A 102,975-nucleotide genomic window follows, 5' to 3' on the forward strand; every position below is an offset into this window, starting at 1 on the left:
ATTTAGGTGCCGTTTTCCCCCACTTAGCTCCTTTTGTATGAACTCAGGGATCTTGAAGTGGGAGTTTTACGGCACCTTACATGCGGGATAAAGCTACTATCAAAAAATATCTACTATGTAAAAATAAATATAATTGTCCTAGATAATAAAAAGACAACATGGGCTGACAGACGTATTCGCCTACCAACCCATGTTTATTTTATGTGCTTACAATTATAAATTTTGAAATTGTTTAATCCTAAGAACTCCTACTCCCCGCGGTATTTCTAGCTTTTCAACACGGTTCGCCTCAAGCATGGTAATAATATATTGTACAGCTTTATGGGGATCGATTATATTTCCGCATGTATAAACATCTATGCTGGCATAACCATGCTCAGGAAAGCTATGCACAGTTAGATGGGATTCTGAAATAATCACAACACCACTTATACCAATAGGCGCGAATTTATGAAAGGTTACTTCACGAATTTCTGCACCTGATTTTAGGGCAGCTTCCACAAAAATCTGCTCTAGTATATCGATATTATTTAATTTGTTTACATTACATTGCCAAAGTTCAGCAATGACATGTCTTCCCATTGTATCCATTTTTTTCACCCTTATGGCATATTAATTACTGCCTTTATCCTGTCAATGGAGGGAAGTTTATTGATCAGCTTACCCCTTAAAACAGAAAAATAATTTAAACAATGATACAACGAAAAGTATAAACTGTCTGACCGTCATTTGCAATTCATTTCGTTTGGCAATGTTCTAAAATATTCTCTTTTCATTCTAGCTAATTTGAACATGCTTTTGGTGCATATAATGTCCGACATATTTTGCTAGATCCATAACTCGTGCGGAATAGCCCCATTCATTATCATACCAGGCAAGCACTTTCAATTTATGATCTTCCATTACGATCGTTGACAATCCGTCAATAATTGCTGAATAATCCGTCGTCGTGTAATCGATGGATACTAAAGGTGCATCGCTATAATAAACAATCCCCTTGTACTCAGCTTCAGCAGCCTTCATAAAGATATCATTTACTTGTTTGGCAGTAACCGTTTCTTCCACATCTACTACAAGGTCAACAAGGGAGACATTGGGTGTTGGAACACGTAAAGCCATCCCATGCAGTTTTCCATTTAGGTGTGGTAACACTTCACCTAACGCCTTTGCTGCTCCTGTTGAAGTAGGAATGATAGATTGAGTACAGCTTCTAGCTCGTCTTAAATCTTTATGTGGATTATCAATATTTTTTTGATCGTTTGTAAAAGCATGTACGGTCGTCATAAGACCATTCTTAACTGTAAAATGTTCATCAATAATTTTTACTATCGGAGCAAGGCAATTGGTTGTACATGAAGCGTTAGAAATAACTTGGTGCTTATCGGGGTCATAAGATTGTTCATTGACACTCATAACAATGGTGCAGTCTACTTCTTTACCTGGCGCTGTAATAATTACCTTTTTTGCTCCAGCACGAATATGTGCTCCTGCACTCTCCTTTGTTTTGAACTTACCAGTTGCTTCGATAACTACATCAATTTCTAGTTCTTCCCAAGGCAACTGTTCAGGAAGTCGAGAATTAACGAGCTTTACTTTTTTATTATCAACCATAATTCCATGATGAAGCGGTTTCACTTCTTTATTAAAAATACCATGTACACTATCATATTTAATTAAGTGGGCTAATGTTTCAGCAGGATAACTAGCATTAATAGCTACTATATCCAATTGCTCATCATCAATAGCCTGCCGAAACACCATTCTTCCAATTCGCCCAAAACCATTTATTGCAACCCGAGTTTTCCTCATTTGTCTTCCTCCCACTATGAGTTATACTTTTTCTGCTTATTTACTAATTAGTATAACATATTAACGATTGTGTGTGACCCTTATTTTAAGTTTTACTTTATGTTTCAGTTTTCTAACTATTAAAACTTTCCTGTTGTTACTTGAAAATGACAATAGACCTTGAGTTTACTCTCCCCTCTATACCGTTCCTCATTAGACTACTAATTCAAGCAAGAAAACTAGTAAAACGAAAAACCAATGTTGCCTTATCATAGGAAGAAGAACAAAGTTGCTACAGCTTGTGTGCATGAGCTACGATGCTACTTTTCAAAAAGTTATCCGAAGCAATAAAAAAGCGGCCCCGCTTATTTAAGGACCGCTTACTCTTGTTAAACTATGCTATATGTCTTATCCTATCTACAGAAGTTAAGACATTGCTTCACTAAATTATCCTTATGCGATTAGTCTCCTTAGATTCATAGATCTTATGTTGGATATGGAACTACGTAATAACACCCCAGGACTTTAATATTTTTTCCAATTGCTTATAGGTTTTATATTTAGAGCCATTATTATCGATTACAGCATCTGCCTTTTTCGCTTTTTCTTTCACTGGTATTTGTGCTTGTATACGTTGAATGGCTTCTTGTTCGGTATACTCATTTCGCTCCATTAATCTTTGAAGCTGCACATCCTCATCTGCATAAACAACAATCGTCTTATCGACGAGATGTGTTAGATTATTTTCATACAAAAGCGGAATATCTAAAACGACACATGGTGCTTTAGCCTGGAGATAAGCATCTCTTTTTTCGATCATTTTTTCTCTCACTGCAGGATGAACAATTTTATTTAATTGATCTCGTTTCGCTTCATCAGCGAATACTATTTCACCAAGCATTTGTCGATTTAATGTTTTATCTGCTCGCAAAATTTGCTGGCCGAATTGATCAACGATTTGTTTGTAAGCTAACTCGCCTGGTTTAACTACTTCCCTTGCGACCTTATCGGCATCAATTACAGGAATATTAAAATCGTCAAACATAAGTGAGACGGTACTTTTTCCCGTTGCGATACTTCCAGTTAAACCGATAATCATGGACATCATCATCTCACCTCTTTAGCGGTTGGCAATTGGTACAAACATGTGTACCGCGCCCACCGACTTTCATTTTAGCGATTGGACTTCCACACATCTTACAGTTTTTTTCTTCTTGACCGTACACATACAATTCCTGTTGAAACATCCCCATCTCGCCTTGACCGTTCACATAAGAGCGAATGGTTGTTCCTCCTTGTAATACAGCTTGTTCCATTGTTGCAATGGCCTGTTTACGAATTCCTTTTATTTCTTTATGTGTTAATTTATTTGCCTGTCTTAACGGATGAATACCTGATCGAAATAGTGTTTCATCTACATAAATATTACCTAAACCAGCAACAACTGTTTGATCTAACAAAGCCGATTTAATAACACGCTGTGTCTTTTTTAATTTTTTTATAAAATAATCGTCTGTAAACTCCGAATCGAATGGGTCAGGACCTAATAAGCATAATGGTTTATGCTCCATTTCCTCTCCTTTATAAAACAAATGCATCGTACCAAATTTCCGCACATCATTATAGCGTAATTCTTCACCATTGGTTAGCTTAAATATAACATGTGTATGCTTTTTAACTGGTTCTTCTTTTGGAGTTACGCTGTATTTTCCTTCCATACGTAAATGGGATACAAGTACATAGTCATTTAGCTGAAATAATAAAAATTTACCTTTACGTTCAATATCTAAAATGGTTTGACCACTTATTTCTGATTTAAATTGCTCCACATCATCTGGTCTTTTAATAATTTTTGGCCAGTAAACCTCTACTTGCTCAATCGTCTTATTCATTACAAACTGCTTTAACGTATTTCGAATTGTTTCTACTTCTGGTAATTCCGGCATCTCCCTAGCTCCTTACTTTGCATCAAACCAGCTGTCACCATAGGCATAATCTACCTTTAAAGGTACATTGAGATTAACCGCATTTTCCATAACAGCTGGTACTATTTCAATTAATTTGTCGATTTCTGACTTCGGTGCCTCCATGATTAATTCATCATGTACTTGCAAAAGCATTCTAGCTTTTAGCTTTACTTCTTTTAACTTATGATCTAAATCAATCATCGCTTTTTTAATAATGTCTGCAGCACTTCCCTGTATTGGCGTGTTCATTGCAGTTCGCTCTGCAAAACTTCTTTTATTAAAATTCCTGCTTGTAATGTCTGGTAAATATCTTCTTCGCTTCATCAACGTGCTGACATATCCTTTATGTTTTGCTTCTTGAACGATCTCTTCCATGTACGCTTTGACACCAGGATAACTTGCAAAATAGCGATCAATAAACTGCTTTGCTTCTTTTCTGGTAATTCCTAAATTTTGTGACAGACCGTAATCGCTAATCCCGTATACAATTCCAAAGTTTACTGCTTTAGCTTGTCTTCGCATATTTGAAGTAACTGCTTCTTTATCGACATGAAAAACATCCATCGCTGTCTGGGTATGAATATCCAAATCATGTTGAAATGCGCTGATTAATTTTTCATCATTGGCAATATGTGCTAACACCCGCAGCTCAATTTGCGAATAATCGGCAGCAAACATGAGCCATCCCTCTTGTTCAGGGATAAAAGCTTGACGGATTTTCCTACCTTCTTCTAAACGGATAGGGATATTTTGCAAATTAGGATCGATCGAGCTTAAACGCCCGGTTTGTGTTAAAGCTTGATTAAAGCGGGTATGAATTTTGCCAGTGTCCTTATTGACAACCTTTAATAACCCTTCAATATATGTCGATTGCAATTTTCCTAGCTGGCGATATAGTAATAGCTTTGGAATAATTTTATGCTCATCCTGTAACTGCTCTAAGACATCAGCAGCCGTTGAATAGCCTGTTTTCGTTTTCTTTATAACAGGAAGACCTAATTTATCAAAGAGGATCGTGCCTAATTGCTTAGGTGAGTTTAAGTTAAATTCTTCACCAGCTAATTCGTGTACTTCTTGTTCCAGTTCAGCTAACCGTTCTTTTAAATCTATTCGCATTTCTTCTAAGCGACTTTCATCAACACGGACACCTGTATGCTCCATTTCCCCAAGAATTAAAGCTAGCGGCATTTCCAGCTCCGTAAAGAGTTCATATTGTTCATTTTCCTGCAACTGATTTTCCATTTTCTCTTTTAAATTATATAAAGTCATTGCTTTTCTAACGACATGATCAGCAAGAACTGACTGTTCTGGGACGTGCTGCTTTGCCCCTTTTCCATACACTTCTTCATCAAATAGACAATCTGTACGCCCCATCCGATGCCCAATTGCAGGTATATCATGATTATTTTCAGAAGGATTCAATAAGTAAGAAGCAAGCAACATATCAAAGATAATGCCTTTAATATGAATATCATTTCGTAATAGCGATACGAGTGTTTTCTTGGCATCAAAAACGATTTTTTGTTGATCTTCAGCCTCTAGCCAATTTTTAAATATGTTTGATTCTAAGGCTACTTCTGTTGGTATAAAGTAAGCATGATTAGAATTAACAATGGAGAAGCCCTCAATTGATGCTTGGTGATAATTTTCTTCTATCATTTCTACAATTAAAGCTTCTTCACCAGTAAATAAATCGTCGTTTATCTCTTTAAGTACTGTAAAATCAATTGCAGATTGCTCATTAACTGTAGTGGTATCCTCATCTTCTTTCCCTTCGATTCGATGTAACAAAGACTTAAAGCCCAGCTCCCTAAAAATCGAACTTACCTCGCTTTGCTGATAACCATCATACTTAACATCATCAGGTTGAATCGTAATAGGAGTATCACGCTTAATCGTTACAAGCTGTTTACTCATAAACGCCTCATCTTTGTGGTTTGCTAACTTTTCTTTTAATTTTTTTCCACTAACTTGATCCAGATTTTCATAGACCTTTTCTAATGAGTGAAATTGCTTTAAGAGCTTAATAGCCGTTTTTTCACCAACCCCAGGTACACCAGGAATATTATCCGAGCTATCACCCATCAATGCCTTTAAATCAATGATTTGTTTTTCGCTGATTTCCATTTTCCCTTTTAAATAATCTGGAGTGTATCGTTCCACCTCACTTATACCTTTTTTCGTTAAAGTTACAGTTACCTTGTCTGATACTAATTGGAGTAAATCTTTATCTCCAGAAATAACCGTCACATCCCAGCCATCTTCTTCTACTTGTTTGGATAATGTTCCAATAATATCATCCGCTTCATAGTTATCCAGTTCATAGTGGGCAATCTGAAATGCATCTAATACTTCTTTTAGCAATGGAAACTGTTCTGATAGTTCCGGTGGCGTTTTTTGCCTTCCACCTTTATATTCTTTATACGTTTCATGCCTGAATGTTGTTTTGCCGGCATCAAAAGCAACAAGCATATGTGTTGGTTTTTCTTCCTCCATCATTCTTAATAACATCGTCGTAAATCCATATACAGCATTTGTATAAATGCCTTTATCGTTATTTAAAAGCGGCAGTGCAAAAAATGCCCGATAAATTATACTATTTCCATCAATTAAAACCAGTTTATTGCCCATGATTTCGCCTCCGATAATTTCATCATTAAGCATATTTTATCATTCTAGCTACATAAAGTGAAACAACAGTGTTGGTACGAAGACTGAAAACCTTACGAATATTGCTGTAACCACGTGCAGCTTCGTCAAAGTGATTGACTATTAGAAAATATTGCAAATAAAAAATAGCATAGCACCTGTTAGTACCACTTGCTTAAGTGACTAACCGCTGATTCCTATAAGCTATTTGCTAGTCACTGAATAAATAAACTTGGTACTATTACTTTCAAACGGATAGCTCTCCAAAAAAATAAAAAACATCCCTGCTCAGGAATGTTTTTTATTTTTTTTATTTATCGGTAAACATACCGTTATTGCGGTTCCCTTATTTACTTCACTTTCAATATTAATCTCACCATCATGAACTTCCACAATATGTTTAACGATAGCTAAACCTAGCCCCGTTCCTCCTGTATTCCGGCTTCTCGCTTTATCTACTCGATAAAACCGTTCAAATATGCGTGGGATAGCATCCTTTTCAATACCTATTCCAGTATCCTCTACTTGTATACATACATAATCATTAACTTCATTGATTTTTAAAGAAATACTTCCATTTTCTGGAGTGTAATTTACAGCATTATCAATTAAATTAATAATAATTTGTTTTACTTTTTCTTTATCTGCTGTTAATTGCAGATCCGTTTCGATTTGTTTATTAAATGTGAGCTGTTTATTCTGCACCCTTTGTTCTATAATCGGCATTACTTCTTGAACAATCTCATTTACTGAAAAGGTGGTAAGGACAAGTTGAAGGTTTTCCTTTTCTAACCGGGATAAAATCAATAAATCCTCAATTAATAGTTGCAATCGATGGCTTTCTTTATAGATAATCTCCAAAAACTCTTTATTTTTTTCCAGATCCTTCATTGGATCGTCTAACAACGTTTCAGCAAATCCTTTAATCGAAGTAATTGGAGTTTTTAGCTCATGGGAAACATTAGCTACAAAGTCTTTCCGCATTAATTCCAATTTTTTCAACTCTGTAATATCATAAAGTACGAGTACAGCACCTTTTAGTAAGTTTCGATCATCAAATATAGGTGCTCCTACTATCTCAATATAATATTTATCGAGACCCTTATAATGAGTAAATTCTTCTTTTATATTGCGTTCATAAAGGAAGGTTAGCTGTACTGTTTCATGAATGACCTCATTATGGAGAACATCATAATAAAGATGTCCTTGAACCTCATTCGGTGTTTGATCAAACATAGCTAAAAATTTGCGATTAGCAAAGTGAATATATCCTTTAGCATCGATTAGAACAAGGCCGCTCTCCGTATTTTCAACAATGGTTGATAATTGCTCTGATTTCATTTGTTCTTGTATGGTCAGTTCATTTAAATTACGAGCAAGCGCATTAATTTTTGTACTTAATTGACCAATACTATTGTTTGCTGGATGATGAAATCTTGCACGATAATTACCTTTTACAATTTCATCAATTGTTTTTGTTGCTTTTTTTACCGGTTTAATGAATGTTTCGTATAAGTGCAACAAAAATAATACTAAAATGATAAATTGAATAATTAATACTGCGGCAATTACTAAATATTCACCTACTAATATACTTAATAATATATCGGTTAAAGACACTACAAGCAGAATTCCTATAGTGTAACCGAATATTGGTTTTTCAAACAAAAATCGCATTAACTAGGGTCCTCCAATTTATACCCCAGACCTCGAACTGTTTTAATATAAACAGGTTTTTTGGAATCTGGTTCAATTTTATCGCGTAAATGAGAAATGTGCACATCTACAATACGTGTATCACCAACAAAATCATAGTCCCAAACTCCACTAAGCAGTTGATCTCTAGAAATGACCTTCCCTTTATTTTTTGCTAAATAATAAAGTAATTCAAACTCTTTCCTTGTAAATGTAATCACTTTTCCATTCATTTCCGCTTCATATCTTTCAGGAAATACGGTTATGTTGCCAACCTGAATATACGAAAAATTTGACTTTTCTACTCGCTTAGACCGTCGTAAGATTGCCTTTATTCTAGCGATAACCTCTTTTGGACTAAACGGTTTCGTTAAATAATCATCGGCTCCAAGTTCCAACCCAAGCACTTTATCAAATTCCTCATCCTTAGCTGTAAGCATGAGAATTGGTGTATTTATTTGATTATTACGTAAATACCTACAAACATCCATGCCGTCCATTTCAGGGAGCATCAGATCTAAAACAATCAAATCATAACTGTTGCTCTCTGCTTTTTGCACAGCTTGAGAACCATCATAAGCTACATCGGTAATAAAACCTGCCTTTTCAATATTGAACTTCAGTAAAGTTACAATTGACTTCTCGTCATCTACAATTAAAATTTTCTCGTTCATATCCAGTCCCCGTTTCTAATCACTAGTAGTTAATAGGTTCCACCTCCATCTTACAATGAATCGCATTGAAAGTGAATACGATAAGAGTTTGTAAATTTATTTTTACACAAGATCAATGGTTTGGGATGGTAAAATATAGTATATTCCATATATATGAGTAAATAAACAATCACATACATAAATTGAATTAAAAAAAGTTTTCTAAAGATTGTGCAGTCAATGTATTTGGTCGACTCGCAGGAATAACATAAAGCTTTCCAGTAATCACCTCATCTCCTTTTTCATCTTTACCGGTAACATTCATCGCAATACGCTGATTTGCTTCATCAATTGCAATGACCTCTAATGTAAAATAAACTTTTGTATTGTGGTACACTGGTTTTGTGAAAATGATCTCATGGTGTGTAATATGACTACCGGGACCAGGCAAATGCATCGATACGAGGGAGGAAACCATTCCAAACAGCATGACGGCTGGTACGATTGGTCTTTTATATGGGGTTAATGAAGCATAATCATGCTGAAGGTATAAAGGATTAGCATCATTCGTTAAACCTAAATATAATAATAGATCTCGATCCACCACTTTTTTCGTTTCACTATAGTTATCACCAATCTGAATATCTTTCAATTCTTTACCTAAAGGTCTTCTCTTTCCTATCATTCTGAGCCCTCCCCATTAATGTAAACGCTTTCTATTATATCAAAAATTCACATTATTGCCAATGGTAAAACAAAACTGAGTCTGTCAAGTATTTACAGGAGCAACTCTCATCTTTTTCATTTTCTGTTATACAGCGCCTCATTTGAAAAAAGCTTTTTAAGATAAAAAGCCTTTACCTACAAAAAGTAGATAAAAGCCTTTTGTTAGATTAATTATTTTAGCACCTCTAATACTTTTTTTACAGAATCAGCAGATTTATTCAAAGCGACCTTTTCTTCTTCCGTTAGATCTAATTCGATAATTTTTTCTATACCGTTACCGCCTAAAATCGTTGGTACACCAAGATAAATATCCGAATAGCCATATTCACCTTCTAAGTACGCAATTGCCGGAAGTATGCGGCGCTGATCTTTTAAAATTGTCTCTGCCATTACTGTAAGTGATGCAGCCGGGGCATAGTATGCACTACCATTTCCTAGTAAGCCGACAATTTCTCCGCCACCTTTTCTCGTACGTTCAACAATTGCATCTAAACGTTCTTTTGAAATCAATTTTTCTAGTGGAACGCCTCCAGCATAGGAATAACGAATGAGTGGAACCATATCATCTCCATGGCCCCCTAATACGAAACCAGTAACATCCTTAACGGATACATTTAATTCTTGCGCAACAAACGTACAGAATCTTGCTGTATCTAATACACCAGATTGACCAATGACACGTTCTTTTGGGAGGCCTGTTTCTTTAAAAACAGTATAAGTCATAGCATCAACAGGATTTGTGAGTACAACAATATATGTGTCAGGCGAATATTTCACAATTTCTGTAGCTACAGATTTCATAATTTTAGCATTGGTATTAACTAGGTCATCTCGGCTCATTCCGGGCTTTCGTGCAATACCTGCAGTAATAATCACCAGATCAGAATCTTTCGTATGTTCATAGTTGGACGTTCCAATAATAGAAGCGTCAAATCCCTGTACAGGACTTGCCTCAAGCATATCTAATGCCTTTCCTTTCGTTGGATCCTCCATATTAGGGATATCAACAAGTACGACATCGCCTAATTCCTTTTGCGCTATCATTAAGGCTGTTGTAGCTCCGGTAAAGCCTGAACCGATTACTGATATTTTTCTTCTTTTTATCCCCATTTTTAAAATCCCCTTTGTTCTTTTAGACTAGTAAGTATAATTCCTTCTATAAAGATTACGCTACGTCGTACGGAATCAACTAGTACAGGCGTCGCAATAATAAACATTTCGCAAAAAGCAACACAAGCACAGTATAGGCAACATAAAGTACCTATACTGTTTATAAACTACTATTATATTAACCCATATTTTTAATTAGTTCATTACCAAATTCAGAGCACTTCACTTCCGTTGCACCTTCCATTAATCGAGCAAAATCGTAGGTAACCACCTTTGAAGCAATGGTCTTATCCATAGCTGTTGTTATCAAATCAGCTGCTTCTCTCCAATCTATATGTTCAAGCATTAAAACGGCCGATAGAATCACAGAGGATGGATTTACTTTGTCTAATCCTGCATACTTAGGTGCAGTTCCGTGGGTAGCTTCAAAAATAGCATGCCCTGTATCATAATTAATGTTTGCTCCGGGAGCAATTCCAATTCCGCCTACTTGAGCAGCAAGCGCATCAGAAATATAATCCCCATTTAAATTCATCGTAGCAACAACATCAAACTCTTTCGGTCGTGTTAAAATCTGTTGTAAGAAAATATCAGCGATAGCATCCTTTATCAAAATTTTTCCAGCTGCAAGTGCCTCATCTTGTGCTTTATTTGCCGCATCCTTTCCTTCTTTTTCAACAATGCGGTCATACTCTGCCCAAGTAAAGACTTTGTCACCAAATTCTTTCTCGGCAACCTCATAACCCCAAATTTTAAATGCGCCTTCTGTAAATTTCATGATGTTACCTTTATGTACTAAAGTAACACTCTTGCGCCCTTCATTAATCGCATATTGAATACTTGCACGTACAAGACGTTTCGTTCCTTCTTCAGAAACTGGCTTTACCCCAATTCCAGAAGTTTCTGGAAAGCGAATGTTTGTTACATTCATTTCTTCTTTTAAAAACTTGATCACTTTTTTCACTTCATCTGTTCCATTTTGCCACTCAATTCCGGCATAAATATCTTCTGTATTTTCACGGAAGATAACCATGTCTACATCTTCAGGACGTTTAACCGGAGACGGTACTCCATCAAAATAACGAACTGGGCGAAGACATGTAAAGAGATCTAATTCTTGGCGTAGTGCAACGTTTAAGGAACGAAATCCACCACCAATTGGTGTTGTAAGCGGTCCTTTAATAGCGATTTTATACTCATCTATTTTGTCCAACGTATCTTGTGGTAACCATTCTCCAGTCTTGTCATACGCTTTTTGCCCTGCATAAACCTCTAGCCAATCAATTTCCTTGGTACCGTTATACGCTTTTTCCACTGCAGCTTCAATCACTTTTTTTGCAGCTGACCAAATATCCGGTCCCGTTCCATCACCTTCAATAAAAGGTATAATTGGTTTGTTTGGAACTTTCAACTGTCCATTCTCTACTATAATTTTTTCTCCCTTTGTCATAACAATCATTACCTCCTAATGTCATTTCTGTATATAGTTTAGCAAAAATAAGTCCTGCTGAACATCTTTGCTTATTGCCTGATTGTTGGCAAGATTCCATCTATTGATGTTGAGGTAGTAACTAATAATCCTTTATCGTTGATCAATAGTAATATATTTTGGTGATTTTGGTCCAGTATAATCTGCTCTTGGACGAATTAATCTGTTATCAGTATATTGCTCCAAAATATGAGCAAGCCAGCCAGATGTTCGACTAACTGCAAAAATCGGTGTAAATAAATCATGATCAATGCCCAAGCTATGATAAACCGATGCAGAATAAAAATCAACATTTGCTGGTAACCCTTTATGTTCTTTAATGTAATCTTCAATTTTTACAGACATATTATACCATTTCGGCTGTCCAGTTAATTCTGTCAATTGCTTTGACATTTCTTTTAAAAATTTTGCCCGTGGATCTCCATTACGGTACACACGGTGCCCCATCCCCATAATCTTTTCTTTATTATCTAATTTTTCTTGAATATAAGGGATTGCATTTTCTTCTTCTCCAATTTCCATCAACATTTGCATAACCCGTTCATTTGCACCACCATGTAGCGGCCCTTTCAATGCACCAATTGCAGCAGTAATTCCAGAATAAATATCTGAAAGAGTAGCTACACAGACCCTGGCAGTAAAAGTAGAAGCATTTAGTTCATGATCAGCGTGAAGTACAAGCGCTTTATTGATGGCTTCAACTTCAATATCCCTTGGGTCTTCTTCATTTAACATGTAAAGAAAATTTTCTGCATAACTATAATCTTGCTTCGGCTTAACCGGATCTTGCCCCTTCCGAATGCGCGCGAAAGCCGTTACAATTGATGCTATTTTTGCTTGTATACGGATTGCTTTCCGCTGATTTGCTTCTGGACTCATTACTTCTGCTTCATCATCATACAAGCCTAATAATGATACAGCTGTCCGTAATGCTGCCATTGGGTGAACTGTTGAAAGATCGTAGGAACGGAAATGTTTCACAATTCCATCTGGAAGTTCCATATTTGCAGCAAGTTCTTGCTTTAAAGCATCTAATTCGGCTTGGTTAGGAAGCTTTTGATTCCAAAGTAAGTAGATAACCTCTTCAAAACTGGAATATTCTGCCAAATCATCAATCTTGTAACCAACATACGTAAGTTGATCATCTATTATGGAACTAATTGACGATTGAGTTGCTACAACTCCTTCAAGCCCTTTCGTTGTTGCTGTCATAACAAACCCTCTCCTTTATAAATTATTTAGCACACTATCTTTCGACAATGTTTTAAAACTTATAAAAATTTATCCCCCTATGATAATTATAAAGTATTACGAATCTAATGTGAATTGAAACCGATTCAATTCACTATTTAGATTTTACTAGATACACAAATATTTTGCAAAAAAGAGTTTCTTTAGCTTCAACTTCGGTGAATCATTATCAAGTATAGAATTGGGGAAGTTTAGACAGATGCAGCACATTTCGACATTCATTACTAGAGTATCTTTATTAAAAACAATAGTTTATAAGACTATTTTGTTTATAAGTTGCATAAGTAATTAGAGAATGGTTTTTGATTTTTAATAAAATGGGGTTCAATTATGTACAAGCCACTTCTATTTCAATGTGTCCGATTGGTGCTTATCATTATTAGCATCGCATTGTTATGTTTCTCTATGACAATAAGCTTTAGCTATTTGTATCCACTGGCAATTGCCAGTTTAATTGCGATTATTCTTCATCCAGTTGTTACATTTTTAGAAGAAAGGTTAAAATTACCAAGATTATTAGGAACAACAGGAACCATGCTGGTACTTTTTTTTCTTCTAAGCGGCCTTTTATTTATTCTTGTTTCTGAATTTATCCAAGGAACCTTATTTTTAGCAGAACAATTGCCTACGCATTTCCAAACATTCAGTCTTTATTTGACAAATTTCATTGAGCAAAATATCATTCCTATATATCAAAAGTTAACTGCCTATTTTCAAACATTGAATGCTAGTCAACAAGCAGCCATTAGCGAAAACTTAAAGCACTTTATTAACAATCTTACAGCTTCTGCAACAACATTTTTACAAGGGGCGCTTCTTAAGTTACCAACGATTATTGCATCTTTACCCAGCTCTATTACAATCGTTATCTTTATTCTTTTAGCAGCCTTTATGATCACGGTTGACTATAAAAAAATCGTACTATTTTTTCACAAGCATATACCGAATACGTTTAAAATGCCAATCCATAAAGTGATTGTTCAGCTAAAAAAAACAATTATCGGATATGCAAAAGCCCAAATCATCCTTGTGCTGATTTCGGCTATTCTTGTATACGTCGGATTAGTTATTATACAGGTAAATCATGCTTTTACGATTACATTATACATTGCTCTTGTCGACTTATTTCCTTATATTGGTTCGGGTATTATTTTTATGCCATGGATCATTTATCTTTTTATAGTTGGAAATTACTCGATGTCGATTAATTTATCGATTTTGTACGGAATTGTTATCATCATTAGGCAATTAATTGAGCCAAAAATATTATCTTCTAGTATCGGTATCCATCCCCTTGTAGCACTAATAACATTATTTATTGGCATTCAATTTTGGGGAGTAATTGGATTTCTAATCGCACCTATCATGCTTATCTTTATTAACACGCTATATCGAGCAGGCACATTTAACGAGATTTGGAAATTTATTAAAGGATAAAACTCACCACCTTCGATATATGATGGTACGGTTTTTTATAAAGTACTTCATTATTGCTTCTATTTTTTTACTAAACATTCGCCGAGTTGGAGGTATAACTAATAGAAAACCAACCGCATCGGTAATAAAGCCCGGAGTGACTAACAAAACAGCTCCAATTAACACACATATTCCATTAATAATATATCCTGTAGGTGCTTCTCCACGCTGAATGGAAAGCTGTGCCTGATTCCATATCTCAATTCCTTGTTGTTTTGCTAAATAAAAGCCAATTGCGCCAGTCAATATAATCAATAACACAACCCACCAAGTTCCAATTATTCCACCAATCCAAATAAAAAGACCGATTTCGAGTGCAGAAAGAATAAATGCCGTAAGTAAAAACCATTTCATTGAATTTTTTCACCTCCATATGATTCAGTAGTGAGTAGTATAAATTTGTCTTCCCTGAAAAAACTGTACACGCTCTGCTGTAAAAGAAGATATAGAAAAAGAGGGGAGAGAACACCCTCTTTTTCTATATGAACATTAAAGTACTCTTGTATGCCCTTGATAGATGTCGCCTTTCGCACCATCAACAGTGATAATTTCATCATCTTTAATCACATCAAACACATCCTCAACACCAACGATTACAGGGATTCCTAAACTTAATCCAACAACCGCAGCATGAGAAGTAAGCCCAGCTTCTTCTGTAATAATACCAGCAGCCTTTTCTATTGCCGGCATCATTTCTTTTTCCGTACCGTAAGTAACTAATATATCGCCTTCTTGTACTTTTTCTATTGCTTCCTTCGCTGATTTTACAACAACTGCTCTGCCAAAAGCGCTTTTTCTTCCAATTCCCTGACCTTTTGCAATGATATCGCCAATGACATGAACCTTCATTAAATTCGTTGTACCACTTTCCCCAACCGGTACACCAGCGGTAATAATAACACGGTTTCCACGCTCAACCATTCCGGATTGTAAGCCTCTTTCTACTGCGATATCCAACATTTCGTCCGTAGAGCCTGCACGTTTACATGTAACTGCATGTACACCCCAGACTAAGGAAAGACGGCGATTTACTCTCTCAGAAAATGTAACTGCAAGAATTGGAGCATGTGGACGATATTTGGAAATCATTCTTGCCGTGTGGCCACTTTCTGTCGGCGTGATAATTGCACTTACCGATAAGTTCATTGCTGTATGTGTAACAGATTGACTGATTGCATCTGTGATCGTCATATCTACATTACGCGAGCGTTCCCGTAAAATGGACTGATGATCTAAAGCAGTTTCTGCCTTCATTGCAATATTGCTCATCGTTTGTACAGATTCAACCGGGTAATCACCGGCAGCCGTTTCACCAGATAGCATAACTGCATCGGTTCCGTCAAAAATGGCATTCGCTACATCTGATGCTTCTGCTCTTGTTGGTCGTGGATTACGTTGCATTGAATCAAGCATTTGGGTAGCCGTAATAACAGGTTTACCTGCTATATTACATTTTTCAATAAATTTTTTCTGTACAAGCGGTACATCCTCAGCAGGAATTTCCACACCAAGATCACCGCGGGCAACCATTAATCCATCACTTACTTCTAAAATGCTGTCGATATTGTCGACACCCTCTTGGTTTTCAATCTTAGGGATAATTTGAATATGCGTTGCATTATGTCTTTCAAGGAGTTCTTTTATTTCTAAAACATCCGATGCACGTCTGACAAAAGAAGCTGCGATGAAATCTACATCATGTTCAATACCAAAAATAATATCGTTAGCGTCTTTCTCCGTAATTCCAGGCAGGTTTACCGAAACATTTGGGATGTTAACACCTTTTTTATTCTTGATGATACCTGTATTAAGTGCAATTGTTTTCACTTCTTGTTTTGCTTGATCAATTTCAACAACCTTTAATTCGATTAATCCATCATCTAGAAGAATTTTAGAGCCGACATGGACATCATTAATTAGACCAGGATACGTAACCGAAAAACGTTCAGCTGTTCCTTCTACTTCTTTCATTGATACATAAACTATATTTCCTTGCACTAGTTCAGCTTGTCCATTGACAAAGTCGTGTGTACGAATTTCTGGTCCTTTCGTATCTAGAAGTATCGCAATAGTTTTCCCTGTTTTTTCTGCCGCTTTACGTATATTTTCAATTCGTGCTGCATGTTCTTCATAATTACCATGTGAAAAGTTCAGGCGAGCAACGTTCATCCCACATTCCATTAACTTCTCCAAGGTTTCAATAGATTCTGATGCAGGTCCGATTGTACATACAATTTTTGTGTTTCTCATTATTGTTTCCTCCTTAATTTACCGTTCCAACGTTAAATAGATAGTTCTTGAGATAAAGTATACATGTCATCGTTAATGGTATGCTGCTCGTGCAGAACTTTACTAATTTCATGATCAACTATTTGGTTCTGTTGAATTCCTACCATTCTTCCTGCTTTACCAGCCATTAACAAATCGACTGCTTTAGCAGCAAGTCTGCTTGCCAGTACACGATCTGCTGCTGACGGCGACCCACCGCGTTGAATATGTCCTAACACCGTAACACGTGTTTCTAAATCCGTCGCTTCTTCAATTCTTTTTCCATATTCAATCCCGCTACCTACACCTTCTGCAAGTATAATAATACTATGTTTCTTTCCACGTTTGTGTCCTCGCTTCAACTTTTGAACAACTGTTTCAAACTTTTCCTTCTTTTCAGGGATTAAAATACTCTCTGCACCATCAGCCAAGCCTGCCCAAAGTGCAATATCTCCTGCATTTCTTCCCATCACCTCAATAATATAGGTGCGTTTATGGGAAGTTGCTGTATCACGAACTTTATCAATTGCTTCAATCACAGTATTTAATGCTGTATCAAAGCCAATTGTAAAATCAGTTCCCGCAATATCGTTATCAATCGTTCCTGGCACACCAATACATGGATAGCCTTTTTCCGTTAATTTTTGTGCTCCACGAAAACTACCGTCACCGCCAATAACGATTAAACCTTCAATACCAAATTTATTTAGTTGTTCAATTGCTTTTTGTTGTCCTTCTTCTGTTTTAAATTCTTCACTTCTTGCAGAGTAAAGGATTGTTCCGCCACGATGGATAATATCACCTACAGAACCAATTTCCATCTTTTCTATAGTACCTTCCATTAATCCTTGAAAGCCATATTTAACTCCATATACTTCTATATTATGATAAATGGCTTTCCTTACTACTGCTCGAATTGCAGCATTCATTCCTGGTGCATCGCCACCGCTAGTTAAAACGCCAATTTTTTTCATAGTTTTCATTCCACCTCTGGTCTTACAATTTTCTGTTCAAAAAATGTCCTCTCTTAAAAGATAATTGGAAATAAGTAAAATAGCAATTAAAATCATGTAAAATATTGCACATTTTCTCATGAAAGCCCTTTATGTATGTGACTTCCAGCCCGATTAACATATTATGGAAAAACGCGAACTAGGGTTGACATAAACTGCCAACCCCCTTTATCATAAAAAATCTCATCTCCCCATCTTAGTATACCACCTAAGATTTGTTGCTAACCAAGCATCCTATAATTTTGCCTTTCATTTAATTAGATTGTCTGGTATTGCCCAATTTTCTTATATTTTTCCCATCTTTTTTTAAGTAATTCATCAACTGAATATTTCTCTAACATTTGTAAAGATTGTACTATCGCCTCGTCTAAATATGCAGCTTGTTCTTTCACATTGCGGTGGGCACCACCTCTGGGCTCTGGAATAATGCGATCGATAATCCCTAACTTTTTCAAATCATATGCAGTTATTTTCATCGACTCTGCCGCAGTCTGTGCATAACTGGCATCCTTCCATAAAATAGAAGCTGCCCCTTCCGGTGAAATTACAGAATAGGTGCTATTTTCCAGCATATGTATTTCATCTCCTACTCCTAATGCCAAAGCACCGCCACTTCCACCTTCACCAATCACAACACAAATTATCGGCACAGTAAGTCCAGCCATTTCCATTAGATTCCTAGCTATCGCTTCACTTTGCCCTCTTTCTTCAGCTGCCTTCCCCGGATAAGCTCCTTTTGTGTCAATAAAACAAATAATTGGTCGGGAAAACTTTTCAGCCTGTTTCATATGCCGCAAAGCCTTTCGGTATCCTTCTGGGTGAGGCATTCCAAAATTACGCCGAATATTTTCTTTTGTATCCTTTCCACGTTGATGTCCAATAATTGTAACTGGCTTTTCTTTATAAAAGGCAATACCTGTCACAATTGCTGCATCATCTCCAAATAGACGATCCCCATGAAATTCAATAAAATCGGTAAATAGTTCTTCAATATAATCCAACGTTGTTGGTCTTTCCGGATGTCTGGCAAGTTGAACACGATCCCATGGTTTTAAATTACTATAAATATCATTTTCTAATATCGCAAGACGCTTCTCTAATGTATTAATTTCTTCTGTTAAATCGATATCACTATCTGCAGTGAAACGTTTTAGTTCTGCAATTTTTTCCTTCAAATTTACAATTGGTTTTTCAAATTCCAACATCTGCTTCATGATTTCTTTCCACCTTTCTGATGAAACGTTAGCAATAATGCTAATAAATCTTTCATTTCTGAACGGTGTACAACTTTATCCAATTGCCCGTGCTCCAATTGAAATTCAGCTGTTTGAAAATCATCAGGCAGTTTTTCACGAATTGTTTGCTCAATAATACGACGACCTGCAAAACCAATTAAAGCTCCCGGCTCCGCAAGATGATAATCACCAATCGAAGCAAAACTTGCCGATACTCCTCCTGTTGTCGGGTGTGTCATAACAGAAATCATTAAACCTCCCGCATCGCTAAAATGTTTAATAGCTGCTGCTGTCTTTGCCATTTGCATCAAGCTGAGAACACCTTCCTGCATTCTTGCCCCACCGGATGCTGTAAAAATAATAAACGGAATGCCTTCATCTTTTGCATTTTCAACTGCGCGCGCAATTTTTTCGCCGATTACCGACCCCATACTCCCCATCCGAAAGGTAGAATCCATAACCGCAAATGCCGTAACATTGCCATTTATCTTTCCTTTTCCGGTGACTACACCTTCTTTGAGACCTGTTTTCTGCTTATCTTTTTCAATCTTTTCTTCGTAGCCAGGGAAATGGAGCGGATTTCCAGTTGTTAACTGCTTGTCCCATTCGTTGAAGCTTCCTTCGTCAAATAATGTATTAATTCGCTGCCATGCTTGTAATGGATGATGATAATCACAGTTCGGACACACTTGTAAATTTTTATTCATTTCTTTACGATAGTATATTTTATGGCACCCACTACATTTCTGCATTAAGCCCTCAGGAACATCAGCTTTTGCCTGTTCACTCGGGATGGATGCATATTTTTTTCGCTTGCCAAAAAAATCCTTAAGCAAGACAATTCCTCCTTTTTTCAACAACCCCTAACACGTGCATAAAAGCTATTTCTCTATTTTACCGAAAGAGCTTAATGGTTTTTTTATCTATTATACATAAGTTGTACGAAAAAAACTGTCAAAAACAGTCGGCAATTTGAGATTACTTTTCCAACAGCTTGTCGAATAATTTTTCAATAGCTGCATACTGTTTATTATAATATAACTGCACTAATTGCTCATAAAATTCCTTGTCTAAGCTAATGCTCTTAATGGTAATAGCAAATTCATACATTAACTGCCAAACCTTATTAAGCAACAAATTATGGGACATATTAAAAATAAATTGAAAAAACATAGCATGTACAAATTCCATCTCATCTTTTTCTAGGATAGCGGATAGTTCATCTACATCTTGCTTACTCATGTGACAAAATGCGAGTTTAGCTGCTTCCTTTTCTAGCAATCGGATGGTTTTAACTAAATCCGTTTTTGTCTGTTCTTCCTGTAAAACAAAAGAAGCAAGCAGCTCTACCATCTGAAACGGACGATATCTGCTTAAAAAAGTTCCTTCACCACGTTTGGTTTCAATTAACCCTAACAATTCCATTGCACGTAATGCTTCACGTATAGACGATCTGCCAGCATGTAAGATTTCAGCAAGCTCCCTCTCAGAAGGAAGCTTATCTCCCGGCTGTAAATGATGTGTAACAATATATTGGCGAATTTCTTTTAAAACGCCCTGATACACCTTTTGCTTTTGTGACATGGACACAGCCATGACTCACTCCTTTAACACATTAATTACTATCTATTTGTGTTAATCTTCTCGTATTCTCGGCTACTTCTTCTGGATTTACTTCTATTCTTGCTACTCCGGATTCCATAGCAGCTTGAGCTACACTCTTAGCTACAATTGGCGCTACTCTAGCGTCAAATGGAACTGGGATTACATAGTCTTCATGTAATTCACTATCGGAAATAAGGGAAGCTATTGCATGTGCAGCAGCAACTTTCATCTTTTCATTGATTCTTGTTGCACGTACATCAAGTGCTCCGCGGAAAATTCCCGGAAAAGCGAGCACATTATTTACTTGGTTAGGAAAATCTGAGCGCCCCGTCCCAATAACTCTTGCACCGGCTTCTTTAGCAATATTAGGCATAATTTCCGGTTCAGGATTAGCCATAGCAAAAATAATCGGGTTTTCATTCATTTTCTGTACCATTTCCTTCGTCAACGCGCCGCCAACAGAAACACCAATAAATACATCTGCACCTTCCAGCATTTCTTCCAGGTTACCTTCCTTTTTTGCTTGATTCGTAAAGTCGGCTACACGTTCCTTTACATCATTCATTCCATAAGGGCGACCTGCATAAATAGCTCCACGAGAATCACACATAATCAAATCACGAACACCAAAATGATATAATAATTTTATAATTGCAATTCCTGCTGCTCCGGCTCCGTTTGCAACTACTTTGATATCAGAAAATGATTTGCCTACTAATTTTAGAGCATTAATTAAACCTGCAACCGTAACAATAGCTGTTCCATGCTGATCATCATGGAAAATTGGAATATTCGTCTCTTTTTTCAGCCGTTCTTCAATTACAAAGCATTTTGGTGCTGCAATATCTTCTAAATTTACTCCACCAAACGTTGGCTCCATCAATTTAACGGTTTGCACAATTTCTTCTACATCTTGAGTGGCTAAACAAATAGGAAAGGAGTCCACACCTGCAAAGCTTTTAAATAAAACAGATTTCCCTTCCATTACCGGGAGCGCAGCTTCTGCCCCTATATTTCCTAGACCTAAAACCGCCGATCCATCACTAATGACAGCAACCATATTGCCTTTCATTGTATAATCATATACCATATCTACATGGTCATGAATCTCCTTACATGGTTCTGCTACTCCAGGAGAATAAGCCAAACTTAACTCCTCTGCATTGGTAACAGGTATTTTTGATTGCGTTGTTAATTTACCCTTATTCACTTTATGCAAGTGTAATGCCTTATCTCTTAAGCTTGCCATCTTTACTAATCGCTCCCTTTCGTAGAAAAAATAAACTTTCTCCATCCAAAGGTGGTCTGACCACCATTAACTCCTTTATTATAACAGATGAGGCTTGTCTGTAAAGTAATGATGGATCATTCTATTGGACATTACAGAACAACAAAAGCTAAAAAGCGACTTCGCCCCTGAAAAACAACAGACTCCAACGAGTAGGCTGCCCAACTTACAAGAGAAGTAAAGCGATCTCGAGGGCTGGGTACTGGTGCTTGTGTAGATAAATGTTATTTAAAACTATCCAACATGAACAAAGCTTATACATTTTCTAGACGAAACTAAAATAATATCGCATAACTGCCTTATTAATAGTACGTTATATTAAGTTTAGCCAAGAAATATTTCAATGTAAAAAACGTTAACTAGCCAGGAATCTTTTCATTTTTTGTGTGCTCTATACTAATCAAGTACCACTTCGTTTGTTCCAAAATAATCTTTTAGTTCCTGTATACAAGCAGTTGTTGGTTCCAAGTTATAATCTTCCGTTAATTGATATGTTTTTCGCAGCTGTTCTTGAAAAATAATAACCGGAATATTGCCCGGGAAATGGGAAGAAATTTGTTTTAATTTGATTAAATCTTTTGTATTGTTTTCGCCTGTAAGTTTAATAAATAATCGTGTTGTTTGCATTTCTTTGAAAGCAGTCATATCTAAAGGTTGGATAGCTGAAAGCAGCATTTGAACCTGCTGTTTTCTCCATTCAAGTTTTCCTTCCATTAAGATTATCATTTCCTCTTTTAGCCAACGACGAACTTCACGATAAAGCTGTGGAAAAACAACTACTTCCATATCATCTGTTTCATCCCCAAGTGAGAGAAATGCCATTGGATCTCCGCGCTTCGTGCGAATCGTCTTTATCGTTTGGATGATTCCAGCACTTTTTAGCCTATAGCCCTCTCCCCTCTTTTTCACATTTCGTAGAGACAGATAACCAGAGCGTTGTAAAATCTTTCGGTATTCATGCATCGGATGACTGGAAATATATATCCCGATTAGCTCTTTTTCCTGAGCTAACTTCTTCACTTGAGTGAAATCTTCTATGGAAACATACTCTCCTTCTAACTCAATTTGATCTTGAAACAAACTAGGCTGCTCTTGAAATTCTTTAAATAATTCACCCTGTTCAATTGCCTGATCAATGGTTGCTAATAAACTAGCTCGATTATGATAGAGTTCATCAAAAGCCCCTGCCATAATTAATAATTCAATTGTTTGCCGATTTACAGATTTTAAAGAAACACGTAAACAAAAATCAAATAAACTTTTGAATGGGCCTTCTTTACGTACCTGAATAATTTCGCTGACTGCCTGATTACCAATCCCTTTAATTTGCAATAGCCCCATTCGTATATCATTTCCTTCCACAGCATACTTTCCAAAACTATGATTAATGGAAGGTGGCAATAGTTTAAGTTGTAATTCTTTTATTTCTCTTAAATACATCTGTAATTTATGATGCTGATGGACAGATGTGCTTAATAATTCAGCAAAAAAAGCGGCTGGAAAATGTGCTTTTAGATATGCAAGCTGATATGAAATACGACTATACGCTACAGCATGACTACGGTTAAAACCATAATTAGAAAAGCGGACAATCCATGTAAATAACTGCATTGCCACAGATTCACTATAGCCATTGTTTATACAACCTGATATAAATTCGGCCTTTTGCTGTTCCATCATATTTTCCTGTTTTTTACTAACCGCTCTTCGAAGAATATCTGCTTGCCCCAGTGTAAAGCCAGCAATCTGATGAGCTATTTGCATAATTTGCTCTTGATAAACTAGTACTCCATATGTTTTGGATAAAATAGGAGCAAGATCCGAATGAGGATAAGTCACCGTTTCAAGTCCATGTTTACGGCGAATATATGTTGAAATGAAGTCCATTGGGCCCGGACGATATAGTGAATTAACGGCTACGATATCTTCAAAATGACTTGGCTTAAGTTCTTGTAACACTTGCCTCATCCCTTGCGACTCTAATTGAAATACACCATTCGTTTTTCCCTTCTGTAATAGGGAAAAGGTTAAACTGTCGTCATCAGGAATCTGTTCTAAAGATAAAGCCTTACCAGTTGTGTATCGGATTCTTTGTAAAACTCTTTCCAGTAAAGTTAAGTTTCGCAGACCTAATAAATCAATTTTCAACAGCCCGATAGCTTCTATATCATTCATTGCATACTGTGTCAATTGTACAGAAGAACTACCAGGGATCAATGGGACATGTTCTTCTAAAGGTTGTTCCGTAATGACAATACCAGCAGCATGAGTCGATAGATGCTTAGGAATTCCTTCTAATTTAGTAGCAACTGTAAATAGTCGTCGTAATGTTTTGGAGTCCTTAATATAGCTTTTCAATTCCTCAGACTCTTTAATAATCTGAACAAGACTTTTCTTCGTTTGCAATGGAATATGACGTAGAATAAACGATGCATCTTGTTGATTAACATTCATCGTTTTAATCAGTTCTCGCATTAATGAGCGAGCTGCAAATGTACCAAATGTAATAATTTGCGCTACATGTTCCTCTCCATAGGTTTTTTGCACATATTCAATGATCTCTTCCCGACGAATATCAGAAAAATCAACGTCAATATCTGGCATTGTCATTCGTTCCGGATTAAGAAATCTTTCAAATAATAATTCATACTTAATTGGATCAACATCTGTAATGCCTAAAACATAAGCTACAAGAGAACCAGCAGCTGATCCCCTTCCAGGTCCTACCACAATCCCATTATTCTTCGCATAAGCGATAAAATCGGCCACTATTAAAAAGTAGTCACTAAACTGCATCGTTTTAATTACTTCCAGCTCATAGTTCAATCGTTCCTGTATTTCATTAGTAATTTTAGCGTATTTATTTGACAACAAATCATGACACTTTTGCACAAGGTAATCATGACTATCCTTCCCCCCTGTTAGAGGGAAAGAAGGAAGAAATCGCTGTTGAAAGTCAAACTTCACTTCACATTTCTGTACGATTTCTTCGGTCGTCTGTAACGGCTCTGGCCATGCGGAAAAAGATAACTTCATCTCTACTTCCGATCGTAAATGGTGGTTTTTTAACAATGGAGAGATTTCATCACCATCCCATTGTTGATTATGCTTCATTGTTTGTAAACAATCATAAGCAATTACATCATTTTCTTGTATATAGCGAACATCATGAATCGCTACAACCGGAATAAGGAATGTTTTTTGAAATAGCTTTACAGCATCATGTAAAGGCAGTTCGGTCTTCATTCCATAAGCTTCCACTCCCAAATAAAAATCAGCTTCAGCAAAAGCTTCCTGATATGGCAAAAGATATTCCGTTAAGCGAGTAAATGATTCAGTCATAAACCAATCAGCTATTGGTGACTGATGAACAGAAAGAATACCTATACAATGCGCTGTGTAGTTTTTTAAGTTGTCTAGTGGTATAGATTGCCCTTCTTGCTTCTGTATCCATGTACTTAATTTAGCAAGATTTTGATAACCCTCATTTGTTTTAGCTAATAGAGTTAGTTCCTCAATCTCTGTCTGATTTCGCTTCACTAATACGGTCATCCCAATAATTGGCTTGATACCATACCTTAGACATTCTTGATAAAACGAAATAGCTCCATGTAATACTTGCTCGTCAGTGAGGGCTAACGCTCTATATTCAAGCTCCATTGCCTGCTTTACTAATTTTTCTATTGTGATAGTACTATTTAGCAGACTATAGCTACTTCTTACTTGTAAATGTGTATACGTCATCGTACCCCGCCTTTACATACTCTATCCATTATTATACCAATCTAATGAGAACATGCATACGGATATGCCAATGAGTTAGCATAACCTGTCCTTTTCATTCATAAGTTTAAATAAAGCATGATTAAAATTTTTTGGCATTCTTATCATAAATAATATCTAATAAGTTAGCTTTTTTTGTATCTTTTTCAATTATTAACTTTTAAGCACATATCATGGGTTTGAAAGAGGAGTGCTTTAATGGAAGAACGTTTTTTTGAAACATTTATTCATTGTTACTTTATTGCTTTTGGTGTAGTTATTGGCGGTTCGATCATCGGCAGTATTGGTGCTTTTATTACTGGAAATCCGCCGTTAACAGAGATTGGACGAATTGCCATTCAACTGCGGATTTGGGCCATTGTCGCAGCAATTGGCGGTACATTTGATGCAATTGCAAATTTTGAAAGGGGAATTTACAATGGATCAACGCTGGATTTATTTAAACAGGCGTTATTCATTTTATCCGCAATGGGCGGGGTGAAAACGGCTATTTTATTATTAAGTTGGCTGACACAGGAGGAAATATCCTAATGCATATCCCTCCATATCACAAAAAAGTTACGTGGCAGCGTTTTTTTGTTGGAGCAATGGTGGGGGCAGTCATTGCATATTGCATACTTATTTATATGTATGGAACGATGTATGAAGCTTTACTCATCGAAAATCATGAACTAAATAATAAAGTCAGTCAATTACGAAGTCAGAATGAGTCTTTACTTGAGGACAATGATGAATTAAATGAAAGATCAGCAAAACAGGTTAGCATTGAGTCAATTTCACTATCGATTGAAAATGCAGAAACATTACGAATGGATCGATTAATTGTTGGTAAATTAGAGGAACTTGTACAAGAGGAATTAAAACATGTCATTGGTAAGGACCTGACCATCATTGCAGAAAGCGATAGATTGCTTATATCCACGATTGAAAATAAGACGTTTACAGTCGAAGATTTTTCTTATACACTTTCCATTCGCAAGCTTATTATCTCGAATAATATTAAAATCACTGCAAAAGCGCAGAGATCTTCGTAAAAAGAGGAATCGAAACTAATATATATGTAACGCTAAAAACACACAATATGGGAGCGTTGGATAGCTTTTTCCACAGCTATGCATTAAAAAGATTTAGCTTAAAACGCTTATTAAAATAGTTATTTCAATGACATTAGTGTTGCCAACTGTCATCACCTTAAAGAAAACAGGAGATCATTGAATCACTTATTCAAACGGTTGACGATTAACAAACTAGTCGTAAATAAGATATAGGCAACAATACCAAATAGAATTACCATTTTCCAATTTATTGAATTACCGTATAAAGTGAAACTTCATTTCTTGGAATGCTTTTTACACGGAATGTTAGCTGAACGAATCGGGCATTTAGATGCCGTTTTCTACCACTTAGACCCTTTTGGAACAACTTAGGCTCTTGACAGCGGGAATCTTACGGCACCTTACATGCGGGATAAAGTGAAACTTCATTCCGTGGAATGCTTTTTACAGGAATATTAGCTGAACGAATCGGGCATTTAGGTGCCGTTTTCTAACACTTAGAACCTGCTATATTAACTCAGGTCTTGAAGTGGGAATCTTACGGCACCTTACATGCGGGATAAAGTTGATGCCGAACTAGATATGAAAACAAATGCTGCTAAAAAAAGAAGTCCACTCCTTTAAAACCATATCTAAATACACCGTAATCAGCATTTTACCATTACCTTCATCTTATCACTGTTCATCTATTCTTACTAAAACTTCACCGAATAAGTGAACATTTTATGAAATATCGGAATATTTATCGTAATCTTTCTATTTTTACTTTATACTAAGATTAATAAAAAAGCATCATGATAAATATACTCATATACTAAGGCAAATGAAAGGAGTGGGCAACGATGTGGGTAATAAACCACAGACAACAAAGAGATGAAAAAATCGCTCGATTAAAACAGGGAACATCTGCCTATGCTGAATCCAAGGAACTGATTCGCTTAATTAAACGTGATATAGAAAAAGAGCATTTAGATGTAATTTCTGAAGAGACCGCTTCTGGATGCTGGTTCATACCTAAAGATAAAAGTAGCTAATTTGAAAAAGCGTTCTCACAAACAAAGACATACAGCATACCACTTTCCAATACCTGAAAGGGTCCTTAGCCCGGCAATTTTATTGCATTGTCCAGTTAAAGACCCTTTTCTCATTAAAGAAAATATTCAAAACATCCATTTAATGACACTTTTGTTCTTTTTTAATGTGTATAAAATTTTAGATTTCTAAAATAAACTTAGCCAAAGCAATAAAAACGTTAATATTAAGGATTTATAGGATTTTTAATAATTTCCTCTTTTGCAAAATCACCCATTCTAAATGAAACATTTGGGGGAGGATTTAAATTTAGCGTGGACAGGCGTAATTATTAAGAAGGTGTTGCTTGAAGTATAAACTAAAAAACACCTTGAAAGGCTATTGCCAATCAGGGTGTTTAGCTAGATTAAATACGACTAATTACTTCGTATACTGATTCCTTAAACATATCAGAATCTTCATTTTTTATTTCGTTTAATAAATCTAAACTTCATTCTTTATGGTCGGATTTAATTGTGAACGTATGTTTCCATAAACAAGTTTCACTGTAGAATAGTTAAGGTTTCTATATGTAAATGTCGTCCTCTAAAACCTGAGTGAAGATGTTCTATATTCATACTCACGACGTCTCTTTTCTTAATCCATATTTAGTATCCAAGCCATGCTATTAGGACAAAAGAAAAGACACCCATGAATGGAGTGCCTTTGTTTGATTGTATTTTATTTTATTTCATAATCTTGTCTACCTATCTCATCGCCCGTAACTCCTTGATTAGCTACTAAGGTTACAGGAGTTTCTAAATCATCTAATTCATAAGCGACGGAGTTTTCTACTGTACCATCTTTCTTTATAGTTTCCGTTTGTGAATCTAGATGATTTTCGTCTGGTAATCCACCCATTTCCAACTCATTTACTGCATCCGAATCATTGTCTTGTATCGCTGTAAATACCGCCATCCATGCTGTTGATGGATCTAGGTCTTTATCAGTAAAGTTCGTCGCTTCATACCAAATGGCGAATACTGGTTTTTCTCCATGTTCGTTGCCCGGTTCTCCGACAGGTATAACTTTAGTTTCTGTTATTTTGATTTTTAAATCTTCAATCTTAGCCTCATTATCTTTGAAATATACATCCTTGTTACTGTTTGATTCCGTGCTTTCGTTACTTTCGTCGCTTCCTTTGTTTGCTGCATCGTTACTTTCGGTTGATCCACCGCATGCAGATAAAACTAATAACATTACAGTAAATAAAACAAATAAGTATTTCTTCATATCTTTAACCCCCATATATGTAATTACCCTAATTATGGAGTAGTTGACAATATTTTTCAATATTAAGATAGACTTCTTTACTCTTTTGAACTCTTTTTTAAACATACACACTTAAAATAAAGTTATAAAGTCATCTTTTATTTAGTAGATCTTTTCTCCTAGAGGTGGGACTAAGGCTAAAGTCTCGGGTGTTGAACAAATTACGAATTATCACTGGCAAAGCTTTTCTTGTTCCTTATCTCCAACAAATCAGGCATTTGGTGGATTTACCGCTTAAACTTTTCGTATTCTCTATAACTCTTGAAGCGCAGTTTTACAGCACCTTAGATCCGAGGAAATTATTTTTTAAAGGCTTGACATATACCTTGCAAGTCGTTAATTACCTCATCTGCCTCTTCCCACGTTGTAACCGTTGCTCCAGAAGCCAATGGATGTCCCCCACCATTATATTTTGCAGCTAGTTCATTAATAGTTGGTCCTTTTGAACGTAAACGGACACGAATTTGTTCTTCCTCTTCAATGAAAACAACCCAAGCGACAATTCCTTCTATGTCCCCTAAAATACTAACTAGTTGTCCAGTTTCCGTTGGTTTAATTTCAAATTCCTCTAATATACTTTTAGTAAGCTTAACAAATGCCAAACCACCGTCCCATAGATTAAAATTTTGGTAGATATAACCTTTTAACTTTGCTAACTTGTCGGAAATACTATACATGCCATCATATAATTTAGAACGATCAAAGCGATATGTAACAAGCTCTGCTGCGAGTACAAAGGTTTTTTTCGTTGTACTAGGATATAAAAATCTTCCTGTATCTCCAACAATTCCAGCATACAATAAACGGGCAGCAGCATCGTTACAAGTTAATCCATATTCTTTTGTCTGTAAATAAAAATCATAAATCATTTCGCTTGTCGAGCTGGCACTTGTATCCACCCATTGGATATCGCCATAGGCATCTACATTTGGATGGTGGTCAATTTTAATTAATTGCTTACCGAGATTATATCGCTGATCACAAATACGACTTGTGTTTGCTGTATCGCAGATGATTACAAGTGCATTTTGGTACTGTTCATCACTAACATGATCCATTTGTGCTAAGAAAGTTAAAGATGGTTCGTCAGCTCCTACAGCAAAAACTTTTTTTTCGGGAAACGATAGCCGAATTATTTCCTTTAGTCCTACTTGAGAGCCGATGGCATCTGGATCAGGCCGCACATGGCGATGAATAATAATCGTATCGTAGTTTTTTATGGATTCTAATATTTTTTTCATCTTATCACCTATTTCTTTTTCAAATTCAATCGATAGCTATATCGTACAAAAAAAGGTAAAATAGATAAAGTAACCTTCCCTCTGTAGGGATTCTTCACCCCCCTACTGTTAAGAAATATTAGAAAAACTTGGCTTATCGCCAGTCTTTATGGCGAAAGCGATCGTTTTTCTTATACGATAAAGTGAAACTTCATTCCGTGGAATGCTTTTTACACGGAATGTTAGTACCACAAGGGTATGACCTAAAGGCCCTTGAACGAATCGGGCATTTAGGTGCCGTTTTCTCCTACTTTGACCCTTTGTATCAACTCAAGATTTAGAAGCAGGAGTCTTACGGCACCTTACATGCGGGATAAAGCTATACTTTCCTACAGTGGAACAAAGGGGCGTCCTGGAATAATCAAGATCTGTCACTTTCAAAGGTTTCTTACCCTTGAAAAAGAACTCTTTTTGTGCGTACGATGTGTCGCTTTCGAAGTTTTTCTTCCTACCGACCCGAAGCGAAGGTACCGTTTTACTTCTGTTCTTTGACTGTTCCATACAGAAGTTCTTAATATGTAATAAAGAATATTTTTTGAATTAGGAGCGATATCATGTTTATTTTTGCTGTCATTATTCTTTTATCCCTGGTACTTTATGTATATTATAAAGTAGCGATTGTTAAAACGAACGATGGGCTAAAACAGGCCTACTTTCATGCAAAATCACGAATCTGCTTAGGTAGCTTCCTAATTGCCTTTACGATTAATCAATATATTTTTTACCAGACACGAATCTCTTTATTTATTGGTATTGTCTTCCTGATATTTGGGCTTCCACTCATTCTTCGAGGCATTAAAGAAGTTAAACATTATCGCAATGAATGGAAACGATTAAATCTTTCATAAGTAGACGGTAGTGCCAAGTCCAACATCCGCGGATCGCTAATTGCAGGTATTCGTAAAAACCTAAATACCTCACATTTTATAATTGGCTGACTATCCCATAAGTGGTAGTCAGCTCTTTCCTTTTTATTAAAACCGTTTTTGCTGTTTATGCTCCATTTAGATTAACGATTAATCAATTGCGCCATTAATAATCCTTTACCAGCAAGCCTTTGCTCATCATACACTTCAATATCAATTTTTGCATACAATCTACCAACTTCGAGTAGCTTTGGTCTGATTTGTAATGTACTTTCTATTTGTACTGGTTGAATGAAATAAAGGGTAAGATTTTCTGCAACGAGATCCCCTTTTTTATATTGTAACAGCATTCTTCTGCTGGCTTCGGTAATTAAAGCAGTAAAAACGCTACTTGAAAGTGTACCTAATTGGTTAGTCATTTGTGGGGAAACTTTTGTTTCGTAAACATATTGTTCAGCATCTAATTCCATCAAATTACGAGATACAATATCATCAATTGTCTCCCCAATTTGCGGTTGACGCTGATTTTGTTGTAACGCTTTTAATACATCTTGTCTAGATATAATCCCCTCTAAACGATTATGTTCATCAGTGACTGGAATAACTTCAATTCCTTCCCACACCATCATATGTGCTACTGAAGCTAAGGATACGTTTGTTTGAACAGTCTTTGGCTGCTTGCTCATCACTTTCTCAATCGCTGACTCAGAAGATTTCCCAACCACATCTTTAGAAGTTACTATTCCTACAACTCGTTTACGGTTGTCCACTACTGGAAAGCGCGTATGCTTTGATTTTTTATTGAGTAAATACCAATCCGCAACCTTTTCCTTCTCATGTAAATAATAGGACTTTTCATAAGGCGTATAAATATCTTCTACGAGAATAATTTCTTTTTTAATGAGTTGATCGTAAATAGCTCGGTTTATCATTGCAGCAACTGTAAATGTATCATAGCTAGTTGATATAATCGGCAACTGCCGCTCATCTGCAAGCCGTTTGATATAATCTTCTGTATCAAAGCCTCCTGTAATTAATACAGCGGCTCCTTCTTTAATAGCCAATTCATGAGCTTTGAATCGATTCCCTACGATTAAGAGTGACCCCGCCTCTGTATAACGCATCATGGCATCTAATTGCATCGCACCAATAACAAACTTGTTTAGCGTTTTATGCAATCCTTCTCTTCCGCCTAAGACTTGCCCTTCAACAATATTAATAAGCTCTGCAAACGTTAATCGCTCAAAATTATCTTTTTTCTTTTGTTCAATCCGAATCGTGCCTACACGTTCAATAGTGCTGACGAGCCCTTTATTTTCTGCATCTTTAATTGCACGATAAGCCGTCCCGTCACTAACATGTAACTCTTTTGCTATTTGTCGTACGGAAATTTTATGGCCAATTTCTAATGAGCTAATATGCTCAATGATTTGTTCATGCTTACTTTTCATCGACTCGTACACCATCTTTCAACTGTACTAATGAATTATTTATCATTTATTATACAGTTGAACAGGAATAAACTCAATGATTATAGGTTCTTCGTTGCTTTGTATATTCCTGTTCCATAATTGGCGGTTGAATTAATTGCAATAACGATGCTATATTAGCACCTACAACTAAGAGAAAAAATCCTAACCACGCTCCCCAAAATATCAATTCTAATGGTTTTACTGCTTGTGGTATTGCTGGCCAAGCCAAGTATAAGAAAAACCCTGCTAATAAAAGCCGTAATAAAGCATATTGTCCTCGCATCCATATCCCTCCCTTTACTCTAACCTATGAAGGAAAATAAAAATACAGAACTACCGCCCTCTTTTATCGTAATCTCTCCGTATTCTCGATCATTTTTGAAGTAGGAGTCTGACGGCATCTCAGATATAGGGTAAAGAAACCATGGTGATGTGAGGACCCTGTTGAACTTTTCGCAGGAAGAAATCGAAGCTTGCTACAGTTTAAGTGTATAAGCTAAACGACCGTTATTTTTAGAAAAGATATCCATCATATAAAATGAACCTTCATTCAGTAGGAGTTTTCTTCCATCTCCTACTGAATGTTAGTTGAACGAATCGGGCATTTAGGTGCCGTTTTCTCCCACTTAGACCTTTTGTATCAACTCAAGGCTCTTAAAGTGGGAGTCTTACGGCACCTTACATGCGGGATAAAAATGGATGTAGTTTCTCAAATAAACATAAAGCTTGATAAGTACCAATCTAGCACGTAATCTCCAAAATAATAGGTAATCCATGTGGCTAACAAAATGGATGGAACAAATGGTACCGGCTGCTTACGCTTAATTTGTTTCAACATTATCAGTACTAAACCGAGGAAAGCACCTATGATACACGCTAGAAAAAAACATAACAATAATTTTTTTATGCCGATTACAAATCCAATCAAAGCAAACAGTTTCGCATCGCCAACTCCCATTCCACCTCGACTTATAATAATGATAACTAATGGGATAACTAAACCAGCTAATCCACCGATAAGAGGACTCCACCACGGTGTGAGTGGTTCTACACTACGTAGAATGATGAATAAAGGAAGAAAGAATAACAACAACGTATTAGGGATAATCATATAGGTGAGGTCTGATACTAACGCAATAACAAGCATCGAATGAAGCAGAAGAACAATCATTAATTCTAAATTAATCCCAATGGACCAATAACTGATAGCAAACAGTAATCCGGTTATTATTTCTATCAAAGGATACTGACATGAAATAGGAGCATTACAATTATTGCATTTTCCTTTTAAAAAAACAAACGAGAGTACCGGAATTAACTCGTACCATTGCAAATGTTTGTTACAGCGTATGCAATAAGAGCGGTTCATTCCAAAAGATTCCTGTTTTGGTAATCGAAAACCAATTACAACAAAAAACGAACCAAAGATCAACCCTATAATAAAGAAAAGTATAAATATATGATTTTCCAATCTAATTACTCCTTACTATCATGCATATTTAAAGAAAACTTAGCAAGCGTCAAGCATAGCGCAGGCGTATGCTTAGTTCCACCTATACTTAGAACATTACAATCTTACCGCGTCACGTTTATCCCGGCTCCCCAGCTATTTTTTTGAATGTTAAACGTAAAGCAAATGGTACGAACTTTGGGAAAAAGTAAGTGAATCTTTAAATCAGCGCGGGTTTCTTTCCCCCCACTGACTGTTAGTACCTTAAAGGTATGACCTAAGGCCTCTGAACAGAATCGGATATTTCACTTGCAATTGGATTGTACGCTTATCCTCCCAGGTTTTGGAAGGGGGATGTCTTCCTGGCAGTACATGCAGGATAAACGGAGGAATGTATAAAGAAAGTTATGCAAAGACATTCAATTTGGGGGCTTAGAGATATCCTTCTTTAAAAAGGTGAGCTTGTAGCTTGTTGTAAACAGATCAAGCTCACCAAAAATAAGACACAACTCAAAATATCCTTCTAGCAACTAATCAGATGAGCTGAACTAAATTATCTGATTTTTACTAAATCGTTATCGTTTCACCTATTTCCATAACTCGTCCCATTCCTGGGCTTACCTGCTTGGCAAACGCCTCTGCATCCTGTTCAATCACTGGAAAGGTATTGTAATGGATTGGAACTACTGTTTTTGCTTTCACCCATTTGGCAGCAATCAAAGCATCTTCCGGACCCATTGTAAAGTTATCACCAATTGGTAGAAAAGCCAAATCAATCTCATTCATTTCTCCAATCAACTTTAAATCTGAAAATAATCCCGTATCACCAGCGTGGTAAATCGTTTTGCCTTCAATAGTTAATAAAATCCCAGCAGGCATCCCTGTATAAACCGTTGAACCATCCTCTTCAGTAAATGCTGAACCGTGAAATGCTTGAGTAAATTTTACGGTTCCAAAGTCAAACGTATGCTTCCCGCCAATATGCATTGGATGTATCTGTAAGCCTTTTGTACCTAAGTATACTGCTAATTCATTTGGTGCTACAATCGTTGCTTTTGTTCGTTCAGCAATGGTAATGGTATCACCTACATGATCATTGTGTCCGTGCGTTAGTAGGATATAATCTGGTTGAACTTTATCCACGTCTAAGTCACAAGCTTCATTCCCTGAAATAAATGGATCAATTAAAATTTGATGCATATCTGTTTGCACCTGTACAACGGAATGTCCGTGATAGGATACTTTCATCATCATCTTCCCCTTTCATTCACTATACATTTAATTATACCAAGATAACTATTACGGTTGTACCCGATTTCATTCTTTTTTACACATCATCATAAAGTGCAACTACATTTAATGTTGTTTTCCACTACTAGTAAGTAAAACACCAAAATATCGGGCGTTCTGAAAAGTCCACTTTTTCTGTGTAAGGATCGGCTGTCGAATTTTTTCTTCCTGTCGACTCGAAACCTTGGGGATGTAAATGCAGCCATCTCGACTTAGACTTCTTCCTATTCTTGAAGTGAGAGTCTAACGATATCTCCGATGCGGGATAAAAAATAGATATTTCAAGTGCTTTTTTAATTAACTCTTTATTTGCTATAATAAACCTAATATGTTTAAAGAAGGTGTAAAGATGAAGGAAAGAATTGAAAAGTTGCTAGCTAAAATGAAGGAGATGAATTTAGACAGTATGTTCATCACTTCAACAGCTAATGTTTACTACATAAGCAACTACTATACGGATCCACATGAACGATTGGTAAGTGTTTATCTTAGTAACAATATGGATCCCGTACTCATTGTTCCGGCAATGGAAAAAGGAGATGCAAAAGCTGCAGGATGGCAATACGACATCATTGCTTATCAAGATCATGAACAACCATGGCAAATGTTTTATAAAAGGTTAAAAGCTGCGGAAAAACTTCCTAAAACGATCGGTGTTGAACATAATCATTTTACTTTAGATCGTTATTATATGTTACAGCATTATTTTCCCAAAACAGAAGTTATAAATGCAGAAGAGCTGTTGGCTAATTTACGAGTAATTAAAAGTAAACATGAATACGAGCGATTGAAAACTGCTGCTGAGCTTGCTGACTTCGGGGTGAAAGCTGGAATTGCAGCTATTAAAGAAGGGATTAGCGAATTAGAAATCATCGCAGCTATTGAATTCGAGCTTAAAAAGCAAGGTGTTCAATCCATGTCCTTTTCAACCATGGCTTTAACGGGCGCGAAAACTGCTTCTCCTCATGGTACACCTTCCATGAAAAAAGTGGAAAAAGGCGATTTAGTACTTTTTGATCTTGGAGTGATCTATGAAGGATATTGTTCTGATATTACGCGAACAGTCGCGTTTAAATCAATTGCAAAAGAACAAGAAACAATTTATCATACCGTATTAGCTGCCGAAGAAAAAGCAATTGAAGCTGCACAATTAGGTGTTCCCGTTGGAAAATTGGATCAAATAGCTCGTGATCATATTACAGCGAACGGATATGGTGAGTATTTTACGCATCGGATTGGACATGGTTTAGGAATTGAGACACATGAATATCCATCGATGCATCAGGATAATGAACTGCCTTTAGCAGAAAATATGTGTTTTACTATTGAACCAGGTATTTATGTTCCAAATGTTGCAGGTGTACGTATTGAGGATATGATTTATATGACATCGAAAGGACCCGAAGTATTAACTGCCGCCACAAAAGAGTTAATCATTGTGGAGTAATGAAATTACCTCGTATATTTTTTTAAAAACAAGCAGTAAAGGCTATCTTTACTGCTTGTTACGTATTATGAAAGCAATGCATGTGGGTCAACGTACTTAAAACCATGCGCAGCTGCTACAGCTTCATGAGTAACATGACCTTTCCATGTATTAACCCCTTTTAGCAAGGATACATTGTTTTTAATTGCTTCAACAAGTCCTTTATTTGCTAGTTGTAAAGCATATGGAACGGTAACATTGGTTAATCCAATCGTAGAGGTTCTAGGTACGGCTCCAGGCATATTAGCAACAGAATAATGTAAAACTCCATGCCTTGTGTATGTTGGATTATCATGGGTTGTTACATGATCACTTGTTTCAAAAATCCCGCCTTGATCAATCGCGACGTCTACAATTACAGAACCATCAGACATCGCCTTAACCATATCTTCCGTCACCAATTTAGGCGCCTTTGCTCCCGGTATTAAAACAGCACCAATGACCAAGTCCGATTCTTCTAATGCTAAGCCGATATTCATTGGATTGGACATCATTGTATTAATCGAAAACCCAAAAATATCATCCAATTGACGAAGACGCTCTGGATTCAAATCAATCACCGTCACATCAGCACCTAATCCAACAGCAATTTTAGCGGCATTTGTTCCTACTACTCCGCCACCAATAATGGTTATTTTAGCTCTTCTAACGCCAGGTATTCCACTTAAAAGAATGCCCTTTCCGCCCTTCGTTTTCTCAAGAAATTGTGCCCCAATTTGCGAAGCCATTTTACCGGCAACCTCACTCATCGGTGTTAATAATGGTAACGTATTATTTGGTAATTGTACTGTTTCGTAAGCGATACTTGTTACTTTATGATCCATTAATACTTTTGTTAAGTCTGGTTCTGCAGCTAAGTGCAAGTATGTAAACAGAATCAGCCCATCATAAAAATAATCGTATTCCTCCGCTAAAGGCTCCTTTACCTTCATAACCATTTCCTGCGCCCAAGCTTCTTTTGCTGTAGCAACAATCGTAGCTCCTGCATCTTTATATTGGTCATCTGTAAAACCCGATCCCAGACCCGCACCTGTTTCAATAAAAACTTCATGTCCCTCTTTTTTTAAAGTAAGCACCCCAGATGGAGCCATTGCTACTCTGTTTTCATTATTCTTTATTTCCTTAGGCACACCAATTTTCATTTTATGACCTCCCCTTCTATCTTGTTAATTAGATGTATATAATCTAACAGTATCAAATATTTAAAAAAATGGAAAGAGGAAAGTAACCCACCATGTCATGTGGGCTACTTTACCTTTATTTCTTTTGATTATTAAAGGTATGGATCCCCTTATTGCTGTGACGTTGTTCAATTACTCCCATCTGATAGCTTTCATTTAACTGATTTTGAACGGCTGCTATTCCCTTTTCATCCTCAAAAATTTTCTGTGGTTGATTACTTCGCTTGTTTTTCGTCACATTTTTCACTCCCTTGTTTATAGTTTGTCCATATCATTCATTTATTTGCTGTAATTATTTTAGTAAAAATGACATTTTTTGATTGTTGCTTTAGCTAATAGGGTATATAGTTAAGTAAAGAAAGGGGAGATTAAAGTGAAGTATAAAAATATTCTTGTAGCAGTTGATGGGTCTGAAGCATCAGAAAAAGCTTTTTTGAAGTCGCTGGATTTTGCCAAGCAAAACAGTGCAAGGCTAATTCTTGCACATGTGGTTGATTCACGAACTTTTGCTACTGCAGAGGCTTATGACAGAACTTTAGCAGAGCGGGCAGATGAATATGCTAAAGAATTATTAGACAGTTATGTAGATAAAGCAAAAGCTGCCGGATTAGAAGATTTAGTTCGTTGTGTGGAATATGGTTCACCGAAAATAAAAATCCCTAAGGATATTGCAAAAGAGTTTAAAGCGGACTTAATTGTTTGTGGTGCCACTGGTTTGAATGCTGTTGAGCGATTTTTAATTGGGAGTGTTTCTGAAAACATTACACGCCACGCTTCTTGTGATGTGCTTGTTGTTCGCTAACAGAATGCTGGCAGCGTTTTCTATGGGGAAGCGCTGCTTCTCTTTGTCTCGATCGTTAAACCCATACTACCATTGTCCAAAACAAAAATAGCAGTACGGGTATGAACAGAGTTAATTAATAAAGGTTTTGTGATGGATAATACCATACAAAACCTTTAGACTTAATTTCCTTCCGTAAGACGGATGGTGTCCCTTGCAATCATAACTTCTTCATTTGTCGGAATAATCATTACTTTAACCGGTGAGTGTGGATAGTTAATAAACTTCTCTTTTCCTCGTGATTTGTTTAACGCAGGATCCCAGTAAACACCCATAAATTCTAATCCACGTAATACTTTTTCACGAATCAGAATACTATTTTCCCCGACACCAGCAGTAAAGATTATCGCATCCACGCCAGACATTTTCGCTGCATAAGACCCAATGTATTTATGGATTCTTTCAGCAAATACATCTAATGCTAATTTAGCACGTGGATTCTCATCAGCTTGTTCTTCAATATCTCTAAGATCACTAGAAAAACCAGATAAAGCTAGCATTCCACTTTCTTTGTTTAATACATGTACCACTTCAGCAGCCGACTTACCGGTTTTTTCCATGATATAAGGGATAAGTGCTGGGTCAATATCTCCGGAACGAGTACCCATTGTTAGACCAGCTAGAGGTGTAAAGCCCATCGATGTATCAATCGACTTACCGCCTTGAATAGCTGCGATACTTGATCCGTTTCCTAAATGACAGGAAATAAGTCGCAAATTTTCAATAGGTATACCTAACATTTCAGCAGCTCGTTGCGACACATATTTATGGGATGTGCCATGAAATCCATATTTACGAATGCCATAATCTTTATAATAATTATAAGGTAAACTATATAAATATGATGATGGAGGCATTGTTTGATGGAAGGCTGTATCAAATACTGCAACCATCGGTACATTAGGTAAAATCTCCTGAAATGCATATATACCTGTTAAATGTGCAGGGTTGTGTAAAGGTGCTAATTCAGAAATTTCTTCTATTTCTTTCGTTACTTGCTCAGTAATTAACACAGAATCAGTGAATTTTTCCCCACCATGAACAATCCGGTGCCCAACTGCATTAATCTCTTCGAGCGAAGTAATAACACCAGATTGTTTTAAACCATTCAACAGCTTTTTAACAGCTTCTTCATGATTTGGGATATCCCCTACAAATTTATCCTTTTCACCTTGAGCTTCCATTTCAAAGATAGCTTCATTAAGACCTATTCTCTCTACTATCCCTTTTGCAAGAACTTGTTCCTCTGGCATTTGTATTAATTGGAATTTCAAAGATGAACTACCGGCATTAATTGCCAATACATTACTCATTGCTGTTCAACTCCTCTTATTATACATCTGGAACCAATTATTTATCTGACCTAGAATATTTTCCATAGCACTGGAATTCGAAAAAGATGGCATCTTTACTAATAATGGTTGATTTGGAGCAGTCGTATTTTGACCTTTTTTCTGTAAGATTAAAATACTTCGTCTATGCTTTTCTGATTGAAAAACGGTATCTGGTAAGCTTATTACACCCACAATATGTGCATATTTATGAATAAATTGTCTCAACTGCTCCGCCTGATCACTCGTAAATAAAAATTCTGGAATAATAAAAATAAGATAACCACCAGGTTTTGTATAATTGAGACTTTGCTCTATAAATAAATGGTGAGCATAGGAAAGACCTTCCTTTGCCTTTAATTCAAAGCTCCTCGCATGTACATCATCTGGATAATAACCAACTGGTAAATCTGACACAATTAAATCAACAGGATCGAGTAAGAATGGTTGTAAGCTATCTTGATGGAAAAATTCAATTTGCATTTTTTGTAAGTTAGCATTCCAAGCAGCAAGCTGTATTAATGTAGGGTCTACTTCACTTGCATATGCTTCCTTTGCTTGCGGTAATTGATAAAGCACTGTTGTAAGCAAATTGCCTGTCCCTCCAGCAGGGTCAAATATGCGCAGTTTTTCTTTATCTGTAAATAATTTTGAACTAAGATAAGCGATAATTAAAGCCACTGTTTCAGGAGTCATCATATGCTGCTGTTGCGTAGAACCCTTCATTCCTTTTAACATAACTAATTGAATGGCTTTTCTTATTTCATCGGTTGTATAGGTATCCATATTCAATTTATCTAATGCCTGCTGTAATTTATGTGTCAATTGTTTATCAAATCTTTCAGGAACCTTTTGATGAAACAAGATTTCCATCGTATATGCTAAGCTATCTAAGTAAGTTTCATTCACATATTGCTGAATAAGATGTGTTATATTGTCCATCCATTCATATAGTTCTTCTATATTCGATTTTTCCATCTAGTGAACCCTCCATTCGGTCGATTCAAAGCGCAATCTATTGTACCAAAAGCGTGCAATTTATACAATGGATTACTGTGTATTCCGATTGGACAGCAAAAATCCCCCTCACCGAATGAGAGAGATTTCATTCTCGTTAATTTGCTTTTCTGGCAGCTTCCAGAGCAGCATCGTAATCCGGATGGTTACTAACTTCACTTACATATTCTACATATGTGACCTTGTCATTACTATCCACAACAAAAATTGCTCTCGCCAATAATCGCAATTCTTGAATGAGTACTCCATAATTTTGTCCAAACTGCGCATCTCGGTGATCCGATAATATTTCCAGTTTATTAATATGATGCTGTGTTACCCAACGCTTTTGTGCAAATGGCAAATCCATACTTATGGTTAAAACTTGTACATTGCCAATTGCCTCTGCCTCTTCATTAAAGCGTTTTGTCTGGTCAGCACATACTCCTGTATCAATGGAAGGAACAACACTGATCAACTTAACCTTCCCCTTATAATCATCCAGTGACACTTCTTGTAGATCGTTTGATAATACTCGAAACTCAGGTGCTTTATCACCTACTTTTACTTCATTACCTACTAGGGTGACAGGTTCTTGTTGGAATGTTACATTTACCATATAAATCATTCCTTCCTAAATAATTGTATTCCCCTATTATTATGAATTGAATATGGATACATGTCCACTATTTTACGCGGAATAATTTGTGAACAAAATTACAACGTTTTCATTTTCAAACAGTTTTTACTGTAAAGTGAAACTTCATTCAGTAGGAGTTTTCTTCCATCTCCTACTGAAGGTTAGTACCACAAGGGTATGACCTAAAGGCCCTTGAACGAATCGGGTATTTAGATACCGTTTTCTCCCGCTTAGAACCTGTTGTATCAACTCAAGATTTTGAAGTGGGAGTCTTACGATACCTTACATGCGGGGTAAAGTCATTAAACATCATATTGAGTTGGAGCTTGCTTTTGTTTTGTTTCTTGTTTACCTGAGCGATCTTTTTTTCCGGAGTCTTTCATTATTTCCTGTACCTTTTCTACAACTTGTGGCGCAAAATCAAGCATTTTTTCATAAATATGGGTTTGTTGATCGAGGTGAACCATTTTTATTCCTTGGTCACTGACAATTAAAAATGCTACTGGCGTAATAGACACCCCTCCCCCACTACCCCCGCCAAAAGGTAAAGTTGCCTCACTATCAGATGAGGAAGAGTCATTCGTTGCATTAAATTCACTTCCACCTGCAGCAAATCCAAATCCAACTTTGGATACCGGAATAATGATACTTCCTTCAGGAGACTGTACAGGATCACCAATAATTGTATTTACTTCTACCATTTCTTTTAAATTTTCCATTGCTGTTGTCATTAATCCTTGAATCGGATGCTCTTCCACGAGTGTTCACTCCTTATACTATCGTTTGTTTTTACCAACTCTCTTTGTAGTTGCAGAATGATATGTATAGCTTGTGCAAATCGTGTGGAAACCATGCAAGAAAAAAACATTTCGACACCCTTATGTTGAAATAACGGAATCACTTGTAAATCTGGTAAACAGCTTTGTTTGCTATTTTGTATCATCCAGCCAGTAATCATTCCCTTTAAACTCCAAACTCCCCCAGCAATCATACCTGTTAAAGCTGCATCACCTGTTCCGCCTTTTGTATGCCAATACAAGCGGCGAATTACGAATTGGCGAAGAACGATAGATAATAACTGTTCTCCTTGTTTTATCATTTTGAAAACTTGTTTAAACTGTTCGGAAATGTTTTGAAAATAGTTGTTGTCAACAGTTAGAGAAGTATCATTTAATTTGTAAATACGTTTAACAATCTGTAAACCAAACCAATAGATTTGAATAGATAGTTCAGTATCCTGCATTTGATGATTTATATGAATACAAATTGTTAATTTGCTTATTAGAAGAATGAATAAAACACATATCAAACCACTTAAAACTAGCAACATGATAATCACCTCAACTTTACGTTATTTTTCCGCAAATATCCTATTCTAATCCATCGTTTAAAATTTTGATTAGCGAAACGGTGTCAGCCCTATGTACAAAAGAGTCCGAAAAAAACACACATCGAATTTCTACTTGCAGGACGTGCTAGAATCTTCATTGCAACAAAGCTCGTTGTCAACTTAACCACCCGGTACTCTTCCCCTTTTGTTGCACACATATTTTAAGTTTGTTTTCATTTTTTAACAATTCGCGGAAACATGGTAGAATAAGGTGAAACTCTGTTTTCTACTTTTTTTGATACGCATTTTAACACAGAGAAAACTCATAGGAGGAATGAAAACGATGACAGCACGAAACAATATTTACTTTTATTACTTAAATAATCAAGGAATTGAAGACAAATTAGCCGCACTTGAAGACTTAGCCATTTCTAATGGTTTTAATGTTGTAGATGATAGTAAATCAGCAAATATTATTGTTAGTATTGGCGGGGATGGTGCATTTCTGCAAGCGGTAAGAAAAACAGACTTTCGTCAAGATTGCCTCTATACGGGAATTAATCAGTTTGGTGAAGCTGGTTTATATTGTGATTTTAACATGGATAACTTTGGAGAAATGCTTCATACGATGCAACATGAGAAGTTAGAAGTTCGGCGTTTTCCTGTTATTCATACAAATGTTGATGGTGGAACAGATTTTTACTGTCTTAATGAAATTAGCCTTCGTTCAGCAATTATAAAATCTATCGTTATCGACGTATTTATTGACGATAACCATTTTGAAACATTTCGTGGTGACGGATTAATTGTTGCGACACCTACTGGAAGTACGGGTTACAATAAATCAACGAATGGCGCTGTCGTTGATCCGCTCATCCCTTGTTTTCAAGTATCAGAATTAGCTTCTATTAATAATAACAAGTATCGGACATTGGGATCCTCTTTTATTCTTCATAAGGACCGTAAATTGCGCCTATCTGTCAGACAGGATGGAAACGATTACCCTATTATTGGTCTAGATAATGAAGCATACTCTATCCGAAACATTCAAGACGTTACGGTTACATTAAGTGAAAAAGTGATTAAAACCGTAAAATTAAAAAATAATTCATTCTGGGACCGAGTAAAGCGCACTTTTTTATAAAGTGAAACTTATTCTAAGCTTCTCCACGAAAGAATAGATCAAGGCTTCCGTTATCGCAACGTCCTTGAAAACACGTGCGGTGTATCGCTTACAGAAGCTTTCCTTGTCCTTGAAAACCGAAGTATTGCTGTCATAGCAACTCTGTGCTGTTGATCTGAATGAATCAGACATTTAATTAGCGTTAACTCTTACTTCTTCTTACTTTTATAACTCTTAAAATTGCAGTCTTACACCAACTTTGATCTGGAATAAAGTGAAGCTTCATTCAGTAGGGGTTTTCTTCCATCTCCTACTGAATGTTAATACCAAAAGGGTATGACCTAAAGGCCCTTGAACGAATCGGGCATTTAGGTACCGTTTCTTTCACTTACACCCTGTTATATCAACTCAAGCTCTTAAGATGGGAGTCTTACGGCACCTTACATGCGGGATAAAGTGAAACTTCATTCCGTGGAATGCTTTTTACACGGAATGTTAGTTGAACCAATCGGGCATTTAGGTGCCGTTTTTTGCCACTTAGACTCTTTTATATCAACTCAGGTCTTGAAGCAGGAGTCTTACGGCACCTTACATGCGGGATAAAAATAAACGTATGTAAAATTATACAAAAGGACTACCCGTCTGGATAGTCCTTCATACCATCTTCTTATTTTATTATTGAAAACTTTGACCACCAAATTGTTGCTCAGCCATTTGCACAAGACGCTTTGTAATTTCACCACCAACAGAACCGTTAGCACGTGAAGTTGTCTCTGGGCCTAATTGAACCCCGAATTCTTGTGCGATTTCATATTTCATTTGATCTAAAGCTTGTTGAACACCAGGAACTACTAATTGATTTGAATTGTTTCTTGCCATATTAAATCACCTCCTTGGTACTTATAGATTGTGTACGAAGGAAGCAATCCATTCATGTTTTCTATTGGTAGTTACTGTTAAAATCGGCTTCTCTTATCCTTAAATTCTAATCAAAAAAGCGCAGTTAAAAAATAGGAAGAAGGTTAAAAACAAACATTGCAACAGTCACAAAATATAACTAATATATATAAATAGAGATTACTCATTAAACCTTTTAAATGTATTGATCCAGTCAATTAGAAAAGACCGTCGTATGGCGTTTGCTTTTCTTTTGCTGTCACCTTGATCGTTTCAATACCGGAAAATGCTTCTTCCATCAGCTTCGAAAAATTATTTTTTGCTTCATATAAATTGGCTTTTTCTCTTTTCGGTTTAGTTTTTGGAGACTTTGGTACAAATATCGTGCAACAATCTTCATAAGGAAGAATGGAAGTTTCATATGTACCAATCTCCTGTGCCAAATCGATAATTTCTGTCTTATCCATCGTAATTAACGGACGAATAATCGGGTAATTCGTTACCTCGTTAATGGTATTCATGCTTTCCATCGTTTGACTCGCAACTTGCCCAAGGTTTTCTCCAGTTGTTAATGATAAAATCGATTGCTGTTCACATACTTTTTCGCTAATTCGCATCATCATACGGCGCATGATTGTCATCGCATATCCATCTGGAATTGTTCGAAATATTTCTTGTTGCAGCTTCGTAAATGGAACGATATGTACAGAAATAGCTTTTCCATACCGTGTTAATTGCTTTGCTAAATCAAGAACCTTTTGCTTGGCACGCTCACTGGTAAATGGTGGAGAATGAAAATGAATTGCCTCTAATTGAACTCCACGCTTCATTGCAAGATATCCTGCTACCGGACTATCGATTCCTCCAGATAACAATAACAACGTTTTTCCGGACGTACCAACTGGTAACCCTCCAAGTCCCTGAATCACACTAGAAGTTATATAAGCCGCTTCTTGCCGTATTTCAATCCTAATTTCAACATCAGGCTGATGCACATCCACAGTAATACCAGTCGTATTCGTTAATAAATGGCTGCCTACTACATGGTTAAATTGCTGTGAACGAATGGGAAATTCTTTGTTAACTCGTTTTACGGTAACTTTAAACGTTTTTGCGTGCGTATTTTGCTGTAACGCATAAAGTGCAGCTTGCTTAATCTTTTCGACATCATTTTCTTCTTTTATCGCTAAACTTAAACTTTGGATACCGAAAACATGCTTACATTTCTCAATAATTGGTTCCGGATCATGACCATTCAATAGAATGAACATTCTTCCTTGTGTGCGCTTCACTTTTACATTTGGAAAATCATGAAGCTTACTCTGTAGATTTTCCTGTAAACGAATGATAAACGTTTTAATATTTTTTCCTTTTAAAGCCATCTCACCATAACGTATTAATATATGATCATATTTCATGTACATCTACCCCATTACTTCTTTTAATTGGCAAATACTTTTTTTCAACGTTGTTATAAATTGCTCTAATTCTTGCATTGTATTCGTGTATGTCATACTTACTCGTAATGCCGAAGTAGTTCTCACTTTCGGAAAACCGCAGGCTGCAAGTACCTTGCTTTCATCTGTACGTTTGGACGAGCAAGCTGACTTTGTAGAAATGTATATTCCAGCTTCACCAAGCATATGGATTAATACTTCTGGTTTGATCCCAGGAACTGAAAAATTAATAATATGTGGAGCAGCATCTATAGGTGTATTAATTGTAACATCCGTAATTTTTCCTAACTCTCTACGAAGATATTGCTGTAATTGATTTAAATGATCTCCACTTCGTTGTTTCTTTTCTTGTATTAGTCGTAATGCTTTTACCATTGATACCGCACCAGCCAAATTTTCGGTCCCGGACCGGATCATTTGCTCTTGCATTCCACCATGAAAAAGCGGAAATAACGTAGTCCGGTTTTTGACGTATAATATACCTGTTCCTTTTAGCCCATGAATTTTATGACCAGACATGGTGCAAAGATCAATGCCACTATCAGGTAATGGTAATGAAACTTTACCTAATCCTTGCACATTATCCACATGTAAGAATAGCTTTGGATAGTTCTTGGCAATTGCTCCAATTTCAACAATTGGCTGAATAGAACCTAACTCATTATTTACATGCATGATCGTAATCAAAATAGTATCCTCTCTAATCGCCGCTTTTAAATCTTCAAGTACTATCATACCATCCTGATTAACCGGTAAATACGTAATTTCAAACCCTAATTTTTCAAGGCTTTGACAAGCTTCATATACAGATGGATGTTCAACCATTGTTGTAATAATATGCTTTCCTCGGTTTTGGTGTTCAAGCGCAATTCCTTTAATTGCTAAATTATTTCCTTCGGTTCCTCCAGAAGTAAATACAATTTCACTTGCGTCTACATGTAAAAGTTCCGCAGCCTGTTTCTTCGCTTGATGTAATAGTTTTTCTGATTCTCCCCCTAAGGAGTGAATCGAGGAAGGATTCGCAAAATACGCTGTTGAAACTTGTTCAAAACTCTTTAATACTTCTGGATCCGGTTTTGTTGTTGCACTATTATCTAAATAAATCATCATTTTACTCCTTATTCCATAATATCTTACATACATTACAGCATCGCACCAGCATTGACGTTTCTCGTCAAATACGATTTGAAAACGATCTATTTTCAGATACTGGAGTTCACTAATTCTATTTATTAAAATAACCTAAGGCTAGAGCTCTTGATTATCCTTACATCAGAACCTATAATCTTTCAGGTTACTCCTCGTCTTCTACATTTATTTTTTATGTTCTTAACGTTGAAAAAAGGATATTAGCGAATGAATATCCTTTTTTCCTCTCTCGATATTTAATTATCAATCGGCTCTTGGTACGCTTCAATCCGTTTTAATGCACCAGGCTCTACTTCTTCAACTGCTTTAGCCGCTGTCTCCAAGGCTAACTCATATTCATAATTTCGAAACAGCCGCTCAGCTTCGGCCAGTTTTTCAGCTAAAAGAGGATATTGACTGCGATACCGATTGGCATATTGAATGACTTGTTCAGTTAAATAAGCTTGCTCAAGCATGAGATCCGTCTGCTCCATACAATACGAAACTGCATTCTTTGCATCATTTAACGCTTGCTGAACTTCAGCCATCTCTAAAGGCTGATTTTCTAACGCTTTTACTACACGGTGATTTTTTTCACTCGCCGTTTCAAGCAAATTCCAAATAAATGTTGGTACTCCTGGTACATTGCTTTTTTTCAGCTTCCGTTGGATATAATATAATTGATTGCGCATTTCCGTCAACTTTTCTTTTGCTTCTAATTCATCTTTACGAAGATTATGAATGCGTTTTTTAAACTCTTCATGCTTTTCTTCAAGCTTTTCAATCTCCACAAAACCCTCTTCAATTTCAAGGCGTAATTTGGTATGTGGTACTTTTTTCTGCTCCATCTCTGATACAAAAGCTTCCATTTGTGAGTTTAATTTTGCTATTGATTTCTCTAGTGTTAAATACTTCTCCATGTCACTATCTTCAAAGTAATACGATTTTTGCAGTTGCTCTACTTCCTCTTTCGTATTACTGAAACTAGCTGTCATTTCTTCCAGTGATTGTTGATATGAAGGCATCTTTGTATCTACATAATTTTTAGCGATTGCTTCTTTTTCTAAGAGCTGATACATTTCTTTCATGCGCTCTTCTATCTCTTCAATTATCACTTCTGCATTTCTCATATCGCCATTTTCCATTTTTTCAACCATATGTAAAAGTTTTTGTTGATAATTGCGAATTTCTTTTTCAAAAGCAAGATGCTCTACTCGATAACCTTCATTTTTCATTTCTTTGACGCCTGTTAGTAGATCATCTAATTGTGAAGGTAACTCCTGCTTACACATCCGAAATAGATGTGGAAATTCATGCAGTCTTACTTCCACTGTATCCAAAGATACACGAATTTGCTCGACAAGCTCTCTCGCTTCAAAATAATTGCCATCATCTACTAACTCATAGTAGGAAGCTACCTGCTTCGTAAGCTCGTCAAGTTTCTTTTCAAAGTAGCTCTCCGCTTTTCCATACTGATAGCGGGTTTGCGATAATTTTTTTCGCAATTCTTTTAGAGTAGGTTCTACATGCTCCATCTCTTTTCTGCTCTTTTCTTCAGATTCAAGCAGCTCATCCACTTCTTTTAAAATCTCTTCAATTGCTACTTCTACCGATTGTAGTATTTTCTCTACTTCCGCTAATGTCTTTTTAGCCTTGGAAAAACGGTAACGATCCGCCATCTCTTCTGCATCGAATAAGTATTCTTCTATATCTGTCAATTCTTTCGTTACAATATGTTCCCAACGTTCTTTCCAGGCTTCAAACTTATCCTGTGTTTCCCCTGATAAGTTAAGTATTTTAATGCGGGAGAGCTCAGCATTAATGTTTCGACCGATAATATCCATTTTCCATGCTTCATATTGATCGACAACATCATATATTCTTTTTCTTAAAATAAGTCCTGTAATAATAAGTGCAATGACTATAAGTATACTGCCAATGATGTATGCCATAAAATGCCTCCCAACTAAATTCCTATAAGAGGATGTTCAAAAGTTCGTAAAAATGACGCATCGAAATTCTTCACACGTTAGAACGAATAAAATTTTTCGCGTTACGTTTAGTCAAGGCAGTTCAAATTTTAAGTTCTACGTATAAGTTCAACCAAGCACTGTCTGCGCTTTACTTGCTGCTAAATAAGCTTGCTTTATTGGCTTGTTTCTTCTCTGCTCATGTATGCAAATGCCTACACTTGCTACCTGAAATTGAACCGCCTCGAATTTCGACTGGACAGGACGTGCTAGTGACGTCCCTTACAAAAAGAACGCTCGTAACCTTAGCCAACCTCAATCTTATTTTATCCCCTTTTTGAACACGCACTATAAATAGGATAACGTTCCTAGGATAATTTCTTATCACAAATAAATCTACATATAATAATACCATGTTCATTGCTTGTTTTGCTAAAAAAATACAAATAAATTGACGAATTACGGGTAAAAATCTTAATTTACCAGATTTGTCTCTTGTGCTACGACAAAATCTAACCATTGATGGATCGTTTTTACATAATTTTGGACAAATAATTCATGGGAATATTGTCCTATAATTTGGTTTTTCCATTCATTTGGCATCATATATGGAGTAACCAGCATACCTTTTAGTTGCATGTATAAATAAGTACGGTCATTAATAGAAGTTGTTCGCTCATTCAACACAGCATAAAAAGCATTGCTAATAAAGTGGTTCTCCTTCGCTAGATAAGTGACAGTCATTTCCCTTACAAAAATAGAGTCCAAAGACAGCTCTCGATGTATAAAACAGGAAAATTGATGTTTGCTCTGTTTATACTGTATAATAGTAAAAATTAATTCCTTAAGCTTATTTAATGGATTTAAATTATGATTCACTTCCAGCGCTGCTTCGATTGTCTCTAAGTATTTTTCATAATATTCCGTTACTGCAAATTCTAACAACCCTTGCTTTCCATTAAAATAGTAGCTAATTAGAGATACATTTACATTTGCTTTATCGGCTATATCACGAACGGACGTACCATGAAATCCTTTTTGAAAAAATAAACTAGAAGCAGCTTCCAGCACCTTTCGTTTTGAGGGATTGATTTTCATATAACTCAACTCCTTACATCTCTTTTACGACAAATGAGATGATATATCCTGCATTTTTCGCTCGACAAAAAAATATCCTTTGTCGAAATAACGAATCAGAAAGGAAATGTTTCATGTTTCAAACAAGTACGTACTCCGATAATAAAGAAAAAGATTATCATCTATTAATTCGTCAGTTGCATGCCCTAAGTGAGGATGAACATGAGCATATTGCCATTTTAGCAAATGCGTCTGCATTATTAAATCAATTTCTCGATCAAATAAATTGGGTGGGATTCTACCTTTGGAAAGAACAAGACAATGAACTAGTACTTGGGCCGTTTCAAGGTTTACCTGCATGCATCAGGATTGGATACGGAAAAGGAGTTTGCGGTACAGCTGTAAAAGAAAAAGCAACCCAGCGTATAGCAAATGTTCATGATTTCCCAGGTCATATTGCCTGTGACAGTGCTAGTAAATCTGAAATTGTCATACCGATAATGAAAGATGGTAATATTTATGGAGTGCTCGATATTGATAGTCCGATAAAAAATCGATTCGACCATGATGACCAAATCTACTTAGAAAAATTCGTTGATGCATTACAAACGCATTTATCCAGTCATTAAAACATATATTTTACTTTTTAGCTAGTGGTAACCTCCATTGGGTTCAGCCGCTAGCATTATTTTATTTATAAAAATCCTAGGATTTAACAACACTATTTTTCCCCTTGCTTTTTGCTTCGTAAAGAGCTCTGTCGGCACGAATAAATAATTCACTTACTGTATCTTTACCAACATCTCCCCAAGAAGAGACCCCACAGGAAACTGTAACCGATGGATCAGTCGAACGCTCTACATGTTGGCAAATTTTTTTTGCTAAAGCTACGGCATCATCTATTTCCTGATTTGGCGTATAAATTGCAAGCTCCTCCCCACCCCATCTAGAAGGGATCGCCTCTTCTGCCGTGTATTCATGAATCACATCGGCAACTTGCTTTAATACTTTATCACCAACATGGTGTCCATACGTATCATTTACTCGTTTAAAATCATCAATATCAAACAATATTAGAGCTCCTTTAGCCGTTGATTTTCTTAATTTTATGATCATTTCTTCTAAATAGCTTCTTGAATAAAGCTTTGTTAAATAATCGGTTATTACTGCCTTTTGCAGTTCTTCTTTTAAAATTGCATTAGAGAGAGCTAACGAGCAATGTTGAATCAATGATTGTAATAATTTAAACCGTTCAAAGGAAAAGAAATAAGATAATGGATGCATAATAACAACTAATCCGTAAACTTCAAATTCTTGTTGCATTGGAATAATTAACAGTGACCGATATGGTAACCCAGGGTATTCTTTGTAATTTCCGTAAAATTTTGGACCGTCAATGTTCTCTAATAAGTATGATGCAAATGCACCTCCTTGTGACTTAAAATAACTTGTACTTGCAGCTTCGATAGTCGTGTATTCATGGTCACGTTTGAAAATAAATCCAACTTCCATCGCCTGACAAATATCAATGATTTTATTGCGTACGTATTCCATAATCCCTTTTAAATCTAAATTAGAATTTAGTTTATGAGTCACATCATTAATTAACTTTAAATCCGAAATTTGATGACTGCTATTTTCCATAAGACTTGCATTCTCTATCGATTTTCCAGCAGTTTGAGCAATTTCCATAATAAACTGAACATCATTTTTCTGTAAATATACTCCTTCTTCTTTTACAAGCTGAATAACCCCATATACTCCTTGATTTCCTGTTAGAGGTGCAAACAATTTATAAATTTGCTCTGAATGTTTCTCTATTTGTACCTCTCCGGAAATAAACGCCATGGAACTGTAGCTCATAGGCTCTTCATCATTATACGTAATTGGTTGAATCGGACAGTCAATTTCAATATCTGTATCCCGAGATAATAGTAATTGAGTAGTATAGCTTGGATAAAATTGCGTAATGGCGGTAATGACTTCTTGAACAATCTCCGCTTTATTTTCCATTGTAAACAATCGGATCGATAAGTGATAAAGAAATTTGAATTGACCTTGTTGATTCATTCTCCATGTTGCAGCGCGAAGCATCCGTACCACTTCAAATTGCAGCATATTTAATAACAAATGATCCATTTGTTTTTTACTTTCAATATATAGCACGTATTCGGCATTTAATTTCATAAAATAGCCATTGACGTTTTTCGCCTCGATCCACTGATGCATTTCCATATGTTCTGGTACAACTCTACTATTAAGGGATGGTTCAGAATTGTCCATTTCTACTCTATGAAGCAAGTGATAACCATCTTCACAATAGCGATATATCCCTGTACTTCGAATACCTTCTAGCTGAGCTATCCGTTCGGTCATGAATGATAAGCTTTTTTCTAAACATTGACTCGAGGCAATCGTTAGCAATTCAAAATAAGCCTTATGTAATTGTTGCTTCACATGTTTTAAATTCATCATTTTCACCAGCTATCATTTAGTTTTTAAATGCTATGCATTCTTGTACAACTAAGTTCCATTATAGGAAATCATGCATAAAATACTTTTTATAATAAAAAGTGAAACGTCATTCCGGCGGCAAACAGTAGACCAAAGGCTACCACCTTGAAAAAAACTCTGTCACGATGTAGTACGGTGGACATTTTTCTTGTTCTTTAAGATCTGATGAGTCGCTGGGAAGTTGCTTGTCCTTAGCTTTTTCTTCAAGCGGTGTTGCTGGCGAAGTTTTACTAATCCTATCAACCTAAACCCACGCTGCTTTTAGATGCCATCTTGTAGCTTGAATTTTATATATATGAGCTATTAATATGGAATAAATAGCTTATTAAACTTATTATAACTTATGTAGGTCTTTTTTCCTATGCTTTAATTTATCGAAATCTATTTTCAATAAGTAGTTGACTTCTCTTTGTAAAAATTATATACTATTCGTTGTGTAAAATAATAAAGTAGCCTTAGTGATCTGGCGCTTGTAACCATGTTGTTCCTCTACTTCACAGAGGTGTATCGTGTAACTCTTAGCTGCTGGAGCGATGGTACATGAAAACAATATGAGCAAGTGTATAGAACACGCTCTTTTATTTTATACAAATAAAAGAAAAAGGAGGAAATGTCTTATGGCTCGCTATACTGGACCAATATGGAAAAAGTCACGTCGTCTTGGCATTTCATTAACCGGAACTGGTAAAGAATTAGATAAACGACCTTATGCACCAGGTCAACATGGACCAAATCAACGTAAGAAAATATCTGAATATGGTTTACAACAACAAGAAAAGCAAAAATTACGTTTTATGTATGGTTTAAATGAGCGTCAATTCCGTACGTTGTTTAACCGAGCAGGTAAAATGAAAGGTGTTCACGGTGAGAACTTCATGCTATTGCTTGAATCCCGTCTTGATAACCTTGTTTACCGCCTTGGCTTTGCTCGTACGCGTAGACAAGCTCGTCAGCTAGTTAACCATGGTCACATCACTGTTGATGGTGCTCGTGTTGATATTCCATCTTACTTGGTAAAACCCGGTCAAGTTATTGGCTTACGTGAAAAATCCAAGAACTTGGATATCGTTAAAGAAGCGCTCGAAGTGAATAATTTTGTTCCTGACTATTTAACACTAGATGAAAATAAATTAGAAGGAACATTCACTCGTTACGCAGAACGTGAAGAACTTCCTGCTGAAATTAACGAATCCTTAATCGTTGAGTTCTACTCACGTTAATATTTATATGACGCAGAGAATAACACTAAAAGCCTTAGAAATGTTGGTTTATCAATGTTTCAAGGCTTTTTTATTTTATGGCACTTTGCAGGATAATGCAGTAAAATGAATGTGTTTTCGGCTGATTTTTGGCCAATCAAATAAAGCGTGGGCAGACGCATATGAAGGAAAAACCTAACGGTTCAGCTGTTCAAGATACTCTATAATATGCTTTCTAAACCTCCTAAGGCCATAATCTTCTTTAGTCACATAAGGTGCATTTTTATCTTAATAGAACGTTTCGTTCATATACTCTATTTCTTCTCTATAAAATTCTAAAGCTGCAAGCAATTTATTTTCTAATTCTTTAATCGACATATATTTAATTCCCCCCTAAAAAATAAAACCCAGTTGCCACCTTTTTTTGTGTGCACACTTATTTCTTTGAATGCACCATTATTTCGTTCCCAACCACCGTCTTTTCCATGACTTTACCGCACCATATTTCTCGCTATATCTTTATACTTCATAGCCTTGTTGTAGTCTATCTCGGCTTTCTTATGTCTAGCTTCCATTTACATCAACACCCACCTCCGTATGTAATCGAGTTGTTTTGTAACTAAGAAAAAGTACTCTTTATTCTATTTCATCTCTTGCACTAACTGAGAACATCCCTAATAGCATTAATTGTTACATAAACAAGTCAAATTTTATTTTAATTTCTTTTCGAGTGTTAAAAATACCCTTCACAGGAAACCGCTTCATATTGGCTTATTTTTCGTTTTAAGAATGTATTGCAATATTTAACGTCTGGCTTAACAAAGCTATTATTCTATAAATTGTATTTGTCTTTTTCTAACTAAAATCTATTAACAAGTATTTCTTTATATATTTCTTTAATATATTTCTTTAGCGTTTTGACATTATATGAAGGAAAAATTTTTGCTGTCCTCTACGTAGAGGACAGCTAAGGTGTACTCTAATTAGGGTACAAACGAATGTTCCTATAATTATAAATAGAATTTATAAAAAAAAGAAAAACCTTGAAAGGCTTGCCCGATCAAGGTTTTATGTTAACTATGTTCTTATTTTTAGCTATCTCTTTTCCACACACATTGCCCGTTAGTTAAATAAACTGCACTTGGTGGGTCATCGTAGAGAGAGATTTCAACCAATGAACTTTTCTCTTGTCTTAACCAATTATATACACTACCTTCATTAGTAGGAGGATGCGATAAAATACGATTAACTTGAAATGCAACCGCATGATACTCTGTATAATTCTCATCATCATCATCTAGACCATTATCTGTCTCGAAAAGTGTATCTGGTTCACCAAGAATTTTCAATCCACTCTCCCATTCTATTATTAGTTCACCACCATTATTTTTTAATGCATCTATTAAAGGATCATATCCCATACATATCCTCCTTTTTACTTTCTAAGTGGTTCTGAAGGTACAATATGAGCGCCACTCTTACTATAATGTATCATTCCTCTAGTAGTATTTGTATATTTGCCAGTGTCCATATCATAATACTTCCCTATTACTTGATCAAATTCTACTCTTTCTTTATTTTTGTTAATCGAAGTTCCCTTCCCTGCAAACTTATCGAGCAGTTCCTGTGCTGTTTTATTATCCCCATAGAGGATACTCTTATTTTTCCCATTTGCTAATTCTTGTTTATAGTTTGGAGTATTAGGAATATGCTTCTCCTGAGCACCTGACTTTACTTTAACTGGAAATCCATTTACTTCACGATAAGGTCCTACAGGTACTGATTTCTTTCCATAAGAAGGTACTCTATTCTCCGTACCCTTAACTTTCTTTACTGTCTGCTTACCCTTATCCGCAAATTTAATAACTCCGCCAGCTTTAACTAGCTTTAAAACTTTACCATGGGGGATAATAGAAGCACCTGCTATTACTCTATCCATTGTAGAAGCCTTTGGATCCATTACCGTTTTGACATCATCCAACACAACAAAGTCTAAAGCCTCTTTGGAAGCTTTTAAGCCAGCTTTTCCAGTCTTATATCCTGCTAAACCTACATGTAAACCTGCTTTGACAATCCCATCAGTAGCCTTTTCTAACCAGCTTTTTTCCGGTTCTTTTGGCTTATGTCGATTCGCTGGAATCGTACGAACCAGTTTAAAATTTATGCCTGTTTCTGATTTAAACTTCCGCACTTTCCTACCATCAGCTAAGGTGTAATAAACTCCTTGTCTTACTCCCTTGTAATCCGAAACCTTTACTTTTGAAACAATTAGATGCTCGATGGTTGAAAACTCACTTGCAGTTAAACTATCCCCCGTTGCTGCTAAATTAGCATGTATAGCCCGATAGCTGTAATCCATTGTTTTCAGTCCAAAATGTTTCTGCATATAGTTAATCGGAATCGCTGCTAGTGGGATAAACTTAGAAAATAACCGTTTGCCAAGCTCCCCCATGATCACTTCTAAATCGATGGCATTTTTTCCAGCCTTTTTCATAAGACCTTGCATCAGCTTTTGATGAATCTTTTGATCAGCTATCTTTCTCGCCTGATACGTTGCAATATTTATCTGGCCGCTGTTTCCCAGCTTTCTAATTTGGCTTACATAGTTTTTCATGGTATGAAGATCTTGTTCCACAGGCTCGAGCTTAGCTGTATGATGTCGATCAAATAGATACAGCTTTTCAATGGTCTGGTGTGTCATTTTCTTTGCGTGTTGTACTTTATCCAGGAACTCCCCATCATCTAAATCCCTAACATCAATAATATCTCTGACCGATCGGAGGACGGCATTTGCCTCATCGGTTAGCATCATTGCCATATGCTCTGCCCGTTTAAGTCCTCGTTGAACACCGCCGGCAAGAAAGTCCTCTCGAATAACGCCATTCCTGTCAGGTTCCAGTTCATCAATGGATTGTTTTATTTCTCGTAATGTATTCGAATAATGATCAATAAAACCCTCCAGGAACAACAGAAACGGCTGGTGTACCTCTTTGTAAAAGGTTCGAATAGAATTAGCTGTCTTCCCTTTAAACGCATCCTCCAAAGCTATAATGCCCTCTATGCTTTTCTGGATGTTTTTGATTTGTGTATGTATTTGTTCTAGCTGTGCCAATGTTTTGTCGATAAGGCGATAACATTCCCTTACATACAGCGCCTTGATTGACATCTCCTCCCATCTTAGTTGAAATTCAATTGCCTCCTTTAATTGCATTATACTAAAAGTGCAAAATTTATTGAATTGTTTATGAGGAGAATAAAAATACCACCTCCCCGTAACTGGTTATAGGAGGTGGTTTTGTTGGGGAGAGAATAATGCCAAGATATTAAATCGAAAGTTATAAATGTAATTAGTATGTCAATCATCTTTTTTAAACGTATCCAAAGTATAATTTAATCTATTCATTAGATAGATATCATTTTATTGTTTTTTAATTGTTATAGGGTTAGTATGTTGTATAGTGCAGAGTTTTTCTACCTCAAGGAGGTTAATTTTGGGTTTAAATAAAGAGAATTATCTTAAACAAAAAGCGAGGAACAATATTAGTGATTCTGTATTTGTTGGCTGTAGCTTGGATTATTCTTTTCAAATTTTACCTTAGTATTAGCAACTTTTTTTCTTTCGTAGACAGTCGGTTACGTAACATTAATTTAATTCCATTCAAAGAATCCGTTATATCTTTACTAACGATAGTTAGTAAAAAATACAGGTGTAATGAAAAAACTAGGATATATATTTCTCTTCAGTTTAAGCTTAGAGGTTTGTCAGTATATATTTGGTTTAGGAGCAACAGATATAACAGATATAGTTACTAATGGTACTGGAGGTTTTTTTAGGGGCTTATTATTTACACTTTTTTAAGAAAAATATTTATAGAAGAAAAACTAGATCGTATTTCAACAATTCTAGGATCAACTTTAGTTGGATTGGCGATTATTTTTATTTTAGTTTTAATTCTTGTTAAAAAAATGAATATTGGCCTCATTTAAGCTGCCTTCCTTTTTCTTCTTGAATATTTACAACATTATATTCCACAACTATTTTTATAGATACTAACAGTTATAGTTCCTTCATAAATCCCAATATTTTTTCTGGATATTTACTACTTTATCGACCGCTTCGATTTGATTTGGATATAGTGGTCCTTCATGATAACCCAAATCAAATGGATCGGCTATTCCACTAGTTTTTCCAGAGAGGGCTTCTAAAACCCTAAGTGTACAAAATGGAACATATGCAGTGCTGTACCCGCCTTCATGACAAGCAACTAACCTTCCGTTACAATGCTTTTCTGCAAGTCGTTTTATACTTAGTGCCATATCGTAAAATCCTGATGCGGTTACAAGCATACGTCCCAAAGGATCAAAACGGCTCGGATCCTGACCTGCTGATATGAAGATAAATTCCGGTTGAAACTGATCTATTATTGGCTCAACAACTTGTTCAAACGTGTATCGATATCCTTCATTACCTGTTCCCGCTGGTAATTCAATATTAACGTTAAAGCCCTCTCCTTCTCCTTCACCTGTATATGTAATTCCTCCACGGTTTTTCGGAAAAGTATTCTCTTGATGAATAGAAATAAAAAGCACGTTAGGATCCGTACGGAAAGCACTCTCTGTTCCGTTCCCATGATGTACATCCCAATCTAAAATTAAAATTCGGTTTGTACCATACTTTTTGCGCAAATATTTTGCACCAATTGCAACATTGTTAAACAAGCAAAAACCCATTCCTTTTTCGAATTCAGCATGATGACCAGGAGGACGAATGAGAGCATATACATTTTTCACCTCTTCTGTCATTACAGCGTCAACGGCAGTTAGCACGCCCCCAGCTGACAATAAGGCAATTTCGTATGAATTTGGACCAACAAGCGCACGTACTCCTGCATCTCCACCACCTGTTTCACTTAGTTGCTTGATCCGTTCAATATATGTTTGTTCATGATTCATTTCGATTTCCCGTGGTGTAGCTGATCTAGGTTCAATCTGCTGAAGCTGTTTGATAAATTTCGAGCGCTCAAGTAAATTTTTAACACGTCGTTTCGTTTCTGGATTTTCAGCATGTATATCCTCTTGAATCCAACCACCGGCACTCAGATTTAATGCCCCGTTTCCAGTTTGATGCCAAAAATAACTTTCATCACAAATAAACCCTGTATGTTTCATCGCAACCCCTCCGTTTTTCACGAATTTACGTAGAAATGTATCATTCCGACAGCTGCTTTAATATTAGATTAGTAGTTATTATAGGTTAAAATAAATAGATAAAATTGTAAATACAATTTAAAAAATAACAAATATTATCTATACAGTCAACTCTATTATTTAGTAATCATGATTTTCGTCTTAAAAAAATCACAGTAGCCACTTATCTTTACCACAGCCATAAATTAGTATTAAATAAGCAAAATTAACATTTTTCATTTCTTGGAAATAAAAATTCTTGATCTAACCACTGACTTTTCTGGTACATGGGTGTTGACCAAGAATTAAAAGTTTTATTTTTCATTTCACACGTAAACACATGAAGGAGATCCCAACTCATTCATTCCCTTTTAAACACCAACTCTATTTATTTAATTTTTTTGTTCCTTACACCACATCACCAGGGTTAACAGTTCATTCATTAGCGCAGTATGACTCTAGAATACTTCCATTGATGCTAGACAGTCGACAAAGAATACGTTTACAAAATAACTTCGAATGCCTGTAACTTACTGTATGAATTGGTAACAAGCGAATACTTCATTAAATATAAGTTTGAAAGCACCAGTCATAGAATAACAATAGTATGGTTGTTCAATAGACCAGGCGGTTTGATTATGAATAAAAACCTAAAATTTTTCCCCTTGCAATTTATTTTTTTGAAACCAAGTAATTTTTAATTCGTATATAAGGTATATGTGAAAACATCTTACTAACTAGGGAGGTGAATCCGTTATTTCTATAGTGAACCATATTTAATTTAGAAATAGAAAAATTTACTAAATTTTTCTAGCTTTACATACAAGAATATGATAAATTAGTAACATATTTGCCTATTCTCTACATAAGTTTTAAAGGGAATCAGTTGTTTTGTAATTATTTAAATATTCTTTATTCAGGCAGGCGAATATACATTTTTTAATTGGAGGTATTAAAATGAAACGTACTGGTGAAATAATCTTTACGGTTATTGGGATGGTAATCTTTGGTTTAATGGTATTGGGAACGGCCAGCTTTCTATTTGCTGATAATGCTGCAGTAGAACAGCTAATAGAAGAGGTCATGCAAGAAGAGCAAGAAACTAACTTAAGTGCTGAAGAGGTCACTGTTGCTCTTGAAAGTGGAGCTACGACTTTATTAATTGTATCAATTGTTGGCATTGTTTTAGGAGGAATTTCTATCTTTTTACTGATAGGAAATAAAAAACCAAAAATTGCTGCGATTATACTGCTTATTACCGCAGTATTAGGTACTGTGCTAACAGCGTTTTTTGGACTTTTTGCCGGTGCTGCCTATTTAATTGCAGGTATCATAGCCCTCGTGCGTAAAGAGAAGCAAATGATAGCGTAATTTTTTCTTATCAGCCCATGAGTAAACTTGTTTTATATCAAGCAAGAACTACATTTATAAGCTACGGGAAGTAAGCATCTTTAGTTGGTTACTTCCCTTAATGACGTAATTTGGAATCCGTATATTAATTAATTCTGCTTTATCAGCATATTATTTTAAAACTCCTATTAAGAGGATGTCCAAAAAGCCTTCGGAAATAACATATCGGATTTTTTCACTGAAATGGATGGAATTTCATGGTAGAATCCAAATGATCATGTTCAACTGTATAAACCCTTCTGTTCCAAATTATGCCAGCTTGAACTTACCGATTCTTTTTAACTTTTTTGGACATTCTCTTTAACCTTATGTGGTAATTCATCAAATTGTACTTCTTTTCGAGAGTCTACATATGTTTGCTTTGGCAAAACCTTTAAATACGCATCCTTTTTCAGCTGTTTACTGCCTGTAAATGTTACTTCACGTTTTTTCCCGCCTTATCATAACCAGTTAAACGGTATTTTAATCTCCTATATCAAGTTACTTTTCTAGTTCATTCATTTTAACCAAATATTTGTTTTAGACAGGAAAGGTTCAGCTTATGAGCAAGGGTTCTTCAGTTTGTACGTACTTTTGTTCTAATCTTAAAATATTGATAAGATGCCTAAAGAGGTACTATCCATGTGTTTTTCTATACTATAGTAAAAAGATGAAGTGTTGCTTCATTTAAGAAGTACTTTTCTCTCTGAATCATAGATCAAAGACAAAGTTTACAGTCTCCTTATCGCGAAGTATCGTTGCCAGAGTTTTTGTACATCAAAGAAGTTTTTCTTATCCTTGAAAAACCGCGATGCGTCGCTACTGAGGCATTTCTGTCCTGTCTCCCAAACGAACCAGCATTTAGCCCTTTTAGCTCCCACTTTTTTCTTCGTATTCTCTATAACTCCTGAAGTACCCCTTCAAGCAAGATAAAGAAAACATGCCTCTAAAACAGGGGTGCGGACACCTGAGCGGCAAGCCCACTTTTCGTCGGGCTTCTTTTAGATTCGAGCCGATGTTGACTTATCGTAAAATATATGATCGAAATTTGTACGGATTGGGAGCGCTCAATTTAAAAAATATCAATATGTAAAAAGAATACAGAATATAATTTCCTAGACTATAAAAACCAGGGAAGCATTCCAGGCTCCCCTACGCTTTTTCACTGTTTTTAAAATGTGATTAGAAAATACTTTTTCTTCCCTCTTCGTATTACTGTAAAGGTTTCCTCAATTCTATCCTCTGCTTGCAGCGTATATTGTGTATCCTGTTGACGGTCACCATTAATGTAAATCGCACCATTTGTAATATCTTCCCGTGCTTGTCTTTTCGATGGAGAAATATTTGCTTGAACCAGTAAATCAACTAAACCAATATCTTTTGTTTCAACCTTAAAGGTAGGAACATCTTTAAAGCCTTGCTTAATATCACTGGCAGATAGCTCTTTAATATCCCCACTGAATAAAGAAGCTGATATTTTTTGTGCTTGTTTTAAAGCTTCTTCGTTATGAACCATTCGTGTCATCTCTTCTGCTAATCGACGATGGGCAACACGTTTTTCTGGACGTGTTTTTATTTCATTTTCTAATTTAGCTAGTTCTTCTTCTGAGATAAACGTAAAGTAACGGAGAAACTTTATAACATCTCGGTCGTCTGTATTTAACCAGAATTGATAGAATTCATACGGTGATGTTTTTTCTGGATCAAGCCAAATTGCTCCTCCCGCAGTTTTTCCGAACTTGGTTCCATCTGCTTTCGTAATTAAAGGAACAGTTAAACCAAATACATTTGTTTCCTCGCCTTCTTTTCGAGTACGACGAATTAATTCCATCCCAGCAGTAATATTACCCCATTGGTCACTTCCGCCAATTTGTAATGTGCAGCCCTCTTCTTCATATAACTTCAAGTAATCAAGTGATTGTAAAATCATGTAACTAAATTCTGTGTAGGAAATACCTTGTTCAATCCGTGCTGATACTGACTCCTTTGCCAGCATATAGTTAATACTGAAATGTTTACCAGCATCCCTTAGAAAATCAATAATCGTCATACTAGCCAACCAATCATGGTTATTTCTTGCAACAACTGGATTTTCACCCTTGCCAAACTCAAGGATACGGGCAATCTGTTGTTTAATCTTTTCACTATACCCTTTTACAACTTCGCTTTCATTTAAAGAGCGTTCTGTATTTCTTCCACTTGGATCACCTATCATTCCCGTTCCTCCACCAATAAGAGCAATTGGTTTATGACCAGCCTTTTGGAAGCGTTTCAGCATAATAATCGGTACTAAATGTCCAATATGTAAGCTATCTGCTGTCGGATCGAATCCACAATATAATGTTACTTCATTTTCAGCAAGATGCTTTTCTAAACCCTCACGATCAGTTACTTGATTAATTAAACCTCTAGTTTCTAAGTCCTGTAAAATATCCATTTTACTGCCTCCATTACATACAGTTTTTTAACTTATTTATCATTTAAGTCTCCTAACCATATACAAAACTACATCTGTATATTAGAAAACTCGGCTAGCACAAGCCGCTGGTGAAGTTAAGCTGCTAGTTACACTTATAAAACAATTAAGCTTCAAATAAACCTCTGGCAAAAATGTACTCTCTTGACACATAACTATAAAAACTTGGCTTGTCGCAAGTCTTTTTGGCAAAAGCTATCGTTTTTCTTATACGATAAAGTGAAACTTCATTCCGTAGGAGTTTTCTTCCCTCTCCTACTGAATGTTAGTACCACAAGGGTATGACCTAAAGGCCCTTGAACCAATCGGGTATTTAGGTGCCGTTTTCTCCCAATTTGACCCTTTGTATCAATTCAGGACTTGAAGTGGGAAACTTACGGCACCTTACATGCGGGATAAAGTGAAACTTCATTCCGTGAAATGCTTTTTACACGGAATGTTAGTACCACAAGGGTATGACCTAAAGGCCCTTGAACCAATCGGGCATTTAGGTGCCGTTTTCTCCCAATTTGACTCTTTTGTATCAATTCAGGACTTGAAGTGGGAAACTTACGGCACCTTACATGCGGGATAAAGCCTAAAGTTTTATACTTTCCTATAGTACAAAAAAACTCCTCCCCTCAAAAAAGGGACGAGCTTACTTTTACACGCGGTACCACCCTTGTTGCAATATGAATTGCCACTTGGTATTGATAACGGTGTTTCCACCGTTTCTTTATCTAAGAAGTATTGAGGTTAATACAAAAAAAGCGCCATAGACACTCTTGTATTTAATATAACTTCTTTGATAACAGAAAATGCTCCAGAATGTAATTCGTTTTACAAATATGACATAGCTTGCACCATCCGCTAGTTCTCTGAAACAGGGATTTGTAAAACTACTTCGTTCCTTCTTAGCAGTAAATGTCCTATTAGTATATATCTATACCATATCTTTTTTGTAAAAGCAATATGTAAAAGCAATAACAAAACAATAATTTATTATCGAACAGATTACGGATTATGCTATAATAAGAAAGAATTTAGGAGGGTAGATATGAATTGGAAAGAAAGACTCCGTACGTATATAAATAAATGGAAACCCCGTATGCAAGTGGAAAATATGTCTTTTCAATCTTTCCTTGCAAAATGGCAAGAGTTATGGAAAGCAGGTAAAATTCAACGTGTTTCACGAATATCCTATAACGTTATTTGGAATATTATTTTATTTTTTCTAATTGTAGGTTTAATTGCCTGTTTTTTTGTAGTTGGTATCGGAGCTGGTTACTTTGCTTCTCTTGTAAAGGACGAACCGGTACGATCTTTTGCCGCTATGAAGCAAGATATTTACAACTACGAGGAAACATCCAAGCTGTATTTTGCTGGAGGTACATATATCGGAAATTTACAATCAGATCTTTACCGCGAAGAAACAACGCTGGATAAAATCTCACCAGCTTTAACTGACGCGGTAATTGCAACGGAAGATGAGTATTTCAAAGAGCATAATGGAGTAGTGCCTAAAGCAATTTTACGGGCCATTTTACAGGAAGTGCTTAACACAGAGACAAAAACAGGAGGAAGCACATTAACCCAACAGCTTATTAAAAACCAAATTTTAACCGATGAAGTATCTTTTGAACGAAAAGCAAAGGAAATTCTACTTGCGTTGCGTTTAGAACGCTTTTTTGAAAAAGATGAAATATTAGAAGCTTATTTAAATATTGTTCCCTATGGCAGAGACGCCTCCGGAAATAATATTGCTGGTGTAGAAACAGCGTCTCAAGGAATATTTGGTATTTCGGCAAACGAACTTAGTCTTCCTCAAGCTGCTTACTTAGCAGGGTTGCCGCAAAGCCCATCTGCTTATACACCATTTAAAAATGATGGTAGTTTAAAAAGTAAAGAGCATTTGCAATTAGGAATCAATCGGATGAAATTCGTTTTAAAACGAATGTATGAATCCAACGATATAACTAAAAAAGAATATGATGAAGCAATTAACTACGATATTACAAAAGACTTTACTAAAGGTTCAGTATCTCCTATCGAAAAATACCCTTATTTAACCTTTGAAGTTGAAGCAAGGGCGTCTGAAATACTTATGAAACAGCTTGCCAAAAAAGATGGCTATACGATGAAGGATTTACAGAAAAATGCCGACTTAAAAAAAGAATACCGTGAAAAAGCTGACCGTGATTTGCGAGTAAATGGGTATCATATTCACACTACAATTAATAAAGATATATATGACGCGATGCAGAAAGTAGCAAAAGAATTTCCATACTACGGTCCAGATCGAACATTTTTAAAAAAGGATCCAGAAACTGGAGAAACAAAAGAAGTAACAGAAAAAGTACAATCAGGAAGTGTGTTAATTGAAAATAGCACTGGACGAATTATCAGTTTTGTTGGCGGACGCGGCTATTCTGAAGAAAATTCGATTAACTATGCTTCAAATCAAGTAGCACGTTCAAATGGAAGTACCATTAAACCTTTATTGGATTATGCTCCAGCAATGGAAGAAGGAATGATTCAGCCTGGAAGTGTGCTTGCAGACTATCCAAAATCGTTACCTGGTTGGCAACCCGGTAAACCAAGCAACTATGGCGGAGGAAACTATGGATTAGTTTCGGCAAGAACAGCGCTAGCATATTCCTATAATATTCCAGCTGCTGAAATCTATTCAAAAATCATCCATTTAAATCCAGCGAAAAAGTATTTAGAAAAAATGGGATTTACGACATTAACAGAAAATGATTATACAAATCCTTCCTTATCTATTGGAACAATGAACGCTACCATTGAGGAGAATGTCAACGCTTTTGCTACATTCGGTAACAATGGAAAATTTGCTGATGCCTATTTGATTGATAAAATCACCACGAAAGATGGGAAAGTTATTTACGAGCATAAAACAAAGCCGGTAACTGTGTTTTCACCACAAACGACTTATTTAACTGTTGATATGATGCGTGATGTTCTTACAAATGGAACGGCTGTTTATGCTAATTCCCAATTAAAATACCGTGGTGTCGATTGGGCTGGTAAAACCGGTACATCAGAAGATTATCATGACGCTTGGTTCGTAGCAACAAATCCAAATGTGACGTTTGGAACATGGATAGGTTATAACACTCCTTACCCATTAAACAATGCAAACATGTCCTTAACATACAGCCAAAGAAATATTAAATTATGGGCTGAGTTAATCAATCGAGCAACAGATGTTGACCCTAAATTACTGGCGCCATCTGCTCCATTTAAACGCCCAGAAGGAATTGTACAACGCAGCTATTGTGCAATATCAGGTTTACTTCCATCTAAACTTTGTCAAAAAGCAGGGTTAGTTAAAACAGATCTATTTAACAGCAAGTATGTGCCGACCAAAGTTGATGATAGCTTGATCTCAACAAGTTATGGGTTTGCCTTTAATCCAGAATTTTTAAAGCGCAAAGGCTATGATAAATTAAGTGATCTAAGCATTTTATTTCCACGCACAGAAAGAGAGAAATGGGAAAGAATTGGTCGTAAAACAAATGCTTCTAATCATAACAAGAATCAGATGGAACGCAGCAAAAGAAAAAAGCAAACTACTAATCCACCGATTAAACAGCATCAACCTGTTAAAAAAGATGTTCAAAAAAGGAAACAGCAAACGAATGAACATGAAAAACCAAAACAACAGGAGTTAAAGCAAGAAGAGCAAAAACAACAAGAACAAAAGAAACAAGAGCAAAAACAACAAGAGGAGCAAAACCAGACAGAGCAACCTAAGGAAAAACCAAATAAAGAGACTGAGGAAAACACCAACACAAATGGAGAAGTAAATAAAGAAGATAATGTAACTAATAATAATTAATTTTCTATAAGCTTGCGATTGGATTCGCAAGCTTATATATTTTAAGTAAAACAAACTACATTGTGTAATTGATATTATGATAATTAGAAATATTTGTTAGAAAGACTTCACAGCTCTTACTAAAAATTCTGACCTTGTTGTTGTATAATTAAATGTAAGCGTATTACATGACAGGTGGTGGGCCGATGAAACATGAAAAAAAGTATCATTCAATGAAAAAAGAGACAAAGAAAGGAACTATTATTATTGAAGGTCCTTTAGCGGCTGAGGAATTAAAAAAGTATAACTTTCACAAAGATTTAACGGCATTTCGTCCAGCTCCAAAACAATTCGAAGCTATTATTAATATCTCTACATTCCCCGAAGGACGTATTATTGCAGCTAGGACCAGTAACACCATCATAGGGTATGTGACATATTTACATCCTGATTCGTTGGAACGCTGGTCGGAATTTGAAATGGAAGAATTAATTGAACTTGGAGCCATTGAAGTTATACCGGAATATCGTGGGGAACATATTGCCTCTAGCTTATTAGAAGTATCCATGATGGATAAATTTATGGAAAACTACATTATTATTTCAACGGAATATTATTGGCATTGGGACTTAAACGGCACAAAGTTAAGCATTTGGGAGTATCGAAAAGTAATGGAAAAGATGATGGCTGCTGGTGGCCTAGATCCAGCACCTACGGATGATCCGGAAATTATTTCACATCCGGCTAATTGCTTAATGGTACGAATTGGTAAAAATGTTTCGGAAGAGTCGGTAAAACGTTTTGATACATTGCGTTTCTTAGGTCGACATAAATATAGCAATTTGCAGGAGGGGTTTTAATATGCTTGTCGAAGAAATTATGAAAACAGAGGTAATTACTCTACCTCCTACTGCAACGATTAAACAGGCATTGTACTTGTTAAATAAGCATAAGATCCGTCATATTCCTATTATAAATGAGCACCATCAAGTAATAGGAATTGTCTCGGATCGAGATGTTCGTGATGCTAGTCCATCTATTTTTGAAACAGATGATTCTAATCCGGCTGAGTTAGAGCACGAAATTCAGACAATTATGAGCCACCCTGTAGTCACGATCCATCCTTTAGATTTTGTCGAGGAAATAGCCAAGATCTTTTACGATAAAGAGATTGCCTGCTTACCTGTGGTAAGAGAAAAAAACAGGTTAGTGGGTATCGTTACAGAAAAGGATATGCTATATACGATGATTCAATTAACAGGAACTCATGTCCAAAGCTCACATATTGAAATGAAAGTACCAGATCGTCCAGGAATTCTACCAGAAGTAACAGCAATATTTGGTAAAAGGAAAACAAATATTGTTTCTGTGCTCGTCTATCCGTATAAAGACGACGCCGATTATAAGGTATTGGTCATCCGTATTCAAACAATGAATCCACTTCCAGTTATTCAAGATCTTCGAGAGGCTGATTATGAACTCCTTTACCCTAATAATACGGTGGGGTTGAACCAATGACATGTACAGCTAAGTATATATTTTCTGAAGATTTGCTTCATTATCACTTTCATAAAGACCATCCTTTTAATCAAAAACGAGTGTTGTTAACAACAGAGCTATTACAATATGCTGGTCTACTCAATGATAGCGATATTGTACCTCCACGAAAAGCGACCGATGAAGAAATTAAACTTTTCCATGATCACGCCTATGTTGAAGCTGTAAAACGTGCTAGTAAGCAGTCCTTACCAGAGCAAGAGGCTGTTGAGTTTGGCTTGGGAACAGAGGATACCCCCATATTTCCAGATATGCATCATGCATCAGCCTTCCTTGTCGGAGGGACGTTAACTGCTGTAGATGAGGTCTTAAGCGGACGTGCTATGCATGCATCTAATCTTGGCGGTGGTCTTCATCATGGATTTAAACGCAAAGCCTCGGGTTTTTGTATTTATAATGATGGCGCAATAGCGATACGGTATATACGGGAAAAATATAACCTGCGTGTCTTATATGTAGATACTGATGCCCATCATGGTGATGGTGTTCAATGGGCTTTTTATGATGACCCTAACGTTTGTACTTTCTCAATTCATGAAACAGGGAGATATTTATTTCCGGGAACAGGAAATGTTAATGAACGAGGAATTAAAAAAGGGCATGGATACTCATTTAACCTTCCAATTGACGCATTTACAGAAGATGAATCTTTTCTTCATGTTTTCACCACTGCATTAAAAGAAATTGCAGCGTTTTTTAAACCAGATATTATTGTTTCTCAAAATGGCGCAGATGCCCATTGCTATGATCCATTATCACATTTATGCTGTACAATGACTATCTATGAAACAATTCCCCAGTTAGCTCATCAATTGGCACATCAATATTGTAATGGAAAATGGATTGCACTTGGTGGAGGTGGCTATGATATGTGGAGAGTTGCTCCAAGAGCTTGGGCACAAGTATGGAATGTAATGCATCTGGGGCTACCTGCAAGTGGGCCATTACCCGAAGAATGGATAAGCAAGTGGAGGGAGAAAAGCCCTGTTGCTTTACCTACTTATTGGGAAGATGATCCAAGCATTGTACCTTCGATACCGAGAAAAGAAGAAATATCCGAAAAAAACGATATCTCCTTACGTCAGTTACTTAAATATACGACATTGAATACTCCAGCTGATAAATAATAGCAAACTTATTGTATTACATAGGCCATACTACAGCTGTTCCTCTAGATCTTTGATTGTTTTTTAAAGATCTAGAGGAACATTTTGCTAAGGAAACGATATCCGTTTCTACATAGTGAATCTATCGTGACAAACAAAAATGGTTTACCGTCAACCTATCAAGTTTTAAAAAATGTAAAAAAGGATACCATTGTTATAATTAGTATCCTTTTCTTATTACTCCTTGTTTTTCTCATTATTTGCTTTACTATCTTCCAAAATTATGATTTCTACTCTGCGATTTTTACTCCAATTGGCTGGAGTAGTATTAGGAGCTACTGGCTGTGTATCAGCGTAACCGACTGAAGAAAACCGTGATTTATCAAAGTCATTCTTTTCTAATAAGTAACGGATTACACTACCGGCTCTTGCTCCTGATAACTCCCAATTAGAAGGATATCTGTAATTAGAAATTGGTCGACTGTCTGTATGACCTTCTACGTGAACAGGATTAGGAATATTATGTAACAAAGAGCTTACTTTATTTAAAAACGGTTTAGCTGATTCTAAAATAGTTGCATCTCCGGAATCAAATAAAATACTATCCTGTAAAACAAGCTCTACCCCTTGATCGGTACGAGTTGCTGTGATCACATTATTCAACTCATTTTCATCCAAATATGCTTCGACTTCCTGCAGCAATTGATCGAGTGAAGAAACGTCAGCATCAGCTTTCTCATCTCGAGCTGTGTTATCATCAAGCTGTGTTGGTGTCTCAAATTCATTGGATTGTTTCCCACTTTCTTCATCGCTTGAATGCTCCGTAGGATGATCCATTGGGACGGCTGATGGATAGAAGTCAAAAATCATCCGATTACGAAATGATTCAGAAATAGCTTCAAACTTTACCAAATCGATTTGAGACATAGAGAATAACAACACGAAGAAAACTAAAATAAGTGTAACCATATCTGAGTAGGTGACCATCCATTTAGGAGCACCTTTTTTCTCAGATCTTCTAATTTCTCTACGCCTCATGGAAGCTCTCCTCCACAAACTCAGCATGTTGTTCAGAAGTTTGCTTTGCTTTTACCTCATTAGAAAGGAAAGCACTTAATTTTTCTTCTAATATTCTCGGATTTTGTCCTGATTGTACTCCAATGACTCCTTCAATAATAACTTGTTTAATAAACACCTCTTCTTCGGTTTTACTTTCTAATTTACTCGCCATTGGAATAAACACTAGATTAGAAAGAACCGTACCATAAAGTGTCGTAAGCAAGGCTACAGCCATACTTGGGCCTAGGCTGGCTGGATCTTGTAAGCTATTGAGCATAAGTACAAGCCCTACCAGTGTCCCTATCATTCCCCAAGAAGGTGCATATTCGCCTGCTTTTTCAATTAACTGTCGACCTCGATAATGTCTATCCTCCACCGCAATTATTTCTGCTTCCAGAATATCCTTGATAACCTCAGGTTCTATACCGTCTACTGCAAGCAGAATGCCTTTTTTAATGAATGGGTCTTTCACTTCTTCCAATTCATTTTCTAAAGCGAGTATCCCCTCACGTCTAGCACGTTCTGACAAATGGACAAACAACTCAATTAATTGCGGTAGCTGCTGATCATTTTTATGAAAAGCTTCACTTAGTACTTTTCTTGTAAGCTTAATCTGTTCAAATTTAAAGTTTATTAGCATCGAAGCGATTAAGCCACCAATAACAATAAAAATCGATGACAGATCCAAGAATAAATTTGCTGCTTCCGAAGTGCTGCTATTTGTTAAAATAGCAAGCATAATCATTATAAAACCCATGGTAATGCCGAAAGGAGTTAATATATCGCGTTTTCTCATGGCTCTCTCTCCTCAAGAATAGAAATAATTGATCTCTATCTTTTATATCGGCAAACTAATTTATTTTGTTGAGTTTCTTTTTTCGATTCGATGTGGTAATACAACCTTTTTATCTTGAACTTCTTCTTTATTCATATACTTTGTTAACAATCGCATAGCCACTGCACCAATATCATACATTGGTTGTACAATTGTCGTTAATGTTGGACGTACCATTGTTGCTAAGCGTGTATTATCAAAACCAAATACTTCTATATCATCAGGAATGTGATAGCCTTTGTCCTGTAAACCATGAATAACGCCTAATGCCATTTCATCTGAAGCAACAAAAATAGCAGATGGTTTTTTGTTCTCGTCTATTAACTGGTTTACTGCTTCAATTCCGGAATTATACGAATAATCTCCTTTTACAATTAGTGACTCATCAACGCTAAGTGATGCTTCACTTAAGGCACGAGCATAACCTTTATATTTCAATTGATTAATATGTGTTTCTTCTAACCCAGAAACAAATGCGATAACTTCATTTCCTTGTTCAATTAAATAATTTGTAGCCTCATATGCTGCTTGCTCATAATCGATGTTTACTGATGGCATTTCATGATTATCATCATACGTTGCTGCCAATACAACAGGTACGGAAGAGCTTTTAAATTGTTTAATATGCTGTTCCGTGATATTTCCGCCCATGAAAATAATACCATCAACTTGCTTTTCCAGCATCGTGTTAATCAATTGAATCTCTTTATCCTCATTTTGATCGGAATTACTTAAGATCATATTGTATTTATACATCGTCGCAATATCCTCTATACCTCTTGCTAACTCAGCAAAAAAGATACTTGAGATATCTGGAATGATTGCTCCGACAGTCGTTGTTTTCTTACTAGCCAGACCTCTAGCCACAGCATTAGGCCGATAGCCTAATCTTTCAATGGTTGCTAACACCTTTTTTCTTGTTGTTGGTTTCACATTTGGATTCCCATTCACTACCCGGGAAACCGTAGCCATTGACACGTTTGCCTCTCTTGCTACATCATATATTGTAACATTCATACATTTTCCTCCTAAAATTGTAGTTATAGATATCGTTCTCCATTTTCTATATAATACTCTACAATGAAAGATTTTTCAAAGCAAAAAAGGCCAAGACTTATAATTGAGCCTTAGCTTTTCTATTCTGAATATTCCGGTAATAACGGTTGTGTAGTAAAAATTCTCTCTCTGTAGATTTATAATACCTGCTTATTTCATGCGCTCGGTCATATCCTTCATCTGTTCCATGAACTGATGGAAGGTTGGGATATCCATTTGCTGAGCTGAGTCAGATAATGCAACCGCAGGATCCGGATGCACTTCTGCCATGACTCCATCAGCCCCAATTGCAATTGCCGCCTTTGCAGTTGGTAAAAGTAAATCTCTTCTTCCTGTAGAATGAGTTACATCAACCATTACAGGTAAATGGGTTTCTTGTTTTAAAATCGGAACTGCGGAAATATCAAGCGTATTTCTGGTTGCTCGTTCATATGTTCTGATACCTCGTTCACACAATATAATATTTGGATTACCTCGAGAAATAATATATTCTGCTGCATTGATAAATTCAGAAATCGTTGCCGACAATCCACGTTTCAAAAGTACAGGTTTATCTACCTCACCAGCGGCTTTTAATAATTCAAAGTTTTGCATGTTTCGTGCACCGATTTGAATAACGTCTACATAGTCGAGTGCTAACTCAATATGAGCTGGATTTACTATTTCACTAACCACTGCTAAATCATGTTCTTTTGCAGCTTTTTTTAATATTTCTAATCCCTCAACACCTAAGCCTTGGAAATCATACGGTGATGTTCTCGGTTTAAATGCACCTCCACGTAGTAATTTCACCCCATTTTCCTTGACCGCTTTTGCAACTGCAGCTACTTGCTCGTAACTTTCAACCGCACAAGGACCCATTACAAACTGGACATTGCCATCCCCAACTACGGCATCATTTATATGAATCACCGTATTTTCTGGTTTTTTCTTTCTGGATACGAGTAGTGCTTTGCGATGATCATCCTCTTGTAATTCTAAGCTAGCTTTAAAAATTTCTTTAAAGATATGTTCAATAGTTGCATTTTCAAATGCACCATCATTACTTGAAGTTATTTTGTCGAGCATATCTCTCTCACGCACAGGGTCAAATCGCTTCATACTTTGTTTCGCTTTGATGTCTCCGATTTGCTGCACTAACTTAGCTCGTTCATTAATTAATTCCAGGATCTGCAGGTTAACTTCATCCAAACGATCCCTGACTTGGTCAAGCTTACTCATCTTCTATTCCCCCTACGCCTAGGATTTTTAATAATTAGTGAATATTATAGCTAATTATTTTTTCTTTGTCGATAAAAATGTCAATTTCATGTATAATAATGCGTATTCATAGCCGAAAGCTATTATACTGTTAAACTAGTTGCTCAAAAGTGAAACTGTATACAAAAGGAAGTGCTTTTCTCCATGCAAATGCTAGCTGAACCGCTTAGTTAATTAATTGCATGCTCTTATTCACATTACACAAAGCCTTGATGCAGAAAAATTTACGGAAGCATAGATACGGGGTAAAGTGAGACTACACTCCCAGGTAAATCTTTTGTAGTGGAAGAAGGTCAAAGGCAATCTTTTGAATTGGACGAATAATAAACTTAGCAGATTTAATATTTTATAGACAATTGTTTTATAATATATGTGTAATCGATTATTCCATGTTTCGTTTCTATAATATATATTTCTATCATTTTTTATGAAAGGATAGTTTGCATATGAAAGATGTCATATTTGCCTTAGATATTGGTACGCGTTCTGTGACAGGTATTATTTTAAAACAGCTTGATAATTACTATGAGGTCATTGATTATTGTATGCTGGAACATCAAGACCGTTCTATGCGTGATGGACAAATTCATAATGTAGTTGCTGTAGCTAAAACGATCGCGCAAGTAAAATCACAGCTTGAAGCCTCTTATGGTCCGTTAGAAAAGGTTTGTGTCGCTGCCGCGGGAAGAGCATTAATTACGATGGAAGCATCCGCATCGATTAAATTAAAAGACACTCCTATTTCTAATGAAGAAGCAATGAAACATCTAGAGCTAAGTGCTGTTCAAGCTGCATTGGAAAAGATTAGTGGAATTCACAATAAAGCGAATTACTATTGTGTTGGCTACTCTATCCTGCATTATTATATCGATCAGCAAAAAATCGGATCATTGATTGATCAGCAAGGAGATGTAGCAAGTGTCGATATTATTGCTACATTTTTACCTCGAGTCGTTATTGAATCATTATTAGCCGCCTTAACCAGAGCAAATTTAGAAATGGAAGCCTTAACGTTAGAACCAATTGCTGCTATTCATGTCCTTATTCCCGAATCTATGCGGAGATTAAATGTTGCTTTAGTTGATATTGGAGCAGGTACTAGTGATATTGCTATAACCAATTACGGAACAGTAGTAGCGTATGGAATGGTTCCTATTGCTGGAGATGAAATTACGGAAGCAATTAGTGATACTTATTTGTTGGACTTTCCTATGGCGGAAGCAGCTAAACGTACAATTGTTGATGCAAGAGAAGCAAGCGTAACCGATATTCTAGGATTTGAAACAACGATAAGTTATGAAACATTAATAAGGGACATTGCACCAGCTGTTGATAATCTCGCTTCCCAAATAGCTGAAGAAATCCTAACATTAAATGCGAATCCACCTAAAGCAGTTATGCTTGTAGGCGGTGGAAGCCTAACACCAACCATCACAACGGCAATAGCGAGAAAGCTACAGCTTCCGGAAAATCGTGTTGCCATTCGTGGAATTGAGGCTATTAAGCAGCTAAATCCTAGTGAGAAGTTACTTAGTCGACCTGATTTTGTAACACCAATCGGAATCGCTATCGCAGCTAAACAAAAGCCCGTTCACTATGTTAGTGTAAAAGTGAATGAACAAACAGTACGACTATTTGAAATGCGTACCCTAACCGTAGGTGACTGCCTCATTCAAGCTGGAATAAATATTCAAAAGTGGTATGGAAAGCCTGGATTAGCATCCATTGTAACTATAAACGGAAAACAAATTACCATTCCCGGTGAATTTGGTGAACCACCAAAAATTACTTTAAATGGCAGAACCGCTTCTGTAAATGACCATATAAAAAATGGAGATCAATTAGAGGTCACAAAGGGAGAAGATGGACAAGCCGCAAATGTAAGTATTCACGAGTTGCTCGGTGAAATATCTCCATTAAAGATCCATCTAAATGACAATATACATAAAGTGCATCCAATATATATGGTTAATCAACAACCAATGTCAGACGATTATATCGTTAAAGATAAAGATGTCATTCAATGGTATCAACCAAGTCGTCTAGAAGAAATAGTAAAGCTGCTCTCAACGGAGAAACTAAGCGAACTCAAGCCATTTACTATTTATATGAACGGAAAAAGCGTACAATTAAAAAGCGGCGAAACTCAAGTATATGTAAATGGTCAAACAGCAGAATTAAGTCAACAGTTATTTACTGGTGACCATATCCAAATTAAGCATACAAATCAGCCTAAAATAATAGATTATTTCAAGCAAGAAAACAAGGAATACTTTCAAACGATCACCGTGTTTTTCAATGGAAAGCAAGTTGAGTTAAGAAATCCATTATACATTATCAAACGGGATAAGACTATACTGGATGAAAATACCCCATTATATTCAAATGACAGAATTGAACTACACCCTGTTCAAAAGAAGGAATTTATATTTCAAGATGTGTTTAAATATGTTGATTTAAAGCTTTCAAAAATAAGTGGGAGATTTGAAGTTCTTAAGAATAAACAGCCAGCAAACTTTCATGATCCGATTCAAACCGGCGATGAACTGGAAATCATTTGGTAACCATCACTCTTAACAAGCTGATCATGTCTAGACAGTATGTCCGGATAATTTCTTATACTCTTCTACTACTAATAATGCGTTCTCAAAAAAAGAGAGAAAAGAACCCAGGTTGTTAAAATGACATGTGCTTGGAAAAATCGCGATTTGAAGTTCGATGTATCACTGCTGACGTTTCTTTGTCCTGTTAAACGCCGCCCCACTTGCCTGTCCTTTGATACTCGAATTTCTAGAGGAACAGGCTCTCAGATAGAGAAGTGCATTTGTGGATAACTGAGGTTCAGAAAGCCTAACAAAGAAGTTAACAAAAAGATAAGCAATGATCTCGTACCCTTTTCATGGTTAAGGATCATTGCTTCTATAGATATATTGAACAAATATGTGGCTAAAAAATAATCATTTCAGTCCAAATATAATTTCAAAAAATTATTTGCTTTTCTTTTCCATTTCTTCTGCTGCTTCTTCCATCGCTTCAGCAACTTCCTCTGCAGCTTTTAAAGCTTCATCTTCTTTTTTGCGCTTATCTTGCAACTTGGATTGAACATTCTTTGTCAGTTCCTTTGTTTTTTCTGATGCTTGCTTCGTGATCTGGGAAGTAGAGTCCATCGCCTTTCTCTTAAGTTCAGAGCCGGTTGTATATGCTTTATCTTTCCAACTATAACCCTTCTCCTGTACGGCATCTTTCCATTCATACGCTCGAAGTTTAGCTTGCTGGGCTCCACTATTAATGTCCTCACGCAGTTCTCTCCCTGTTTTTGGAGCAAATAATAATGCAGCTAAAGCACCAACAGTAGCCCCGATAAATGTTCCGATAATAAAGTCTTTCGTATTGAATTGATTATCTGACATATGGTTTCCTCCTAATCATTATTCATTTGCTGATTTTCTTCCACAAATCCATTAATGCAGTTCCCCATTTAATCGTCTGAGATGTTTTTTCAGGATCTTTATCTGCAGCTCGTGCCACACTATTTGTTAATTGCTTTAAGGATTGATTAAAGCTATGAAGCGTCTCACCAATACCTTTAGCACCATCAAATAACCCATTTAATTTACTTGATTTTTGGTTCATATCATCTGCAAGCTGATTTGTCTTATTTAACAATTGGTTTGTTTCTTCCGTAATCCCCTGCATTTGTTGATCTAAACTGGATAATGTTTCCGCTACGTTATGTAACGTCTCCCTAGCAGCTTTTAATGTAACAATGATATACACTACCAGAACGACAAAAGCGATTGCTGCTATACTTGCTGAAATATATCCAAGTACTTCCATTTTTTTACAACTCCTTCATAAAACTGCTGTTTGCCTTATCCTGTGCAATTTATAAAAAAATAGACCTGCAAAATTTTTTTGAGTTTCCTCATATAGCAGTTTTTAATAAATACCCATAAATCAAGTCTTTAAAACTTCTGTCTCATACAAATAAATAAATAATTAATTGGAGTAGTCTTTACATAACCAGTTCGACAAAATTTACAAAATCCCTTTATTATCTACAAAAAATAACTTGTAAAAGAGAACTCATTTATCGATAAACCTATAGGGGCAGACGATTATGTGTTTGAGCTTATCCTAGATTAAATCTTATGAAGACCTAATCAACTTATGCGCTAACCTGAATAGCATCTTAACACATGTACAACACTGCCTGTCCGCTTAAACTTAATTAGAGTCAACACCTGGTACTTAAATGTTATTTTGCAGCATGATATTTATTCACTTACTTATACCTAAAACTTTAAGCCATATTAAAATAAGCAGCACATTTCCATTATTAACTGAAATGTGGTGTAAATACAATATATGTATTTTGGTCATAAAATGAAAGAGCCTGCTTTCCTTCGTCAGACTCTCTATGAACTACAGGTTACTATTTGATTGCAAGTGTTTCTTCGTAAGCCTGTTGAAATTTCTGAATATCTCCGGCGCCCATAAAAATAAGCACACTATCCGCAAATTCCTTCAGTTCTTCCGTATGAGACAGCTTCAAAATAGAGCTCTGGTTAATTAACTTTTGTAAATCATCTATGGTAAGTTGACCTGTTTCTTCTCTTGCAGAACCGAAAATATCACAAAGAAAAACATGGTCTGCTTGAGATAAACTATCTGCAAACCCCTGAAGGAAAGCTTTTGTTCTTGTAAATGTATGTGGCTGAAAAATTGCTACAATTGATTTATTTGGGTATTTCTTTCTTGCTGATTCAATCGTAGCATTTATTTCACGTGGATGATGTGCATAATCATCGATAAGTATTTGGTTGTAGATTTGTTTTTCTGAAAACCTCCGCTTAACTCCAGTAAATGTAGCAAGATGCTTCATATGTTCAGCACCGATTCCTTCATAATGACAAATAGCGATGACTGCTAAAGCATTTAATACATTGTGGTTTCCATACATGGGAATCGTAAATGTTTCATAATACGTATTTCGTACAAACACATCAAAAGTAGTCCCATTTTTCGTTTCCTTAATGTTTTGCGCTTGAAAATCATTTGTATTCGCAAACCCATAGTATACGACTGGAACCTTAGCTTGAATTTGTTGTAACTGTTCATCATCTCCACAAGCTATAATTCCTTTTTTAACTTGTTCTGCCATTGACTGGAATGCTGCAAACACATCATCAATACTTGTAAAATAATCGGGATGATCAAAATCGATATTCGTCATAATTGCATAATCTGGCTCATATTGTAAAAAATGTCGACGATATTCACATGCTTCAAACACAAAATATTTGCTGTCTACATGCCCTTGTCCTGTACCATCGCCTATTAAATATGAAATTGGAAATGAACTGCTTAAAACATGGCTGAGCAAGCCTGTTGTTGATGTTTTCCCATGAGCTCCAGTAACTGCAATACTCGTATACTGCTTTAACCATTCTCCCAGAAATTCATGATATCTGTAAAATGTTACACCAAGTCTTTTTGCTTCCTTAATTTCAATATGCTCATCGGAAAAAGCATTTCCAGCTATAACTGTATAATCTTTCTTAATGTTGTTTTCTGAAAAAGGGTAGATCGGAATATTTTTTTCTTCTAGTGCAGCCTGTGTAAAAAAACGTTTTTCTACATCAGAACCTTGCACTTTTTCTCCTGAATCATAAAGAATTTGTGCAAGTGCACTCATCCCCGTTCCCTTTATACCAATAAAATGGTAAGTTGTCATAAAAGAACCTCCAAATTGACGTAAAAAGGATTCACATATCTTTTTAACTATGCTTATTGATGATAGCTGTTTCTTATTATAGCAAATACAAATACGGATTAAAATAAAATCTACGAAGGAAAAAAGATTTCCTTCTTAATCTCTGTTCTGATTAATATATGACACTCGTTCTAAGCGAGGATTTGGACGATATCTCCTTCCCTCTTTTGCTTCTGGTGTGCCATTTAACAAAACATTATCCCCGGTAAAGCCAATATTAAGCTTAAGCAAACTTCTACCTACACCATACATATCAACTGGTACGCCCAACTTTTCAAACTGAATAATGCGTTCTTCTGTGAAACCGCCACTAGCCATAATTTTTACATGTGTATATCCTTCCTCATCTAAAGCATTTCTTAATGCAAAGATAAGTTCAGGATTTACCCCTCTTGGGTCAAACGTACCCATTAAATGGTGATTTCTCAAAAAATATTTATCGACAAGTGTACGAGATGTATCCAATCGCACTGATTTTAATTCACTACCAAAGGCTTTTGCGACCTTTAAAGAATCAGTAATAACATCATTATTATAGTCAACAAGTGCTGTTAGCTCATCTTCAGGAAACAATTCGTGATATGCTTTACAAGCAGCAACAACGTCTCCACGAAACATTTGAATTAAAGCGTGAGGCATCGTTCCCATTCCTTCTTTTCCCCACCATTCATTCATTGCATGCGTTGCTTGGGCAGTCGATCCGCCAATAAACGCCGCATAGCCATCACCAGCTTGTTGCGTATAATGATCGTCACGGTCTCCCATAAAAATAACAGGTTTTTGTTTTCCGGAAGTTCGCGCAGCTTTTACCACATTGTATACATTCGTAGCTACAGATGTTCTTCTCGAAAGGATCCCATCAATAATCCCCTCTAAATAGCCAAACTGATGATATGCTCCAGATACTGTTAGGACTGATTCATATGGTCTAATTTTGTCTCCATCCTTCAGCGAGTAAATCTCTAATGTTTCAGGGTTATCTGCAAATGTATGTAGTAAAGCAATTGCTTCATCTGTTCCACATAAAACAGCATCATTCTTTTGAAAAAATTGCATGGTGACCTTGTTATCAGGTAATTTTTTCTCTGCTATTTCTTTCGTTTTTAAAAAATAGACAGCAGAGAACCAGCCTTCTTTGATCCGTTCATCGAATTTGAATGTTCTATTCGTTAAACGATCAATCTTACCCTTTAGTTTTTGCTCAATTTCTTTCATAATGTTTGTTTTCTCCCTTGGAATGTGATCATTAAACATATCATATAAAAAATTTTGAAAGGAAACAAGAATTACTATTCCACGTTCATCCAAATATTTATTAAAATAGGGAAATTCCATCCTTCTTGTTACCCGCTACCAATACAATAATAGACATAAACATCCAACCCTTTGATTATGCGACATACTAGTTATAGCATATCTTCTACTTGGGATAAAGTAACTAATACTTCCCGAGGCTTACTGCCATTTTGTCCGGAGATAATGCCGCGAGCTTCCAGTGTATCAATTAATCTAGCAGCTCGATTGTACCCTATTTTGAAATGACGTTGCAACAAAGAAGTGCTTGCACTGTTTTGTTCTAAGACAAATAAAATAGCATCTTGTAAAAGTTCATCCTCTTCTTCTTCGCTAGCAACTTGCTTTAATAGTTGCTCCTGCTCAAATAAATAGTTTGGCTCTGCCAGCCCCCTTACATAGTTTGCAACTCGATCAATTTCTTCATCTGATACAAATGGTCCTTGAAGACGAACACTTTTTCCAGTACCATTTTCAATAAACAACATATCCCCTTTACCTAAAAGCTTTTCTGCTCCACTGGTATCAAGAATGGTCCGAGAATCTACTTGAGAAGATACACTAAAGGCTATTCGTGTCGGGATATTCGCTTTGATCAAACCTGTAATTACATCTACAGAAGGACGCTGTGTAGCTAATATTAAGTGAATTCCACAAGCTCTTGCTTTCTGGGCAATTCTACTTATGGCATCCTCTACATCTTGAGGAGAGATCATCATAAGATCAGCTAATTCATCGATAACAATAACGATAAATGGAAGTTTATCTTGTAGCTGGTTTTGTCCTTCCATTTTTTCATTATAGCGCTCAATATCTCGAACTCCTTCATGAACAAATTTTTCATAGCGTTCTTCCATCTCTGCAACAGCCCACTTTAATGCTGCTGTTGCAGCTTTCACATCCGTAATAACAGGGCTGACAAGATGTGGAATACCATTATAAGGAGCAAGTTCCACCATTTTTGGATCAATCAGCAGAAACTTCACTTCGTCGTAATGAGCTTTATATAATAAACTGATTAATATTGTATTAATGCAGACACTTTTTCCAGAACCGGTTGCTCCTGCTATTAATCCATGTGGCATCTTCTGAATATTAGTAATTAGCGGTCTTCCTTCTATAGTTAAACCTAAAGCAATTGTTAATGGTGAGGAACTTTGTATAAATTCCGCTGTTTCAAAAACTTCCTGTAATCCGACCATTTGCGCTTTTCGATTAGGAATTTCAATACCAATCGTGTTTTTTCCAGGAATTGGTGCTTCAATACGAATGTCTTTTGCAGCCATATTCAATTTTAAGTCATCACTTAAATTCTTTACTTTGCTTACTTTAACCCCTAATTCCGGATGAACCTCAAATCTTGTAACAGAAGGTCCTTGCGTAACATTTACAACTTTTGCCCTTACATTAAAATACTTTAACGTTTGTTCAAGTAGTCGTTGCTGTTCTTGCATCCACTGAGTGTCATCTGCTCGACCTTTATTCATATCATTTAACAAATGAATAGGAATAGCTTTTTTCTGTTGATAAACAGCTTCTTTTGTGGTTTTATTTTCCGGATTTGCTTGCTTCTCTTCCTTTTTATGATCGATATTTTTTCTTGTTCTCTCAAATAAATTTTTCTTATCTCTTGGTGTCATCATTACGTTGTAAGGAATAGACCTTTCACTGCTTTTGCGAAGCTCTCTTCGGTTTGATGCTTTTCTTTTTAACGGTTGATTGGTTGTTGGATTGTCCTCTTGTCTTTTCTTTTGTTCTGTATCTGCCACGAAAGAATTGTCGTTATCCTCATCTGTTCGTTTTTCCATATTTTCAGATGGTTGAGGCGTTTCGTTTTTTAAACTCTCGTCTTGTGCAACATCATCTACGACTGTGCCTGCGACCGCTATCTGCTCTATAGTTTTCTTTTCTTCCCTGACTGTCTTTTTAGAATCGTAAACGGTAGCTTCTTTTTTTCTCTTATAAGCAGGAATCCTTTCTATTGTATCCCTATTATCATCTCGAGGACCAAATCCATATATGGGTGATGGAACTTCTGTTGGTCGAAACGGCGTGTCTGGATCCTTTTTATACACTTTTGTTTCTTTATTTTCACGGTGACTGAATCCCTGACGTTGATCATATGCTAAATCTGTTAATTTTCTTCGTTGATAAGCTGGAGCATCATAAGACAAGTTTTCTTGATAAGCTGACGCCACTGGTCTATCTCTGTTATCTAGTTCCTTTTTCTGTATCTTTCCCTTATCTACGTAACTATCACGATTCACACTGGACCGACCAAATAGTTCCGACGACTGTTTTTTCTCTTCTTTTACATCCGGAATAACAGGAAAACGAAACGGTTTTTTTGCAGGATATTGATACATCATTTTTGCCTCAAGATGGGATTTCTCTGTATGTTGTTCGTACTCTTCATGCTGTTCTTCCTCGTTGTCTGCAAAAAGACGTTTAATTTTTTTCTTCCAATGATCCCACATATTTACTCACTCTTTCCATTATCTTACTTTTTTATTTTAGCAGGCATATATAGTGTTAAAACCATGTAAACCTAACTTACCATTCCAGCTAATTTTTTTCAAAAAGAAAAGTAATCTCATATATCAAGTTTTGTAACTTTGAAAACACATGCAAGCACTAAGCATAGAAAAACAACCTAATAAAGGTTGTTTTTCTTATTATATAACAAATTCAGTCCCAACTTGGTATGAATCATCCAGCACATAAATTCCTTTTTCCTTTGGAGCATTTGGTAAGCCTAATTCCTTTTGAGAGCAAATCATTCCATTGGAAGGGACTCCTCTTAATTCAGTTGGTTTTATTTGCATACCGCTTGGCATAGTGGCACCAATTTTTGCTACAACGACACGTTGACCAGCTTCAACATTCGGTGCTCCACAAACAATTTGCAACATTTCCTCACCAACATCTACTTGACAAATACTTAATTTATCTGCATTTGGATGTTTTTGTTTATCCTTGACATAGCCGATAACAAATTTTGGACGAAGATCAAAGTTCAAATCATCATCTAATTGATGCTCCTTAAATAACTCCTGAATTTCCAATAACATTGGCTTCGTTAACGTTATTTTCCCATTCGTTAAAAAAGAAAAATGTGTTGAAGCCTGAAATATATTATAGCCTACTATCTGCTTTGATTCATCCGTAATTCGTACAATATCGCCTATTCTTTCATGCTTAATACTGTAGCGCTCCCCTTCCGTTATCGGTATAATTAGTACATCGCCAACTCCATTTAAATTATAAAATACATCCATGTCATTCACCCTTTTCATTAATCATTCTTTTCTGGTCGACTTTTTGCTAGAATAAAGATTGGCTCTAATGTTTTATTTTCATATATCATTGGTAAAGAAGTGATTGGAATTCTACCTTCCGCAAAAAACTTCATTGTCATTTGGGCTAAAATATCATAGCCGGTATTATTTTGCACATCTGCAACAATTAAAACATCTTGATGCGGGACAGCTACGGCAAGTTCACCTTTGCTATTTGCTTTCATTTCTTCTAAAAAAGCTTCGTTTAAAATCCTACTTGCATCATAACCATCTTGGGTTGCGATAAAATAAAAGTCATTATCTGCAACTCGATCATGATTGTAATCAACCGACAACGAACGTAAATTAAATGTAGCAATCTCATCAATACGTTCTTTTGTCCACTTTTCCTCTGCTAATAACAATTCATCAACTAACCGATACGATTTTCCTAAGTCAATTGCATAAAAAACCCTGGTTTCCGCTGTGTGATCTTTGTATACTAAATTTATATTAGAATTCGTTTTAGTTGGGAAAGAAGTGGATCGAATCACCGGATAAATATGTTTCTCCATTCCAGCTAAGTGCTGCTCTTCATTCATAATTCGTAGCGCTTCTTTCACATGTTCCTCTAGCTCATCGATGATGCCTTGCCCTTTTTGGTTATACTTAGCAACTACATTTGGTAATGTAATCGTTATTCCTTTCTTTGTTGACTTCCATTCAACCCGAAAAGAATCTTTATCCCGATTATAAGAAGCTCGTAACTCCGGGTGATTAAAGCGCTCGTCTAATATTTTTTTCAGCTTCAAGCTTGTCATTTGCATTTTGCTCTCTCCTTACATTATGCAGGATGCTATTAACTCGGAAGGTTATTCATAAATTCAACAATTTCTTCTTTTGTTTTACGATCTTTACTTACGAATCTGCCAACCTCTTCTCCAGTGTTAAAAGCAACGAAGCTAGGTATGCCAAATATGGAAAAATCCTGACAAATATCAATAAATTCATCCCTATCCACTCGGACAAAAGTATAAGATGGAAATTCCGCTTCAATTTCTGGTAATATCGGTTCTATAACCGTGCAATCTGGACACCAACCAGCAGTAAAGTAGAAGACCACCCGATCTTCTTTCATCATTTTCGTAAATTCATCATGTGACATTAATTTTTTCATTTCCATTCACCCCTAAGCCTATATTTTTCTCTTTTAATTATCATTGTACTCTTGATAGTGTTGCGTTTGTATACCTAGCTAATCACCTTTTTTGACATCTGTTGTTACTTTAACACTTCCGATAAAATCTTGCATTCCATAAGACTAGTCCTTCTTTTATAAAATTAGCCAACATGATATTTAGTGCTTTTTTTCTGTTCTACAGCTTGGTACTTTAAATTGCTAATGAACCTTTATTTTGTTATAGAACACCAGATGCTTGTTCATCTTTTTTGAAAAAGAGGTTGTTTTTCATCTTATTTTTAGGCACTATTTGCAAACGTTTTTTTGCTACTGCATTTTTCCTTTTCACCTATATGATCTTTAAGTTACAAACATTTTTACAGTATTCGCTTCAAAAACGACTAATTCAAGTTTTTATATTACCATACATTAGAAAAACTTGGCTTGTCGCCAAGTCTTCATGGCGAAAGCGATCGTTTTTCTTATACGATAAAGTGAAACTTCATTCCGTGGAATGCTTTTTACACGGAATGTTAGTACCGCAAGAGTATGACCTAAAGGCCCTTGAAACAATCGGGAATTTAGGTACCGTTTTCTCCCACTTTGAACCTTTGCATGAACTCAGGTCTTGAAGTGGGAAACTTACGGCACCTTACATGCGGGATAAAGTGAAACTTCATTCCGTGGAATGCTTTTTACACGGAATGTTAGTACCACAAGGGTATGACCTAAAGGCCCTTGAACCAATCGGGCATTTAGGTGCCGTTTTTCTTTTATGTTCACAATGCATAATAGATTTTAGAATTGAGGAAAGTACGGCACCTTCTATGCGGGATAAAACTTAAAATTTTTTACTTTCCTATAGTACAAAAAAACGCCGAGCAGTTCTTTAGGTAGCCTGATTTATCGCCATGAGAGATAAGCTATTTCATGATCTATCATACTATGAATGACAATGAATTAAAACGACTTTAACTCATACTGCTTAGTCGAGAAAGTCTAGACAGACCTTTTACGTTTATTTGCTCTGATTATTTACCGCATTAAATTGTTATAATATAGATTTGACAGAAATAAAAGGTCGGAAATTATGCAGAGCGTGTCTACTACTTGAGAAATGTACACAAAATAGAATACCTCAAAACCCTATTCACCTTCAAATATGGGAAAAATCAAAAGAACTAGATCGTATGAACAGGATATCAAATGAAGGGAAATGGCTCTATCGGATAAGAAAAGAAAAAATGGAACGTAGCTTGGCGGATTCAAAAGAACTGCATGGGCTATGGCTATGGTATTGTCGTATGCGCTTTAAAGAAATGCGAGCGGGCATTATTGACAACTATCTTTCAGATGAATGCTCTCCCCCTCGGATAAGTTTTTTCAAATAAATAAAAGGTGAATACCGCGAGACTGCTTCCGGAAAAAAAGCTACCCGAGACCCCGCAGTTGTGGTTTTCCATGAGGAGGCTCAGTCGTTCGTCCGCGCCAAAGCAATTAGTATTTGCCTGAACATGCACAACAAGCTGACTGTTTAGTTTCTGTGTTCTTTCTTACGAATAACGTGCAAGCGCTTGAGACCGGAAGCTAGACAATGAAACTACTTTCAAAAAAGATATCTACCTAACAGAAACAGTTATAAATTCGGTTTAGTTCATAAACAGAAAACAAGATAATACTTTGCAAACCTCCTTTTTTGTTTTACGATAGATGTAAGTAAAAGTTAACTGGAGGGGCTGAAATGGAATTAACTGTTTATTTGGCTGGTCAAATTCATGACAACTGGCGCGATGAAGTAAAGCGATTAGCAGAAGAAAGGAAGCTGCCTTTACATTTTGTTTCTCCGCAGACGGATCATGAACGTTCTGATAACGTTGGGGAAGCGATTTTAGGAAAACAGCCAAATTCGTTGTATAAAGATGAAACCGCTTCTAAAATCAATAATTTTAGAACACAAGTGTTATTGGAAAAAGCAGATATTGTAATCGCCTTATTTGGAGAAAGTTATAAACAGTGGAATACTGCTATGGATACAAGCCAAGCTATTGCATTAAATAAACCGACTATTATTATCCGTCCTGAATCACTTATTCATCCCTTGAAAGAATTATCTGAAAAAGCAAATGTTACAGTGGAAACGATAGAGCAAGCATTAGATGTTATTCAGTATATTTATGAGTAATACATGTAAAGCCTGTAGTATCCGAATACTACAGGCCATTTTTTAGTAACCAGTTGGCGAAATTACTTCTCTCCCTTTAAGCCGCGCTATCAAACAAAATACGGCTTAGCGGTTTTCATACTCCCATTGTCCTCGTAACAATTCAACTACGTGTGCAAACATCTTTTGCCTTGTAATACGATCATTCGTAAAAATGCCGACTGCTCCTTCCTTTTTACGTACTAGATACCGATTGACATAATTATCCATTATATCACCAAGTTCTTTACCTTGAAGCAATTGTTCCGTAATTTCTAAAGGAAGAAGAATACGTGCTCCACTAGCCGCATAAACCTTTTGTTCAGGAGTTATTAAGGCACCCCAATTACATAAAAATAACTGGTTACCAATGAACATTACTCCTCCTTCTAATCCGATTGCAATTGGTGATGGCGTGATATTCATACAGGCAAATGCACGATTAATTGCTCCCCTTTTAGTTTCTTCATCAGAGAATGGTTGTCTCGAGACACCTGAATCTACATCTACTTGAGAAATGGAAGCTTCAGGAAAAACTTCCTGTACTGCTTTTACTTTTGCTGGATTTAATGAACCAATAATTATATTCATATACTAACTTCCTTTTATATAGTGAAACTTCATGCCATGGGAAAATTTTTTATCCACATGAGATATTACTTCTAACTAATTTACTTTTAATGACAGACTTTCAGCACATTCGGATCCCATTGAAAAAAGTATTTTACTGCGATTGGATGTAACATCTAATTACACAGAGCGCTGAATTTGCTTTAATGTTGTTTCATTGAGCATTTTTACAAGTTGAATTAATAATTCCTTTGCAGCCGCATAATCATCTACATGAATAATGGAAGCAGAGGTATGAATGTAACGGGAACAAATACCTACAACAGCAGAAGGAACTCCATTATTTGTTAAATGAACACGCCCTGCGTCCGTACCGCCTTGTGAAACAAAATATTGGTATGGAATATGATTGCTTTCTGCAATGTCCAAAATGAAATTTTTCATCCCTTGATGTGTAATCATGGAGCGGTCAAAGATACGTAACAAAGCACCTTTACCTAGATGACCAAATTCGTCCTTTTTACCCGCAGCATCATTTGCAGGAGAAGCGTCCAATGCAAAGAAGACATCTGGTTTAATTTTATTTGCAGCTACTTGTGCTCCTCTTAAGCCAACTTCCTCCTGAACCGTTGCTCCAGAAAATAATTGGTTTGGCAAAGTCACATCTTGTAATTCTTTTAAAAGCTCAATAGCTAAACCGCAACCATAGCGGTTATCCCAAGCCTTAGCCATAATTTTCTTCTTATTTGCCATCGGTGTAAAAGGTGTTAGAGGAACAATGGATTGACCTGGTCTAATACCAATCCGTTCCGTATCTTCTTTATCGTCTGCACCAATATCAATAAGCATATTCTTTATTTCCATTGGTTTCTTTCTTTGTTCTTCTGTCAAGTTATGAGGTGGAATAGAACCTACAACTCCTATAACCGGCCCATTATCAGTCATAATTTGCACTCGTTGTGCAAGTAATACTTGATTCCACCAACCACCCAATGGTTGAAAGCGAATCATCCCATTTTTAGTAATTTTGGTAACCATGAATCCTACTTCATCCATATGACCTGCTACCATTACTCTTGGACCTGTTCCCTGTTTCACCCCAAAAACGCCACCTAAATTGTCCTGAATGATCTCATCTGCATACTTTGCAAGTTCTTGCTTCATAAAAGTACGAACACGCTTTTCATCCCCTGGAGCACCTTGTAGCTCCGTTAATTGTTGAAAAAGCGATAACGTTTCTTGATTCATATCGTAATCTCCACCTTCGACTTATATGTAATACATTAATTATAACGGAATCAATCAAATAATTTCCAGTTATCTCATTTCTATAACATTTAATATGAGTTGTTTATACCTTATGAAAACTTTTTTATTTTCTATTTTTTTACGAATACGATATACTATCTTGTAAGAACATAGAAATAATCGTATGATTTAAATTGAAAGCAAGAGGTGAATGAAAATGGGTATGAAAAAGACAGTTCTTGCATTAGGAGTCGGAATAGCAGTTGGCTACTTTGCTAAGCAGCAACTAGATCAAGTGAAAAAAATCACCCCTGAGAAAGCGTTAAAACAAGCGAAAGAAACCTTTAAGAAACAGGGGCCGATTAGCGGTTCATGGATCTATATGCAGCCCCAAGAAGTAGAAAAAAATGGTTTGCTTTATAACGCCTATCGTGGAGGAGTAACACGTAATCTTGATGGAGAAAATAAGCAATATGAATTCTATGTGGATGTGGACACCGGAGCTGTGATTGATTCTGTTCAAACAGCATAACTGCTCCCTAAGTTAAGCTGTTTGGAATGAGCAGCTTAACTTAGGCTTTATTCATGTTGCCATCCTTATTTTATCCTACTATGTCATAATCTATCTGAATCATTTCCCTAGCAAATTCGTCAAACCGAGTCACTTTGAATAATGAAGTTTCCCAAAGCCATATTTAATGTTCCCGCTTTACTGTATTCATAACCTCACCATGTCGATTCCATTTAATTGCTCGATAATAAGCGTCATGATAAAACGTATACCATGCCTGTTTTTTAAAACCGTACTGCATCCACTTTTCCTTTTGATGTACAGAAGTTACGGGATAATCATCGTATGCTAAAACCCACAATTTGTTTTGATGTGCATGAGTGGGCATAATATCTGCCATATGAATGAAGTGGTCGTCACCATCTTCAAATAAAATTAGACTATGCCCATCACTATGACCACCTGTATGGATCATTTTTAAACCCTTTGTAATTTCTATTTTATCCGTAAATGTTTTAACTCGATCAACAATTGGTTTCCAATTGTTATGCCAATAAGTGTTTACTGATCGAATATTTGGATTTCTCATCTCATACCATTCAATCGACGATGTATAAATAATTGCCCGCTCAAATACTGGCTCAAAATTATTGCCCACCTGTTTTGTTAAACCGCAAGCATGATCGAAATGAAGATGAGTCATTAAAATTATATCAATATCGTTTGTCGATAATCCAAGCAGAGCAAGAGATTCTTCTATTTGTGTCTCTTCTAAAACACCAAAATTTCGTAACTGCTTTTGCGTTAGCTTCCCTTTTCCTATACCACTATCAATTAAATAATTCTTCCCATCTAGCTGCATTAAAATTGGATCTGTTCTTAATTCTATTTGATTTTTTTCATTTACTGGGTATTTCTTCTCCCATAATACTTTTGGTACTACTCCAAACATTGCGCCGCCATCTAAAAAAGTAACGCCACCCCGTAACCATGTTAACTTCGCTCTCCCTACGTTAAGATGTTCCATCATTTTCCCCCATCTGTTTTTAAAACATTTTCAATTTTGATAAATTTTAATAGTTATAGTTTATCAAAACTCCTCTAATGTCTCAAATAAACATAGATATGGCTATATATAAAACAAATCATTTTAAAATGTAGGCATGGCAACAAAATATTTGTATAAATTTGACCGATTAAAAGAAAAAGAATCAAAACCTGCTATAGCTTGAACGCAGAAGCAAATCTAGCCATAAACATTCAGCCACGACAAGCAGTAAAGCTCCAATGAGGAGGCCGCTAACGCCAAGGTGAGTGAAGCTACTTTCAAAGTGCTACACGCCGGAAAAGATATGGGTAAATGTAATATAAAAATTATCGACCATGAACAAGTTTTATAATTGGCTGAATGAAAATAGCCGAGCAATGTTTACCATTTCGCTCGGCTGTTTTCATTCACTGCATTTTTTTAATTTTACACGACAGCGGTATATAGGCTGACCCTTAGCAGCGAACTTCTCCTCATATTCTGTTATACAGTTCGTCGGATCATCCAGACTGTGGAGATCTAAGTTGACTTCCTCCAACTCCATTCCGTTTTTAGAAAAACTTACTAATGAATATTCAAATAATCCCATATTATCTGTTTTAACAATGATTTCACCGTTTGGATGTAACACATTTTTATATTTTTCTAAAAATGTAAAATACGTTAACCTCCGCTTTTCGTGACGGTTTTTTGGCCAGGGATCTGAAAAGTTCAAATAAATAACAGACAATTCATTTCTCGCAAAAAATTCTGGTAAGCGATTAGCATCTTCATTCAACAATCGAATATTAGGTAATCCTGAATCAATGACTTTTTGTGCTGCTGTCACAATAATATTTTTAGCAACTTCGAGTCCAATAAAATTGATATGTGGGTATTGCTTAGCCATTTCTACAATAAATTGGCCTTTTCCCGTACCAATTTCCAAGTGGATTGGTGCTTTATTGCCAAAAAGCGCATGCCAGCAATTACGATTTTTTTCAGGATTGGGAATAACTATATTTGTATGATGACGTAAAAATTCATCCGCCCACGGTTTATTACGTTGACGCAATTTCGAATCCTCTCTTTCTGTTACGAAGGTATAGAATTTAAATGATGAACGATACTAAGATTAGAGGTGATTCTAATGACATTAAACATAAACCATCAACTAACCTTACTTATGGATTTATTAGATGAACAGCGGAACGATTGTTGCGGCAATGTAGCCGAGTACGAGCAAATTACAAGACTAGTTAAGTCATTGATGCAAAATAATGACTTAACCGACCAGCAATTACAACAATTGCTCCCTGAAATATATGCATATGGTAAAGATGGTGAGTCTTCATCAAACATTGAAGCGCATATTACAGCTAATAACCAACAATTGGCAACATGGGTGGAAGCAATTCATCAGACCAATCTAAATTAAGACCTTGATTTGGTTATTTAAATCATGAAGATTAGTTAAACGTTCGACAAATTTACTATTTTCATCACGTTCTTTATGCCAGCACAAATAATATAGTGTATCAATCAATAAATACCAATACATCCGGCCTATTAAATGATCATCTTCAGCAATACCATAACTATTTAGCCATTCCTTCCAGTTTTCTTTTGGAATATACCAATTTAAGATCATGCCATAATCAATAACCGGATCAGCTATTAACGCATTATCCCAATCGATAAGATATAAATGACCTTCATCCGTCAAAAGTAAATTATTATGATTTAAATCCCCATGACACACAACTAATTTTTGTTTTCTTGTAATAGGGAGCAGCTTTTCCAAATAATCTAATGAAGTTTTAACCTGTTCGTGCTGTAAGCCTGTTTGTGTTAAGCGCTCCTTAATCATCCTAAAACTATCATCCGAGGTAATTGGTTTTTTTCCCAATCTCATTAGCATGTATAGTAATTCAGACGACTGATGAATTTTACGTAACAAGTCTGCAACACGTAAATGCTGCATTTCTGCTGGTTTTAATTCCCTACCTTCAAGCCATTCCTGTGCTGTAATTACATCGCCGTTTTCCATTCGCTTTGTCCAAATTAGTTTTGGCACGATCCTTTCAGCTGACAGGACGGCTAAAAATGGAGAAGAATTTCTTTTTAAAAATAGCCGCTGATTATCCTTCGTTGCTAAGTAAGCATCTCCAGTTAATCCACCTGCTGGAGCTACTTCCCAATCACTGCCTAGAACTCGCTTCAGCCAGTTCAACATATATTCCTCACATCTTTCAAAATTTAGCGTTCAATAATATATTTTATCGATATCCAGTCAAAAATACAAATATCAATGTTAGATCCATTAAAATTCATCAGAAACAAATTCAAATTCGTCCCTTTCTTCTTCCCACTCTGGCCTTTTTACGGAAGTTGTTTGACAATGTTTTAACAATATTTCAGCTGTCTTCAGTTGATGACTTTTAAGTGGTGACGAAATATTTCTTCTTTGCCTAAACCAAGATTCATATTGATGCATTCCAATAAGTTTAGTTTGGTAAGGTTCTTCTAGAAAATGAATTGGATTTTCTTTTGCAAGCACCGTTTTTTGAATCGGAAGCTGTACTTCATGGTGATTTAATATGCTCTTAATAATTTGTTCTGTTCGCTTCAATGCAATTTGCGGACTTAGCATTTTGCGTTCTTCATCATTTTCTTTCACTATCCAGGTTCGTTGATTCTGAGCTATAATAGTTGCATCCTTTTCAGCTCTAATTTGGCTAATTATTTCAATACCTACTGGTGTAATTAAAATTATTTCACCATCTACCGGAGCTTTTTTAATATTAAAAACAGGATAATACATAAAAAGATACGTATCAGGGAAACGTTGTAAAAAATACCTGATTTCCGGGTCTTCCACCCATTGTTTATCTACAAATGAAATATCTGTGACAGTGGAAGTTGCCCATTTTAATTGAATTTGCAATAGCTTATCAAGAAAATATCGTTTTAATTCTTCTTTCGTATCTGGAAGATCATACAAATCAGCTTCTATGTTTTCTTCATCATGTACTGATTTCGATTTTCGTTTCCAAATCTTCCAGCGTGGATGATGCTCTTCTGATGTTTCCACATTTACTTTGACTTCAGATAAATCTTCCCGTTCTTCCCAAAGAGCTATCAATTTGTTCCAATTCTCATTTTTTAAGCGAATGAATTGACTTGGATACCGAAATGCATTCCATTCATATCTCGAAACATAATCCTGCAATTTAATTAATTGCGCCAGTGCCTCCACCTCCCTTTGCTGTAATAATAGCTTCCATTCGATATGTTGGAGACTCCTTTGGAAAAATCCGATAAATTAAAAATTGATCTACATCTAAACGCTTTTGTTCAGTAAAGTTCCTTTTAATATGTTCTATTTCATCAGGCATCGAATTCGATCCGTTCCATTTTTTTGCCAATGTAATGTGAGGAGTATATGAACGTCGTTCAGGCACAAATCCTTCGTGACTTACCACGGATTCAACTTGTTGCTGCAAATCAGCTAACGCTTCTGATAATTCAACGGCAGCATAAAGGACTCTAGGCTTTGCTGAAGTGCCAAACATGCCAATACTGCCCACTTGGATGTGAAATGGGGTAAAGGAAATAGCATGCAACCTTTTTATTAGATCCTTCAATTTAATATCGGGTACTGGACCTAAATACTTTAAAGTTATATGCAAATCTTGAATGTTCGTCCACTGTTTATAAGGTAAAATAGTTTTTAACTCAGATTGCCAGTCCGCTAAAAATTGTTGCAATCGTTTTGGTAAAGGGATAGCAATAAAATAATGTGGAAAATTTGACATCGTTTAACCTCCCGTCTTCGTTCTCACTACGACTTGGTTAATAATTCAAGTTCATCCTCCGAAAGTTCGCGGTATTCTCCAAGATTCAGCTGGCTATCAAGGCTTAATTTTCCCATTTTTGTACGTTTCAAATAAATTACCTTTTTATCTATTGCTAGAAACATTCGTTTTACTTGATGAAACTTCCCTTCTGAAATAACAATCTCAACTTCGGATACATCTCCTTGCTGTATAATTCTTAATAAAGCAGGTTTTGTAATATAACCGTCATTCAAACGGACTCCTCTTGCAAAGTAATTACAATCTTCTTCTGTTACTACTCCCTTTACCTTTGCATAATAAGTCTTATCCACATGCTTTTTTGGCGATAATAATTGATGAGCTAACTCGCCATTATTTGTTATAAGTAATAGTCCTTCTGTATCTTTATCGAGCCGTCCAACCGGAAATGGACGAAATCTCTTTATATCAGAGGGTAGCAGATCAATAACTGTTTTTTCCCGCTTATCCTCTGTTGCTGAAATAACTCCGGGAGGTTTATGCATCATCATATATACATATTTTTGATAGTGAATAGCTGTTTCATTTACTTTTATAACATCTGAATTCTCATCAACATGCATTGTTCCATTCTTTATTATAGCACCATTCACCGTGACATAGCCTTTCTTGAGTAATGTCTTTACATTTTTGCGACTACCTACTCCAGCATTGGCTAATAATTTATCAAGCCGCATTTATTTCGCTCCTATCGTCGGAATAATTTATCTAAAAAGCCAATTCGCCTTCCTAATACTCTTTCCATTAATGTGGAATAATAGGCTAAGCCTAAATAAACCATTCCACCCGCAACGACACACACGGTTAAAACTATACTCATGCCAAATCTGCCTTCTGGTACGACCAAATACAACAAAAATCGAAGTAAAATGATAATCAAGCACATAATCGCAATAAATATACCGATTAAGATCGTTCGTTTCATTAATTGCTTATACGAAAATTGGATTGCTGTGCTTATTCGCCAAAGATTTAATATCACAGCTATTCCAGCTGCTAAAGCTGTGCCAAAAATCGCTCCTTTAGCACCGAACACATAAATAAGTTGAATATTGAACAGTAATTTTACTAAGACTCCAGCAGACAAACTAATAACAGCAAAGCGCTGTTGATTAATGCTTTGCAAAATAGATGACGATACCGTAAACAAGCCAAAGACAAGCGCTACCGGTGCATACCACGCAAGTAACTGACCAGATATCTGGATATTATCTATCCCAAATAATGTACCATATGCTTCTTTCGACAAAATAGAAAGTCCTACAGCAGCAGGTAAGATAAGAAACATAATTATTTGAAGCGCTTGGTTAATCTGTTTTTCTAAAAATACGCTGTTTTTCTGCGTAAATGATTTTGTCATCTCCGGTAAAATCGCAAGCGACAAACCTGTAGCCAGTGTAACAGGAATAATTACAAGCTTATGACCATAAAAATTCATAGCTGAATAAGCAAATGCCCAAATATCTTCTTGATTACTCGCTACCATTGCTCTTTCAAAAGTAAATTGATCAATCAATTGATAGACAGGTGTAGCTAGACCAACTAAAATAAATGGACCGGCATAACGAAACAACTCAGCAAGCATGTCGCGTGTGCGAAGATCATGTGTATAAATTTGCTGTTGCAATTGTCTTTGTATGTACGGCTGACGTTTACGCCAGTATACCCATAAAACAAAACAAGAAGCGACCGCCCCTAAAAACGCAGAAAAGGTAGAAAAACCAACTGCAGCTATTACAGAACCATTTAATACTGAAACAATAACAAATGATCCACCTAATATAAATGCAATACGGACAATTTGTTCCATAATTTGGGATATTGCTGTAGGGCCCATGGAATGATGACCTTGAAAAAATCCCCTTACAATGCTCATCGCCGGTATTAAAATAAGGGCAAAACTGACCATTTTAATTACAAATGCCACATCAGCAGAAGTAATGCTTTTCGCATCTTGACTTGTAATCATTTGCGCTGCCAACCAATCCGCACTAAAAAACATTGCAAAGAACGCTAATACTCCTGTTCCGATCATTAGCGCCATGCCCGTACGGAACATTCGCATCCCTGTTTCATAATCTCCGACAGCATTATACTTTGCCACAAATTTAGATACAGCTAGCGGTACACCTACAGTAGACAAGCTAATAAAAATATTATAGGGTGTATAAGCATATGCAAACAAGGTACCACCAGTTGCACCAACTAACGAATTAAATGGAATGACATAAATCATTCCGAGAAATTTGGAGAGAAAAGATGCTCCAGTTAATAACATAGTTCCACGTACAATATTTGACATTATTTCACCTGCATTTACCAACATTTAGTTAAAAAGCTTCTATATAGTATTTAGTAGACATTCAATCTAGCTTATGACCTATTTTATCACACTTTTCGTTCATGCTAATCAATTTATGGCGACATCTTTTACAAAAAACGTAAAAGAGAATTCTCCTGCTATGTTTTTTCATGCAAGAAGGGCCTTAAAGTTTCTGTACAATTTCATACTCAAATATATAGAGTTAAATTCCAGTGCATTGTCACGCCATCAAGATCATGATACGATACCATACGGAAAGGAATGAAGGAAATTGTTTTATGATGTTGTTATTATCGGCGGCGGTCCCTCTGGCATAATGGCTGCGATCGCTGCGGCTGAATCCGGAGCTAATACATTATTAATCGAAAAAGGGAATAAACTAGGGAAAAAACTGGCTATTTCAGGAGGAGGTAGATGTAATGTAACGAATCGACTACCTCAAGATGAGGTGATTAAACACATCCCTGGAAATGGCAAGTTCTTATACAGTGCTTTTTCTATATTTAATAATTATGATATTATCGAGTTCTTTACAAAGCTAAATGTCCCTCTTAAGGAGGAAGATCATGGTAGAATGTTCCCTGTATCAAATCAGTCTAAAACAGTAATTCAAGCCCTATTAAACCGTATGGAAGAACTTCATATAAGTATTCGTTTAAATGCTCCCGTTAAAACAATTCATTTCGCAAAGCCTAACCATTCAATTATCCTCCAAAATGGTGATGAAATTCAAGCGAAATCTGTTATTGTTGCAGTTGGTGGTAAGGCCGTTCCCCATACAGGTTCAACCGGTGATGGCTATGCTTGGGCAAAAAAAGCCGGGCATACCGTGACAGACCTTTATCCTACAGAAGTTGCATTAATTTCTAAAGAACCATTTATTAATAATAAAACACTTCAAGGAGTATCGTTACGAGATATAAAATTATCTGTACTTAGTAAAAATGGGCGGAAAATAATTACTCATCAAATGGATATGATATTCACCCATTTTGGTGTTTCCGGTCCTGCTGTTTTGCGTTGTTCTCAATTTGTGGTTAAGGAATTACGGAAAGGACAAACAGCAGTACCAATGGTCATTGATTTATTTCCTCATATTTCAGAACAAGAACTAATCAGGGAGTTTCTTGACTTAATACATGTAAATCCGAGAAAAACCTTTAAAAATTTGTTGAAGGGGTGGGCCCCAGAGAGATTTATCACTTTTTTATGTCAGCGACACCATATTCATGAAGAACAAAAAGCAGGCACTATTTCAAAACAGATTATCCATCAATTTTCACACCATTGTAAACATTTTATATTTCATGTACATGATTCTTTGCCACTAGATAAGGCATTCGTTACTGGTGGTGGAGTATCCATTAAAGAAATTGTCCCAAACACAATGAAATCAAAGCTAATGGATCGTTTATATTTCTGTGGAGAAATTCTGGATATTCATGGATATACCGGTGGCTATAACATTACATCTGCATTCGTTACTGGGAGAATAGCAGGCTTAAATGCAGCTATTGAATCCTCTACTGGTAGTTGATACCTTGAATGTTTTTTGAAAAGATGTTCAACCTAAATAATGTCTATTTATCACTATAAGGGCAGAGAAAGGGTTGGTTATTGTGCAAAGAAACGGAATTTGGTTACCGCTTATTGCTTCTGTAGGTGTTGGTGCAGCAACGTTTTACACGATGACAAAGAACAATCAAAAATTTGGACAAACCATGCAAAAGATGATTCCATTTGTATCGCAAATGGCAAATTCTAATACTGCTAATGCTGGTGGGGCTCAGCAATTAGGCCCTTATGGTATGAGCTAAATAGATAAAGCGCACCGGATAATGGTGCGCTTTTTAAATTTGTAATTTTTTTGTCATCTGTTTGTTAAAAAATTCTTTAATTATGTTAGACGAATTTATTAAATTTGTGTAAAATAGATGTTATTATACCTGAAGGGAGGATACCATATGAAAAGCTTTGGTTTATTATTTCGAATATTTTTAGCAATTATACTAGGTATTGCTATTGGTTCTTTCGTTAATAATTGGTTTATTCGCTTTTTTGCTACTTTTAATGACATTTTTGGTAGTTTTTTAGGATTTATTATTCCTTTAATTATTATTGGTTTTATTGTTCCGGGTATTGGATCATTAGGTAAAGGTGCAGGTAAATTATTGGGCTTAACTGCTGTAATCGCTTATACATCGACTATTATTGCTGGTATCATAGCATTTATATCAGCGAAATTGCTTTACCCAAGCTTGTTAACCCAACAATCTCTACAATCATTTTCCGATCCTTCCAAAGCATTAAGCAGTGGGTTTATTGAAATAGAAATGCCACCCCCTATGGAAGTGATGACTGCATTATTACTCTCGTTTGTAATTGGTTTGGGAATCGCAGCGATTAAAGGAGATGTACTTTATAAATTATCACTTGATTTTCGTGATATCATTCATTTAGTTATTGAAAAAGTGATCATCCCATTACTACCTTTTCATATTTTCGGGATTTTTGCTAATATGACTGCTGCTGGTCAAGTTAGCACGATTTTATCGGTTTTTGCTAAAGTGTTTGTCATGATCATTGTTCTGCATTTACTCTACTTATTTTTACAATATAGCTTTGCTGGTATGATAAGTAAACAAAACCCTATCAAAATGATTCAAACAATGGCACCAGCATATTTCACAGCGCTTGGGACACAGTCTTCAGCTGCAACTATCCCTGTCACCTTGAAACATGCAAAAAAACTAAAAGTACGAAGCAGCATTGCTGACTTTACAATACCATTATTGGCGAATATCCATCTTTCTGGAAGTACTATCACAATTGTTAGTTGTGCACTAGCTGTAATCTTCTTACAAGGGGATGCTGCATCATTTAGTACCATATTCCCCTTTATTATTATGTTAGGATTCACTATGGTTGCCGCACCTGGTGTACCAGGAGGTGCAGTGATGGCTGCGGTGGGTCTATTGAAAAGCATGCTTGGCTTTGATGCTACCATGGTATCGCTTATGATTGCATTATATCTGGCACAAGATAGTCTTGGTACAGCTTGTAATGTAACTGGAGACGGTGCTATTACTTCAATTACTGATACGTTAAGGAAAAGAACCGCAAAAGAAGAAGCAAGTATTTTGTAATGAATGAAGGGACTGACCCAAGAGACTGCTAATAAGTGGTTTTAAGGTCGGTACCTTTATTTATTCAACCTGAATGGTGGTATCGGTATAAAACAGATACCTGTCGAGATAAAAGACGGGCCTTGTCAAATGTGGTGGCAACTTCCACCAACTGTTTTGATTTCACATGATTTTTTTAATCTCTTGTTGCTACAATACAATATGTTTCATTCACTCAAAGCTTTTAATCCCAAATGAATTACGTTTTAACAGTTTTATGGTATTATTTACTTCTGCCATATAGCCATTGTTAAATGGGTACATAAACGAATGTACAATTTCTTTTTTCCAGCATTAGAATGTTCCTTACACGCTGAAATGCTTCCAAATTGGAGCTTTTCATAGCTTCCATACAGGATTCCAAGCTTGATTTTGCGTTTTTGTTACTTTCTTTAACCATATATCTAGCTTATTTTTAACTGGTAGGCTTCTTCTAAGCAAGGATCTATAAGAAGCAGCTTGACCGCCTTTTCTTTCTCGTCTTCATTTAACTTATAAAGCGATTTCCATATTAATTTTTTACTTCGCTTTACCGTTTCTTCACAACGCTCTTCATCTAATGCTCCATAAACCTGTTTCATATAGTGAAATCGATCGGTTATGATCAGTGGGCTTTCCCAACAGTATGTTTAAAGGATTTGGGTAAATTCATCAAGACGATTTTCACACTTCCAGTATCACAGGACTGTTATTAGGGATTAAAACCAAAACATATGGACATATAGAATTATGAGCGATTAAAAATGGTGGATTGCTGGTTAAAGGGGGAGGAAATTCTGTACAGACTTCTATAAAATGATGTTACCTATTGTCTGGTAACTCAAAATTATCAAAAGAGGGGGAAGGCAGATATTTTTTTGTTTGCTTATAAAACCTTGTCGAGATAAAAGACACCACCACATTCAGTATCAGTCACACAAAAAAACTGACCATTTAAAAAAGGTCAGTTTTTCTTAGTATGCCTGGCGGCGTCTTACTCTTGCAGGGGCAAAGCCCCAACTACCATCAGCGCTGGAGAGCTTAACTTCTGTGTTCGGTATGGAAACAGGTGTGACCTCTCCGCTATTGCTACCAGACATACTTATGATTTTACTGTCTTTGTGAGCTTCTAAAAAATAGGCACAAGCCTTATTATAATTGTTTTCGTAAAAAAAGCAAGTACTTTTCATCAAAAAATATGGATCATACCTTAAAAACTAAATAAGAGATCATTCAACGACTATCTTTCCATTAGATTTAGTTAAGTCCTCGATCGATTAGTATTCGTCAGCTTCACGTGTCACCACGCTTCTACCTCGAACCTATCTACCTCATCATCTTTGAGGGATCTTACTCACTTGACGTGATGGGAGGTCTCATCTTGAGGGGGGCTTCATGCTTAGATGCTTTCAGCACTTATCCCTGCCACACGTAGCTACCCAGCTGTGCTCCTGGCGGAACAACTGGTACACCAGCGGTGTGTCCATCCCGGTCCTCTCGTACTAAGGACAGCTCCTCTCAAACCTCCAACGCCCACGACGGATAGGGACCGAACTGTCTCACGACGTTCTGAACCCAGCTCGCGTACCGCTTTAATGGGCGAACAGCCCAACCCTTGGGACCGACTACAGCCCCAGGATGCGATGAGCCGACATCGAGGTGCCAAACCTCCCCGTCGATGTGAACTCTTGGGGGAGATAAGCCTGTTATCCCCGGGGTAGCTTTTATCCGTTGAGCGATGGCCCTTCCATGCGGGACCACCGGATCACTAAGCCCGACTTTCGTCCCTGCTCGACTTGTAGGTCTCGCAGTCAAGCTCCCTTCTGCCTTTACACTCTGCGAATGATTTCCAACCATTCT

Annotated in this window: 89 protein-coding genes, 2 rRNA genes, 1 pseudogene and 1 other annotated feature; of the genes and pseudogenes, 24 read left to right on the forward strand and 68 right to left on the reverse strand. The window is 36.2% G+C overall.

Annotated elements, in window-relative coordinates:
• Positions 1-213: 213 nt before the first annotated feature.
• From speD to citZ, 11 genes are all read right to left on the reverse strand, one after another.
• Positions 214-591 (reverse strand): adenosylmethionine decarboxylase, encoded by a 378-nt coding sequence (gene speD, locus BN1066_RS19195; RefSeq protein ID WP_077321330.1) that lies wholly within the window; start codon positions 589-591, stop codon positions 214-216.
• 186 nt (positions 592-777) lie between these two features.
• Entirely contained in the window at positions 778-1,809 is a 1,032-nt protein-coding gene (locus BN1066_RS19200) for a glyceraldehyde-3-phosphate dehydrogenase (RefSeq protein ID WP_077321331.1), read from the reverse strand.
• Between the two features lie 481 nt (positions 1,810-2,290).
• Positions 2,291-2,893, reverse strand: coding sequence for a dephospho-CoA kinase (coaE, locus tag BN1066_RS19205; protein ID WP_077321556.1), 603 nt, complete (start codon positions 2,891-2,893; stop codon positions 2,291-2,293).
• Between the two features lie 7 nt (positions 2,894-2,900).
• Positions 2,901-3,734: a DNA-formamidopyrimidine glycosylase gene (mutM, locus tag BN1066_RS19210; protein WP_077321332.1), complete on the reverse strand. Its 834-nt coding sequence runs from the start codon at positions 3,732-3,734 to the stop codon at positions 2,901-2,903.
• A 12-nt stretch (positions 3,735-3,746) separates the two neighbouring features.
• On the reverse strand, positions 3,747-6,386 hold the full coding sequence (gene polA / locus BN1066_RS19215; protein ID WP_077321333.1) for a DNA polymerase I: 2,640 nt from the start codon (positions 6,384-6,386) through the stop codon (positions 3,747-3,749).
• 306 nt (positions 6,387-6,692) lie between these two features.
• Entirely contained in the window at positions 6,693-8,081 is a 1,389-nt protein-coding gene (pnpS, locus tag BN1066_RS19220; RefSeq protein WP_077321334.1) for a two-component system histidine kinase PnpS, read from the reverse strand.
• Positions 8,081-8,773, reverse strand: a complete 693-nt coding sequence (locus BN1066_RS19225) for a response regulator transcription factor (RefSeq protein WP_077321335.1) — start codon at positions 8,771-8,773, stop codon at positions 8,081-8,083. The genes pnpS and BN1066_RS19225 overlap by 1 nt, the downstream gene beginning before the upstream one ends.
• Positions 8,774-8,960: 187 nt before the next feature.
• Positions 8,961-9,437, reverse strand: coding sequence for a MaoC family dehydratase (locus tag BN1066_RS19230; RefSeq protein ID WP_077321336.1), 477 nt, complete (start codon positions 9,435-9,437; stop codon positions 8,961-8,963).
• Positions 9,438-9,649: 212 nt separating this feature from the next.
• Positions 9,650-10,588: a malate dehydrogenase gene (mdh, locus tag BN1066_RS19235; protein ID WP_077321337.1), complete on the reverse strand. Its 939-nt coding sequence runs from the start codon at positions 10,586-10,588 to the stop codon at positions 9,650-9,652.
• Positions 10,589-10,766: 178 nt separating this feature from the next.
• The gene (gene icd / locus BN1066_RS19240; protein WP_077321338.1) at positions 10,767-12,038 is read right to left on the reverse strand and encodes an NADP-dependent isocitrate dehydrogenase; all 1,272 of its coding nucleotides are present in this window, start codon (positions 12,036-12,038) and stop codon (positions 10,767-10,769) included.
• Positions 12,039-12,170: 132 nt separating this feature from the next.
• Entirely contained in the window at positions 12,171-13,289 is a 1,119-nt protein-coding gene (citZ, locus tag BN1066_RS19245) for a citrate synthase (RefSeq protein ID WP_077321339.1), read from the reverse strand.
• Between the two features lie 369 nt (positions 13,290-13,658).
• Here citZ and ytvI point away from each other — a divergent pair, with 369 nt between their 5' ends.
• A complete protein-coding gene (ytvI, locus tag BN1066_RS19250; RefSeq protein ID WP_077321340.1) occupies positions 13,659-14,765 on the forward strand; it encodes a sporulation integral membrane protein YtvI in 1,107 nt (368 codons plus the stop codon).
• A 3-nt stretch (positions 14,766-14,768) separates the two neighbouring features.
• On the opposite strand, the gene BN1066_RS19255 is transcribed toward ytvI, so the two are convergent.
• The 8 genes from BN1066_RS19255 to dnaE all read right to left on the reverse strand — a co-directional run bounded on the left by BN1066_RS19255 (position 14,769) and on the right by dnaE (position 25,957).
• Complete coding sequence (locus BN1066_RS19255) at positions 14,769-15,158, reverse strand: FxsA family protein (RefSeq protein WP_077321341.1); 390 nt, start codon at positions 15,156-15,158, stop codon at positions 14,769-14,771.
• A 135-nt stretch (positions 15,159-15,293) separates the two neighbouring features.
• Entirely contained in the window at positions 15,294-17,054 is a 1,761-nt protein-coding gene (gene pyk, locus BN1066_RS19260; RefSeq protein ID WP_077321342.1) for a pyruvate kinase, read from the reverse strand.
• Between the two features lie 32 nt (positions 17,055-17,086).
• On the reverse strand, positions 17,087-18,046 hold the full coding sequence (gene pfkA, locus BN1066_RS19265; protein ID WP_077321343.1) for a 6-phosphofructokinase: 960 nt from the start codon (positions 18,044-18,046) through the stop codon (positions 17,087-17,089).
• Between the two features lie 296 nt (positions 18,047-18,342).
• The gene (gene accA / locus BN1066_RS19270; RefSeq protein ID WP_077321344.1) at positions 18,343-19,299 is read right to left on the reverse strand and encodes an acetyl-CoA carboxylase carboxyl transferase subunit alpha; all 957 of its coding nucleotides are present in this window, start codon (positions 19,297-19,299) and stop codon (positions 18,343-18,345) included.
• The gene (gene accD / locus BN1066_RS19275; RefSeq protein WP_077321345.1) at positions 19,296-20,156 is read right to left on the reverse strand and encodes an acetyl-CoA carboxylase, carboxyltransferase subunit beta; all 861 of its coding nucleotides are present in this window, start codon (positions 20,154-20,156) and stop codon (positions 19,296-19,298) included. Before accD ends, accA begins: the two co-directional genes overlap by 4 nt.
• Before the next feature lie 142 nt (positions 20,157-20,298).
• Positions 20,299-20,916 (reverse strand): FadR/GntR family transcriptional regulator, encoded by a 618-nt coding sequence (locus BN1066_RS19280; RefSeq protein WP_143695883.1) that lies wholly within the window; start codon positions 20,914-20,916, stop codon positions 20,299-20,301.
• A 19-nt stretch (positions 20,917-20,935) separates the two neighbouring features.
• Positions 20,936-22,174 (reverse strand): NADP-dependent malic enzyme, encoded by a 1,239-nt coding sequence (gene ystJ, locus BN1066_RS19285; RefSeq protein ID WP_077321558.1) that lies wholly within the window; start codon positions 22,172-22,174, stop codon positions 20,936-20,938.
• A gap of 435 nt (positions 22,175-22,609) precedes the next feature.
• A complete protein-coding gene (gene dnaE, locus BN1066_RS19290) occupies positions 22,610-25,957 on the reverse strand; it encodes a DNA polymerase III subunit alpha (RefSeq protein WP_077321346.1) in 3,348 nt (1,115 codons plus the stop codon).
• 237 nt (positions 25,958-26,194) lie between these two features.
• Between dnaE and ytrH the strand changes: the two genes are divergently transcribed.
• The 3 genes from ytrH to BN1066_RS19305 all read left to right on the forward strand — a co-directional run bounded on the left by ytrH (position 26,195) and on the right by BN1066_RS19305 (position 28,085).
• On the forward strand, positions 26,195-26,527 hold the full coding sequence (gene ytrH / locus BN1066_RS19295; protein WP_077321347.1) for a sporulation membrane protein YtrH: 333 nt from the start codon (positions 26,195-26,197) through the stop codon (positions 26,525-26,527).
• Positions 26,527-27,030, forward strand: a complete 504-nt coding sequence (gene ytrI, locus BN1066_RS19300) for a sporulation membrane protein YtrI (protein ID WP_077321348.1) — start codon at positions 26,527-26,529, stop codon at positions 27,028-27,030. Before ytrH ends, ytrI begins: the two co-directional genes overlap by 1 nt.
• Positions 27,031-27,893: 863 nt before the next feature.
• The gene (locus tag BN1066_RS19305; protein ID WP_077321349.1) at positions 27,894-28,085 is read left to right on the forward strand and encodes a YtzJ family protein; all 192 of its coding nucleotides are present in this window, start codon (positions 27,894-27,896) and stop codon (positions 28,083-28,085) included.
• 718 nt (positions 28,086-28,803) lie between these two features.
• Here the strand turns inward: BN1066_RS19305 and BN1066_RS19310 are convergent.
• Positions 28,804-29,355 carry a DUF5067 domain-containing protein gene (locus BN1066_RS19310; protein ID WP_077321350.1) on the reverse strand — a complete coding sequence of 184 codons (552 nt, stop codon included), beginning with the start codon at positions 29,353-29,355 and terminating at the stop codon, positions 28,804-28,806.
• Positions 29,356-29,693: 338 nt separating this feature from the next.
• Positions 29,694-30,635 carry a DHH family phosphoesterase gene (locus BN1066_RS19315; protein ID WP_179104440.1) on the reverse strand — a complete coding sequence of 314 codons (942 nt, stop codon included), beginning with the start codon at positions 30,633-30,635 and terminating at the stop codon, positions 29,694-29,696.
• A gap of 593 nt (positions 30,636-31,228) precedes the next feature.
• Between BN1066_RS19315 and BN1066_RS19320 the strand changes: the two genes are divergently transcribed.
• Positions 31,229-31,522 carry a YtpI family protein gene (locus BN1066_RS19320; RefSeq protein ID WP_077321352.1) on the forward strand — a complete coding sequence of 98 codons (294 nt, stop codon included), beginning with the start codon at positions 31,229-31,231 and terminating at the stop codon, positions 31,520-31,522.
• 161 nt (positions 31,523-31,683) lie between these two features.
• Here BN1066_RS19320 and BN1066_RS19325 read toward each other — a convergent pair whose 3' ends face one another.
• From BN1066_RS19325 to BN1066_RS19340, 4 genes are all read right to left on the reverse strand, one after another.
• Positions 31,684-32,991 carry a DRTGG domain-containing protein gene (locus tag BN1066_RS19325; protein ID WP_077321353.1) on the reverse strand — a complete coding sequence of 436 codons (1,308 nt, stop codon included), beginning with the start codon at positions 32,989-32,991 and terminating at the stop codon, positions 31,684-31,686.
• A 73-nt stretch (positions 32,992-33,064) separates the two neighbouring features.
• The gene (locus BN1066_RS19330; protein WP_077321354.1) at positions 33,065-33,295 is read right to left on the reverse strand and encodes a hypothetical protein; all 231 of its coding nucleotides are present in this window, start codon (positions 33,293-33,295) and stop codon (positions 33,065-33,067) included.
• Positions 33,296-33,721: 426 nt separating this feature from the next.
• Positions 33,722-34,483, reverse strand: a complete 762-nt coding sequence (locus BN1066_RS19335; protein ID WP_077321355.1) for a prepilin peptidase — start codon at positions 34,481-34,483, stop codon at positions 33,722-33,724.
• Between the two features lie 546 nt (positions 34,484-35,029).
• A complete protein-coding gene (locus BN1066_RS19340; protein WP_077321356.1) occupies positions 35,030-35,710 on the reverse strand; it encodes a metal-dependent hydrolase in 681 nt (226 codons plus the stop codon).
• Between the two features lie 391 nt (positions 35,711-36,101).
• Here BN1066_RS19340 and BN1066_RS19345 point away from each other — a divergent pair, with 391 nt between their 5' ends.
• Complete coding sequence (locus BN1066_RS19345) at positions 36,102-37,199, forward strand: M24 family metallopeptidase (RefSeq protein ID WP_077321357.1); 1,098 nt, start codon at positions 36,102-36,104, stop codon at positions 37,197-37,199.
• Positions 37,200-37,264: 65 nt separating this feature from the next.
• Here the strand turns inward: BN1066_RS19345 and ald are convergent, their stop codons facing one another.
• Both ald and BN1066_RS20415 read right to left on the reverse strand, forming a co-directional pair.
• Positions 37,265-38,380, reverse strand: coding sequence for an alanine dehydrogenase (gene ald / locus BN1066_RS19350; protein ID WP_077321358.1), 1,116 nt, complete (start codon positions 38,378-38,380; stop codon positions 37,265-37,267).
• Between the two features lie 115 nt (positions 38,381-38,495).
• Positions 38,496-38,657, reverse strand: coding sequence for a hypothetical protein (locus tag BN1066_RS20415; protein ID WP_179104441.1), 162 nt, complete (start codon positions 38,655-38,657; stop codon positions 38,496-38,498).
• Positions 38,658-38,786: 129 nt separating this feature from the next.
• Here BN1066_RS20415 and BN1066_RS19355 point away from each other — a divergent pair, with 129 nt between their 5' ends.
• Positions 38,787-39,221, forward strand: coding sequence for a universal stress protein (locus tag BN1066_RS19355; RefSeq protein ID WP_077321359.1), 435 nt, complete (start codon positions 38,787-38,789; stop codon positions 39,219-39,221).
• A gap of 161 nt (positions 39,222-39,382) precedes the next feature.
• On the opposite strand, the gene BN1066_RS19360 is transcribed toward BN1066_RS19355, so the two are convergent.
• The 5 genes from BN1066_RS19360 to BN1066_RS19380 form a co-directional block, all read right to left on the reverse strand.
• Positions 39,383-40,573, reverse strand: a complete 1,191-nt coding sequence (locus tag BN1066_RS19360) for an acetate kinase (protein ID WP_077321360.1) — start codon at positions 40,571-40,573, stop codon at positions 39,383-39,385.
• Positions 40,574-40,579: 6 nt separating this feature from the next.
• The gene (locus tag BN1066_RS19365) at positions 40,580-41,569 is read right to left on the reverse strand and encodes a class I SAM-dependent methyltransferase (protein WP_077321361.1); all 990 of its coding nucleotides are present in this window, start codon (positions 41,567-41,569) and stop codon (positions 40,580-40,582) included.
• A 136-nt stretch (positions 41,570-41,705) separates the two neighbouring features.
• Positions 41,706-42,206, reverse strand: coding sequence for a thiol peroxidase (gene tpx / locus BN1066_RS19370; RefSeq protein WP_077321362.1), 501 nt, complete (start codon positions 42,204-42,206; stop codon positions 41,706-41,708).
• Positions 42,207-42,529: 323 nt separating this feature from the next.
• Positions 42,530-42,985, reverse strand: a complete 456-nt coding sequence (ytfJ, locus tag BN1066_RS19375; RefSeq protein ID WP_077321363.1) for a GerW family sporulation protein — start codon at positions 42,983-42,985, stop codon at positions 42,530-42,532.
• Positions 42,958-43,554: a DUF2953 domain-containing protein gene (locus BN1066_RS19380; RefSeq protein WP_179104442.1), complete on the reverse strand. Its 597-nt coding sequence runs from the start codon at positions 43,552-43,554 to the stop codon at positions 42,958-42,960. The genes ytfJ and BN1066_RS19380 overlap by 28 nt, the downstream gene beginning before the upstream one ends.
• A 346-nt stretch (positions 43,555-43,900) precedes the next feature.
• Between BN1066_RS19380 and BN1066_RS19385 the strand changes: the two genes are divergently transcribed.
• Complete coding sequence (locus BN1066_RS19385; protein ID WP_077321365.1) at positions 43,901-44,701, forward strand: NAD kinase; 801 nt, start codon at positions 43,901-43,903, stop codon at positions 44,699-44,701.
• A gap of 654 nt (positions 44,702-45,355) precedes the next feature.
• Here BN1066_RS19385 and BN1066_RS19390 read toward each other — a convergent pair.
• The 5 genes from BN1066_RS19390 to refZ form a co-directional block, all read right to left on the reverse strand.
• Positions 45,356-45,559 (reverse strand): alpha/beta-type small acid-soluble spore protein, encoded by a 204-nt coding sequence (locus BN1066_RS19390; RefSeq protein WP_077321366.1) that lies wholly within the window; start codon positions 45,557-45,559, stop codon positions 45,356-45,358.
• Between the two features lie 236 nt (positions 45,560-45,795).
• The gene (gene thiI, locus BN1066_RS19395) at positions 45,796-46,995 is read right to left on the reverse strand and encodes a tRNA uracil 4-sulfurtransferase ThiI (RefSeq protein ID WP_077321367.1); all 1,200 of its coding nucleotides are present in this window, start codon (positions 46,993-46,995) and stop codon (positions 45,796-45,798) included.
• A gap of 6 nt (positions 46,996-47,001) precedes the next feature.
• The gene (locus tag BN1066_RS19400; RefSeq protein WP_077321368.1) at positions 47,002-48,141 is read right to left on the reverse strand and encodes a cysteine desulfurase family protein; all 1,140 of its coding nucleotides are present in this window, start codon (positions 48,139-48,141) and stop codon (positions 47,002-47,004) included.
• A 278-nt stretch (positions 48,142-48,419) separates the two neighbouring features.
• Positions 48,420-50,114 (reverse strand): septation ring formation regulator EzrA, encoded by a 1,695-nt coding sequence (gene ezrA / locus BN1066_RS19405; protein WP_077321369.1) that lies wholly within the window; start codon positions 50,112-50,114, stop codon positions 48,420-48,422.
• Positions 50,115-50,606: 492 nt separating this feature from the next.
• Positions 50,607-51,230, reverse strand: a complete 624-nt coding sequence (refZ, locus tag BN1066_RS19410) for a forespore capture DNA-binding protein RefZ (protein WP_077321370.1) — start codon at positions 51,228-51,230, stop codon at positions 50,607-50,609.
• Positions 51,231-51,343: 113 nt separating this feature from the next.
• Here refZ and BN1066_RS19415 point away from each other — a divergent pair, with 113 nt between their 5' ends.
• Positions 51,344-51,838 (forward strand): GAF domain-containing protein, encoded by a 495-nt coding sequence (locus BN1066_RS19415; RefSeq protein WP_077321371.1) that lies wholly within the window; start codon positions 51,344-51,346, stop codon positions 51,836-51,838.
• A 76-nt stretch (positions 51,839-51,914) separates the two neighbouring features.
• Here the strand turns inward: BN1066_RS19415 and BN1066_RS19420 are convergent, their stop codons facing one another.
• A complete protein-coding gene (locus BN1066_RS19420) occupies positions 51,915-53,681 on the reverse strand; it encodes a sensor domain-containing diguanylate cyclase (protein ID WP_179104443.1) in 1,767 nt (588 codons plus the stop codon).
• 659 nt (positions 53,682-54,340) lie between these two features.
• Here BN1066_RS19420 and rpsD point away from each other — a divergent pair.
• Positions 54,341-54,943: a 30S ribosomal protein S4 gene (gene rpsD / locus BN1066_RS19425; protein ID WP_077321373.1), complete on the forward strand. Its 603-nt coding sequence runs from the start codon at positions 54,341-54,343 to the stop codon at positions 54,941-54,943.
• Between the two features lie 1,070 nt (positions 54,944-56,013).
• On the opposite strand, the gene BN1066_RS19430 is transcribed toward rpsD, so the two are convergent.
• Together BN1066_RS19430 and BN1066_RS19435 are read right to left on the reverse strand one after the other, a co-directional pair.
• Positions 56,014-56,343, reverse strand: a complete 330-nt coding sequence (locus BN1066_RS19430) for a hypothetical protein (RefSeq protein ID WP_077321374.1) — start codon at positions 56,341-56,343, stop codon at positions 56,014-56,016.
• Positions 56,344-56,357: 14 nt separating this feature from the next.
• Positions 56,358-58,088 (reverse strand): T7SS effector LXG polymorphic toxin, encoded by a 1,731-nt coding sequence (locus tag BN1066_RS19435; protein ID WP_179104444.1) that lies wholly within the window; start codon positions 58,086-58,088, stop codon positions 56,358-56,360.
• A 546-nt stretch (positions 58,089-58,634) separates the two neighbouring features.
• On the opposite strand from BN1066_RS19435, the gene BN1066_RS20485 reads away from it, so the two are divergent.
• The gene (locus tag BN1066_RS20485; RefSeq protein ID WP_077321376.1) at positions 58,635-58,781 is read left to right on the forward strand and encodes a VanZ family protein; all 147 of its coding nucleotides are present in this window, start codon (positions 58,635-58,637) and stop codon (positions 58,779-58,781) included.
• A 209-nt stretch (positions 58,782-58,990) separates the two neighbouring features.
• On the opposite strand, the gene BN1066_RS19445 is transcribed toward BN1066_RS20485, so the two are convergent.
• On the reverse strand, positions 58,991-60,091 hold the full coding sequence (locus BN1066_RS19445; RefSeq protein ID WP_077321377.1) for a class II histone deacetylase: 1,101 nt from the start codon (positions 60,089-60,091) through the stop codon (positions 58,991-58,993).
• Positions 60,092-61,066: 975 nt separating this feature from the next.
• Between BN1066_RS19445 and BN1066_RS19450 the strand changes: the two genes are divergently transcribed.
• Complete coding sequence (locus BN1066_RS19450; protein WP_077321378.1) at positions 61,067-61,480, forward strand: DUF4064 domain-containing protein; 414 nt, start codon at positions 61,067-61,069, stop codon at positions 61,478-61,480.
• A 317-nt stretch (positions 61,481-61,797) separates the two neighbouring features.
• Here BN1066_RS19450 and BN1066_RS21385 read toward each other — a convergent pair.
• Positions 61,798-61,941 (reverse strand): annotated as a pseudogene (locus tag BN1066_RS21385) (YxeA family protein); the annotation flags it as partial.
• Between the two features lie 728 nt (positions 61,942-62,669).
• Positions 62,670-63,935, reverse strand: coding sequence for a tyrosine--tRNA ligase (gene tyrS, locus BN1066_RS19460; RefSeq protein WP_077321380.1), 1,266 nt, complete (start codon positions 63,933-63,935; stop codon positions 62,670-62,672).
• A gap of 663 nt (positions 63,936-64,598) precedes the next feature.
• Positions 64,599-64,878, reverse strand: a binding site (T-box leader).
• A 198-nt stretch (positions 64,879-65,076) separates the two neighbouring features.
• Between tyrS and BN1066_RS19465 the strand changes: the two genes are divergently transcribed.
• The 4 genes from BN1066_RS19465 to BN1066_RS19480 all read left to right on the forward strand — a co-directional run bounded on the left by BN1066_RS19465 (position 65,077) and on the right by BN1066_RS19480 (position 70,478).
• On the forward strand, positions 65,077-67,815 hold the full coding sequence (locus BN1066_RS19465; RefSeq protein ID WP_245799859.1) for a transglycosylase domain-containing protein: 2,739 nt from the start codon (positions 65,077-65,079) through the stop codon (positions 67,813-67,815).
• Between the two features lie 185 nt (positions 67,816-68,000).
• On the forward strand, positions 68,001-68,654 hold the full coding sequence (locus BN1066_RS19470) for a GNAT family N-acetyltransferase (protein WP_077321381.1): 654 nt from the start codon (positions 68,001-68,003) through the stop codon (positions 68,652-68,654).
• 1 nt (position 68,655) lies between these two features.
• Positions 68,656-69,312 (forward strand): acetoin utilization AcuB family protein, encoded by a 657-nt coding sequence (locus BN1066_RS19475; protein ID WP_077321382.1) that lies wholly within the window; start codon positions 68,656-68,658, stop codon positions 69,310-69,312.
• On the forward strand, positions 69,309-70,478 hold the full coding sequence (locus tag BN1066_RS19480) for an acetoin utilization protein AcuC (RefSeq protein ID WP_077321383.1): 1,170 nt from the start codon (positions 69,309-69,311) through the stop codon (positions 70,476-70,478). The genes BN1066_RS19475 and BN1066_RS19480 overlap by 4 nt, the downstream gene beginning before the upstream one ends.
• Positions 70,479-70,694: 216 nt before the next feature.
• Here the strand turns inward: BN1066_RS19480 and motS are convergent, their stop codons facing one another.
• The 4 genes from motS to BN1066_RS19500 form a co-directional block, all read right to left on the reverse strand.
• On the reverse strand, positions 70,695-71,495 hold the full coding sequence (motS, locus tag BN1066_RS19485; RefSeq protein WP_077321384.1) for a flagellar motor protein MotS: 801 nt from the start codon (positions 71,493-71,495) through the stop codon (positions 70,695-70,697).
• Entirely contained in the window at positions 71,485-72,312 is an 828-nt protein-coding gene (motP, locus tag BN1066_RS19490; RefSeq protein WP_077321385.1) for a flagellar motor protein MotP, read from the reverse strand. The genes motS and motP overlap by 11 nt, the downstream gene beginning before the upstream one ends.
• A 60-nt stretch (positions 72,313-72,372) precedes the next feature.
• Positions 72,373-73,368: a catabolite control protein A gene (gene ccpA, locus BN1066_RS19495; RefSeq protein WP_077321386.1), complete on the reverse strand. Its 996-nt coding sequence runs from the start codon at positions 73,366-73,368 to the stop codon at positions 72,373-72,375.
• A 189-nt stretch (positions 73,369-73,557) separates the two neighbouring features.
• Positions 73,558-74,628, reverse strand: a complete 1,071-nt coding sequence (locus BN1066_RS19500) for a bifunctional 3-deoxy-7-phosphoheptulonate synthase/chorismate mutase (protein WP_077321387.1) — start codon at positions 74,626-74,628, stop codon at positions 73,558-73,560.
• Between the two features lie 485 nt (positions 74,629-75,113).
• Here BN1066_RS19500 and BN1066_RS19505 point away from each other — a divergent pair, with 485 nt between their 5' ends.
• Entirely contained in the window at positions 75,114-77,231 is a 2,118-nt protein-coding gene (locus BN1066_RS19505) for a cell division protein FtsA (protein ID WP_077321388.1), read from the forward strand.
• Positions 77,232-77,654: 423 nt separating this feature from the next.
• On the opposite strand, the gene BN1066_RS19510 is transcribed toward BN1066_RS19505, so the two are convergent.
• From BN1066_RS19510 to BN1066_RS19545, 8 genes are all read right to left on the reverse strand, one after another.
• The gene (locus BN1066_RS19510) at positions 77,655-78,077 is read right to left on the reverse strand and encodes a YtxH domain-containing protein (RefSeq protein WP_077321389.1); all 423 of its coding nucleotides are present in this window, start codon (positions 78,075-78,077) and stop codon (positions 77,655-77,657) included.
• Positions 78,078-78,099: 22 nt separating this feature from the next.
• A complete protein-coding gene (locus tag BN1066_RS19515) occupies positions 78,100-78,504 on the reverse strand; it encodes a DUF948 domain-containing protein (RefSeq protein WP_077321390.1) in 405 nt (134 codons plus the stop codon).
• 598 nt (positions 78,505-79,102) lie between these two features.
• Positions 79,103-80,404: a UDP-N-acetylmuramate--L-alanine ligase gene (murC, locus tag BN1066_RS19520; RefSeq protein WP_077321391.1), complete on the reverse strand. Its 1,302-nt coding sequence runs from the start codon at positions 80,402-80,404 to the stop codon at positions 79,103-79,105.
• Positions 80,405-80,539: 135 nt separating this feature from the next.
• On the reverse strand, positions 80,540-81,658 hold the full coding sequence (locus tag BN1066_RS19525) for a nicotinate phosphoribosyltransferase (RefSeq protein WP_077321560.1): 1,119 nt from the start codon (positions 81,656-81,658) through the stop codon (positions 80,540-80,542).
• Positions 81,659-81,849: 191 nt separating this feature from the next.
• Complete coding sequence (locus BN1066_RS19530; RefSeq protein ID WP_077321392.1) at positions 81,850-84,213, reverse strand: DNA translocase FtsK; 2,364 nt, start codon at positions 84,211-84,213, stop codon at positions 81,850-81,852.
• Between the two features lie 198 nt (positions 84,214-84,411).
• Positions 84,412-85,014, reverse strand: a complete 603-nt coding sequence (ytpR, locus tag BN1066_RS19535) for a YtpR family tRNA-binding protein (protein ID WP_077321393.1) — start codon at positions 85,012-85,014, stop codon at positions 84,412-84,414.
• A 17-nt stretch (positions 85,015-85,031) separates the two neighbouring features.
• Positions 85,032-85,841: a DUF1444 domain-containing protein gene (locus tag BN1066_RS19540; protein WP_077321394.1), complete on the reverse strand. Its 810-nt coding sequence runs from the start codon at positions 85,839-85,841 to the stop codon at positions 85,032-85,034.
• Between the two features lie 32 nt (positions 85,842-85,873).
• Entirely contained in the window at positions 85,874-86,191 is a 318-nt protein-coding gene (locus BN1066_RS19545; protein ID WP_077321395.1) for a thioredoxin family protein, read from the reverse strand.
• A gap of 1,067 nt (positions 86,192-87,258) precedes the next feature.
• Here BN1066_RS19545 and BN1066_RS19550 point away from each other — a divergent pair.
• Positions 87,259-87,585 (forward strand): transposase, encoded by a 327-nt coding sequence (locus tag BN1066_RS19550; RefSeq protein WP_179104445.1) that lies wholly within the window; start codon positions 87,259-87,261, stop codon positions 87,583-87,585.
• Between the two features lie 350 nt (positions 87,586-87,935).
• Complete coding sequence (locus BN1066_RS19555; protein WP_077321397.1) at positions 87,936-88,376, forward strand: YtoQ family protein; 441 nt, start codon at positions 87,936-87,938, stop codon at positions 88,374-88,376.
• 105 nt (positions 88,377-88,481) lie between these two features.
• On the opposite strand, the gene BN1066_RS19560 is transcribed toward BN1066_RS19555, so the two are convergent.
• Both BN1066_RS19560 and BN1066_RS19565 read right to left on the reverse strand, forming a co-directional pair.
• A complete protein-coding gene (locus tag BN1066_RS19560; protein WP_077321398.1) occupies positions 88,482-88,985 on the reverse strand; it encodes a DUF84 family protein in 504 nt (167 codons plus the stop codon).
• A 159-nt stretch (positions 88,986-89,144) separates the two neighbouring features.
• A complete protein-coding gene (locus BN1066_RS19565) occupies positions 89,145-90,212 on the reverse strand; it encodes a M42 family metallopeptidase (RefSeq protein ID WP_077321399.1) in 1,068 nt (355 codons plus the stop codon).
• 217 nt (positions 90,213-90,429) lie between these two features.
• Between BN1066_RS19565 and BN1066_RS19570 the strand changes: the two genes are divergently transcribed.
• Complete coding sequence (locus tag BN1066_RS19570; RefSeq protein ID WP_077321400.1) at positions 90,430-90,744, forward strand: PepSY domain-containing protein; 315 nt, start codon at positions 90,430-90,432, stop codon at positions 90,742-90,744.
• A 163-nt stretch (positions 90,745-90,907) separates the two neighbouring features.
• On the opposite strand, the gene BN1066_RS19575 is transcribed toward BN1066_RS19570, so the two are convergent.
• Complete coding sequence (locus BN1066_RS19575) at positions 90,908-91,750, reverse strand: YtnP family quorum-quenching lactonase (RefSeq protein WP_077321401.1); 843 nt, start codon at positions 91,748-91,750, stop codon at positions 90,908-90,910.
• Between the two features lie 424 nt (positions 91,751-92,174).
• A complete protein-coding gene (gene trmB / locus BN1066_RS19580) occupies positions 92,175-92,825 on the reverse strand; it encodes a tRNA (guanosine(46)-N7)-methyltransferase TrmB (protein ID WP_077321402.1) in 651 nt (216 codons plus the stop codon).
• Positions 92,826-92,900: 75 nt separating this feature from the next.
• Between trmB and BN1066_RS19585 the strand changes: the two genes are divergently transcribed.
• A complete protein-coding gene (locus BN1066_RS19585) occupies positions 92,901-93,188 on the forward strand; it encodes a YtzH-like family protein (RefSeq protein ID WP_077321403.1) in 288 nt (95 codons plus the stop codon).
• Here the strand turns inward: BN1066_RS19585 and BN1066_RS19590 are convergent.
• The 5 genes from BN1066_RS19590 to BN1066_RS19610 form a co-directional block, all read right to left on the reverse strand.
• On the reverse strand, positions 93,180-93,986 hold the full coding sequence (locus tag BN1066_RS19590) for a phosphotransferase family protein (protein ID WP_077321404.1): 807 nt from the start codon (positions 93,984-93,986) through the stop codon (positions 93,180-93,182). The genes BN1066_RS19585 and BN1066_RS19590 overlap by 9 nt on opposite strands.
• 87 nt (positions 93,987-94,073) lie before the next feature.
• Positions 94,074-95,009, reverse strand: coding sequence for an NERD domain-containing protein (locus BN1066_RS19595; protein WP_245799830.1), 936 nt, complete (start codon positions 95,007-95,009; stop codon positions 94,074-94,076).
• Positions 94,984-95,568, reverse strand: coding sequence for an RNA 2',3'-cyclic phosphodiesterase (gene thpR / locus BN1066_RS19600; protein ID WP_077321405.1), 585 nt, complete (start codon positions 95,566-95,568; stop codon positions 94,984-94,986). The genes BN1066_RS19595 and thpR overlap by 26 nt, the downstream gene beginning before the upstream one ends.
• Positions 95,569-95,594: 26 nt before the next feature.
• On the reverse strand, positions 95,595-96,305 hold the full coding sequence (locus BN1066_RS19605) for a pseudouridine synthase (protein ID WP_077321406.1): 711 nt from the start codon (positions 96,303-96,305) through the stop codon (positions 95,595-95,597).
• An 11-nt stretch (positions 96,306-96,316) separates the two neighbouring features.
• A complete protein-coding gene (locus tag BN1066_RS19610) occupies positions 96,317-97,930 on the reverse strand; it encodes a putative polysaccharide biosynthesis protein (protein WP_077321562.1) in 1,614 nt (537 codons plus the stop codon).
• A 292-nt stretch (positions 97,931-98,222) separates the two neighbouring features.
• On the opposite strand from BN1066_RS19610, the gene BN1066_RS19615 reads away from it, so the two are divergent.
• The 3 genes from BN1066_RS19615 to BN1066_RS19625 all read left to right on the forward strand — a co-directional run bounded on the left by BN1066_RS19615 (position 98,223) and on the right by BN1066_RS19625 (position 101,097).
• A complete protein-coding gene (locus tag BN1066_RS19615) occupies positions 98,223-99,488 on the forward strand; it encodes a BaiN/RdsA family NAD(P)/FAD-dependent oxidoreductase (RefSeq protein ID WP_077321407.1) in 1,266 nt (421 codons plus the stop codon).
• 82 nt (positions 99,489-99,570) lie between these two features.
• Entirely contained in the window at positions 99,571-99,768 is a 198-nt protein-coding gene (locus BN1066_RS19620) for a hypothetical protein (RefSeq protein ID WP_077321408.1), read from the forward strand.
• Positions 99,769-99,915: 147 nt separating this feature from the next.
• Positions 99,916-101,097, forward strand: coding sequence for a dicarboxylate/amino acid:cation symporter (locus tag BN1066_RS19625; RefSeq protein ID WP_077321409.1), 1,182 nt, complete (start codon positions 99,916-99,918; stop codon positions 101,095-101,097).
• A 210-nt stretch (positions 101,098-101,307) separates the two neighbouring features.
• Here BN1066_RS19625 and BN1066_RS21390 read toward each other — a convergent pair whose 3' ends face one another.
• The 4 genes from BN1066_RS21390 to BN1066_RS19645 all read right to left on the reverse strand — a co-directional run.
• Positions 101,308-101,400 carry a hypothetical protein gene (locus tag BN1066_RS21390; protein ID WP_077321410.1) on the reverse strand — a complete coding sequence of 31 codons (93 nt, stop codon included), beginning with the start codon at positions 101,398-101,400 and terminating at the stop codon, positions 101,308-101,310.
• 140 nt (positions 101,401-101,540) lie between these two features.
• The gene (locus BN1066_RS21080) at positions 101,541-101,717 is read right to left on the reverse strand and encodes a transposase (RefSeq protein ID WP_077321411.1); all 177 of its coding nucleotides are present in this window, start codon (positions 101,715-101,717) and stop codon (positions 101,541-101,543) included.
• 379 nt (positions 101,718-102,096) lie between these two features.
• A 5S ribosomal RNA gene (rrf, locus tag BN1066_RS19640) occupies positions 102,097-102,212 on the reverse strand.
• Between the two features lie 160 nt (positions 102,213-102,372).
• Positions 102,373-102,975 (reverse strand): 23S ribosomal RNA (locus BN1066_RS19645); the annotation flags it as partial.

It is taken from the genome of Virgibacillus proomii (genome assembly GCF_900162615.1).
In the GTDB taxonomy this organism is placed as follows: domain Bacteria; phylum Bacillota; class Bacilli; order Bacillales; family Amphibacillaceae; genus Virgibacillus; species Virgibacillus proomii.

Excerpts from the sequence above, each read along its gene's own strand:
- speD (WP_077321330.1), bottom strand. The coding sequence starts at position 591 with ATGGATACAATGGGAAGACATGTCATTGCTGAACTTTGGCAATGTAAT.
- BN1066_RS19200 (WP_077321331.1), bottom strand. The coding sequence starts at position 1,809 with ATGAGGAAAACTCGGGTTGCAATAAATGGTTTTGGGCGAATTGGAAGA.
- coaE (WP_077321556.1), bottom strand. The coding sequence starts at position 2,893 with ATGTCCATGATTATCGGTTTAACTGGAAGTATCGCAACGGGAAAAAGT.
- mutM (WP_077321332.1), bottom strand. The coding sequence starts at position 3,734 with ATGCCGGAATTACCAGAAGTAGAAACAATTCGAAATACGTTAAAGCAG.
- polA (WP_077321333.1), bottom strand. The coding sequence starts at position 6,386 with ATGGGCAATAAACTGGTTTTAATTGATGGAAATAGTATAATTTATCGG.
- pnpS (WP_077321334.1), bottom strand. The coding sequence starts at position 8,081 with ATGCGATTTTTGTTTGAAAAACCAATATTCGGTTACACTATAGGAATT.
- BN1066_RS19225 (WP_077321335.1), bottom strand. The coding sequence starts at position 8,773 with ATGAACGAGAAAATTTTAATTGTAGATGACGAGAAGTCAATTGTAACT.
- BN1066_RS19230 (WP_077321336.1), bottom strand. The coding sequence starts at position 9,437 with ATGATAGGAAAGAGAAGACCTTTAGGTAAAGAATTGAAAGATATTCAG.
- mdh (WP_077321337.1), bottom strand. The coding sequence starts at position 10,588 with ATGGGGATAAAAAGAAGAAAAATATCAGTAATCGGTTCAGGCTTTACC.
- icd (WP_077321338.1), bottom strand. The coding sequence starts at position 12,038 with ATGACAAAGGGAGAAAAAATTATAGTAGAGAATGGACAGTTGAAAGTT.
- citZ (WP_077321339.1), bottom strand. The coding sequence starts at position 13,289 with ATGACAGCAACAACGAAAGGGCTTGAAGGAGTTGTAGCAACTCAATCG.
- ytvI (WP_077321340.1), top strand. The coding sequence starts at position 13,659 with ATGTACAAGCCACTTCTATTTCAATGTGTCCGATTGGTGCTTATCATT.
- BN1066_RS19255 (WP_077321341.1), bottom strand. The coding sequence starts at position 15,158 with ATGAAATGGTTTTTACTTACGGCATTTATTCTTTCTGCACTCGAAATC.
- pyk (WP_077321342.1), bottom strand. The coding sequence starts at position 17,054 with ATGAGAAACACAAAAATTGTATGTACAATCGGACCTGCATCAGAATCT.
- pfkA (WP_077321343.1), bottom strand. The coding sequence starts at position 18,046 with ATGAAAAAAATTGGCGTTTTAACTAGCGGTGGCGATGCACCAGGAATG.
- accA (WP_077321344.1), bottom strand. The coding sequence starts at position 19,299 with ATGAAGCAGATGTTGGAATTTGAAAAACCAATTGTAAATTTGAAGGAA.
- BN1066_RS19280 (WP_143695883.1), bottom strand. The coding sequence starts at position 20,916 with ATGGCTGTGTCCATGTCACAAAAGCAAAAGGTGTATCAGGGCGTTTTA.
- ystJ (WP_077321558.1), bottom strand. The coding sequence starts at position 22,174 with ATGGCAAGCTTAAGAGATAAGGCATTACACTTGCATAAAGTGAATAAG.
- dnaE (WP_077321346.1), bottom strand. The coding sequence starts at position 25,957 with ATGACGTATACACATTTACAAGTAAGAAGTAGCTATAGTCTGCTAAAT.
- ytrH (WP_077321347.1), top strand. The coding sequence starts at position 26,195 with ATGGAAGAACGTTTTTTTGAAACATTTATTCATTGTTACTTTATTGCT.
- ytrI (WP_077321348.1), top strand. The coding sequence starts at position 26,527 with ATGCATATCCCTCCATATCACAAAAAAGTTACGTGGCAGCGTTTTTTT.
- BN1066_RS19305 (WP_077321349.1), top strand. The coding sequence starts at position 27,894 with ATGTGGGTAATAAACCACAGACAACAAAGAGATGAAAAAATCGCTCGA.
- BN1066_RS19310 (WP_077321350.1), bottom strand. The coding sequence starts at position 29,355 with ATGAAGAAATACTTATTTGTTTTATTTACTGTAATGTTATTAGTTTTA.
- BN1066_RS19315 (WP_179104440.1), bottom strand. The coding sequence starts at position 30,635 with ATGAAAAAAATATTAGAATCCATAAAAAACTACGATACGATTATTATT.
- BN1066_RS19320 (WP_077321352.1), top strand. The coding sequence starts at position 31,229 with ATGTTTATTTTTGCTGTCATTATTCTTTTATCCCTGGTACTTTATGTA.
- BN1066_RS19325 (WP_077321353.1), bottom strand. The coding sequence starts at position 32,991 with ATGAAAAGTAAGCATGAACAAATCATTGAGCATATTAGCTCATTAGAA.
- BN1066_RS19330 (WP_077321354.1), bottom strand. The coding sequence starts at position 33,295 with ATGCGAGGACAATATGCTTTATTACGGCTTTTATTAGCAGGGTTTTTC.
- BN1066_RS19340 (WP_077321356.1), bottom strand. The coding sequence starts at position 35,710 with ATGAAAGTATCCTATCACGGACATTCCGTTGTACAGGTGCAAACAGAT.
- BN1066_RS19345 (WP_077321357.1), top strand. The coding sequence starts at position 36,102 with ATGAAGGAAAGAATTGAAAAGTTGCTAGCTAAAATGAAGGAGATGAAT.
- ald (WP_077321358.1), bottom strand. The coding sequence starts at position 38,380 with ATGAAAATTGGTGTGCCTAAGGAAATAAAGAATAATGAAAACAGAGTA.
- BN1066_RS19360 (WP_077321360.1), bottom strand. The coding sequence starts at position 40,573 with ATGAGTAATGTATTGGCAATTAATGCCGGTAGTTCATCTTTGAAATTC.
- BN1066_RS19365 (WP_077321361.1), bottom strand. The coding sequence starts at position 41,569 with ATGGAAAAATCGAATATAGAAGAACTATATGAATGGATGGACAATATA.
- tpx (WP_077321362.1), bottom strand. The coding sequence starts at position 42,206 with ATGGTAAATGTAACATTCCAACAAGAACCTGTCACCCTAGTAGGTAAT.
- BN1066_RS19385 (WP_077321365.1), top strand. The coding sequence starts at position 43,901 with ATGACAGCACGAAACAATATTTACTTTTATTACTTAAATAATCAAGGA.
- BN1066_RS19390 (WP_077321366.1), bottom strand. The coding sequence starts at position 45,559 with ATGGCAAGAAACAATTCAAATCAATTAGTAGTTCCTGGTGTTCAACAA.
- thiI (WP_077321367.1), bottom strand. The coding sequence starts at position 46,995 with ATGAAATATGATCATATATTAATACGTTATGGTGAGATGGCTTTAAAA.
- BN1066_RS19400 (WP_077321368.1), bottom strand. The coding sequence starts at position 48,141 with ATGATTTATTTAGATAATAGTGCAACAACAAAACCGGATCCAGAAGTA.
- ezrA (WP_077321369.1), bottom strand. The coding sequence starts at position 50,114 with ATGGCATACATCATTGGCAGTATACTTATAGTCATTGCACTTATTATT.
- refZ (WP_077321370.1), bottom strand. The coding sequence starts at position 51,230 with ATGAAAATCAATCCCTCAAAACGAAAGGTGCTGGAAGCTGCTTCTAGT.
- BN1066_RS19415 (WP_077321371.1), top strand. The coding sequence starts at position 51,344 with ATGTTTCAAACAAGTACGTACTCCGATAATAAAGAAAAAGATTATCAT.
- BN1066_RS19420 (WP_179104443.1), bottom strand. The coding sequence starts at position 53,681 with ATGAATTTAAAACATGTGAAGCAACAATTACATAAGGCTTATTTTGAA.
- rpsD (WP_077321373.1), top strand. The coding sequence starts at position 54,341 with ATGGCTCGCTATACTGGACCAATATGGAAAAAGTCACGTCGTCTTGGC.
- BN1066_RS19430 (WP_077321374.1), bottom strand. The coding sequence starts at position 56,343 with ATGGGATATGATCCTTTAATAGATGCATTAAAAAATAATGGTGGTGAA.
- BN1066_RS19435 (WP_179104444.1), bottom strand. The coding sequence starts at position 58,088 with ATGTCAATCAAGGCGCTGTATGTAAGGGAATGTTATCGCCTTATCGAC.
- BN1066_RS20485 (WP_077321376.1), top strand. The coding sequence starts at position 58,635 with ATGAAAAAACTAGGATATATATTTCTCTTCAGTTTAAGCTTAGAGGTT.
- BN1066_RS19445 (WP_077321377.1), bottom strand. The coding sequence starts at position 60,091 with ATGAAACATACAGGGTTTATTTGTGATGAAAGTTATTTTTGGCATCAA.
- BN1066_RS19450 (WP_077321378.1), top strand. The coding sequence starts at position 61,067 with ATGAAACGTACTGGTGAAATAATCTTTACGGTTATTGGGATGGTAATC.
- tyrS (WP_077321380.1), bottom strand. The coding sequence starts at position 63,935 with ATGGATATTTTACAGGACTTAGAAACTAGAGGTTTAATTAATCAAGTA.
- BN1066_RS19465 (WP_245799859.1), top strand. The coding sequence starts at position 65,077 with ATGTCTTTTCAATCTTTCCTTGCAAAATGGCAAGAGTTATGGAAAGCA.
- BN1066_RS19470 (WP_077321381.1), top strand. The coding sequence starts at position 68,001 with ATGAAACATGAAAAAAAGTATCATTCAATGAAAAAAGAGACAAAGAAA.
- BN1066_RS19475 (WP_077321382.1), top strand. The coding sequence starts at position 68,656 with ATGCTTGTCGAAGAAATTATGAAAACAGAGGTAATTACTCTACCTCCT.
- BN1066_RS19480 (WP_077321383.1), top strand. The coding sequence starts at position 69,309 with ATGACATGTACAGCTAAGTATATATTTTCTGAAGATTTGCTTCATTAT.
- motS (WP_077321384.1), bottom strand. The coding sequence starts at position 71,495 with ATGAGGCGTAGAGAAATTAGAAGATCTGAGAAAAAAGGTGCTCCTAAA.
- motP (WP_077321385.1), bottom strand. The coding sequence starts at position 72,312 with ATGAGAAAACGCGATATATTAACTCCTTTCGGCATTACCATGGGTTTT.
- ccpA (WP_077321386.1), bottom strand. The coding sequence starts at position 73,368 with ATGAATGTTACAATATATGATGTAGCAAGAGAGGCAAACGTGTCAATG.
- BN1066_RS19500 (WP_077321387.1), bottom strand. The coding sequence starts at position 74,628 with ATGAGTAAGCTTGACCAAGTCAGGGATCGTTTGGATGAAGTTAACCTG.
- BN1066_RS19505 (WP_077321388.1), top strand. The coding sequence starts at position 75,114 with ATGAAAGATGTCATATTTGCCTTAGATATTGGTACGCGTTCTGTGACA.
- BN1066_RS19510 (WP_077321389.1), bottom strand. The coding sequence starts at position 78,077 with ATGTCAGATAATCAATTCAATACGAAAGACTTTATTATCGGAACATTT.
- BN1066_RS19515 (WP_077321390.1), bottom strand. The coding sequence starts at position 78,504 with ATGGAAGTACTTGGATATATTTCAGCAAGTATAGCAGCAATCGCTTTT.
- murC (WP_077321391.1), bottom strand. The coding sequence starts at position 80,404 with ATGACAACTTACCATTTTATTGGTATAAAGGGAACGGGGATGAGTGCA.
- BN1066_RS19525 (WP_077321560.1), bottom strand. The coding sequence starts at position 81,658 with ATGAAAGAAATTGAGCAAAAACTAAAGGGTAAGATTGATCGTTTAACG.
- BN1066_RS19530 (WP_077321392.1), bottom strand. The coding sequence starts at position 84,213 with ATGTGGGATCATTGGAAGAAAAAAATTAAACGTCTTTTTGCAGACAAC.
- ytpR (WP_077321393.1), bottom strand. The coding sequence starts at position 85,014 with ATGGATGTATTTTATAATTTAAATGGAGTTGGCGATGTACTAATTATA.
- BN1066_RS19540 (WP_077321394.1), bottom strand. The coding sequence starts at position 85,841 with ATGCAAATGACAAGCTTGAAGCTGAAAAAAATATTAGACGAGCGCTTT.
- BN1066_RS19545 (WP_077321395.1), bottom strand. The coding sequence starts at position 86,191 with ATGAAAAAATTAATGTCACATGATGAATTTACGAAAATGATGAAAGAA.
- BN1066_RS19555 (WP_077321397.1), top strand. The coding sequence starts at position 87,936 with ATGGAATTAACTGTTTATTTGGCTGGTCAAATTCATGACAACTGGCGC.
- BN1066_RS19560 (WP_077321398.1), bottom strand. The coding sequence starts at position 88,985 with ATGAATATAATTATTGGTTCATTAAATCCAGCAAAAGTAAAAGCAGTA.
- BN1066_RS19565 (WP_077321399.1), bottom strand. The coding sequence starts at position 90,212 with ATGAATCAAGAAACGTTATCGCTTTTTCAACAATTAACGGAGCTACAA.
- BN1066_RS19570 (WP_077321400.1), top strand. The coding sequence starts at position 90,430 with ATGGGTATGAAAAAGACAGTTCTTGCATTAGGAGTCGGAATAGCAGTT.
- BN1066_RS19575 (WP_077321401.1), bottom strand. The coding sequence starts at position 91,750 with ATGGAACATCTTAACGTAGGGAGAGCGAAGTTAACATGGTTACGGGGT.
- BN1066_RS19585 (WP_077321403.1), top strand. The coding sequence starts at position 92,901 with ATGACATTAAACATAAACCATCAACTAACCTTACTTATGGATTTATTA.
- BN1066_RS19590 (WP_077321404.1), bottom strand. The coding sequence starts at position 93,986 with ATGTTGAACTGGCTGAAGCGAGTTCTAGGCAGTGATTGGGAAGTAGCT.
- thpR (WP_077321405.1), bottom strand. The coding sequence starts at position 95,568 with ATGTCAAATTTTCCACATTATTTTATTGCTATCCCTTTACCAAAACGA.
- BN1066_RS19605 (WP_077321406.1), bottom strand. The coding sequence starts at position 96,305 with ATGCGGCTTGATAAATTATTAGCCAATGCTGGAGTAGGTAGTCGCAAA.
- BN1066_RS19610 (WP_077321562.1), bottom strand. The coding sequence starts at position 97,930 with ATGTCAAATATTGTACGTGGAACTATGTTATTAACTGGAGCATCTTTT.
- BN1066_RS19625 (WP_077321409.1), top strand. The coding sequence starts at position 99,916 with ATGAAAAGCTTTGGTTTATTATTTCGAATATTTTTAGCAATTATACTA.
- BN1066_RS21390 (WP_077321410.1), bottom strand. The coding sequence starts at position 101,400 with ATGTACCCATTTAACAATGGCTATATGGCAGAAGTAAATAATACCATA.
- BN1066_RS21080 (WP_077321411.1), bottom strand. The coding sequence starts at position 101,717 with ATGAAACAGGTTTATGGAGCATTAGATGAAGAGCGTTGTGAAGAAACG.